The sequence below is a fragment of the Pseudomonas sp. G11-1 genome (assembly GCF_024031555.1).
In the GTDB taxonomy this organism is placed as follows: domain Bacteria; phylum Pseudomonadota; class Gammaproteobacteria; order Pseudomonadales; family Pseudomonadaceae; genus Halopseudomonas; species Halopseudomonas bauzanensis.
The window spans coordinates 1-114,702 of sequence record NZ_QEYQ01000005.1 but is presented as its reverse complement, the minus strand read 5'-3'; the positions used below and the strand labels follow the sequence as shown (position 1 = coordinate 114,702).

The window sequence follows — 114,702 nt, the reverse complement described above, 5'->3', positions numbered from 1 at the left end:
GGTACCGGCCAGCGGCCGGGTCGAGATCAACGGTGTTACCGCCAATGCCGGTGACGGCGTCGCGGTGCAGGGCGAGACGTTGCTGCGGATTACCGCTGAAGAAGAGAGTGAGGTCGTGCTGGTGGATGTTGCCTGATCAGGGCCGCATCCAGCTGAACGATGCGCCAGAGGCGCAACTCCAATGGGTTGAATCACTGAGTACCATAACGACAGAGGAAGCAATAATGACCAAGCTACTGGTGCTATACCATTCCATGTACGGCCATATCGAAACCATGGCCAATGCCGTCGCCGAGGGCGCACGTCAGGTTCCCGGTGTCGAAGTCGACATCAAGCGTGTGCCGGAAACCATGCCCGCCGAGGCCTTTGCCGCAGCGGGCGGCAAGACCGATCAGCAGGCCCCCCAAGCCCGCCCGGCGGAACTGGCCGACTACGATGCCATCATCTTTGGCACACCGACCCGTTTCGGCAACATGTCCGGGCAGATGCGCAACTTCCTCGACCAGACCGGCGGCCTCTGGGCCAAGGGTGCGTTGGCGGGCAAGGTGGCCAGCGTGTTCACCTCCACCGGCACTGGCGGCGGCCAGGAGATGACCATCACCTCCACCTGGACCACCCTGGCGCACCACGGCATGGTGATAGTGCCTGTCGGCTATACCACCCCCGCACTGTTCGATATATCCCAGGTGGGCGGCGGCACTCCCTATGGCGCCTCGACCATTGCCGGTGGCGATGGCTCACGCCAGCCGGATGAACGGGAACTGGGCATTGCACGTCATCAGGGCCAGCATGTAGCGCAGATTGCCAGCAAGCTGACCCGTTGATTCAGACAGCCGTCAGGGGGAACAACCGGTGAAAGTTGGCCGTGGTGTTCTCCCAGAGGCGCTCCAGCTGCTCGCCGCGCAACTCGGCAAGAAAGGCAGCCACCTCGCAGACGAATTGCGGCTCGTTCGGCTTGCCGCGGTGCGGCACTGGTGCCAGGTAGGGTGAATCCGTTTCGACCAGCAACCGATCGGCGGGAATCCGCCGCGCCACGTCCCGCAGCGCATCGGCATTGCGAAAGGTGACGATGCCAGATAGGGAAATGTAGTAGCCGAGATCCAGCGCCGCCCGCGCCATGTCCCAGTCCTCAGTGAAGCAGTGCAGTACTCCGGCATTGGGCAGGTCTGCCTCGCGGAGCATGGTCAGGGTATCCTCCCGCGCTTCGCGGGTGTGGATGATCACTGGCTTGCCAGTGGTGGCGGCAGCCTGCAGGTGATAGCGGAAGGAGTCCTGCTGCGCCTGGGCCATGTCCGGCTCGTAGTGATAATCCAGGCCAGTCTCACCGATGGCGGCTACTCGCGGATGCTCCAGCGCCTCCAGTAACCAGGCAAGATCGGTTGGATCGTTACGCGTCAGGTCCAGGGGATGTATCCCTACGCTGCACCAGACGTCGTCGTACTGCTCGGCCAACTGCTTGACCACCGGCGCGTTGGCGGCGTCCACGCCGATACAGAGAAACTTGCCGACACCACGCTCGCGCGCAGCATTCAGAGCGTTGTCGAGAGAGCCGTCATGGGCAGTGAGGTCGAGGCGGTCTAGATGGCAGTGGGAATCTATCAGCATGGTCACATGGTATGGGTCGGGCGGTCGGATTTGAGCGCGCCGGCCAGGTAGGTTTCGATTTTGCTGCGGGCGGTATTGTCCTGATCACTGAACTGGACTCCGATACCGGCTGCACGGTTGCCCTGGGCGCCTCGCGGGGTAATCCAGATGACCTTGCCTGCCACCGGGATCTTCTCCGGTTCTTCCATCAGGTTCAGCAGCATGAAGACCTCATCGCCCAGGCGATAGGTCTTGTTGGTGGGAATGAACATCCCGCCGTGTTTTACAAAAGGCATGTAAGCCGCATACAGCACTGACTTGTCCTTGATCGTCAGTGAAAGAATGCCGTTGCGGGGTCCTGGCGCAGTCGCAATGCTCATATCGTTGTCCTTGTTGATACTCGGCATGGGTCTGCCATCTAGACTAGCGTCTTTCCAGCAACTGTTTCCACTGGATCAGCAGCGTTTCGATAAACAGCACCCGATTGAGGTTGGCTTTGCCCAGCAGCATGCCCCGATGTTGCAGCAGCCAGCTCTGCCAGTTGAGCAACGCGGGCAATTGCAGGTGGCGCGCCATGTAGGGCAGTACCTTGTCCATATCGGTATTGACCGGAGCTTCCATGGCTCCGGTCTTGAGCCGCAGCAGATCCAGCGTCCAGTCACAGAACCAGTCGGCCAGCAGCTCCAGCGGCAGGTTCGGCCAGCGCTCGGCCAGTTGGGAGGCCGATTGCTGGTTCTTCAACAGCGCCTTGACGCCCTCCACGACCTGTTGACGCAGGCTGGCGGCGTCCATCTCATGCAGGGCAATTGCGCGCAGGGGGGCACCACCGGCCATCAACAGCAACGCGCCGTGCTGCTCGGCATCCAGGTCCGGAAGACTGTGCTGCAGCCAGGCCATCGCCTCGGCGTGGCCGGGAGTGACCAGTGGCTGTACCCGGCAGCGGCTGCGGATGGTCGGTAGCAATCGACTGGGCTGATCACTGACCAGCAACAGATAGGTATCGGAAGTAGGCTCTTCCAGGGACTTGAGCAAGGCGTTGGCAGCGTTCAGGTTCATCGCCTCGGCTGGATGCAGGATGATGACCTTGCGGCCACCCTGCTGCGCCGTCTGCCCCATGAAATCGCCAAGCTGGCGGATTGCATCGATGCGGATGGCCTTGCCCTGCTCTTCCGGCTCCACCACCAACCGATCAGGGTGGCTGCCCGCCTGGCGTAAATGGCAACTGCGGCACTGGCCACAGGCACGCCCGGACTGAGGCTGCAGACACAACAGGTGAGCGGCGAAGGCCTCGGCGAACAGCCGCTTGCCGACCCCTGGCAGGCCGGCGAACAAAAAGGCATGGGCATGCCGGCTGCCGGCGGTCAGGGCATCCCAGACCGGCAGATGCCAGGGGCAAGGACTGACGGCCTGATCAGCCATGGTGGCGCTCCAGCACTTCATCTATCAGGGGTTGCATGGCCTGGCGCACCGAGTCGAGGTCGCCGCTGGCGTCGATCACCCGATAGCGTTGCGGATCAGCCGCTGCGCGTTGCAAGTAGCTGCCGCGGACCGCTTCGAAGAATGCCTGCTGTTCGCGCTCGAAGCGGTCCAGCTCGCTGCGGGCCCGGGCCCGGGCCATGCCCAGCTCCACCGGCACATCGAAGATGATCACCAGATCGGGGCGCAGGTCGCCCTGGACCCAGTTCTCCAGCGCGGCGATACGCTGCGGATCGATACCGCGGCCGCCGCCCTGATAGGCATAGGTGGCATCGGTGAAGCGGTCACTGATCACCACCCGCCCCTCGGCCAGCGCCGGGCGGATCAGGCCGTTGAGGTGCTGGGCGCGGGCGGCGAACATGAGCAGCAGTTCGGTATCCGCGTGCATCGGCTCCTCATGCAGGCTCAGCAGCACGTCGCGGATACGCTCGGCCAGCGGCGTGCCGCCCGGCTCACGCGTGATCAACGGCGCGCAACCCCGCTCGGCCAGCGCCTGGGCAAAGACCTTGAGGTTGGTGGACTTGCCAGCCCCTTCCGGGCCTTCGAAGGTGATGAACAGTCCGCTCATTGCGCCGCCCCGCTGTCTTTTACTGGCTCCGCCGGAGGCGGGCTGGAGCGATAGTTGGGGGCCCGCTGCAGAATCTGATAGTGGCGGACCGCGCGGTTGTGCTGCTGCAGGGTCTCGGAGAAGACATGGGAGCCATCCCCCCGGGCCACGAAATACAGCGACTTGCCTGGGGTCGGATTGACTGCGGCAAGCAGCGCTTCGCGACCAGGCATGGCGATGGGCGTTGGCGGCAGCCCGTCGATGGTGTAGGTGTTGTAAGGTGTCGGCCGGCGCAGGTCGCTGCGGCGGATCTTGCCCTGCCAGTCTTCGCCCATACCATAGATCACTGTCGGGTCAGTCTGCAGGCGCATGCCCATCTGCAAGCGGCGGGTGAACACGCCGGCAATCTCGCCGCGCTCATGGGGTACACCGGTTTCCTTTTCGATGATCGATGCCAGAATCAGCGCCTCGTAGGGCGTATCGATCGGCAACCCCTCGCCACGCTGCTCCCAGGCTGCCTCCAGCTCCTGCTGCATGCGCTGATGGGCGCGCAGCAGGATGTCGCGATCACTCATACCCAGCGTGTACCGGTAGGTATCAGGGAAGAACATGCCTTCCGGGTGATCTTCCGTCAGGTTCAGCTCGGCCATTACCTGGGCGTTGCTCAGTTCGTCGGACAAGCTGTGCTGCAGCCGTTCGGCCTTGGCCAAAGCAGCGCGAAATTGGCTGAAGTTCCAGCCTTCGACCAGGGTAACGCTGCGCTGTATCACCTCACCTCGTTGCAGCAATGCCAGCAACTGCTGCACCGTCATGCCGGGCGTGAGTCGATACTCGCCGACCTGCAATACGGTGTCCGGCATCTGCCATTGCCAGTAACGGCGTATCCAGCTGGACCGCTCGATCACTCCACGTTGCTCCAGGCTGGAGAACACCCGGGCGGGCGTGCTGCCGGGCGGAACGTCCAGCGTATCTGCGACCTTGATCTGCAACGACTGATCCAGCGTGGAATTCAGGGTGTAGTATCCCCAGAGCCCAGCGCCAGCCAACAAAACCACTGAAAAAACAGCAGCTTTCATTAAAAACCTTATAAACCACTTCACATTAGGACCTGCTTAGCCAGGGTCTGGATGTCGCGGGTATGGACGCCGACGGGCCATTGCCAGTCTGCCAGCGCCACCACCGGCCAGACACCGAATACGCTGTTGCAACAGAACACCTCGGTGCTGCGCAACAGTTCGTCAAAAGATATCGAACGCTCCTCTACGGCGTCACCTTGCGCCGCCAACTGCTCGATCAGGAAGCCGCGCATCACGCCCCGCACGCCGCATCGATCGAGCGCAGGCGTCACCCATCGATCATCCAGCCGCATGAACAGGTTGCTCATAGTGCCTTCGATGGGGTCGCCAGCGAGATTACACACCAGCCCTTCGGCGTGGACTGAATCCTGCCATTCACTGCGCGCCAGGACCTGCTCCAGCCGATTGAGGTGCTTGAGACCCGCCAGCATGGGTTGATCGCCCAGCCGGGTGGCGCAGGGATACAGGCGAATGCCCTGCTCGGCATGTTGTGCGGGATAGCTCGGCAGTGGAGAGGATTGGAGAATGCGCGTCACCTGAGGTTGCTGCGGCATGGCGTAGCCACGCAGGAACTCACCGCGGGTGATGATCAGTTTGAAGAGCCCGTCACCGAGCAGCAGCGCCTGCTGCTCGACTTCGCTGCGGATCACCGCTAGATCCACAGGCAGGCGCAGGGCCTGCACCCCCAATGCCAGCCGCTGGAAATGCCACTCTGCCAGCGTCGGCTTGCCGCCGCGAACCAGAATGGTCTCGAACAGTCCGTCACCGTAGGCCAGGCCGCGATCGCGGGCCGAAACAGCACTGGTCGGCACACCATTGACCAGGCATTCGGCGACGCGGGTTGCGGCCATCCCGGTGATGTCCATCAGAGGCGGCGGAACACCAGGCTGCCGTTGGTGCCACCAAAGCCGAAGGAGTTGGATATCACCACGTCCAGCTGGCGAGCCTGGGCTTCATGGGCGACGTAATCGAGGTTGCAGCCCTCACCCGGGTTGTCCAGATTGATGGTCGGCGGTGCCACCTGGTCACGCAGGGCGAGCACACTGAAAATCGCCTCGACTGCGCCGGCGGCGCCCAACAAATGACCGGTCATGGACTTGGTCGAGCTCATGGCCAGCTTACAGGCGTGGTCACCGAACACGGTTGCCACCGCGCGGGTTTCAGCCAGGTCACCGGCCAGGGTCGAGGTGCCGTGGGCGTTGATGTAGCCAACCTGTTCTGGCGCCACATCGGCATCGCGCAGGGCATTGCCCATGCACATGGCTGCACCGCGGCCATCTTCCGGCGGCGCGGTCATGTGGAAACCGTCGCCGCTCATACCGAAACCGATCAACTCGGCATGGATATGCGCACCGCGGGCCTTGGCATGCTCATACTCTTCCAGCACCATGGCGCCGGAACCGTCGGACAGCACGAAGCCATCACGTTCGGCATCCCACGGACGGCTGGCGCGGGTCGGGTCTTCGTTGCGGGTCGACAGCGCGCGGGCAGCGCTGAAGCCACCGAGGCCCAGGCCGCTGGTAGCCATTTCGGAACCACCAGCGATCATCACGTCCGCTTCGCCATAGGCGATGTTGCGCGCGGCCATGCCGATGCTGTGGGTACCCGTGGTGCAGGCGGTCGTCAGCGCATAGTTCGGCCCACGCAGTCCATACTGGATGGACAGATAACCGGCCACCATGTTGACAATCGAGCCAGGCACGAAGAACGGCGAGATACGACGCGGGCCGCTGTTGAGCAGCAACTCGTGATTGCGCTCGATATTGGTCAGACCGCCGATACCAGAGCCCATGGACACGCCGATGCGGTCGCGGTTGTCATCGGTAATATCCAGCCCCGCATCATTCATCGCCTGGATGCACGCAGCAATGCCGTACTGGATGAACAGATCCAGCTTGCGTGCCTCCTTGGCCGACATGTAAGGCTCGATATCGAAATCGCGAATGGAGCCACCAAAACGGGTACTGAAGGCACTGACGTCCATATGCTCGATCGGCGCGATACCGCTCTTGCCTGCCAAAGCCGCCTGCCAGCTGCTTTCAACCGTATTCCCCAGCGGGCTCAACATGCCCAGGCCGGTTACCACGACGCGTCTACGCGACAAGGGAGACTCCTTAATTCAACTCGTTCGACAGCGGGCTATTGTCCGCATAAAGGGGCGGCGCGGCAACTGAATGATTATCGGCCGTCCGTCACCAGTTATTTCAGGGGAACTACTGCAAAGCGAACACGAACAAAAAGGCCGCAGCTCTGATATCAGGACTGCGGCCTTTTCGACCTGCAAGCAGACTGCGTGATTACTTCTGGTGCGAGTTCACGTAGTTGATTGCTTCCTGCACGGTGGTGATCTTCTCGGCTTCTTCATCCGGAATTTCGGTCTCGAATTCTTCTTCGAGAGCCATCACCAGCTCAACGGTGTCAAGGGAGTCAGCGCCAAGATCTTCAACAAAGGAAGCACTGTTGGTTACTTCTTCTTCTTTGACGCCGAGCTGCTCGGCAACGATTTTCTTGACGCGCTCTTCGATGGTACTCATACCTTGTTCTCACTCCTGATTTTGCAGTTCCGATAAGCCGGACTGCGGGTAGTTTATAGAAAGAATTCCCGAGATTTCAAGCTGGAAATGCTTCTGTGTCAAAATGGCCCGGCCCAGAGAGGCCGGATTCCCACTAGTCAAAGCCCCGACTGCCCAAAAGCAGCCGAAGATCAACCCATGAACATACCGCCATTTACCGGGATAGTTGCCCCGGTAATGTATCCAGCCGGCTCACCGGCAAGAAATGCTACCACTGCAGCAATTTCCTCGGCTTGGCCGAGGCGCCCCAGTGGAATCTGTTCGAGCATGACCGACCGCTGATTGTCATTCAGCGCCCGGGTCATGTCCGTATCAATGAATCCAGGTGCCACCGCATTCACGGTGATTCCGCGTGAACCGACCTCACGGGCCAGTGCACGGGCAAAGCCCTCCATGCCGGCCTTGGCCGCAGCATAGTTGGATTGACCGCCGTTGCCCATACCGGCAACCACCGAACTGATGCAGATGATACGGCCCCAACGCGCTTTGGTCATGCCCCGCAGCACAGCCTTGGACAGACGGTAAACCGAGCCCAGGTTGGTGCTGATGACATCATCCCACTCATCATCTTTCATACGCATGAGCAGGTTATCGGCGGTGATGCCGGCATTATTGACCAGAATCGCCGGCGCTGCATAATCCTCAGCGATGCGCTCCAGCACCTCGGCAACCGAGGCCGGGTCGCGTACATCCAGCTTCAGACCGGTGCCCTGGTAGCCTGCGGCGGCCAGTTTTTCGGCAATGGACTGGGCGCCGGCGTCACTGGTGGCAGTACCGACTACAATGGCTCCCTGGGCAGCCAGCGCATGGGCAATGGCCTGCCCGATACCACGACTGGCACCGGTAACCAGGGCAACTTTTCCTTCCAGACTCATATCAAGCTCCTTCGGCAACACGGGCGACAGCGTCGGAAAAACCCTCGACACTATCCAGATTATGGGTGGCCACACCTTTGGCGCAGCGCTTGTTCAGGCCCGACAATACCTTGCCAGGACCGCATTCGACCATGTCAGTGACACCCTGGGCAGCGATGTATTCGATGCTTTCGACCCAACGCACCGGGCTGTACAGCTGCTCGACCAGCTGCTGGCGCAGACCGTCGAGATCCGCTGCCGGGCGCGCCGTCACGTTCTGCACCAGAGTGATCTGCGGCTGATTCCAGGTCAGGCCGGCGAAATCCTGCGCCAGCTGCTCAGCGGCCGGCCGCATCAGTGCGCAGTGGGACGGTACGCTGACCGGCAGCGCGATGGCACGCTTGGCGCCGGCGGCCTTGCAGGCGTCAATGGCACGCTGCACGGCGGCCGCCTGACCAGCGATGACCACCTGGCCAGGCGCGTTGAAGTTGACCGCACTGACCACTTCACCCTGGCCCGCCTCGGCGCACAGCTGGATGATCTGCTCATCGGTCAGCCCGAGAATCGCCGCCATGCCACCCTCGCCTTCCGGCACGGCCTGCTGCATCAACTGACCACGACGCTCGACCAGACGCAGCGCGTCGGCAAAGCCGATAACCTCGGAAGCCACCAGGGCGGAGTACTCACCCAGACTGTGGCCGGCAACAAAGGCCGGACGAACATCGCTGTTAGCCTGCCACAGGCGCCACAGGGCAACGGACGCAGCCAGGATTGCCGGCTGGGTGCGGTCGGTCCGACTCAACTCGGTGTCCGGGCCTTGCTGGCAAAGTTGCCACAGGTCGTAGCCCAGCGCATCACTGGCCTCGACAAAGGTGTCGCCAATCAGACTATGCTGCTCCGCCAGGCCAGCCAGCATGCCGACCGCCTGGGAACCCTGTCCGGGAAATACGAAAGCGAGGGTTTGAGTCATGCAACTTTCCTCATTGTTGTCATTCATTGATTAAGTCTTCCGTCTGAGATGACCCACTGGTCAGACGGGTCACAAGAGTTCGCCCCGGCAACGTGCCAGGCGCGCGGCGATGCGCTGCGGCATCTGCGACTGACAGGCGCGCACTGCCTGCCCGATGGCCACTTCCAGGGCAGTCTGATCGGCATTGCCGTGACTCTTGACCACGACACCCTGCAGTCCGAGCAGCACCGCTCCATTATGCTGACTGGGGTCCAGGCGTTCGCCCATCGGTTTCAATGCCCGCCGCAGCAGCGGCGCCAGCAAACGCAGCGCGAAGCTGCCGGACAAGGCCCGGCGCAACTCATCCTGCATATAACCAGCCAGCCCTTCGCTGGCCTTGAGCACCACATTGCCGACAAAGCCGTCACAGACCACCACATCGGCACGGTCCTGAAACAGCTCGTGACCTTCTATATGACCGATATAGTTCAGCGAACGGCTATCACGCAACAGCTCGGATACTTCACGCACCCGCAGGGAACCCTTGTTGATTTCGCTACCGATGTTCAACAACCCGACCCGCGGTCGCTCGATATCAGTCAGCTCGGCCACCGCTTCGGAGCCCATCACGGCAAACTCGAACAGCTGCCGCGCCGAGCAATCGACATTGGCCCCCAGATCGAGTACATGGCAGAACTTGCCGGCTACCGGCAAAGCCGCCATGATTGCCGGCCGCTGAATACCTTCCACCGTTCCCAGCAGGGTTTTTGCCAGCACCATCAGCGCACCGGTATTACCCGCACTCAGACAGCCATCGGCCACGCCGTCACGCACCTGCTCGATGACCACGCGCATGGACGCATCACGCTTGCTGCGCAGCACGCTGGCAGGCAGATCGTCGGCGAGAATGGTTTCGGAGGTATGGACGAAGCTGACACGATCGTCAGGCAGGCGGTATTCACGGGAGAGGCTGGCCATCGGTTCGGGCGAACCGACCAGAACGACGTTGAACCCAGGAATCTGCTGAAGGCAGCGGGCAACGGCGGGGATAATGCAACGGGGACCGAAGTCCCCGCCCATCACATCAATCGCTAAGCGGACTGACGTGGACAAGACTTATTCGTCGTTGTCCTTGTTGACCACCTGACGACCACGATAGAAGCCGTCCGGGGACACGTGGTGACGGAGGTGAGTCTCGCCAGTAGTTTGATCTACGGACAGAGCCGCCGAGGTCAGTGCATCGTGCGAACGACGCATACCACGTGCGGAACGAGACTTTTTGTTCTGCTGTACAGCCATGACTTTAAGCTCCTAAGCTTCAGGTATCACGTTTCAACTTGGCCAACACACTGAAGGGGTTGGGCTTTTCAGCTTCTTCCTCAGGCTCCGCAGTATCAGGCTGAAAGCCTGGCGGGTGCTGACATGTTTCCATCGGATGCATCGGCACTGCGGGCAAGGCCAGCAGCAGTTCGTCCTCGATCAGCGCGTGCAGATCGAGCGCCTCGTCATCCACAATAACCGGTTCATAATGGCGAGGCAGATTCTTCGCCGCCTCGTCACTCGTTACAAAACCCACATCACATTCGGTATCCAGCGTCAGCACAACCTGCTCCAGGCAACGCTGACAGATCTGCGCCACTTCGACCTGATAATGCCCGTGCATGGCGCTGATGCCCTGTGCGTCCCGCACAAATGCGAGCTCCACCTGAACATCTCCAGCAGGAGCGTCAAGCAAGGCGGTGAGACGGGGCATATTGGCGGTGGGCACAGTCCCTTTCAGGACGATTTCACGGTCAACCAGCCGACGCGGCTCTATGTGTGCAGGTATGGGTCCAGACATAAGCGCGCAATTCTAGGCACCGCGGGGGCTGCTGTCAAAACTATTTGCCGAAAAAACCATGCCGCCGACGTCACGGGGACAACTGAAGCTAGAATAGCGCAATTTATCGCACAAGGATCCCAAGATGGCCCATCTGATTCTCGCCTCCAGCTCTCCCTACCGACGCGCGCTGCTTGAGCGCCTCGGTATTCCCTTCGAGCATGCCGCGCCCGAGGTCGACGAAACACCCCGGGTTGGCGAAACACCGGAGCAGCTCACGCTGCGCCTGGCCCTGGACAAGGCCCGCGCCCTGGCAAGCCGCTTTAACGATCACCTGATTATCGGTTCGGACCAGGTCTTGCTATTGGAAGGCCAGGCGGTCAGCAAACCTGGGGCCCATGCCGCGGCAAAAGAGCAACTCAGGCGCTGCAGCGGCCGCACCGTGCAGTTCACCACCTCGCTTTGCCTGCTCAACAGCGCCACCGATCAATACCAACTGACCAGCGAGCCCTTCAAGGTCAGCTTCCGCGAGCTGGATGAGAACAGCATCGAGCGTTACCTGCAGCGTGAACGCCCATACGACTGTGCCGGCAGCTTCAAAATGGAGGGACTGGGCATCTCGCTGTTCCGCGCCCTGCAGGGCGACGACCCCAACAGCCTGATCGGACTACCGCTGATCAGGCTGTGCGAGATGCTGCGCCAGGAAGGAGTGCAGCTGCCGTAAGACTCTGCCTCAGACACCCGCTCCCGCTGGTCGGCATACACTGCAGCGAGAGGCTTGCCGGAAGGCGGCCCTTACCGCAGTGCGGGCGCCGCCAGACCGAGATGGGTCGCCAGGGTATTGCCGATGCTGGTGCCCAGTTGGCGCGAAAAGCGCTGGAAAGGCGACTCGCGGTGGGTGAAGTCGACCAGCTCTTCGGTGCCGACGATATCCCGAGCCACTGCCGAGGCGCTGGACAGCCCATCGATCAGCCCCAGCTCCAGCGCCTGTTCGCCGGACCAGACCAGCCCGCTGAACAACTCCGGATGCTCCTGGAGCCGATCACCACGCCCCTCTCTCACCTGCTCGATAAACTGCTGATGAGTAGTCTCCAGCACCGTCTGCCAGAACTCGCGCTCATCCTGACGCTCGGGCTGGAAGGGATCGAGGAAGGCCTTGTGCTCGCCAGCGGTATAGGTGCGCCGCTCGACCCCGAGCTTGTCCAGCGTATCGACAAAACCGAAACCGGCCGCCGTCACCCCGATCGAACCCACCAGACTGGCCTTGTCGGCATAGATCTCGTCCGCCGCTGCAGCAATATAATAGGCCCCTGAAGCGCCGATATCGGCGATCACCGCGTAGACTTTGACTTCCGGGTTCAGCGCGCGCAGCCGCTTGATCTCGTCATACACATATCCGGACTGTACCGGGCTGCCGCCCGGGCTATTGATGCGCAGCACGACCCCGCGGGTCTGCTCATCCTTGAACGCTCGCCGCAGACTGGTGACCAGGTTGTCGGCACTGGCTTCCTGCTGGTCGGCGATGGCGCCCCGCACTTCGATCAGCGCCGTGTGAGGCTTGCCAGTGGCGCTGCTACCGTCGATGGCGCCGAGCGGGGAAAACAGAAACAACGCGCCGATCAGATAAAGGAAGGTCAGACTCTTGAAGAAGATCCCCCAGCGCCGCGACCGACGCTGCTCCTGCACCGAAGCCAGCAGGGTTTTCTCCAGCAGCGCCCAGGCCTTCTTGTCCTCCTTCTGCGCCTTGAGCTCATTGCGCTCAACCATCGGGCCTTCAGTCCATTGGTTCTGTTCCATCTATTACACCTCTGTCAGTTGGCCCGTCCGGAATCGCGGCAGGACCCAGCCATGAAACTCATCGAAGGAATCCACGCAATGCACCGGCTGGCAGCGCAGCAGCTGCGCATGGGTCATGGCCCCATAGGTCACTGCTACCGGACACACGCCGGCATTGTGGCCCATGAGGATGTCAAACTCACTATCGCCAACCATGCAGGCATCGGCCGGCGTTACGTCCAACTCGGCGAGAATCTGTTCAATCATCAGCGGATGCGGCTTGCCGGCGGTTTCATCCGCGCAGCGGGTCACATCGAAGTAGTTTTCCAGACCGTGGGAGTCGAGCATACGATCCAGTCCACGCCGCCCCTTGCCCGTTGCCACGGCCAGATGGAAACCACGGCTGCGCAGAATATCCAGCGCGCCGCGTACACCTTCGAACAACGGCGAAGGATTCTGTTCCAGCGTCAGGTAATTATCGGCGTAGGCCTGGATCAATTGCTTAGCCTGAGCAGGGTCATCCAGCTCCGGGTAGAGCACCGCTACCGCATCCGGCAGGGCCAGGCCGATGATGTCGCGCACCTCCCGTACCGAGCGCACCGGCAGACTCACATCCACTGCCGCGCGCTGCATGGCAACGACAATATTGTCGATGGAATTGGCCAGCGTGCCATCCCAGTCGAAAATCAGGGTATTCATGTCACTCCTCGCTCAAGCGGCTCAGGGTTCGGTCCCAGACTGTCCCAGGCTCGGCGGACACCTCCAGGCGCCCGCCCTCGGGCAGCTCAGCGGAAAGGGAAACCGCATGTAAGAACAGACGCTTACCACCCTTTTCTCGAATGATTCTGGAAAAATCATCATCGCCGTACTTGGGATCACCGGCAATCGGATGACCAGCATGCCGGGCATGCACCCGGATCTGGTGGGTCCGTCCGGTGATGGGCCTGGCCTCTACCAGCGTGGCAAAGTCACCGAAGCGCTGGATTACCCGAAACTCGGTCAGCGACTCCTTGCCTTCCGGATTGACCTCGACCATGCGCTCGCCGGAGCGCAGATTGTTTTTCAATAAAGGTGCATGCACCTTCTTCACCGTTGACGGCCAGCGTCCGCGCACCAGCGCCAGGTAGCATTTGGTGACCCCCTTGCCCGGCCCGTCACCACGCAGCTCGGCATGCAGATGGCGCAACATGCTGCGTTTCTTGGCGATCATCAGGCAGCCAGAGGTGTCGCGGTCCAGCCGATGCACCAGCTCCAGCTGTTGCAGTTCGGGACGCAACTGGCGCATCGCCTCGATCACGCCGAAGTCCAGCCCGCTGCCACCATGCACAGCGAGGCCCGCCGGCTTGTTGACCACGATCAGCCCTTTGTCTTCATAGAGGATGTTGCTCTCCAGCGCATTGAGAATGCCCTGCCCCACCAGCGCCGGCTCATCGGGCTGGGGCAGGCGCACCGGCGGAATCCGGATACTGTCACCTGCGCGCAACCGGTACTCGGGCTTGATGCGGCCTTTATTCACCCGCACCTCGCCTTTGCGCAGGATGCGATAAATGAGAGTGCGCGGTGCCCCCTTGAGTCGGGTCAGCAGATAGTTGTCGATTCGCTGACCGGCCTGGTCTTCGCTGATCAGGTCGGTCTGCACGGCAGCGGAAATAACGGATTGATCGATTTTCATCGGCGCATGATACATTTTTTCATGCAATTGAAGCACTTGATTAATGCTGCTATAGTCCGACGAGCTGCGCAAAAGGCAGCAGGAAGGCAGCCGCGATCGACGCGATTGCAGCCTTCCCAGAAACATTGATGTAGAGCCTTCGCCAGGCTGGAAGCAACGCCGGCGAACCTCGATGGAAAAACATGCTGCAGGCCACAGGCCGGCAGAATATTAACCCGCTCCCCGAAGACGACGAGCGGCACCGATTCAGATGGGCAAGTGATTAGGTGGAGATGCACAGCTTCAGGATGATGTGACGAGCGCTGACACTTGCATTGATGTGTGTCCCCGTCCCAGTCCGGCTGATTCCTCCCTACAAAGAAGTTTCTCTGTACTCGCCATAGACAGACTGAAATGCTGTTGCCCAACGGCACGGCAATTTTGAATTCTGAACAAGGGCAAGGTTGGCCCAAGCAGAAACACGCCTGACACCTAACAGAAGAATCAGGTGCCGTACTCGTGTTCCGGAAGCATTGGAAACACAACGGTACTTCATGAAAAGAATGCTGATCAACGCAACTCAGCCCGAAGAGTTGCGCGTCGCCCTGGTAGATGGCCAGAAGCTGTACGATCTGGACATCGAATCCGGCGCACGCGAACAGAAGAAATCCAATATCTACAAAGGCCGCATTACCCGCGTCGAACCCAGCCTGGAAGCCGCTTTCGTCGACTTCGGCTCCGAACGCCACGGCTTTCTGCCGCTGAAGGAAATCTCTCGCGAATACTTCACCAAACAGCCTGAAGGTCGCGTCAACATCAAGGAAGTGCTCAAGGAAGGCCAGGAAGTCATTGTCCAGGTCGACAAGGAAGAGCGCGGCAACAAAGGCGCCGCCCTGACTACCTTCATCAGCCTGGCCGGTCGCTATCTGGTGCTGATGCCGAACAACCCGCGCGCCGGTGGTATTTCCCGTCGCATCGAAGGTGAAGAGCGCAACGAACTGCGCGAAGCCCTGAACAGCCTCAACGTTCCCGCCGACATGGGCATGATTGTCCGTACCGCAGGTCTCGGCCGCAGCGCAGAGGAATTGCAGTGGGATCTGGATTACCTGTTGCAACTGTGGGAAGCGATCAAGTCTGCCTCCAGCGAACGCAGCGGCACCTTCCTGATCTACCAGGAAAGCAACGTCATCATCCGCGCCATCCGCGATTACCTGCGCCAGGACATCGGCGAAGTACTGATCGACAGCGAAACCGTCAAGGAAGAGGCGCTGAACTTCATCAGCCAGGTCATGCCGCAGTACGCGAGCAAGGTCAAGCTCTACGAAGACAGCGTACCGCTGTTCAACCGTTTCCAGATCGAAAGTCAGATCGAGACCGCCTTCGAGCGTGAAGTGAAACTGCCTTCCGGCGGCTCCATCGTCATCGACCACACCGAAGCCCTGGTGTCCATCGACATCAACTCGGCGCGCGCTACCAAAGGTGGCGACATCGAAGAAACCGCGCTGCAAACCAACCTGGAAGCGGCTGAAGAAATCGCCCGCCAGCTGCGTTTGCGTGACATCGGTGGTCTGATCGTCATTGATTTCATCGATATGACCCCGGCCAAGAACCAGCGCGCCGTGGAAGAGCGGGTACGCGAAAGCCTCGAAGCCGACCGCGCCCGCGTCCAGGTCGGTCGTATCTCCCGTTTCGGGCTGCTGGAAATGTCCCGGCAGCGTCTGCGTCCTTCCCTGGGTGAAACCAGCGGTATCGTGTGCCCGCGCTGTAACGGCCGCGGCACCATCCGCGACGTTGAATCCCTGTCGCTTTCGGTACTGCGCCTGATCGAAGAAGAAGCGCTGAAGGATCGCACCGCCGAAGTGCGCGCCCACGTGCCGGTATCCATCGCTACCTTCCTGCTCAACGAGAAGCGTGATGTGCTGGCCAAAACCGAGGCCCGCACCAAGGTGCGCTTGCTGGTGTTGCCCAACCCGCACATGGATACCCCGCACTTCGAGGTCCAGCGTCTGCGCGACGACCAGGAAGCCGTGCTCAATGGCGAATCCAGCTACAGCATGACCACCGAAGCCGAGCCCGAAGAGCCGGTACAGGTGAGCCAGACCCGTGCCATCGTACGCCAGGAAGCAGCGGTCAAGACCCTCGCCCACTCGCGTCCGGCCCCCTCGGCCGCTCCGGCGCCAGCACCAGCACCGGTTGCCGCAGCCAACAAGGCCATCCAGGAGTCCCAGCCAGGTCTGATCAAGAGCCTGATCAAGTCCCTGGTCGGCATGTTCGCCCAGGACAACCGCCAGGAAGAGGAAGCCGAGCAACAGGCGACCAGCCAGGCCAATCGCAAGCCAGCGGCGGATGGCCGTGGCAATGAGCGCCGCAGCAACCGCAACCGCCGGCCGCGCCCAGAGCGTGACAACCGCGGCGGTGCACGTGGCAACCGTGGTGGTGAAGCCGCTGCCGAGCGCACTGACAAGCCCCAGCGCAGCGAACGCAAGTCCAGCGACGTCGTAGCCGATACCGACGCCGTCACACCGAGCGCCAGCAAGCCGGCAGAAGGCACCACCGGTCGTCGTCGCCGTCGCAGTCCCACCGCGGCCGCGACCGCTGAAAGTAGCGAACAACGTACTGCTGCCACCGAGCAGGCACCGGCCCGTCAGGATCGTCGCCCGCAGCGCCAGGCCGAACAGGCCACCGTGAAAGACGAAGAATTGCCAGTCGAGCAGACTGCCGAGCAGACCGACAGCGAAAATACCGCTGAGGGTGAGCGTCCGAAGCGTCGTTCACGCAACAGCCAACGCCGTCGCAACAATCGTCGCAGCCGTTCCGCCCAGGATGATCAGAGCGGCGACAACGCTGCCAGCGCAAACCAGACCAGCGAAGCGACTGATGACAGCAACGCCAGCAAGCCGGTAACGGCCGAGCACGGCGACGCTGCCGCTACCGACGTCAAGGTTCCGGCTGCTGCCGCGGTAGCCGTCACCGAGGCGGTTGCCGCCAGTGAAGGTCATGAGCCGGCAGAGATGATCAACGAGCCCGCCGTCGAAGCTGCCCTTCCGGAAGCCACTACCGAAGCCCTGGCTGAGGTCAAGCAACCGGTGGAAGCAGGTTTGACCCAGGCGGTATCCGACATCGAGCAATCGATCGAGAACGCGGTTGAAGCCTTCAATCAGTCCCAGCGTGATGACAGCGCCCCGGCTCAGGCCGAGCCCGAGGTCACTCAAGCCGAGCCGAGCGCCACAGCTGACGCAGCCGAACCTGCTGTAGTCGTGGCCGAAGAGCAGCCTGCCGCCGTTATCGAACCCGTCGCTGAAACCGCAGCAGCCGTCGAACCCGAGGCACCGGTAGCCCAAGCGCCCGAAGCCGAACCGGCCCCGGTAGTCACCGAGGAGACAGCCCCGGCACCCGCTCAGGTTGAAGTGCAGGAGCCAGCCCCGGTAGCACAGGAGCCTGTCGAGCAGGCGATTCCGGCCCTCACCGAAAGCGGTCGCGCATTCAACGACCCGCGTGAGATCCGCAAGCGTCGCATGGAGGCCAAGCGCCTGGCCGAGCAGGCCGAAGCACAGGCCAAGGCCGAAGCGGAAGCACCTGCCCCGGCAGTGGAAGCTGACGCCGAGCCGGCAGCTGCAGCCGAGCCGGTAAGCGAAGCCATGGCCGAGGCCCAGGAAGTGATTGAACACACCCCGGAAGCTCAGGCCGCTGACCAAGCGGAAACAGCAACCGACGCTCAGTCAGCCGAGCCGGCAGCCGAAGCCGCACTCCCCAGCCCTGCCGAAGGCGAGGTACCGGAGCATCCGGCTACCAGCGCACCGGTACAACAGGACGCGCCTGAGGAAGATGACAACCGCCCGGAAACACCCAAGGGCTGAGTTTCATCGCTGCAATAGAAAAGGGGATGCCATTGGCATCCCCTTTTTCATTCTCGATTCACTGTCAGCAACAGCCCTGTTGGGCAACTGGCATCAGCCGCCTACCCGCTGCGGCTCCATCTCCAGTTGCACACCGAACTTCGCCTGCACGTCTCGCTGGATGTCCTCTGCCAGCGCCAGCACATCCGCTCCCCGGGCGCCGCCCAGGTTGACCAGTACCAGCGCCTGCTCGCGGTGTACACCGACCCGGTCGCGACAATGACCTTTCCAGCCTGCCCGCTCGATCAGCCAACCGGCAGCCAGTTTGACGCTGCCATCGGGCTGCGGGTAATGCGGCGCTTCCGGCCAGGTCGCCAGCAAGGCCGCCGCTTGGTCCGCCGGCAGCAAAGGATTCTTGAAGAAACTGCCGGCATTGCCCAACTGCGCCGGATCGGGCAGCTTGGAGCGGCGAATCTGGCATACCAGCTGGCTGATGACGCGGCTGTCGGGCCGGCTCAGGCCGGTGACACTCCAGGCGGCTGCCAGCGGCGCATAATCCAGCCGCGGCACCGGCTGCGTGCTCAGTCGCAGGCGCACCCGCAAGATCACGAAGCGGCCAGCCTGCTGCTTGAAGAGGCTGTCTCGGTAGGCGAACCGGCAAGCGTCCCGATCGAACCGACAGACCTCTCCGGTGGTGCGATCCAGCGCGTCGAGACTATCGAACACATCGCACAGCTCCACGCCGTAGGCGCCGATATTCTGCATTGGCGCAGCGCCCAGGGTGCCGGGGATCAGTGACAGATTTTCCAGACCATGGAAACCATGATCCAGGCTCCAGTTCACCAGTTGATGCCAGTTCTCGCCGGCCTCCCCTTCGATCACCGCACTGCCCGGCTCGCGGGACAGTACCCGGCGGCCACGGCTGCGCATGGCAATGACCAGGCCTGCCAACGGACCGGCCAAGATCATGTTGCTGCCACCACCGAGCACAGTGACCGGCCAGCCTTGAGCATCAGCGAGCGCCAGCGCCTCGCGCAATTGCTGTTCGGTTTCGACCGGCACCAGCTGCTCCGCGGATTCGTTGATGCCGAAGGTATTGAGATCGCGCAGCGCTGCCGCGCGGAGGATGTCCGGCATCATTCGGCCGAGGCCAGCAATTGGCGCACCCGCTGCAGATCCTCAATGGTATCCACGCCCGCCGGAGGAATTTCACAGGCATCAGCCACATGAATACGGCAGCCGAACCACAAGGCGCGCAATTGCTCCAGCGACTCGGCGCTTTCCAGCGGGCTCGCCGGCCAGCGCACGTAGTCGTGCAGAAAGCCCACCTTGTAGGCGTACAGCCCGATGTGCCGGCGGAACGGCGCCACCTGTGGCAACTGATCCGGCCTGCCGGCGGCGAAATCATCACGGCACCAGGGCATGGGCGCGCGACTGAAGTACAGGGCAAAGCCCTGGTGGTCCGTAACCACCTTCACCGCGTTGGGATTGAACAGCGTCTCGACATCCTGCAACGGCTCAGCCAGGGTGGCGATGCTGGCGGCTGGAAAGGCCCGCAGATTGCCCGCTACCTGATCGATCAGTGCCGGCGGAATCAATGGCTCGTCGCCCTGCACGTTCACCACATGGGCGTCGGCATCCAGGCCCAGCAGGGTTACCACCTCCTGCAGTCGGTCGGTGCCGGACGGATGATCGGTGCGGGTCAGTACCACATCGGCGCCAAAGGCGCGGCAGGCGTCGACAATGCGCGCATCATCGGTTGCCACCGTCACGGTCGCCGCCCCGCTCTTGCGGGCCTGCTCCCAGACATGGCGAATCATTGGCTTGCCGGCAATGTCCTGCAGCGGCTTGCCCGGCAGGCGGGTGGAGGCGTAACGGGCAGGTATGATGACGTGAAACATTGTCAGTGTCCCAGCCTCTCGTCCGCATCCAGGGCCCGCGCCTCGGTCTCCAGCATGACGGGAATGCCATCGCGTACGGGGAACGCCAGGCCATCGGCGCGGCACCACAGTTCGGTCTTGTCCTGATTCTGTACCAGCGGGCCCTTGCACAGCGGGCAGGCCAGGATATCGAGCAGTTTGGGATCCATCGTCAGACTCCGGTCAAAGAGAAGTAGTCCGGCTGGACGGCAGATGGCTGTCCAGCCGCTGATGCAGAGCCGCAGTAAAAGCGGCACTCAATTGGGCATCGACACGCAGATACCACCAATGTTCACGGGCGAAGCCCGCGCATTTCACCGCGTCCTTTTCGGTCATGATCAGTGGCTCGCCATGATCGAATGCGGCGAAGCTGTCGGCATTGTAACCGGCGTGGTCGGCGAACGCCTGCAGCGTCGGTATGAAGCCCAGACTTTCCAGTGTGCGGCGGAACCGGTCGGGATTGCCGATGCCGGCCACCGCCTGTACCCGGGGCGGCGCCTTCCACTCGGCAGGGCTGATCCGCTGGCCGGTGGCCAGATTGACCAGTTCGGTGGCCTGCAGTTGCATGGCGAAACCGTCGGCGGCATCAGCTGCGGCGCCGTTGCGAACGATCAGGTCGACCGACTTCAGTCGCGAAGCCGGTTCGCGCAGGGGGCCCTCGGGCAGACAGCGGGCGTTGCCCAGGCCGCGGGCGTGGTCGAGCATCAGCACCTCCAGTGTGCGGCCCATGCGGTAGTGCTGCAGGCCGTCGTCGCTGATGATCACGTCGATTGCCTCCTGCTCCAGCAACTGGCAGCCGGCTCGTGGGCGATCCGGATCAATCACCACCGGCACTTGGCAGCGGCGGGCGATCAACAGCGGCTCATCGCCAACCTGTTCGGGGGTGTCCTGGTCTGGCCGGATGCGCCAAGGCAGGGCTGGCGGTTGCGCACCATATCCCCGGCTGATAACGCCCACCCGCAACCCACAGGCGCGCAGATGCTCCACCAGCCATATAACCATGGGCGTCTTGCCGGTGCCGCCGAGGGTAATGTTACCAACGACGATCAGCGGCACTGGCGGCTGCCAGCTGGCTGCCGGATCATCCAAGTAACGCTGCCGTCGACGTTGTGCCACGTGCCGATACAGCTGGGACAGCGGCCGCAATAGGCTCAGCCAGCGGCGCCCCTGATACCAGGAGCGCAGCATGAAGCCTTCCAGTGACTCCTTCTTCACTGGGCAGGGGTTTCCAGTTCGTTGGTGGTCAGGCGCAACCGACTGAAGCCCTGCTGGCCTGCCGCATCCATGACGGTGATCACCGATTGGTGAGAGGCCTTGGCATCAGCGGTAATCACCACCGGCAGACTGTTGTTGCCGCCCGCTTCGCGTTGCAGCGCGGTCTGCAAATTGTCCAGGTCTGGATTGATCAGGCTCTTGCCGTTGATGGTGACCTCGCCGGTGGCCGACACCAGCACCTCGATCTGCTCCAGGTTCTGGTTTTCCACCGGCTCGCCCGAGGCGGACTCCGGCAGATCAAGCTTCAGTTGGGTTTCCCGGGTAAAGGTGGTGGACACCATGAAGAAGATCAGCAGCAGGAACACCACGTCGATGAGGGGCGTCAGGTTGACACCGACCTCCTCTCGCCGGGTACGTCGAAAGTTCATGGATCAGTTCCCCTGGGCCGTCTTGGCGGCTTGCCGGATGGCCGGATCGGCCGCCACGTCGTTGCCATTCGGCTCGGCGTCGCGACTGCCCTGCACCACCTCGACCAGTTTAGTCGCCTCCTGCTCCATGGCTACCACCAGCTCGTCGACCCGGCGCATGAAGAAGCGATGGAAGAACAGAGCCGGAATGGCCACGGTAAGGCCTGCCGCAGTGGTGATCAGCGCCTTGGAGATACCGCCGGCGAGTACCGCGGTATTGCCGGTGCCCTGCACCATCACCGCAGTGAAAACATCGATCATGCCGATGACGGTGCCCAGCAGGCCAAGCAGCGGCGTGATGGCGGCAATGGTGCCCAGTGTATTGAGATAACGCTCAAGCTCGTGGATGACCTTGGTGGCGGCCTCCTGGATGCTCTCTTTCATGATCTCGCGACCATGGCGGGTATTGGCCAGACCGGCGGCAAGAATCTCGCCCAATGGCGAGTCGGCGCGCAGGGTCTTCAGACGGGTCGCATCCAGCTGCCCGTCCTTGATCCAGCGCCATACCTGCCCCAGCAGATTGGCCGGCGCGACGCGACTGCTGCGCAGCGCCCAGAGACGCTCAAAAACGATGGCCAACGCCACCACGGATGACAATACGATCGGCAACATCAGCCAACCACCGGCACTGATCAGTTCCCACACAGGCGTTCCCTCCAGAAAATTTGTCTACTCTAGCACGGGCTTTGCTGGCGGTTCAGCCAGCCTGGCCAGTGCTTGATCTTCATGCCAGAAGCGTCGTGCACGCTCTCGCCAGGACCAATCCCGGCGGGCCTTCCCTGTGTCGTCCAGGACAAAGCGTATCGCTCCGGCGGTGGCAGTATAAACCGGTTCTGCTTCCAGTTCGCGGTAACGTTCGACAACCAGCGGATGCGGATGGCCGTACTGGCTGTGACGCCCGGCACTGAAGACCGCCCAACGCGGTTCTACCGCCCGGATAAAGGCATAGGACGACGAGCTGCGACTGCCATGGTGCGGCGCCAGCAACAGGTCGGCAGTCAGGCTCCGGTCGAGCATCTGGTACTCGCCCCGAATACCCAGATCCCCCGGCAGCAGCACGGCGCTGCTCCCAGCCACTGCCCGCAGCACACAGGATTGCTCATTGGGTGGTGCCGGAGGCGGCGGGCTGTAGAGAACCTCGAAGCGCACCCCATCCCATTGCCAGGTCTCACCGGGTTCACAGGGCTGCGCCCGCAATACCGGATCGATCGCGGCATGCTGCCCCGCCAGGACGCGTTTAACCGGCAGGTGGCCGGCAATGAAGGGGGCGCCCCCCGCATGGTCGTTATCGGCGTGACTGAGCAGCATGACATCCAGCTCCCGCACTCCCAGTGCCAGCAAAGCCGGATACACCACCGCCTCGCCCAGATCGAAGCCACTGCTGAACCGGGCGCCGGCGTCGTACAGCAGGTCGTGTTCTTCGGTTTGCAGCAATACCGACAGGCCCTGGCCGACATCCAGCACGGTCACCCACAGCTGACCCGGCAGCGGTCGCTCGTGGGATGGTAGCAACAGCACGAGCAGACAGGCCGCCCCCGGTAGCCAGAGCAGTCGGGCCATGGGGCTCAACAAGGCAGCCACCCCCACCAGGCCCAACGCGAAACCGAGCCAGTCGGGAGTGGCCAGGCGCTCCGCGGCACGCAGCTCTGCGATCCAAGCCAGACCGTCGAACAACCAGTTAAGTGCCACCGCCGCGCCTTGCAGCAACCAGGGAATATCGAACAGCAGCTCCAGGACCGTACCCAGCAAGGCGGCCGGTACCACCAGCAGGCTGACCCAGGGGATCGCCAGCAGATTGGCCAGCGGTGCGCTCAGGCTGGCCGGCATGCTCCAGAACATCAACCAGGGCCACAGCCCAACGAAGACCACCCATTGCGCCCGTCCCCAGCGCCACCACAGCGAGGACGAGCCCAACCGGGCACCCATGCCGTAGAGCAGCAGTCCCACCGCGATGAAGGAGAGCCAGAAACCCGCGCGCAGCGGCGCCGCGGGATTGAGCGCCACTACGGTGGCAAAGGCGACCAGCCAGAAGGTCCAGAGCCCCGGCCGGCGGTAGCACAGCTGGATCAACAGCCCCAGCGTGATCATCAACAGGGCGCGCTGTACCGGCACCCCGAACCCGGCCAGAATCGCGTAGAGAGTGGTAATCGGGACGACTACCGCCACCGCCAACCATAGTCGCGGCCAGGGCCAGCGCAGCACGCCAATCCGCCCAAGCAGGGTTACCAAACCGAATACCGCTGCCGCCAGCATGCCAATATGCAGCCCGGAGATAACCATCAGGTGAGCGGTGCCGGTGGCCTGCAGCACCAGCCAGTCCTGACGGTCGAGCACACCCTTGTCGCCCACCACCAGAGCAATCAGGCGGGCGCCGCCGGCCTGCTCTTCCAGCACCGCCGTTATGCGGGTGCGCAAGTGGTTTCGCAGCGCTGCAAACCCGGCGAAACGGGGCGGCTCGGCGAGCCGCTCGCCCTGGCGAATACTACCCAGGGCGCCAACGCCCTGGGCGTACAGCCAGGCCTCATAATCGAAGCCGCCGGGATTGGCCATACCCGCCGGACGGCGCAGAGTGACTTCGAACTGCCAGAGCTCGCCGGGATTGACCGGCTGCCCTTGGAACCAGTGCGCCCTTATCGGCGGCAGCGGTTGATCGTTTTCCAGTAGACGCACCTGGGTCAGGGCCAGACGCCAGCCAGTCGCAGTGGCCTGAGGCAACCCGTCGACCCGTGCCAGCACCTGCACCCGACTGCCATCCAGATCAGGCGGCAGACGCTGCGCCAACAGCTGCTGATGAAACAGACAGGACCAGAGCAATCCCAGACTCAGCGCACCCAGCCTGCGGCCCGCGGGGCGTCGCCACAGCATCAGAGCCGGCACCAGTGGCAGCGTTGTCAGCCACAGTGGCGGCAGCTCGGGCAACCCCAGGGGCAACAGCATGCCGGCTATCAGCGCGATCAGCAGCAGCGGCACATCCATGCGCGGAAATATCCTGTGATGGTGAATTGCGACGGCGGGTGGTAGTCGGCCACAGCCATTACGGGCATAATTGCTGTCTATCCTTCCCGCCGATCAGTCTGTGATGCCGCGCCAGCTACTCAAACGCTACATGCCCAGTCCGGAACGGATCAAACGCAACAAGTCGCTGCGTTTCATGGGGGCCATCCTTCATGATCCGAATCTCTGGCACATCACCCGCCATAGCGTTGCACGGGCGATAGCCACTGGCTTGTTCGTCGCCATGTTGCCGATCCCCATGCAGATGGTGCTGTCCGGCTGTATCGCCATGTTCGCCCGAGCCAATCTGCCGATTTCGATCGGACTGGTCTGGCTGACCAACCCGATCACCATGCCGCCGGTCTTCTTCATGCAATACAAGATCGGCACCATGCTGCTCGGCACACCCGAACGCACCATGCCCATGGAGCTGTCGCTGACCTGGCTGACTACGGAATTGCAGCATATCTGGCAGCCCATGCTGCTGGGCTCGGTGCTGTCGGGTCTGGTGCTGGCCGGCATCGGCTACGCCGGCACCCTGTTATATTGGCGATTCTGGGTGGCACGCAACTGGCAGCGCCGCAAAATGCGACGCCGTCGTCAGTCCTGATTCAAGCAGGCTGCCGCTCTACCAGATGACCTTCATCGAGGGTCAGCACACGATCCATCTGCCCCGCCAACGCCAGATCATGGGTAACAACGAGAAAGGCGGTATGCAGCCGCTGACTGAGTTCCAGCATCAGCTGTTGGACGCCGCGGGCGGTGTGCTGGTCAAGGTTGCCGGTCGGCTCGTCCAGCAGTACGCAGGCCGGCTCGTTGATCAGCGCCCGGGCGATGGCCACCCGCTGACGCTCACCACCGGACAGTTCCGCCGGCTTGTGGCCAGCCCGCGCTGACAACCCGACCCGCTCCAGCATCGCCAGCCCCCGCTCACGCGCCTCGGCGATCGGCGTCGCGCCGATCAAGAGCGGCATGCAGGCATTCTCCAGCGCCGTGAACTCGGCCAGCAGATGATGGAACTGATAGACGAAGCCGAGGCCGGTATTGCGCAACTTGCCACGCTCCGCCTCCTTGAGCGCTGACATCTGCTGGCCGGCCAGCCACACCTCACCGGTGCTCGGCGTATCCAGCCCACCCAGCATGTTCAACAGCGTGGTCTTGCCCGAGCCCGAGCTGCCGACAATCGCGATGCGTTCGCCGGCGCGCAGGCTCAGGTCGATATTGTCCAGTACCTGCAGGCGCTGCGGTCCGACCGCGTAGTGCTTGCTGAGTTTCCGGCATTCCAGTACTACATCAGTCATAACGCAAGGCCTCCGCCGGTTCGGTACGGGATGCACGCCAGGCCGGATACAGGGTAGCCAGGAAGCTCATGCCCAGCGCAGCGGTGCAGATGACAACGACATCCGTCCAGATCAACTGGGACGGCAGATAACTGATGAAATACACATCGGAACTGAGAAACTGGGTGCCCAGCAGACGCTCCAGCCCGGCCACCAATGCCGATACATTGAGCGCCGCCAGCACGCCGAGGATGCCCCCGGCCAGGGTGCCAACCACACCGATGACCGAGCCCTGAACCATGAAGATGCCCATGATGGTGCCCGGTGATGCGCCCAAGGTACGCAAGATGGCGATATCGGCTTTCTTGTCGGTCACTACCATGACCAGGGTGGAAATGATGTTGAAGGCCGCCACGGCAACGATCAGCAACAGCAACAGGCCGATCATGGTCTTCTCCATGCGAATCGCGGCAAACAGATTGCCGTGGCTGCGCGTCCAGTCCTGGGCGTAATAGTTGCCAGGCAGTTGCTCAACCAGATTCCAGGCTACCTGCGGCGCCTGGAACAGGTCATGCAGTCTGAGCCGAACACCTTGCATCTGGCCTGGCTCCCAGCGGCTCAGACGGGCCGCATCCCCGGCATGGATCATCGCCATGGAGCCATCCAGTTCGGCGCCAACCTTGAATATGCCAGTGACATGGAAACGTTTCAGCCGCGGAAAGACCCCGGCCGGGGTGACCGAAGCTTCCGGCAGGACGAGGGTCAGTTTGTCGCCCGGCATCACACTGAAGCGGCGGGCAATCAGCTCACCGATGATGATGCCGAATTCGCCATCTTTCAGATCAGCCAAGGTGCCGGATTGCATGTGTTCCTCGATGATCGAGACCTGCGCCTCCGCCTCGGGGATCACGCCGCTGACCAGCACCGGAGCGACACTGCCGTTATGGGTCAACATGCCCTGCAATTGAATGAACGGCGCAGCCGCAGCGACCTTCGGGTCTGCCTCAAGCTGCGTTGCCAGCGAGCGCCAATCATCGATGGGCTGATAGCCGTTGATGCTCGCATGGGGCACCATGCCGAGGATGCGCGTACGCAGTTCACGGTCGAAACCATTCATTACCGAAAGCACCAGGATCATGACCAGCACCCCGAGGGTCAGGCCAAGCATGGAAATCAACGAAATGAAGGAGATAAAGTGGTTACGGCGTTTGGCGCGCGTGTAGCGCAACCCGATAAAAAAAGGCAAGGGTCTGAACATGGAATACCAGTTACCTGATGGGGAAAGCCCCAATGAATAGCAGTTCGGGCTGTCATGTTACACTGAATCCGGTTTCGGTAAACGGGGCTGAACATGCAAACCAATAATCTCACCGATGTGCATACGGGTTATTTCCAGATTCAGGATCATCTGGCACTGGACTATCGACCTATCGAGGCGCCAGCGACACCTTCCTCAGTCCAACCGGATGAATCGCCCCTGTTCGGCCTGCTTGGCGAACTCCACCTGCTGGACCATGATTCACAGCATCTGCTGCGCCAGATCGGTGAGCGTGACCGCAATCTCGCGGCTTACCTGAAGATCCTTGGCAAGCGGGTCGAGTTGATCGGCCGGGCACTGGCGTCGCAGATGGCCGAGGACATGGGTACGCCGGTCGAGGTAACCCTGAGCGAAGCCGGCATCACCTTCCCAGCCCACGACGCGCTGCCAGTCGGCCAATGGATCAATCTGCGCCTGTTGTTGCCGACACCCATCGGTTTGAGCGCTCCAGCACAGATCGCCGCCTGCCTTCGCGACGACGCTTCCGGCCTCCATCTGATACAGGTAAGCTTCGATCAGTTCAATGATGCCCAGCACCAGCTGCTGGCTCGGCATATCATGCACAAGCAGGCACAGGATATCCGCGCTGCCAAGGAAAACCACGAAAGGACCTCGACATGAAATACGCACTACCCTTATTACTCACCAGCACCTTGCTCGCCGCAGTCAGCATTCAGGCCGACACCCTGACCATTCCGGTGGGCCAGCAGGCGTCCGGTCAACAATCCAGCCTGCCGCAACGGGGTACCAGCACCAGCGCGGTCAGCCAGCAATACGGCGAACCGCTAACCCGCCATGCAGCGGTTGGCGAGCCGCCCATCAGCCGTTGGGACTATGCCGGTTTCAGTGTGTATTTCGAGCATGACAAGGTAGTACACAGCGTGCATCAGCACACCCCGCGGAATAATTGAGAGACGGTATGCAGATATACGGCCACCGGGGCGCCCGCGGCGAAGCCCCGGAGAATACCCTGCCGAGCTTTCGCAAAGCCCTGGAAGCCGGCGTCAGGCGGGTCGAACTGGACCTGCACCTGTCTTCCGATCATCAATTGATGGTCATTCATGACCCCACGCTCAAGCGCACTACCGGCATCAAGGGCAAGATTGCAGCCCATACCGCCGCCGAGCTGACCCGCCTGGATGCCCGGCTCGGGCTGGCCGGCTGGAACGAGCACTGCGCCATCCCCACCCTGGAGCAACTGTTTCACAGCTGCCCCGAATTCGAGCATTACCAACTGGAGGTCAAGAGTGGCTCGGCCGCGCAATCGCGGCGGGTAATGAATACGGTCATGCCGTTGGTGGAGCAATTCGGCCTGCGCGAAAAGGTGGTGATCACCTCATCCAGTCGCACCCTGCTGCGCTACGTCCAGCAGAACGGCGGCGAACTGCCCACCGGGCTGGTCGAGGAATATGGCTTTCTGGATCCCGTGAAAAGCGCGCTGAGATATCAGTGCCGCTTTCTGGTATTGAACTGGAAACTCTGCACCCCTGCCCGGATTGCCCAGGCCCAACGCCAGGGACTGCATGTCTCGGTGTGGACCGTGAACGATCCGCAGTTGATGCTGAGATTGCGGGACATGGGTGTCGATAGCCTGATAACCGATGTACCACATCTGGCCGTAAGGGTTCTGGGTGGTACCGGCGAAACTCATTGAGCCCGCCGGCCACCCAGACATTCAGAACAGCCGACCGAGGCCATCCAGTGCAGCAACCCGGTAGGCTTCGGCCATGGTCGGGTAGTTGAAGGTGGTATTGACGAAGTACTTGATGGTATTCGCCTCCCCTTCCTGGTTCATGATGGCCTGACCGATGTGCACGATCTCGGAAGCCTGGTCACCGAAGCAGTGGATGCCCAGCACCTGTAGCGTGTCACGATGGAACAGGATCTTCAGCATACCCACCGGCTCACAGCTGATCTGCGCCCGCGCCATGCTCTTGAAGAAAGCCTGGCCTACCTCGTAGGGCACCTTTTCGCTGGTCAGCTCGCGCTCGGTCTTACCCAGGGAACTGATCTCGGGAATGGTGTAGATGCCGGTCGGCACGTCATCGACGAAGCGCCAGCTGTCATTCTCGACGATATTGCCCGCTGCCGAGCGGCCCTGGTCGAAGGCAGCACTGGCCAGGCTCGGCCAGCCGATTACGTCCCCGGCTGCATAAACATTGGGTACGCCGGTGCGATAGTTCTCGTCCACCAGCACCTGGCCACGACTGTTGGGTTTGAGGCCGATATTCTCCAGCCCCAGGCCATCGGTGTTGCCCGAGCGGCCGTTGCACCAGAGCAGCGCATCTCCCCTGATTTTCTTGCCCGATTTCAGGTGCAGCACTACCCCGCCGCCATCCAGGCCCTCGATCTTCTCATACTCCTCGTTGTGCCGGATGAGCGCCATGCTATTGCGCAGGTGGTAGCTCAGCGCATCGGAGATCTCGTCATCCAGAAAACTCAGCAGTCGGTCGCGGTTGTGGATCAGATCCACCTTGACGCCCAGCCCGCAGAAGATGGAAGCGTATTCGCAGCCAATGACGCCGGCACCATAGATAATCAGCGTGCGCGGTGTGTGGTTGAGCTGCAAGATGGTGTCGCTGTCATAGATCCGCGGATGGTTGAAATTGACGTCCGCCGGACGATACGGGCGAGAACCCGTGGCGATGATGATCTCCTGGGCGACCAGTCGATCCACCGCCCCTTCGGCGTTCACCAGTTCGATGGTATGGGCATCGGCGAAACTGCCCTTGCCGAAAAACAGATCGATACGGTTGCGCGCATAGTAGCTGTTGCGCGAACGCACCTGGCGGGCGATGACTTTCTCTGCACTTTTGAGCACATCAGGGAAGGAGAAATCCCGTGGCTCGCCGACCACACGGAAGATCGGGTTGGTGTTGAACTGAATGATCTGCTTGACCGAGTAGCGCAGCGCCTTGGATGGGATGGTGCCCAGATGGACGCAGTTACCGCCCACCATGTTGCGTTCCTCGACCACCGCTACCCGGCGCCCATTCTTCGCCGCGTTGACCGCAGCGCCCTCACCCGCCGGGCCTGCACCCAGTACCACTACATCATAGTTATAAACAGCCATTCAATTTCGGTCCTGTAACAATAGGAATATATCCGCGCAGCGTATCCTCAATCCTTGCGAGTGGCGTCGTAGCCAAGCGCCGCGCTCTTGGTCGAATCGGTGTCCTGACGCGACTCCTCACATCTGTTGGGGTTGCCACCACAGATGCCGCAGCTCTTGTCCAGGCCAGTCGCTCCGATGCCGCCACAGGAACCGGCGATTGGCTTGCGACCCATCATGACGCCAACGGCCATGCCAGCGACGCAAAGCAGCATCACCACAAAAGCCAGTAACCAAACCATGATTTACTCCTTGCTCTGTTGCAGAGCGATGAATTGGGGTGTGCTTCGGGAAACGAAGCCATCCCCTTGGCGAATGACAAACAACGCCGGCAGCTCATGCTCGATCGCATATTCCCAACCCAGCTTCGAGCCCTTGACCAACAGGACAGTAGACAAGCCATCGGCCCAGGCGGCTGAGGGATGTAGAACCGTCACTGCTGCCAGGTCGTGCATTACCGGCCGACCGGTGACCGGATCGAAGGTGTGCGAGTAGCGTTGGCCTTCGTGTTCGAAATAGTTTCGGTAATCACCTGAGGTAGAAACGCCCAGCCCGCGCAACGGCAAAATCAACTGCGCTATCCGACTGTCATCCCGCGGCTCTTCCACGGCAATGCGCCACGGCCGACCACCTGGCTTATGACCATCGGCTTTCAACTCGCCGGTCAACTCCACCATATAATCTTGGATGCCCATGCTCGCCAGGTGTTCCACCACCTCGTCGACCATGTAACCGGCGGCAATACCGCTGATGTCCAGTTGCAAGGCGACATCCTTGCACAATTGCCCATCGCGGATGTGCAGGTACTGGTGACCGGTATGCGCCATGGCGGCAGCCAGTTGCTGGTCATCCGGCACGCTCTGCCCACCATCACCGTGGAATCCCCACAGCGCCAGTAGCGGGTCCAGTGTCAGGTCGAAGCTGCCGTCACTGTCCCGATGCAGCTGCTGCGCCAGTTCCACAATCTCCAGTATCGATTGCGGCATAGCCTGGCAGGTACCAGCGGGTGCGGCATTGAAACGGGACATCTCCGAGTTGGGCCGCCAGGTGGAAGCTGCTTCTTCGAACGTTTCCAGCAACTGATCGACCGAGGCCTTGACCTCGGTCGCGGCTGGTGACTGCTCGGAACCGACCCACTTGATTGAATAGGTGCTGCCCATGGTTGAGCCGTAAATCTCGGAAACCGGCTCGGCAGAATTGAAACAGCCCGTCAGGGCTGCTGCCAAAGCAGCAACACTGACGGGCCAAACAAGGCGACTTAACATGCTAACCGCCAAAGTCATCGAGCAGGATATTCTCAGGTTCCACACCGAGATCTTCCAGCATCTTGATGACCGACGCGTTCATCATGGGCGGCCCGCACATGTAGAACTCACAGTCCTCCGGCGCCGGGTGATCCTTGAGGTAATTGTCGTACAGGACATTGTGGATGAACCCGGTAGGACCTTCCCAGTTATCCTCGGGCAGTGCATCGGACAATGCCAGGTGCCACTCGAAGTTCTCGTGCTCGGCAGCCAACTTGTCATATTCGTCAACATAGAAGGCTTCGCGCAGTGAGCGAGCACCGTACCAGAAGGATATCTTGCGCTTGGTCTTGATGCGCAGCAGCTGGTCCATGATATGCGAACGCATCGGCGCCATGCCGGCACCGCCGCCAACGAAGACCATTTCGGCATCGGTATCCTTGGCGAAGAATTCACCGAAGGGACCGTAGACCGTGATCTTGTCACCCGGCTTCAGAGCGAACACATAGGATGACATCTGACCTGGCGGTACATCGTCACGGCCGGGTGGCGGCGACGCCACGCGGATGTTGAATTTGACGATGCCCTTTTCTTCCGGGTAGTTGGCCATGGAGTAGGCGCGGATGACGGTCTCGTCCACCTTGGATACATAGCGCCACTGGTCGAACTTGTCCCAGTCGCCCCGGAATTCCGGCTGGATATCGAAGTCCTTGTAGTTCACCGTATGCGGCGGACACTCCAGCTGTACATAGCCACCAGCGCGGAAGTTGACGTTCTCACCTTCCGGCAGACGCAAGGTCAACTCCTTGATGAAGGTCGCCACGTTCGGGTTGGACTCAACCACACATTCCCACTTCTTGACCCCGAAAATCTCTTCCGGAATCTCGATTTTCATATCCTGCTTGACCGGGGTCTGGCAGGACAAACGCCAACCTTCCTTGGCCTCACGCCGCGTGAAGTGGGATTCCTCGGTCGGCAGCATTTCGCCGCCCCCCGTTTCCACCACGCACTTGCACTGGGCACAGGTACCACCACCGCCACAGGCCGACGACAGGAAGATGCCATTGGACGCCAGCGTCCCCAGCAGCTTGTCACCCGCCGGCACCGTGATGGTGCGCTCGCCGTTGATCTCGATGCTCACATCGCCACTGCTCACCAGCTTGGAACGGGCGATGAGAATCACCACCACCAGCGCCAGCACGATGGCTGTGAACATGCCGATGGCGAGAAAAATTTCATAGTTCATCTGCTCACTCCATTCTTACAGCTGTACGCCAGAGAAAGACATGAAGCCCAGCGACATCAGTCCGATTGTGATGAAAGTGATGCCCAGACCCTGGAGTCCTTCGGGAACATCGCTGTACTTGAGCTTCTCGCGAATGGCTGCCAGCAAGGCAATAGCCAGTGCCCAGGACGTACCCGAGCCGAAGCCGTAAACCACACTTTCGGAGAGATTGTAATCACGCTCGACCATGAACAGCGTGCCGCCCATGATGGCGCAGTTCACGGTGATCAGCGGCAGGAACACACCCAGCGCGTTGTAGAGCGCAGGTACGAACTTGTCCAGCAGCATCTCCAGAATCTGCACGATCGCCGCGATCACGCCGATATAGCTGAGCAGACCGAGGAAGCTCAGATCGACATCCGGCAGACCGGCCCAGGCCAGCGCGCCATCCCGGAGCAGATAGGTGAAGATCAGGTTGTTGGCCGGCACGGTGATGGCCTGAACCACGATGACCGCGATACCCAGACCGATCGCCGTCTCCACTTTCTTGGAGATAGCGATGAAGGTACACATGCCGAGGAAGAACGCCAGTGCCATGTTCTCGACGAACACGGCTTTGACGAACAGACTGATGTAATGCTCCATTAGTATGCCTCCCGCTCGGAAACCTGGGGCGCCATGCGATAGGTCGGCTCTTCCACCTGCTCTTTCTTCCAGACGCGCAACGCCCAGATGAACAGACCGATCAGGAAGAATGCGGACGGCGGCAGCAGCAGCAGACCGTTAGGCATGTACCAGCCGCCATCGTTGACCACCGGGATGATGGTGTAACCCATCAGCTTGCCCGCACCGAACAGCTCACGCACGATACCCAGGCCGATCAGCATGATGCTGTAGCCCAGACCATTGCCGATGCCGTCAAAGAACGACAGTATCGGAGGGTTCTGCATGGCGAAGGCTTCCGCGCGCCCCATCACGATACAGTTGGTGATGATCAGACCAACGAACACCGACAGCTGTTTGGACAGCGAATAGGCATAGGCTTTGAGCACCTGATCCACCAGGATCACCAGCGAAGCAATGATCACCATCTGCACGATCATGCGGATCGAGCTGGGGATCTGGCTGCGGATCATCGAAATGAACAGGTTGGAGAACCCAGTCACCAGCGTCAGGGCGATACTCATCACCAGCGCGGTATTGAGGTTCGAGGTGACCGCCAGGGCCGAACAGATTCCGAGAATCTGCAGACCGATGGGGTTGTTGTTGAAGATCGGGTCCAGCAGGACCTGTTTGATTGTCGGCTGTGACATGATCAAGCCTCCCCTGCGCGCAGGTTATCAATAAAGGAACCGAAGCCGTTCTCGCCCAGCCAGTAGTTCAACAGATTGTTGACCCCGTTGGCTGTCAGCGTGGCTCCGGCCAGACCATCAATCTGGTGGTCGGCATTCGGGCTGGCAGAATCGACGCTGCCCTTGATGACGCGGATGGCCAGCTGGCCGTCGTCATTGAAAATTTCCTTGCCAGGCCACAATCCGCGCCAGTTGGGGTTATCCACCTCACCCCCCAGACCGGGCGTTTCAGCATGCTGGTAGAAACCGAAACCCTGAACCGTGTTCAGATCGCCCTGCAGGGCCAGAAAACCATGCAGCGTTGACCACAGACCATAGCCACGAACCGGCAGGATCAGGGTTTCCATCTGCTGATCAGCACTCTCGACCACATACACCACGCTGTAGTTCTCGCGGCGGTTGATCGAGGCGATATCTTCGCCTCCGGTCAGGTTCTTCGACAGCGCCGGGTCCTTGGCAGCAGCCAGCGGATCGAAGGTCTGCGCATCGAATTCATCACTGAACTGTCCGCTTTCCAGATCGACCAGACGAGCGATGATACGCTCGCTGAACAGGGCTTTGACTTCAGAACCGGACATGGAGGGATTGCCCAGACCGGCAATCGCCAGGATATTGCGCTGCTTGTCCAACTGGGCATTTTCGACCTGGGTCGGACGCAGCGCCACAGCGGCGCCCGCCACGAACACGGAGCAGACCAGACACACCAGCAGGGCTACCACCAGCGTGCGGACAGTGGATTCTCTTTGACTAGACATTGCGCGCCAGCCTCCGCTTGATATTGGCTTGAACGATGAAATGATCGATCAGCGGTGCACACAGGTTGGCGAACAGGATCGCCAGCATCATGCCTTCCGGGAAGGCCGGGTTGACCACACGGATCAGCACCACCATGACGCCGATCAGCGCACCGAAGATCCATTTACCAAGGTTGGTCATCGACGCCGACACCGGGTCGGTGGCCATGAAGATCAGGCCAAAGGCGAAGCCACCGGTGACCATGTGCCAGTACCAGGGCATGGAGAACATCGGATTGGTCTCGGAGCCGATGGCGTTGAACAGCATGCTCAACGCGATCATGCCGATCATCACCCCGGCGACGATGCGCCAGGAGGCAATCTTGGTCATCAGCAATACGGCGCCGCCGATGAAGATAGCCAGTGTGCTGGTCTCGCCAATGGAACCGTGCATGGTGCCAATGAAGGCATCCATCCAGGTCAGGCCACTGCTCACCACCGCGTCGATACCGCCCGCACCCGCCACGCTCAGCGCGGTAGCACCGGTGAAACCATCGACGGCGGTCCATACTGCATCCCCGGAAATCTGTGCGGGATACGCGAAGAACAGGAAGGCCCGGCCGGTCAATGCCGGGTTGAGAAAGTTCTTCCCGGTACCGCCGAAGATTTCCTTGCCGATGACCACACCGAAGCTGATGCCTAGGGCGACCTGCCACAGCGGAATGCTCGGCGGCACGATCAGCGCGAACAGCACCGAGGTGACGAAGAAGCCTTCGTTGACTTCATGCTTGCGCACGGAGGCAAAGAGCACTTCCCAGAAGCCACCAACAATAAAGGTCACCGCATAGATCGGCACGAACCAGGTAGCACCGTGGATGATGTTGTCCCAGATGCTGCCCGGGTCGAAACCGGCCAGCATGCCGATCAACGCCATGCGCCAGCCTTCCTGGGCCGCCATCAGATCGGGATCGACCGCGAAGATGCTGTTGGCCTGGTAACCGACGTTCCACATGCCGAAGAACATGGCCGGGAAGGTGCACAACCAGACGGTGATCATCATGCGCTTGAGGTCGATGCCGTCACGCACGTGGGCCGTGGTCCTGGTTACACTGGAAGGTTTGTACAGGAAGGTATCCATCGCCTCGTAAAGGGCGTACCACTTCTCGTGCTTGCCGCCCTTCTCGAAATGATGCTCGATCTTGTCAAGATAACTACGCAATCCCATTGATCAACCCTCCTTCTCGATGCGCGTGAGATTGTCACGCAGGATCGGGCCATATTCGTACTTGCCGGCACAGACATAGCTGCACAGGGCCAGATCCTCTTCATCCAGTTCCAGACAGCCGAGTTTCTGAGCCATCTCGGTGTCACCGACGATCAGCGACCGCAGCAACTGCGTGGGCAGGATGTCCAGCGGCATGACTTCTTCATAATTGCCGACCGGAATCATCGCCCGAGGGCTGCCATTGGTGCTGGTGGTGAAGTTGAACAGCTTGGAAGGTGCCAGCTTCGAGATGAAAATATTCAGGATCGAATGCTTGTTCGCACCGGCACGCAGATAATGCAGTATCTCGCGCTGATTGCCTTCCAGCAGCACCGACACCTGCAGATGATAACGTCCCAGGTAGAGCACCGGGCCGCGGGCCAGACGACCACCCAGCACCGAACCGGAAATGATCCGATTGTTGCCCGGTTTCATCTCACCAGCCACCAGCTCTTCCAGATTGGCACCGAGCACGGTGCGCAGCAGACGCGGGCTTTCAACCTGCGGGCCACCCAGCGCGACAACGCGCTCGACTGACAGCCGGCCAGTGGTGAACAGCCGACCTACGGCCACCACGTCCTGGTAGTTGATATGCCATGCCTGCCGGCTTTCGCTGACCGGATCCAGCGTGTGGATATGGGTACCCGGCAGACCAGCCGGATGCGGACCGGCAAAGCTCTCGGTGCGAACACCAGCAGTATTGCCGCCGGGGATGGTCGCGCCTTCGGCCTTGCACAGCCAGACACCGGCCAGACGGGCCAGCACTTTCAAGCCGTTCTCGAAATCCGCAGCGCAGGATTGCAGAACCACAGCCGGGTCAGCGGACAGCGGGTGGGTATCGATGGCGGTTACGAAGATGGAGCTGGGAGTTGCGTCTACCGCCGGCACCTTGCTGTACGGGCGGGTCCGCAGCGCAGTCCACAGACCGGAGCGGATGAGCTGGTCACGTACTGCCTGGGGATCGAGCCCTTCCAGGCTCTCGGCAGCGTGGCTACCGAAATCAACGGCATCGTCACCCTCGACATCGATCACCACCGACTGCAGAACGCGCTTTTCGCCGCGATTGATGGCGCTGATCACGCCACTCGCTGGGGCGGTGTAAAGCACACCGGGGGTTTTCTTGTCACTGAACAGGATCTGTCCCGCCTGCACCCGATCGCCGACCTGCACCTCCATGGTAGGTTTCATACCGTGGTAATCGAAACCTACAAGCGCAACGCTTCTGACTGGACGGGCGTCTTCAATACGTTGCTCGGGCGAGCCGGTGATTGGCAGATCCAAGCCCCGTTTGATATTTATCATACGAATAGCCTAATCACGAAGTGGAATTGTTAGAAGGCAATGGCAACGCGCAGAGCTGGCGATCGGCTCCGCAAAAATTGAGCAGAAACAGTCAGACAACGCGACCACGACCTCGATCAAAAAATCCTGCCAAGTATAAAGATCATGGCCCGCCAAAGCTACTCAAGGCGCGGATTTTTAAAGCCTTCCTGAGTCAAGGTGTCGCACCCGAGCACCCCCGCTTGATCCAGGTCAAGAAGCGCGACCCATCAAGCCCAAACCGCTACCGAGCGCCCACAAAAAAAGGCGCCGAAGCGCCTTTTTTCGTTACTGCATGTTATGCCGGGAAGGCCGGCGGATTGACACTGGCCATATCTTCCAGAATCCGCACCACCTGGCAGCTGTAACCGAACTCGTTGTCATACCAGACATACAGAATGACGCGGTTATCGTTACAGATGGTCGCCTCGGCATCCACCACACCCGCATGCCGGGAACCAACGAAGTCAGTAGACACCACTTCCTGGCTGTTGGTGAAGTCGATCTGCTTATGCAGATCCGAGTGCAGGGCCATGTAACGCAGGTAATTGTTCACCTCGTCGCGGTCGGTCGACTTCTCAAGGTTCAGGTTGAGAATCGCCATCGACACGTTAGGCGTCGGCACCCGGATCGCGTTACCACTGAGCTTGCCGCCCAGCTCCGGCAGCGCCTTGGCAACCGCCTTGGCAGCGCCGGTCTCGGTGATGACCATATTCAGCGCTGCACTGCGCCCCCGACGATCGCCCTTGTGGAAGTTGTCGATCAGGTTCTGGTCATTAGTGTACGAATGAACCGTTTCGACGTGACCATTGACGATACCGTACTTGTCATTGATCGCCTTGAGCACCGGAACGATAGCGTTGGTGGTACAGGAGGCCGCGGAAACGATCTTGTCTTCCGGCGTGATGCTCGCATGGTTGATGCCATGCACGATGTTCTTCAGATCACCCTTGCCCGGCGCAGTCAGTACCACCTGGGAAGCACCCGGGCACTTGAGGTGCTGGGACAGGCCCGCCTCGTCACGCCAGACACCGGTGTTGTCCACGATGATCGCGTCATTGATGCCGTAGGCGGTGTAGTCGATGCTGGCCGGATCGCCGGCATAGATCACCTGGATCTGGTTGCCGTTGGCGGTCAGGGTGTTGTTCTCTTCATCGATGGTGATGGTGCCCTGGAAGGAGCCATGAACCGAGTCGCGACGCAGCAGACTGGCGCGCTTGGACAGATCATTGGTCGCGCCCTTGCGCACCACGATCGCCCGCAGACGCAGCCCGTCCCCGGCGCCGGCCTTCTCAACCATGATGCGCGCCAGCAGGCGGCCGATACGGCCAAAGCCGTAAAGCACCACATCGCGGCCCTGGCGCTTCTCACCCTTGCGACCGATAACGCTGGCCAGCTCCTTGCGCAGGAACCCGTCCAGATCACCGTTACCTTCCTGGGCGTACTTGCCCGCCAGGCGAGCCAGATCAATCGAGGCCGGACCCAGGTCCAGATCCAGCAACGCCTTGATCAGCGGAAAGGTGTCATGTACCGACAGTTCATTGTCATCAATCTGCCGAGCGAAACGGTGGGACTTGAGCAGACTGATAACGGAGCGGTTAACCAGGCCGCGGCCATAGATGGAGGTGACCACGTTGTGTTCACGGTACAAACGTCCAATCAACGGGATCATCGCTTCAGCGGTAGCTTCGCGGTCGGTCCAGTTCTCCAGACATTGCTCGTATTGGGCTTGAGTCACGGCTTTTCCTTCCAGGGTCAGGGAGCTAAAGGGCCAATATTATGCGGCTAGCTGACCGAGGAGGCAATCACCGAACGTAAAACGGCCGCCCCGGCGCCTGCCGGAGCAGCCGTTTCAGTCAACCGTCAGGCCACCTGTCTGCGGGTTCGGTACAGCGATAGCAGCACACCACCAGCCAGCAGGGCGAAGGTAACGCCGAGCGATACACCAGCGTGAATCTTAATATCCAGACCATGCAGCAGGATCTTGCAACCAATGAAGATCAATACCAGCGCCAGCGCATATTTGAGGTAGACGAAGCGATGCATCAGCGCAGCCAGGGCGAAGTACAGCGAACGCAGACCCAGGATGGCGAAGATGTTCGAGGTGTAGACAATGAAGGGATCCTGGGTGATGGCGAAGATTGCCGGCACGCTATCCACGGCGAATACCAGGTCTGCCAGCTCGATCAGCACCAGGGCCAGGAACAGCGGGGTGGCGAACAGCACCACCTTGCCAGCCTTGTCCGGTAGGCGGACGAAGAATTTCGAACCATGCAGGTCGTCGGTCACCCGAAAATGCCGACGGATAAAAATCACCATCCGGTTCTGCGACAGGTCCGTATGCTCCACCTCATCCTTGCTGAGGAACATCTTGATACCGGAAAACAGCAGGAACACACCAAATATATACAGGATCCATTCGAATTCCTGTACCAGCGCCGCGCCCAGGCCGATCATGATCGCCCGCAGCACGATCACCCCGAGAATGCCCCAGAACAGCACCCTATGCTGATAGATGCGCGGAATGCCGAAGAAACCCAGGATCATCGCCATGACGAACACATTGTCCATGGACAGCGACTGCTCAATCAGAAAACCAGTGTAGAACTCCAGCGCGCTGGCCGAGCCCATCTGGAACCAGACCCACAGACCGAACAGCATACCGACGGCAAAGTAGCCGCCGTACAACAGGAAACTTTCACGCACTTCGATTTCATGTTCTTCGCGGTGCAGCACACCAAGGTCGAAAGCGAGAATGGCCAGCACGATGGTCAGAAAGAGCAACCATTGCCAGACAGCAGTACCGAGAAAGGGGTTGGTCAAAAACGAAATCAGAGGCTCCATGGCGGCCCTCCTGTCAAAGTTTTCAATAAACTTATGACTCCGACATCACGGTGGGACCAACCACCGCCAGAGGGGCCCGGCGTCACGCAGGTTGCATGATATAACCGGCCTCAGACTTCGACAAGTGGAGATAAAAACAGCGCAATCACAACACGGAATCGCCCGGGGGGTTAAACTGTGCGTTTTGCGCAACAAGATAAGCCCACCAGCATGCCTGACACATCACTTCTGTTCGCCGCACCGTTGCAGAGCCACCTCGGTAACAAAACAGCCTGGGGCAACCTGCCCGCCGCGGCGCGCGCCCTGGCCATTGCCGAAGCAGCATCCCAACATACCGGCCTGAGCCTGGTCATCACCCGGGATACCGCCATGGCGGACCGCCTGGAACAGGAACTTCGGTTCTTCGCTCCCGAGCTGCCGGTGGCTACCTTCCCCGATTGGGAAACCCTGCCCTACGATCGCTTCTCGCCGCACCAGGACATTATCTCCCAGCGGCTGGAGACGCTATACCGCCTGCCGCAGGTAGGGCACGGTATCCTGGTCGTACCGATGATCACCCTGCTGCACCGGATTGCGCCCCGCTCCTTCCTCGGCGGCTCGGTGCTGATGCTGAAGGTCGGCCAGCGGCTGGACATCGACCGCATGCGCCAGGATCTGGATGCGGCGGGCTATCGTTGCGTCGACACCGTCTATGAACATGGCGACTATGCCGTGCGCGGTGCGCTGCTGGATCTGTTCCCCATGGGCAGCCGCCTGCCCTACCGCATCGACCTGTTCGATGAGGAAATCGAAACCCTGCGCACCTTCGATCCGGAGACCCAGCGCTCGATCGACAAGGTTGAGCGCATCCATTTGCTACCCGCGCGGGAATTCCCCCTCGACAAGAGTGCGCTGACCGGCTTTCGTGCGCGCTTTCGTGAACGTTTCGAGGGCGATCATCGGCGCTGCCCCATCTATCAGGACCTGAGCGATGGCATGGTGCCGCCGGGCATCGAATATTACCTGCCACTGTTCTTCGAAGAGCTGGGCACCCTGTTCGACTACCTGCCGGACGACACGCTGCTGTTCAGCCTGCCCGGCATCGAGGACAGTGCCACCCAGTTCTGGTCAGATGTACGCAATCGCCACGAGGAACAGGGCATTGATCCGACCAGACCGCTGCTGACGCCGGCAGAACTGTTTCTGCCCGTTGAAGAGTGCTTCGCCCTGCTCAAGCGTTACCCGCGCATCATCTGCCACGACGAGCCGCTACCGGCAGCCCCCGGGGTCACCAATTTCAATTGCAGCCCGCCGCCCGAACTGCCGCTGGATAGCAAGCAGGAACAACCGCTGCGCGAACTGCAGCGCTTTCTCGACGAGTTCAACGGTCGCTCGCTGTTCATCGCCGAAACCGCCGGCCGCCGCGAGGCGCTTCTGGAGCTGCTGGCACGTATCAGCCTGAAGCCCGAGCCGGTGGACAGCTGGGCTGATTTCATCAACAGCCAGCTGTCCTGCGCCATCATGATCGCACCGGTGGATCAAGGGCTGCTGAGCCAGGACCCGCCCGTCGCCCTGATCGCCGAAAGCCAACTGTTCGGCCAGCGAGTGATGCAGCGCCGGCGGCGCGGCAAGGCTACCGACCTGGGCGACACCCTGATCCGCAACCTGACCGAACTGCGAGAAGGCGCGCCGGTGGTGCACATCGACCACGGCGTGGGTCGCTATCGCGGCCTGGTCAATCTGAGCGTCGAAGGCCAGGAGGCCGAGTTCCTCAAGCTCGAGTACGCCGACGAAGCCACACTTTATGTGCCGGTGGCGAACCTGCACATGATCGCCCGCTATACCGGCGCTGATGATGATAACGCGCCACTGCACCGGCTGGGCTCGGAGCAGTGGCAGAAGGCCCGACGCAAGGCCGCCGAAAAGGTCCGCGACGTGGCCGCCGAACTGCTGGATGTCTACGCCCGCCGCGCCGCGCGCAAGGGCTACGCCTTCAGCCAGCCGGAGCAGGACTATCAGACCTTCGCCGACGCCTTCCCCTTCGAGGAAACGGCCGACCAGCAAGCCGCGATCGATGCGGTAACGAAAGACATGACCGGCCCGCAGCCAATGGACCGCCTGGTATGTGGCGATGTCGGCTTCGGCAAGACCGAGGTCGCCATGCGCGCCGCCTTCCTCGCCGTGCATGGCGGCAAGCAGGTCGCAGTACTGGTGCCCACCACCCTGCTTGCCCAGCAGCATTACAACAGCTTCAAGGACCGCTTCGCGGACTGGCCGGTGAAAGTCGAGGTGATTTCCCGCTTCCGCTCCGCCAAGGAAGTCAAGGCAGCCACCCAGGAGCTGGCCGATGGCAAGATCGACATCATGATCGGCACCCACAAGTTGCTGCAGGGCGATGTCCAATTCAAGGACCTGGGCCTGGTGATCATCGACGAGGAACACCGCTTCGGTGTACGCCAGAAGGAACGCCTCAAGGCCCTGCGCAGCGAGGTGGATATCCTCAACCTGACTGCCACGCCGATTCCACGCACCCTGAACATGGCCATGACCGGCATGCGCGACCTGTCGATCATCGCCACGCCACCGGCGCGGCGCCTGTCGGTCAAGACCTTCGTCATGCAGCAGCAACCGGCGGTGATCAAGGAAGCCATCCTGCGCGAACTTTTGCGTGGCGGCCAGGTGTACTTCCTGCACAACGAAGTGGAAACCATCGAGAAATGCGCGGCCGACCTGGCAGAGCTGGTGCCTGAAGCGCGAATCGGCATCAGCCACGGCCAGATGCCGGAACGTGCTCTGGAGCAGGTGATGCGCGACTTCTATCATCGCCGCTTCAACATCCTGGTGACCTCGACCATCATCGAGACCGGCATCGATGTGCCCAGCGCCAACACCATCATCATCGAGCGCGCCGACAAGTTCGGCCTCGCGCAGCTGCACCAGCTGCGCGGCCGGGTCGGCCGTAGCCACCACCAGGCCTACGCCTATCTGCTGACCCCGGCCGGGCGCAAACTCACCGGTGACGCGGAAAAGCGCCTGGAAGCCATTGCCGCGGCACAGGACCTGGGCGCAGGCTTTACCCTGGCCACCCATGATCTCGAGATCCGCGGCGCCGGTGAGCTACTCGGCGAAGGCCAGAGCGGGCAGATCCAGGCGGTCGGCTTCACTCTGTACATGGATATGCTGGAACGGGCCATCAAGGCCATCCAGCAGGGTAAGGAGCCGGAGCTGGAAAACCCGCTGAGCGGCGGCCCGGATATCAACCTGCGCCTGCCGGCGCTGATTCCGGACGACTACCTGCCGGACGTGCATGCACGCCTGACCCTGTACAAGCGCATCGCCAATGCCGCCAATGATGACGACCTGAAGGACTTGCAGGTGGAAATGATCGACCGCTTCGGCTTGCTGCCCGAACAGGTGAAAACCCTGTTCCGGGTCACCGCGCTGAAACTGCGCTGTGCGCCGCTGGGTATCGCCAAGATCGATGTTGGCGCGGAGCATGGCCGCGTCGAGTTCGCTGCCGATACCAGTGTCGATCCGCTGACGCTGATCCGCCTGATTCAGGACAACCCGCAACGCTACCGGCTGGATGGCGGCAGCGTATTCCGCTTCAGCGCGCCCATGGGCACCGCGGCGCTGCGCCTGAATACCGTCGAAGCCCTGGTGGAACGGCTGCAGCAAGTGCCCAGCACGCCCCCCAGCCCCGGCAAAGGCAAGCGTCGATGAAGAGGGCTGTGCCCAGCTGATTGGGTTGGGGGCAGCTCAAAAGATGCCCCCACCAAGAATCAGAGCAAGCCCGCCCCCTGCAACAGTTCGACCGCCTGCCGCCAGCGCGGCTGGGCCTTGTAATCGATACCGGGGGTGCTCCTGGCCAACATGCCCTGCGCCCGGGGCGACGGCTGCATGCCCATCTGCTGCGCATGCGCCAGCGCCTGCTCAGCCGCAGCGCGATCATTGCACACCAGCAGCATGTCGCAACCGGACGCCAGCGCCGCATCGACCCGCTCCGCCATGCCGCCCACCGCGTGAGCGCCGGCCATGGTCAGGTCATCACTGAAGATCACCCCACGAAAGCCCAGCTCAGCGCGCAGGATGTCCTGCAGCCAGCGGCGGGAAAAGCCCGCCGGCAGGCTGTCCACCGCCGGATAGACCACGTGCGCCGGCATGATCCCATCCAGCAACGGCGCTAGCGCCGCAAAGGGCTGCAGATCGGATTCGCGGATCGTCGCCTCGCTGCGCTCATCGACCGGCAGGTCGAAGTGTGAATCAGCCTCTGCCCAGCCATGCCCGGGGAAATGCTTGCCGGTCGCGGCCATGCCGGCCTGCCGCAGCCCCTGGATATAGGCCTGACCCAGGCGACTCACCTGCTGCGGATCACCGCCCAGGGAACGGTCGCCGATTACCTGGCTGCGCCCGTAATCAAGATCCAATACCGGCGCAAAGCTGATATCGATACCGCAGGCGAGCATCTCGGTCGCCATCAGCCAGGCCGCAGCCTCGGCCAGCTGCTCCTGCTCTGCGGCAGCGCACCCGGCGATTCGGCCAAGCGCCGGCAGCCGCAATACATCCCGCCGCAGCCGCTGGACCCGCCCGCCTTCCTGGTCAATGGCGATCAGCATATCGGGGCGCACTGCACGAATGCTACGTACCAGCTCGCGCACCTGGGCCGGGGATTCGGTATTGCGGGCAAATAGGATCATGCCGCCGACTTCGGGCTGTCTCAACAGCTGGCGGTCTTCCGGCGTCAGCCAAGTGCCGGCCAAATCCAGCATCAATGTGCCTTGTTTCAATGAAGTGCTCCTTGGAATGTAGGGCAAGCGCTATTCGATGATTACCGCACAGCCGGCCGGGGTCATCTCGAACAGCGCCAGGATATCCGGATTACGCAGGCGGATGCAGCCATGGGACAGCGGGACGCCCATCGGCTGATCGTCACCGGTACCGTGCAGATAGATGTAGCGGCGCTGGGAATCACGATCGGCGCCACGGTTGATACCCGGCTCCTCACCGCAGAGCCAGAGTATTCGGGTCAGGATCCAGTCCCGCTGCGGGTGCGTAGCGGCCAGCTCAGGCGACCAGACCTCGCCGGTCGGCCGCCGACCAATGAAGACCGCACCCGGCGGCTGGCCCTCACCGATGCGGGCCCGCACCCGGTGCCGGCCGCGCGGCGTGCAACCGCTGCCGTTCAATTCCCCCGCACCGTTCTTTGCTGTTGATACCGGATACTGGCACAGCTGCCGACCGGCCCTGGAGCCGGTCAGCAACTGACGCTCGATGGATATATGGATCAGGTCCAGCTGCATGGTCACTCCGCTGCAACAAAGGCATACACGATAGCGGATCACACAGCGGGAAGTAAGTCCTAGGGCGCCACCGGTTCCGGGGCATCGCGCAGGCGACTGCTCGCCTCCCCCCGCAACTGCGGGCTGGCACGCATGCCGGCGGCCAGGAACGGCACCATCTGTCGCAGCACCTCCTCGGTCCCGGCGCGCTCGCCGTACTCTGCTTCGGCCATGGCCTTGAGCGCCTTCATACTCGACAGGGTGAATGCCGCACTGCCCAGCATGAAATGCACACGCCAGAACAGCACATCCGCCGGCAGCTCGGGCGAGCTGCGCAATACCAGCGCCATGTAGCGCTGGAACACCTTGCCGTAGACCTCACCCAGATATTTGCGCAAATGACCCTGGCTCTGACTGAAAGCCAAACCCAGCAACCGCATGAAGGTAGAAAGATCGTGCCCGCTACGTGGCTTCACCGCCAGCACCAGCCGCACCAGCATGTCCAGCAACTCCTCAAGACTCTGCTCTGGATTACCGGCCTGCTCGTTGCGATCAAGCTCCTGCTCCAGACTGCTGACGAAGGGATTGAGGAAGCGGGTGAACACCGCCTGGATCAGGGATTTCTTCGAACCGAAATGGTAGTTCACCGCCGCCAGGTTCACCCCGGCCTTGCTGGTGATCAGACGCAGCGAGGTTTCCGCAAACCCCTTTTCGGCAAACAACTGCTCGGCGGCATCAAGGATGCGCTCGACTGTTTCAGACTGTGCCACGGATAACTCCCAGATACATTTGTTTGAAACATACGTTTCAAACGATCTCCCTGTCAACTTGAACGTTTTACCACAGCCGTCTGCGCAAGCAAACTGGCCAAACGACTTGCCCTGCGGGCACAACTGTATATAATCCCAATAACTGTATAAAAAGACAGGTACTGGATAATGCTTAAACTGACGGCACGGCAACAACAGGTACTGGCCTTCCTGAAGGAATACATGAGTGCCAATGGCTATCCCCCCACCCGGGTGGAGATTGCCCGCGAGCTGGGCTTCCGCTCACCAAACGCGGCCGAAGAACACCTCAAGGCACTGGCCCGCAAAGGCGCCATTGAGATGATCCCCGGCGCTTCCCGCGGCATCCGCCTGCCGGCCGACATTGAGGCCCAGAACCAGGAAGATGGATTACCGGTTATCGGCCAGGTGGCCGCCGGCGCCCCCATCCTGGCGGTAGAGAACATCGAGGACCATTGCCGCATCAGCCCCGAGTTCTTCAGCCCCCGTGCCGACTATCTGCTGCGCGTGCGCGGCATGAGCATGAAGGACATCGGCATTCTTGATGGAGACCTGCTCGCCGTACATCGCACCAGCGAAGTCAGGAATGGCCAGGTGGTCGTCGCCCGCCTCGATGATGAGGTGACCGTCAAACGCTTCCACAAGCAGGGCCGCAAGGTGTCATTGATTGCTGAGAACCCTGATTTCGCGCCCATAGAAGTCGATCTGCGCGAACAGGAACTGATCATCGAAGGTCTGAGCGTCGGCGTGATACGCCACTGAAGGAGTACGCCATGCAGTATGCGCGAAACAAAGGTTCAGCCGCACAACCCGACCTGCTGCACCAGGTCATGATGTCGTCTCGCCTGCAGGCACAGAGCCTGAGCGGTACAGCCCTACCTGACAGCGAGCCGGAGAACATCGGCTTCAGCGAGATCAGCCTGAATGGCACGCCACGCCAGTGCCTGCAATGGTTGGCGCCGGTGTTGCGGGATCTGAGCCAGGCCAGTTGTCCGGGCTGGCTGACTCTGATCGACCCGCCGCTGCCGGTCAGTCAGAAGTGGCTGCGGGCCTCGGGGCTCGATCCCCAGCGCATACTCATCATCCGCCCAAAGCACGGCATGGACACACTGGAATTGTGCTGCGAGATTCTGCGGCTGGGCTACAGCCATACAGTGGTGAGCTGGCTGCCACCATTGGCAAGCACCCATCTACGCCTGGAGGCAGCTGCCCGCTCAGGGTACTGCGCCAGCCTCAATGTGCGCCTGGGCAGCACCGGCATGGCTTGATGTGACCACCTCGGTCGGGCGTTTGCCCGACTGGGTCAATGCAATACGCGGTGTTCGTCGAATTCCAGATCGGGATCTTCTTCCATGATCTGACCAGCCATCTGCATGCCAGTACTGATCATCGCCTTGGCCACTTCCACGTAGTTGCCCTGCAGAAAGTCCCTTGCCTCTTCGGAGAACTCGATGGTCAACAGCGGCTTGCCCTCTTCGTCCGGGCGGCGCAAAGCGACAGTGCCGTCGGCAAGCTCTATGATCTCGAGAAAGGGTGAAGGCATTGTACGTCTCCTGTCAGTCAAGCCGCGCAGGGTATCACAGCCACCCTGAGCCGACCACCGCTCACCACTCCTGCATTCCCTCGCGATAACGCTCGATCTGCGCGGCCAGCGCAGCGAGCGCTGCCTGCGCCTCGTCGATACCCCATTCCGCCACCGGAGCAGCCGTGGTGGCAATCAGCTCGCCGGCGGCAGCAGTTCGGGATGGGGCGGCCTCGGCTGCGAACAGTTGCCCCCAGGCCCGCAACAGCCCCGCCAGCCAGCTGCCATCATCCATTGCCAGTTGCGTCAGCTCGCCCAGTTCCGGCCCGGGAAAGCGTTCGGACAGATCACCGCGCAACACCTGCTCGACATCGCGAGCGTCCAGCAACGGCCAGCGATAACGCTCGGCAATTTCATGAATCAGCGCCAACACCGCGCGGTAACCATGGAACAGGACGTGCTCACGGTGGTAACGCGCCTGGGTCATGGCGCCCAGATCAGTGGCACCTGCCGCCGCCTCCCAGGATGTCAGAGCCAGACGGGCAAATGAGAGTGCCTGGTTGGTGCGGGTATAGATCTCATTCGCCATACAGCCTCCGCTCAGCGCTTGGGCTTGCGCCCATCGTCCACTACCCAGCCCTTGCCATCGTGAAACGCGCGCCAGCCACTGGGCTTGCCCTCGATTTCACTTTGCACGTACTGCTCCTTGCTCTTGCGGCTATAGCGGATCACCGTGGGGTTGCCATCGGGATCAGCCACCGGCGCATCAAGCAGGAAGTGGTACTTCGGGTCGATCGCGTCGCGGTGCGGCAGCAGCTCCTTGACCAGCGGAGCGCGGGTTTCACGGTTCTTCGGGAACTGACTGGCAGCCAGGAACAGACCCGAGGCACCGTCGCGCAACACATAGACGTCATCGACCTTGTCGCAGCGCAGCTCCGGCATCAGTACCGGGTCCATCTTCGGCGGCGCCGCCTCACCGCTTTTCAGCAGTTTGCGGGTGTTCTTGCAGGCGCTGTTGGTGCAACCGAAGTACTTGCCGAAACGGCCAGTCTTGAGCTGCATCTCGCTGCCGCACTTGTCGCACTCGATCACCGGACCATCATAGCCCTTGATCTTGAACTGCCCCTCTTCCACCTCGAAGCCGCTGCAGTCGGGGTTGTTGCCGCACACATGCAGCTTGCGGCGCTCATCCACCAGGTAACTGTCCATGGCGGTGGCACAGATCGGGCAGCGGCGCTTGGCGCGCAGTATGCGTGATTCGCCTTCCTCGTCATCGGCTGCCACTTCGTTACCGGGCACCAGATTGACGGTCGCCTTGCAGCGCTCTTTGGGTGGCAGAGCATAGCCCGAGCAGCCCAGGAAAACGCCGGTAGAGGCGGTACGGATCATCATCGGCCGGCCGCACTCCACACAGGGAATATCGGTTGGCGTCGGCAGATTCGCCCGCATGCCCTGCTCCTCATCCGCCGCACTGGCGGCCTTGAGCTTGAGGCTGAAATCGGCGTAGAACTTGTCCAACACCTGCTTCCATATCACTTCACCCTGGGCCACGTCATCGAGGGATTCCTCCATGCGGGCGGTGAAGCTATAGTCCATCAGGTTCGGGAAGCTTTCATTGAGCCGCTCAATGACGATGTCACCCATCTTTTCGGCGTAGAAACGCCGGTTGTTCAGGGTGACGTAGCCGCGCTCCTGGATGGTGGAGATAATCGAGGCATAGGTCGACGGGCGGCCGATACCGCGCTTCTCCAGCTCCTTGACCAGGCTGGCTTCAGAATAACGCGCCGGTGGCTTGGTGAAATGCTGCTTCGGATCGAGCTTGATCAGCTCAAGCTGGTTGTCCACCTGCATGTCAGGCAGCACTTCGTCTTCCCCGCCTTTGCCCAGCGGCGGCAGGACCTTGGTGAAACCGTCGAACTGCAGGATACGACCGCGCGCACGCAGCTCGAAATCACCTGCCTGCACCGTGATGGTGGTGGACAGGTACTTGGCCGGCGGCATCTGGCAGGCGACGAACTGGCGCCAGATCAGCTCATACAGCCGCTCGGCATCCCGCTCCATGCTCTTGAGCTCGGTGGACTTGAGCTTCACGTCCGAGGGGCGGATGGCTTCGTGCGCCTCCTGGGCGTTGGCCTTGCTGCCATAGACGTTCGGCGTTTCGGGCAGATACTGGGCGCCGAAGTTCTTCTCTATATAGCCGCGCGCCATGCTCACGGCGTCAGCCGACAGGAAGGTCGAGTCGGTCCGCATATAAGTGATGTAGCCCGCTTCATACAACCGCTGGGCCATCATCATGGTTTTCTTCACACTGAAGCCCAGGCGCGTGCTGGCAGCCTGTTGCAGCGTGGAAGTAATGAAGGGTGCGCCGGGCTTCGTGCTGGTCGGGCGAGCGTCACGCTTGACCACCTTGTAGTCGGCGCTCTGCAGCTGCTCCAGTGCCTGGTCGGTCTGCTGCTTGTTCAGCGGACGGAAGGCTTCGCCATTTTCCTTGACCACTTCGAAGCGAACGGATTCGCTTTTCGGGGTGTTCAGGTTGGCATGCACTTCCCAGAATTCTTCCGGGATGAAGGCGCGGATTTCCCGCTCGCGATCGACGATCAGCTTGACCGCGACCGACTGTACCCGGCCGGCGGACAGGCCGCGGGCGATCTTCTGCCACAGCAGCGGCGAGACCATATAACCCACCACCCGATCAAGGAAGCGCCGTGCCTGCTGGGCGTTGACCCGATTCATGTCCAGCTCGCCCGGCTCGGAGAAGGCTTCCTGAATGGCCTTCTTGGTGATCTCGTTGAACACTACCCGACGGTAGCGGCTTTCATCACCACCAATGGATTCGCGCAGGTGCCAGGCAATGGCTTCCCCTTCGCGGTCCAAATCCGTTGCGAGATAGATGGTGTCGGCTTCCTTGGCCAGGCGGCGCAGTTCGTCGATGACCTTTTCCTTGCCGGGCAGGATCTCGTAATGCGCTTTCCAGTCATTTTCAGGGTCGACGCCCATCCGGTTGACCAGCTGCATCCGCGCTTTGGTTGCCTTGTCGACTTCCGGTGCGGAGGCGGCCTTGCGTCCACCCTTGGGTTTGCTTTCGGTCTTGCTGCTGCCGCTGGTGGGCAGGTCGCGGATGTGTCCGATACTCGACTTCACCACGAAGTCATTGCCAAGGTATTTGTTGATCGTCTTGGCCTTGGCCGGTGACTCCACAATGACCAGTGCTTTTCCCATGGGTAACAGTATTCCTCAATCAATCAAATCGGCCTGCGCGGGGGAGCGAGGCGTCAACGTTGCCTGCAAGGGGCGCAGGCGGTCTGGAGGGCCAGAGCCTACACGTCTTCGCTGACAAAGGTAAAGCGTGGATATGTTTTGCCTTCCACAACCACCTGTTCGGTGAACATGTCCAGCGGCCGCACCCACAGGTCGAATTTGCCATATAAGGTACGGTAGACCACTAACGCCTCTTCTGTTTCGGAATGTCGTGCGATGCCGATCACCTGGTAGTCCTTACCTTTATAGTGGCGGTAGCGGCCTGGCTTCAATTGCACGTGATGGCTCCTATAACCTGATTGCGCTTTAGCGCATTGCGGAAAGTTTGGCGCGGAGGCAGCATTTGCCGGTCGGGTCACGCAGACACGCCGTGAATACATCCCTGTAGGCTCGCGGTTGCCATCCCTGGCAACCGACGGTCTGCCTGACCCGACCGACAAACGCTGCCTGCACGTTCTGAAGTTGCTGCACGGAAAATCTGCACCGGTACCAAGCGGGAAGCTATTTATGCAGAAGGAGCTGTTGCTACGCAGACCCCATAGTGTTTTCGCCGGGATATGCGATGAGCTAGCCGGCGGAGCTTGGGTACTGCCCTTGGCGGACCGTCGGTTGCCAGGGATGGCAACCGCGAGCCTACAAGGACGTACTTGCGGCGTGTCCGCCAAGGGCAGTACCCAAGCGCAGTCCTTGCACTAGACAACCACAACCACAATGCCCGAGCCCAAGAGCCCAAGAGCCCAAGAGCCCAAGAGGCCGACGCTTATTTGCTCAGATACCGCATCCCTTCCTCAAGCCCCTCCAGCGTCAGGGGATACATATGATCCTCCATCAGGTCCTGGATGATGCGGGTCGAGGTGGTATAGCCCCAGGCATCCTTGGGATAAGGGTTGATCCAGATCATCTTGGGATATTTCTCGCGCAGGCGGGTAATCCAGACGTGGCCGGCCTCCTCGTTCCAGTGCTCCACGCTGCCACCGGGCTGGGTGATCTCGTAGGGTGCCATGGCCGCGTCACCGACGATCACCACCTTGTAGTCCGGCCCATACTTGTGCAGCAGGTCCATGGTGGGGATGCGCTCGTTGGTCCGACGCATGTTGTCCTTCCATACCGACTCGTAGAGGCAGTTGTGGAAGTAGAAATACTCCAGATGCTTGAATTCGGTCCGGCAGGCGGAGAACAGTTCTTCGCAGACCTTGATATGCGAATCCATCGAGCCGCCGATATCGAACAGCAGCAGCAACTTGACCGCGTTGCGCCGTTCCGGGCGCATCTGGATGTTCAGCAGGCCGCCGTCACGGGCGGTGTGGTCGATGGTGCCGTCGATATCCAGCTCGTCTGCGGCTCCGGTGCGGGCAAACTTGCGCAGGCGGCGCAGGGCGATCTTGATGTTGCGGGTGCCCAGTTCCACCTGATCATCCAGGTTCTTGTATTCGCGCTGCTCCCAGACCTTGGCCGCACGACCCTGGCGCTTGCCCGCGTCGCCGACACGGACACCCATCGGGTTGTAGCCGCCGGAGCCAAAAGGACTGGTACCACCAGTGCCGATCCACTTGTTGCCGCCGGCATGGCGTTCCTTCTGCTCTTCGAGGCGTTTCTTGAACTCCTCGATCAGCTTGTCCAGCCCGCCCAGGGATTTGATCTGCTCGCGTTCTTCGTCGGTGAGCAGGCGCTCGAATTCCTTGCGCAGCCAGTCCTCCGGAATCAGCGCTTCCAGCAGCTCGTTGAGGTCCTGCAGACCATTGAAATAGGCGCCGAAGGCGCGGTCGAACTTGTCGAAGTGACGCTCGTCCTTGACCATCACCGTGCGCGCCAGATAGTAGAATTCGTCCATATCGGCGAATACGACATGGTTCTTCAGCGCGTTGATCAGATCCAGCAGCTCGCGTACCGACACCGGCACCTTCGCTGCACGCATCTCATTGAACAAATTGAGTAGCATGATTGCAGCCTCTCGGGAGAACTCGGATAGCCCTCCCCCTTGCAGGGAGAGGGCTGGAGAGAGGGTGAAGCGCTTAGCGGTTTTGCCGGCGCGTCATGAAGGCCAGGCGCTCCAGCAGCTGCACGTCCTGCTCGTTCTTCACCAGCGCGCCATACAGCGGCGGGATGGCCTTGGTCGGGTCGCGATCACGCAGCACGGCTTCGGGGATGTCGTCGGCCATCAGCAGCTTCAGCCAGTCGACCAGCTCGGACGTGGAAGGCTTCTTCTTCAGGCCCGGCACCTTGCGCACGTCAAAGAAGATGTCCATCGCTTCACTGAGCAGGTCCTTCTTGATGTTCGGGTAGTGCACGTCAACGATGCGCTGCATGGTCTCGCGGTCAGGGAAGGCGATGTAGTGGAAGAAGCAGCGGCGCAGGAAGGCGTCGGGCAGTTCTTTCTCGTTGTTCGAGGTGATGATGATGATCGGGCGCTGTTTGGCCTTGATCGTCTCGTTGGTCTCGTAAACGTAGAATTCCATCTTGTCGAGTTCCTGCAACAGGTCGTTGGGGAACTCGATATCGGCCTTGTCGATTTCGTCGATCAGCAGGATGGCCCGCTCTTCGGATTCGAAGGCTTCCCACAGCTTGCCCTTCTTGATGTAGTTACGTACGTCATGCACCTTGTCCACGCCGAGCTGGGAGTCGCGCAGGCGGCTGACCGCATCGTACTCGTAGAGCCCCTGGTGCGCCTTGGTAGTGGATTTGATGTGCCAGGTGATGAGCTTGGCGCCCATGGACTCGGCCAACTGCTCGGCCAACATGGTTTTGCCGGTGCCCGGCTCGCCCTTGATCAGCAGCGGGCGCTCGAGGGTAATGGCGGCGTTGACGGCGAGCTTGAGGTCGTCGGTGGCGACGTAGGACTGGGTACCTTCGAACTTCATGGGGAATTCCTTGGGACGGGCCGCTGACAGCGGGCATTCACGTTATTTTCTCAGCCCTCGACTATAGCCCGCACCCCGAATGGGTGTAAACGCACAGGCGGAATTCACTCAGTGAATGGCGGGCGGACCTGCACGACGGCGAACTGGCATTGTGGGAGCGGGCTCGCCCGCGAAGAGGCCTGGCAGAAGAGCTTCGCGGCCAGGGCCGCTCCCACTCGAAATGACCGCCTCACCGCAGGCTTTTACTCCTGATCTTCCTCCAGCGCCCGCTCGAAGCGGGGTGTGAAGGCTTCAACGAAGGCATTGCGCAGGATCTGAATAAAGGCCTGGAAGGCGCTCATTTCCGCGTTATCCAGACTGCCGCTCAGCTCGATACGGGTGGCGAACTGGTCCTGGCGCTGATTCTGCAGCACTTCCTGCCCGCCATGGACGATCGCCTCCCATAGACCCCGGAAGAATCCCTTGTCCTCGTTGCGGATATCCTGATCCATGTCGAATACGTCGACATCGCGCATCAAAGGCTTGATGTAGCCGGTCAATTGCCGGTCCTCCACATCCAGCTCCATGGTCAGATCGCCCTCGCCCCCGCGGAAATCGAACTTGCCGTAGGCGCCGGCGAAGTCATTGATGCGGGTCAGGTCCAGGCCCAGCATGCGAAACTGCAGATCGAGATTGTCCACCCGCCCCAGCGGGTCGAAGTGCGCCGTGGCCTCGACCGGCGCGTGACCGAGGAAATTGGCGGTGCCGTTCATACTGGCACTGCGTTGCCCCTGGGCATCGGGCGCGTTGGTCAGATTGCGCACCGTCATCTGGATATCACTGGCGTTGATGTTGACCGGCGGGTCGCTGGAAAAATTACGGAAGAACACCGTGCCGCTGTGTACGTTCACCTCGTTCAGGCGCACCGGCACCATGTCTTCCAGTTGCGCACGCCAATCGACCCCTTCACCGGTCTGCTTCTGGGCCTCGGATTCGCCATCGACAAAATTGAGTTCCGGTTCATACAGGTCGACCACACCGATCAGCACGCCCTCTTTCCACAGGGCGCGCATGCGGACCTTGATATCCATAACCGGCAGCTTGACGAAGGGCACCTGATTCTCGCCCTCGGTCTTGGTGATCACCAGCTCGTTGATCCGGTAGGCGCCATTCCACCAGGTCATGTCCACATCTTCTATATGGCCACGGTAGTCGCCCATCTCGGCAAGCTTGTCATTCAGGAACTCGCGTACCAACCAGGGCAGCATCAGGTGCAGTATGATCAACAGCAGCGCCAGCACCGCCACCGTTATCATGGAAATACGCAGGGTCTTGTTCATAACAGGATTGACTTGTGCCGTTATCGGTAGTTCAACCGATTGACGCCCATGAACGCCAGGCATAGGCTGGTCCGGCCGCGCATCCACAAGGAGAACAACCATGAGCCACGTTTTCACAGATTACTCCCAGTCCATCGGCAACACGCCGTTGGTCCGGATCAACCGCCTGGCCCCCCACGGCGTCACCATCCTGGCCAAGGTTGAAGGGCGCAATCCTTCGCATTCGGTCAAGTGCCGTATCGGCGCCAGCATGATCTGGGACGCCGAGTCCCGGGGGATTCTGAAAGAAGGCATGACCATCGTCGAGCCCACCTCCGGCAATACCGGCATCGGCCTGGCCTTCGTAGCCGCCGCCCGCGGTTACAAACTGATTCTGACCATGCCCTCTTCCATGAGCCTGGAGCGCCGCAAGGTACTCAAGGCGCTGGGCGCCGAACTGGTACTCACGGAGCCGGCCAAGGGCATGAAGGGCGCTATCGAGAAAGCCACTGAAATAACCCAGGCCGCTCCCGACACCCACATTCTCCTGCAGCAGTTCGAGAACCCGGCCAACCCCGCCATCCATGAAAAGACCACCGGCCCGGAGATCTGGCGCGATACCGACGGCGGTATCGATGTACTGGTCTCGGGGGTCGGCACCGGCGGGACGCTGACCGGCGTGTCGCGCCATATCAAGCAGACCTGCGGCAAGGCCATTACTGTCGTCGCCGTGGAGCCGGTCAGCTCACCAGTGATTACCCAGGCCCGGGCCGGTGAAGAAATCAAGCCGTCACCGCACAAGATCCAGGGTATTGGCGCCGGTTTCATCCCCGGCAACCTGGATCTGAGTCTGGTCGACCGGGTAGAGCTGACCACCGACGAAGAAGCCAAGGACATGGCCCTGCGTATCATGCGCGAGGAAGGCATTCTCTGCGGTATCTCCTCCGGCGCCGCCATGGCCGCCGCGGTGCGCATCGCCGAAGAGCCGGATATGCAGGGGCGCACCATCGTCGTGGTACTGCCTGATTCCGGCGAGCGTTACCTGTCCACCATGCTGTTCGCCGACCTGTTCACCGACCAGGAAATGCTGCCCTGAGCCGTCGGGCTGATCCGGAGCCGGCGTGACCTCGCCGGTATCCGATCAGCCGCGGCTCTTCCGCCGGACTCGCTGACTGGCTATTCTGGGCACCTCCGGATTCACTACCAGGGTTGCCCATGTCAGATACCGCCGTGCATATCGCCCAACGCCTGCTGGATGCCTTCGATGCTTATCGAGCGACGTTCCGCGAACTGACCCTGGGCGCCCGCGCCCGCTTCGAGCAGGCCCAATGGCCTGAAATCCAGGAAACCTCCACCGCGCGCATCAACCTATACGATGAGCGCATCTTCGAGACCCGGGATCAGCTTTCCGCCGACCCGGCCTGCCACGATATTCTCGACGCCGATTGCTGGCCGGCGATCAAACAAGCGTATATAGAACTGATCGAAGACCGCTTCGACGATGACCTGGCGGAAACCTGGTTCAACTCGGTGTTCTTCAAGATGCATCGCCATGATCAGATCAGCGACCGCACCATGTTCGTCCACAGCACCCGACCGACGGTGCGCAAACCGTCTCGTGTACCGCTGACTCGGGGATTCATCTCCGGTGGCTGCCTGACCAGCCTGGCCAGACAGATCCTGGATCAGTACGCCTTCGACGTGCCGTGGGCGGATTTCGAGCGCGATTGCCAATTGATTGTGCGCTGCCTGCGTCAGGGACTGCCGGATTGGGCCCAGCTGGACCATGGTCTGACCGTCGAGCTGATCCAGCCGGTGTTCTACCGCAACAAGGGTGCCTATCTGGTCGGGCGCGTATTGAGCCAGGGTGAGAAATGGCCCTTTGTACTTCCCCTGATCCACCGGGAGAAGGAAGGCGTCAGTGTCGACACCGTGATCACCGACGAGTCCGAGGTATCCATCATTTTTTCCTTCACCCGCTCCTACTTCATGGTGGACGCTGCGGTACCGGTGGAAATGATCGGCTTTCTCAAGCGCCTGCTGCCGGGCAAACAGGTCGCCGAACTCTATACCGCCCTGGGCTTCTACAAGCAGGGCAAGTCCGAGTTCTACCGGACGCTGATCGATTACATGGCGCGCACTCCCGATGATCGATTCATCATGGCGCCGGGGGTGCGGGGCATGGTCATGACGGTATTCACCCTGCCGGGCTTCAATACCGTATTCAAGATCATCAAGGATCGCTTCGCCCCCTCGAAGAACATCAGCCGCGCCACGGTCATCGAGAAATATCGGCTGGTAAAGCGCCACGATCGCGTCGGCCGCATGGCTGACACCCAGGATTTTGCCGACTTCCGCTTCGCCCGGGACAGTTTCGAGCCCGAGTGCCTGCAGGAGCTGCTGGAAGTCGCCCCCTCCACGGTGATCATTCAGGGCGATACCGTGCTGGTCCGCCAGTGCTGGACCGAGCGGCGCATGACTCCGCTCAACATCTATCTGGAAAGCGCCAGTGAATCCCAGATCCGCGAGGCGCTGCTGGACTACGGGCAGGCCATCAAGGAACTGGCCGCCGCCAACATCTTCCCCGGCGACATGCTGCTGAAGAACTTCGGCGTCACCCGCCATGGTCGCGTGGTGTTCTATGACTATGACGAGATCAGCTATCTGACCGAGGTCAACTTCCGGCATATACCCGAACCGCTCTATCCCGAGCAGGAAATGTCGTCGGAGCCTTGGTATTCGGTCGGCCCCAACGATGTATTTCCCGAGGAGTTTCCCGTGTTCCTGTTCGCCGACATACAGCAGCGTCGGCTGTTCAGTCAGCTGCATGGCGACCTTTTCGATGCGGACTTCTGGAAGGGGTTACAACAGCAGATTCTGGACGGCAAGGTGATCGACGTGTACCCCTATCATCGCCTGCAGGACCGGGCCGCAGAGGGTTGCAAGGCCCTGTGAAAATTATCCGACGAAAGACGTGCTATTTCCGCAAACTGACGTATACTGAATTTCGTTCGTTTGTACCGGAGAGCCTGCCAAGTAATTGTCTTGACTTGGTTCAGATTCCCGGGCAAAGTGAGCGCGTAGGTTTTCAAGAGATAGAGTAGTAGGCTGCAAGCGCACTTTTAGTACGTAAGTTTGTCATTCTCGCAATCTTTGATTCCCACGCTTTAATTGAGCTTTGCTCAAGTATTTCAATTTGATAGGAATTATCTGAAATGGCAACTGGTACAGTTAAGTGGTTCAACGACACTAAAGGCTTCGGCTTCATTACTCCTGATGGCGGCGGTGACGACCTGTTCGCCCACTTCTCCGAGATCAAGGTTCAAGGCTTCAAATCCTTGGCCGAGAACCAGAAGGTGTCTTTCGACATCACTACTGGTCCTAAGGGCAAGCAAGCTGCGAACATTCAGATCATCGGTTAATTCCGAATCTGAATAGAAAAGCCCGGCCTCGGCCGGGTTTTTTATTGCCTGGCGTTTGAGCTCTGGCGTCCCAGGGCAAAAATCACTCGCCTGTACCGCCCCGACATCGTACCCTATGCGCAATGATCCGAGGACGACAGATTTACCATCCCATTCTGTTGCCAGCCTCCTTCCAGACGTCCAGACAAAGGGGTTCTCGCAGTGGACAGCACCAATCAAAAATCGACCGACTCTCTTCACCTGAGCCTGTTCCGCGCCGCGGAAGCCATCGTCAGTGAACTGGGGGCATCCCAGCTCACCTTCGCCACCCTGAGCGAACGCACCGGTGTCGACGAAGCCACCCTCAGCACCCTGTTTCCCGACCGCGAAGCCTTGCTGACAGCGATGATCGAACATCGCCTGGAGCGCTTCCGCGTACGCTGGGGTGCTTATGAAAGCGTCCTGCCCGACGAGCCCATGCGCGAACTCAAGGCCCTGCTGCTAAGCAACATGAGCGAGTCCACGGAAGAGAAGAACCTCGACTCAGCGATCTTTGCTGCGGCGGCCAGCAACCCGGCCCTGCTGCAAACCACCTCGGATGACGTGCAGGGCCTGTTCGACATTCTGGCCAAGTCACCCCTGGGATTGGCCCAGGCCGCGGTATTGTTCTTCTCGGTACGGGGCTATCGCCTGTTCGAGCAGGTTGGCATCTGCCCGATGACCGATACCCAGCGCACCGAATTCCAGGAGCAGATCATGCGCCTGGCACGCATCATGTACGAGCAGAACAACGAAGAATAATGATCAGCTGGCAGCGCGGCTGCGGCCGCTCCGCCAATGGCGCCAGACCAGGCGCAGACAGGCAAAGCCAACATAGGCCAGGCTCGCCAGCAGCATCGCCAGCGCCAGGTCGCCCAGCAGTTTCGGCGCCTGCTCGCCGGTCCCCAGCAGCACATCCAGTGCCCAGCCGATGGCGGCAGGCGCCAGACCAGGTTCCAGCGGTTCGACCTGCGACGGGGTGAACAGGATCACCGCCATCACCAGCCACAACGGCTCACGCACGTACCACCAGCTGATCCAGCGGGTCATCTGGGTCCAGACCAGCCAGCCGCAGGCTGCAGCGCCCAGATAAATCATCCACACTGTCTGGTATTCCGACTCGTTGAACATGCTCTCTGACCGGTTGTCGATAAACGAGCGACTATAATAGCTTTTTTGACCCTGGAGTCCTACAACCATGCCGCCATCAACTCGCCGTGATGCGACGCCTGATCCCTATGCCTGGCTGGAACAGCGCGACCTCGACGAAGTGATCGACCACCTCAAGGCCGAAAACAGCCATACCGAGCAATGGCTGAGCACGCATGATGATCAACGGGCCCAACTGTTTGAAGAAATCCGCGGGCGCATACGCGAGACCGATCTGTCGCTGCCGGCGGTCTGGGGCCCCTGGCTGTACTACCAGCGTACCGAAGCCGGTGCCGAGTACCCCCGCTACTTCCGCAGTCCCCGGCCCGCCGACGGCAGCCTGCAGACCGACCCGACCAAGGAGCAATTGTTACTGGATCTTAACGAGCTGGCCGGTGATGGTTTTCTGCAGCTGGGCGACTTTGCCATCAGTCCCGACCACCACTGGCTCGCCTACAGCCTCGACCGCCAGGGCGACGAGACCTACTGCCTGTATCTCAAGCACCTGGATAGCGGCAATATCAGCGAACTGCCACTGGACCAGGCCGATGGCAGCCTGGTCTGGGCCAACGACAGCGTCACCCTGTTCGCCGTCAGCATGGACGAAGCCTCGCGCCCGGCCACGCTCTGGCGTCTGCAGCTGGGAACCCCGGCGGTCCGCGTATATCACGAGGCCGACCAGCGTTTCTATCTGCATGCCTACCGCAGCAGTTCGGAGCAATGGCTGGTACTGGCCAGTGACAGCAAGAACACCAGTGAAGTGCGGGTGGTGTCAGCTGACCATCCCGCCGGCGACTGGCAATTGCTCAGCCGCCGCGTTACCGGTCATGAATACCATGTGGACCATGGCCCAGACGGCCTGCTTATCCGCAGCAACGACCGCGGCGAGAACTTCGCACTCTACCGCACCGACCCGCATCACCCGCTGCGCCGCAACTGGGAACTGGTGGTGGATGTGGACCCGCAGCGCACCCTGGAGGATTTCAGCGTGCAGCGCCATGGCCTGCTGCTGCATTACCGTGACGGCGGCTTGACCCGTCTGGAGGTACGCCCGGCCAACGGCGCGCACTATGAGGTGAGCATGCCGGATGCGGTCTACAGCCTGCATGTACAGGGCGGCGAAGAGTACGTCAGCGAGCATATTAGGTTGCGTTACGAATCGCTGAATCGGCCAGCCCAGGTGCGCGCGCTGCATCTGCCCAGCGGCAGTCAGAACGTTCTCAAGCAGACCCCGGTGGAAGGGCCATTCGATGCCGATGATTACGAAGTCCGCCGCGAATGGGCCACCGCGCCGGATGGCACCCGGATTCCCATCAGCCTGGTAGGTCGACCGGCCAGCCTGGCCGCTGCCGCCCCGCTCTATCTGTATGGCTATGGCGCCTACGGTGCCAGCATGGACCCCTGGTTCTCCCATGCCCGCCTGTCCCTGCTCGACCGTGGCTGGATCTTCGCCATCGCCCATGTGCGCGGCGGCGCCGACATGGGGGAAGCCTGGTATCAGCAGGGCAAGCTGGAGCACAAGAGCAATACCTTCAATGACTTTATCGCCTGCGCTGAGCACTTGGTCGGCAGTGGCTACACCGACAGCAGCAAGCTGGTCATCGCCGGTGGCAGCGCCGGCGGCCTGCTGATCGGCAACGTCGTCAACCAGCGCCCCGAGCTGTTTGCCGCCGCGGTAGCCGATGTGCCCTTCGTCGATGTATGGAACACCATGAACAACCCTGCCCTGCCGCTGACCATCGGCGAGTACGAGGAATGGGGCGATCCGAATGATCCCGCGGTGGCCGAGCGCATCAGGTCTTACGCGCCCTACGAACAGGTGCGCGAGCAGGCTTATCCGGCGATGTTCGTCACTGCCGGGTATCACGACATGCGCGTACAGTACTGGGAGGCAGCCAAATGGGTGGCGAAACTGCGGCACAGCAAGACCGATGACCGGCCGCTGTTGCTACGAACCCAGATGAGCGCCGGCCACGGCGGCGCCAGCGGGCGTTATCAGTCGATGAAGGAGCTGGCCGAGGAGTACAGCTTTCTGCTGGCGGTCATCAAATAACCTCGGGGCCATCCCCCAGCGCCAGCAGGCCTGTATCCCCTCCCACTGCGGCCGTGTTGATGGTGCGTGTGCGCTCGGTCGCCATACGCACCAGATAATGCGGGCCACCGGCCTTGGGACCTGTACCTGACAATCCCTGGCCACCGAAGGGTTGTACCCCGACCACCGCACCGATCTGATTACGGTTGATATAGACATTGCCAATACGTACCCGCTGGTCGATGTAGGCGGCAGTCTGTTCGTTGCGGCTATGGACGCCCAGCGTCAGGCCGAAGCCCGAGTTGTTTATCTGGGCAATGATCTCGTCGAGCTCGTCGCTACGCCAGGTGATCACATGTAGGACGGGGCCAAAGTGCTCACGGTCGAGCTGATCCAGCCGCTCCAGGCGAAAGGCCGAGGGGGCAATGAAGTGGCCATTGGCATCGGCCGGCAGTGGCGTTTGTGCGATCAGCCGCCCTTCGGCGGTGAGTCGGTCGATATGCCTGAGCAGATTGTGCCGCGCCTCGTCATCGATGACCGGCCCCAGATCGACATCACGCTGGGAGGGATCACCCACCTGCAGTTCCGCCATGGCCCCCTTGAGCAGTTCAATCACCTGCTCGGCAATATCCTCCTGCAGATACAGGACCCGCAGCGCCGAGCAACGCTGGCCGGCGCTGGCGAAAGCCGAATGCAGCACATCGCGGATCACCTGCTCGGGCAACGCGGTGGAGTCGACCAGCATGGCATTCTGACCACCGGTTTCGGCGATCAGGGTGGCGATCGGTCCGGCTCTCTCCGCCAGGGCACGGTTGATGAGTTGGGCGGTGGCCAGCGAGCCGGTGAACACTACACCGGCAATCCGCGGGTCTGCAGTCAGCACACTGCCGACCTGCTCCCCATCGCCAGGTAGCAGCGCCAATACCTGTGGCGGCAAGCCGGACTCCAATAGCAATTCGACACAGCGCACCGCCAGCAGAGTGGTCTGCTCTGCGGGTTTGGCGGCGACCGTGTTTCCGCTCAACAATGCTGCAACCATCTGGCCGACGAAGATCGCCACGGGAAAATTCCAGGGGCTGATGCAAACCATTACCCCCCGCCCCTGCAGATACAGCTCGTTACTCTCACCGGTGGGACCGGGCAGGCTCACCACGGAAAAATCTTGTCGCGCGCGGTGCGCATAATAACGACAGAAATCGACCGCCTCGCGCACCTCATCGAGACCGTCCTGCAAACTCTTACCCGCCTCCAGGCTACACAAGGCCATCAATTCGGGCAGATGCTCTTCCAGACGATCGGCAAACCGCTCGATGATTTCAGCACGCTCGGAAACCGGTCGCGCATTCCAGTCGGCAAAAGCCGTCGCCAGCCCGGTGATGGCCGAGCCGACTTGCGGGCAGGTAGCCCAGATCACATCACCCACCTGGCGCTCAAGATCCCAGGGGCAGCATACCGGCCGCCCCAGGCCGGTCAAACGGTGACCATCGACGATCGGCGCACCGTTCCACTGCCGAGACAGCCAGTCGGACAGCGCGGCCTGCAATGGCAACCAGTGGCTCTGAATATCCAGATTGATGCCGCGGGAATTGCGTCGCTCTGAACCATAGATATCCCGTGGCAGCGGGATCTGCGGGTTGGCCAAGTCCGGGTAGCGGCGCAGTGCCTGCAGCGGATGCTCGATCAACGAGTCCACAGGCACGCGGGGGTCGACCAACCGATGCACGAAGGAAGAATTGGCGCCGTTTTCCAGTAGCCGCCTGACCAGGTAAGGCAATAGCTCCCGGTGTGCACCTACCGGCGCGTAGATGCGCACGGGATATTGGTGCACGTCGATAACCGTGTCGTAGAGCGCATCACCCATACCATGCAGCCGCTGAAACTCGAGATCCCGGCCGTTCGCCATTTCCAGAATGCAAGTCACGGTGTGGGCGTTATGGGTGGCGAACTGCGGGTAGAGCAATTCCGCGGTATGGGGTCCGAGGAGGTAGCGAGCGCAGGCCAGATAGGACACATCCGTCGCCTCCTTGCGGGTGAACACCGGATAGCCATCCAGGCCCGCCTGCTGGCTGAGTTTTATCTCGGTGTCCCAGTAGGCGCCCTTGACCAACCGCACCGGTATCCGGTCCCCCTGTTCCCGCGCCAGCAGCGTGAGCCAGCAGAGCACCGGCAAGGCACGCTTGGAATAGGCTTGCACCACCATGCCGAAACCGCTCCAGCCAGCCAGGTCCGGATGGCGATACAACTGGGCAAACACCTTGAGTGACAACTCCAGGCGGTCGGCCTCTTCCGCATCGATGGCGATGTCCACATTACCCGCCCGAGCTTGACGCAACAGTGTCAGCAAGCTGGCACCCAGTTCGTCCAGTACCTGGGTTTCTCGGCCTGCCTCGTAGCGCGGGTGCAGCGCGGACAACTTGATCGAGATGCTCGGTCGAGGCCCTTTCCCATCTTGTCCTGACTCAGCCAGTGCGGCGATGGCCGCACTGTAATCTTGCTGGTAACGCCCTGCGTCGGCACGGGTCAGGGCCGCCTCACCGAGCATATCGAAGGAGTGGGTATACCCCCGGGCAGCCTGTGCCCGGGCATTCTTCAGCGCCTCGCCAATGTTGCGCCCGAGCACGAACTGACGGCCCATGAGCTTCATTGCCTGGAGCATGGCGGCCCTGATCACCGGCTCACCGCTGCGGCGGACCAAGCGCCGCAGCACCGCCCCCGGTGTGCCCTCGTCCGACTGCTCCAGATTCACCACCCGACCGGTCATCACCAGCCCCCAGGCAGCGGCATTGACCAGCGCATGCTCGCTCTTGCCAAGGTGCAGGTCCCATTGCGCCGCATTGAGCCTGTCGCGAATCAGCGCATCGGCGGTGGCGGCATCCGGTATGCGCAGCAGCGCCTCGGCAAGGCACATCAGCATGATGCCCTCGCGGGTATCCAGGCTGTATTGCTGCAGCAAGGCATCCAGGTTGTCCACCGCATCGTCCCGGCGCCGCACCGACTCGATCAGGTGTCTTGCCCGATCAGCCACCGCGGCGATGCTCTCCGGCTCGGCCAGCCGCATCAGTTGCTCCAGGCAGGCCGCTTCATCCTGCACATAGTGCGCGCTGACAATCGCCAGAAAATCATCGGCGCTATCGCCGAGGAAGGTTCCATCAAGCACATCTGCTGCGGTGATCATGGGCTACTCCCGTTACTGCCATTATCACAACATAGTCGGTTAAACGACGCTCAGCAGCCTGGTTTATCAATCACCATTGAAATACCCCGTCGCAGACACCACCTTTGTAGAACGATATTTCAGACTAGGGTGCCTCATGACTGATCAGGACGACGTGCCGGACTACATCGAGCAGCAACGCAGCGACCAGCCCGGAACCGGATTGGTGCTGCCGGACCAGCGCCTGCCGCAGAAGCTATATCTGTTACCCATCAACAACCGCCCCTTCTTTCCCGCCCAGGTGATGCCGGTGGTGGTGAACGAAGTGCCTTGGGCAGAAACCATCGAGCGGGTGGCCAATACCCCCCATCATGCGCTCTCGCTGTTCTGGGTGGACCAGCCACTGCCGGCCGATGGCGTGCTCGACCCCAAGCTGCTGCCCAAGACCGGCTGCGCAGTGAAGATCCACCAGGCGGTCAAGGAAGACGGCAAGATCCAGTTCATCGCCCAGGGCCTGACCCGGGTGCGCATCACCCAGTGGCTGAGCCACAAGCCTCCCTATCTGGTGGAAGTGGAGTATCCCGAATCCCCCAGCGATGAGCGGGACGAGGTACGCGCCTACGCCATGGCCCTGATCAACTCGATCAAGGAACTGCTGCCGCTGAACCCGTTGTACAGCGAGGAGCTGAAGAATTACCTGCATCGTTTCAACCCGAACCAGCCATCCCCCCTGTCCGACTTTGCCGCGGCACTGACCTCGGCCAAGGGCAGCGAGTTGCAGGACGTGCTGGACACCATCCCGGTGCTGCGGCGCATGCAGAAGGTGCTGGTGCTGCTCAAGCAGGAGATCGATGTCGCCCGCCTGCAAGGCGAGATCAGCGCCGAGGTCAATCGCACCATCAGCGAGCAGCAGCGCAAGTTCTTCCTCAAGGAGCAGCTGAAGGTCATTCAGAAGGAACTGGGCCTGTCCAAGGATGATCGCACCGCCGACGTCGAGCAGTTCCGCGAACGCCTGATCGGCAAGCAGCTGCCCGAAGCAGCGCAGAACAAGATCGAGGAAGAGCTCAACAAGCTGTCGATTCTCGAGACCGGCTCCCCCGAGTATGCCGTCACCCGCAACTACCTGGATTGGGCCACTGCCATGCCGTGGGGCCAGACCCACGTGGACCGGCTCGACATCCAGCGCGCCCGGCACATTCTGGACCGCGACCATGACGGGCTGGAGGATGTGAAACAGCGCATTCTCGAATTCCTTGCACTGGGCACCTTCAAGGGCTCGGTGGGTGGCTCGATCATCCTGCTGGTTGGCCCACCCGGTGTGGGCAAGACCAGCATTGGCCACTCCATCGCCGAGAGTCTCGGCCGGCCCTTCTACCGCTTCAGCGTCGGCGGCATGCGCGATGAGGCCGAGATCAAGGGACACCGCCGTACCTATATCGGCGCCATGCCGGGCAAGTTCGTGCAGGCGTTGAAAGAGGTCAAGGTGATGAACCCGGTGATCATGCTGGACGAGATCGACAAGCTCGGCAGCAGTCACCAGGGTGACCCCGCGTCCGCGCTGCTGGAAACCCTGGACCCGGAACAGAACAACCAGTTTCTGGACCATTACCTGGACCTGCGCCTGGACTTGTCCAAGGTACTGTTCGTCTGCACCGCCAATACCCTGGACAGCATCCCCGGGCCGTTGCTCGACCGCATGGATGTGATTCGCCTGTCCGGCTACATTGCCGAAGAGAAACTGGCGATCGCCAAGCACCACCTCTGGCCGCGCCAGCTGGAACGCGCGGGCCTGCGCAAGAGCCAGCTGCGCATCACCGACCGCGCCCTGCGTCAGTTGATCGAAGGCTATGCCCGGGAAGCCGGCGTGCGCAACCTGGAAAAACAGCTGGCCAAGCTGGTGCGCAAGTCGGTCATGACACTGCTGGAAAACCCCGACCAGAAGTTGAGCATCAAGCCGGACCAGTTGCAGGAACTGCTCGGTACGCCAGCCTTCCGTACCGAGAAGACCCTCAAGGGCGTCGGCGTGGTGACCGGTCTGGCCTGGACTTCCATGGGCGGTGCCACATTGCCCATCGAGACCAACCGGGTGCATACCCTTAACCGCGGTTTCAAGCTCACCGGCAAGCTGGGTGAAGTGATGAAGGAATCGGCGGAGATCGCCTACAGCTATATCTGCGCCAATCTGGCGGGGTTTCAGGCTGATCGGACCTTCTTCGACGAAGCCTTCGTGCACATGCACGTTCCCGAGGGTGCCACACCCAAAGACGGGCCCAGCGCCGGCGTGACCATGACCAGCGCCCTGCTCTCGCTGGCGCGTAATCAGCCGCCGAAGACCGGTGTGGCCATGACCGGGGAAATCACCCTCACCGGGCAAGTGCTACCGGTCGGTGGTATTCGTGAGAAAGTCATTGCCGCCCGCCGGCAATCGATCTTCGAGCTGATTCTGCCGGAGGCCAACCGCGGAGATTACGAAGAGCTGCCCGACTACCTGCAACAGGGCATGACCATCCACTTCGCCGCCCGCTATGCGGATGTGGCCAAGGTCTTGTTTGATTGATGAATAACCGGGGCTGCTCACCAGCCCCGGTCAGTTGTCGTTCTTGCGCCCGGCCTGCTCGAAGTGCCCGGCGAAGTCCTCATCCAGTTCGCCCACCTCGGGAAAGTCGGTCAGGTTACTTTCGAAGCCAGGTTCTGCCACCTCCGAACGTGACATTCTTGCCCCCAGCCCGTCGATCAGTTCCCAATCGGCGTTCAGATCGAAGTCCATCTCCAGATCAGCCTGCCCCGAGCTCAGAGCGTCGTCGTGCATGGGCGTCACCTCTCCCATCGGCGTCACCTGCTCCGTACGCGGGACAGTGTCGATCTGCGGAAATTGCGCCTTGAGCTGCTCGATCCGAGAGACGTCACCATCAAGCTCGCAGACCGCCTGCGCCTGTTCGGCAAAGGCCGGGGAATCGCCCAGTGCCGCCAACACACCCAATTGCTTCAATCGCAGGTCGACCCGCACAGGCTCGGCCTTGATGGCCTTGTCCAGCATGGTGCGCGCTTCGACCAGGCGGCCATAGGTGAGGTACAGCTCCACTCCTTCCAGCGGGTCGGCAACGCGGTTGCCCGGCATGGTAACCGGCTGCGGGACCGGTCGGGGCGCGATGGGCTCGGCGAGTTCGGGTTCGGGTTCGGGTTCACGGCGGCGATAGCCCATTACCAGAGCAATAATGGCGGCCACCAGCGCTACCGGCATCCACCACCAGCCCTTGAACGCAGAGCGCTGTTCAGGGTTGGTCACCGGCTCTGCCGCTTCGCCCGGATCCGCCAGTGGCCGCGCCACGGCGCCCGGCTCCATTGCCGTCTGCGCCGCTGGCAGCATACTCCCGGATGCTTCCTCCCCTGCCACCGGCAGAGCAGACAAAGCCGCAGCGCGGGCATTACGCGCTGCTTCCAGCTCCGCCTGCAGACTGGTGATCTGGCGATCCCGCTCCTCCAGCTCAGCAAGCAATGCATTGAAGCGTGACTCGAGGGCCGCGAGCCGGCTCTGCATCTGCTCACTCTCGGCGAGGGCGGCCCCTACCGCCGCCTCCAGTTGCGGCTCCTCGATTCGCAGCTGCGGCGGTTCCACCGAGACGTCGCCCGTCACACCCATCTGCGCGGCGGTCGGCAGGATCAGCTCCCGGCCGACCCGCAACCGGTCCATATCGCCATTGACGAACGCCTCGGGATTGAGCGCGCGGATAGCGCGCATCTGCCGAGCTACGGCGACCGATTCGTCAGCACGGGTGGCCTGGGCAATGGCCCACAGGCTGTCTCCTACTGACGTCTCGTAGCGCCCGGCATCGGCCTGCGGCTGCAGGTCGGGCAGAGCCGGCGTTACCGGTGGCGCCACAACTGTACTGGCTACCACAGCCGGCTCGGCAACAGACTCGATATCGGCACTGGATGCCAATACCGGAGCCGGCCGATACAACGGCGGATCGGGCAACAGGGTGTATTCACGCAGCAACACCCCACTGGGACGATGCAGTTGCACGAGAAAGTTGAGATAGGGCTCGTTGACCGGGCGACTGGACTCTACCCGCACCGCCAGTTGCGAGTTCACCCGCACCGGGGTGAAGCGCAGATCGTTGAGAAAGTATGGCCGCTCGATACCAACCCGTGAGAAGGTCTCGGCATCAGCCAGGGACACAACGATGTCATTGGGGGCCAAACCCTCAGCACCATGCAACTCGATAACGGCATTGAGCGGTTGGCTCAGCGCCGAAGTCAACCGCACCTCACCCAGCCCGAGTGCATGGCTGCTGCCGGCATACAGAGCGGCCAGCGAAGCCATTCCAACGATCAATCGATGATGGGCATCCATTTCAACCTTCCTTAGCTCTGCTTTATCCTGGCCACCCGTTCGGGCGTGGCGACGCCGTGAAAGATATTATTATGCCACCAGAGCAACATCGTGCGAACCGATAACAGCCTCATCTCGTCAAATAAATTGCCATTTCTGCCGAGCGCCTCGCATTTCGCCAATTGTTTGACGACCGAGATCCGGCGCACCTGTCGGTAACACCGGCCAAGTTGAGGTAAACTTGCCTTTTGCCGACCCCAGCCGGACCCTTTCATGAGCGATGTAGACAAGCTGTTCGCTGCTCCCCTGCCCCAGGTGAGCGATTTCGTGTTCGATCACAATGTGGCACGGGTTTTCCCCGACATGATCAAGCGCTCCATCCCCGGATATCCCACCATCGTGGAGAATATCGGGGTGATCGCTGCCCAGTATGCCCAGCCCGGCACCCTGATCTACGATCTGGGCTGCTCCCTCGGCGCAGCGACCCAATCCATGCGCCGCCATCTGGGCGGCGCCGATTGCCGCATTCTGGCGGTGGACAATGCCGAAGCCATGGTGGTGCGCTGCCGCGAATACCTCGCCGCCCAGGATTCGATGATGGAAGAGCTGGTGCCGGCAACCGTGATACAGGGCGACATCCTGCAGCTGGAGCTGGAACCTTGCTCGGTGGTAGTGCTGAACTTCACCCTGCAGTTCATTGCCCCGGAACAGCGCCTGGCGGTGCTCACCCGTATTCGCCAGGCGCTGCTGCCCGGTGGCATTCTGATTCTCTCGGAGAAATTCCGCTTCGCCGATCCCGGCACCCAGCAACATCTGGAACAGGTGCATTACGCCTTCAAGCGGGCCAATGGCTACAGCGAGCTGGAAATCGCCCAGAAACGCAGCGCCATCGAGAATGTCATGCTGCTGGATACCCAGGAAGCGCATTTCGAGCGCCTGCAAGCGGCTGGGTTCAGCCATGCCTGCACCTGGTTTCAATGTCTCAATTTCGGTTCGATAATGGCCCACGCGTGATTGATTATTCCCCGCTGTATCGTGATCTGAGCGGCACCTCGCTGCAGAACTGGCTGGCCGATCTGCCAACCGCCCTGGAACGCCGACTGGCCGAGGCTCACCGGCACGGTGACCTGCCCCGGTGGCAGGCCTGCCTACCGCAGCTGCCGGACCTGCTGCCCGCCACGGTGGAACTGCAGCAGGGCATACACATCGGTGCCGCCGATGAGCTGTCTGCCGAACAGCAGCAAGCCCTGCGCGAGACGCTGCAGGGCCTGCATCCCTGGCGCAAGGGCCCGTTCGAGTTGTTCGGTGTGCAGATCGATACCGAATGGCGCTCCGACTGGAAATGGGATCGCGTGGCACCGCATCTCACGCTCCAGGGCAAGCGGGTGCTGGATGTGGGCTGTGGCAATGGTTACCACATGTGGCGCATGTGGCAGGACGGCGCCCGCATGGTCATCGGTGTCGATCCCAACCTGCTGTTCCTGACCCAGTTCGAGGCCATCCGCCGCTACCTGCCTGACGCCCCGGTCTGGCAACTGCCGTTCACCCTGGAGGAGCTGCCGGAACCCACCGGCGGATTCGATACGGTGTTTTCCATGGGCGTGCTCTATCACCGCCGCTCACCGCTGGACCATTTGCTGCAATTGAAGGCCTGCCTGCGCCCCGGTGGCGAGCTGGTATTGGAGACCCTGGTCATCGAAGGTGATGAACAGCAATGCCTGATGCCTGAAGATCGCTATGCCCAGATGCGCAACGTCTGGTTCCTTCCTTCGGTAGCCATGCTGGAGCGCTTTCTGCGCCGCTGCGGTTATACCGACGTGCGCTGCGTCGACCTCAACCGCACCAGTGTCGAGGAGCAGCGCAGTACCGAGTGGATGCGCTTTCAATCGCTGCCGGATTTCCTCGACCCGACCAATGCCGAACTCACCTGCGAAGGTTATCCCGCACCGCTACGCGCCACCCTGCTGGCGAAACGACCTGAGTGAACTGGCAAACGGCCTCGGCCATTCGCGGGCAAGCTCGCTCCCAGCGCCGGATACCTGAGACGGTCGAGCACCAGCTCGACCAACAGCGCTAGCTGGGCCACCGCTGGCCGGGATGGAAGCCGGTCGGGTCGCGGTCGGCCTTCCATAGTGCAGCGGGGTGGAAGGCCGAATAACCGTCTATGCACTGCCGCGACGCAGCCCACTGATCCAGCCCAGAGCAAACCAGCCAGGTGGCATATCCGGCCAGTCGTTATCACCCAGCCCCGCCAGATCATGCCCGGCTATGCCGGCCCGGGCGTACAGCCGCTCCAGCCACCACTGCAGGCAGGCTCCATCACCCATGACATGCCGGTTGGCCATCTCGGTGCGCAGGCGCATGGGCAGCGATTCGAACAGCAGGCTGTCGAAGGCCGGGAATATCCTGCACTCGTTCTCCAGGTAGGCAGAGCGCGCCGCCGGCGTCAGTTCGAGCAACCGGGCCAGGGTTTCCAGTTGCGCAGCATATTCACGGTGGCTGTGCAGCGGGTCGAGCCGCTGCCGCCAATCCAGTTCCAGACGCTCCACCGCCTCCACCAGGGCCAGCGCACCGGCTGCCGGAGCATCCAGCAGGCTGGCGAGCAACTGGCGCTGCACCAGGGGCAGCGGCCGCAGCAACAAGGTCAGCTCGGCGCTGCTGGAGCCGGGTTGCGGCTGCCAATGACCCAGCTGACCATCCGGCAGGCTGCTCGCCCGCACACAGCGTGCCGGCCAACTGGCGGGCAGCAGTTGTTTCCGCAGCTCTGACCAGCGTTCGCCCAATGTCTCACGCTGTCGATCGATCCAGCGCTCCGCCAGCCAGCGCCGGCGCGATTTAAAGCTTGTCATCCGTTACCTTTCCCAGACGTTCCCTGATGCCCTGGATAATGCCACGGTTATCTTCGGCCAGCCCAGTGCGGTTGGGCAACGGCACAGCGCGGCACAGGTCGAGGGTAAAATGTCCGAGTCGCGCGCTGTACAGCCCGACGCCGATACCCTGCCCCACCCGGGCGGCGAGCTTTTCCAACAGCCCTGACAGCAGGCTGTCACTGAGCGCGCCGATGGCCATCTCGCTGCCGCCGGCCAGGGCGATATTACGCAGCACGTGGCGCGCCAGGCGCCAGCTGTTCAATTGGGTAATGGGCAGGCCGTAACAGATGGCGATGCGCTGCATCATCCGGACATTGCGCCACACCACCAGCAGCAGATCGACCGTGACCCAGGGGCTGGTCGCCACCAGCAGGCCAGTGCCCACCGCTTCGCGGCGCAGCAGGCGCCGTGCCTGCTCGTCCAGTGGCTGGTAGAACAGCAGGCTCAGCCGCCGACTGACCTCCTCGGCGCTGTGCGAGGTATCCAGGTCCGCACATGCCAGCGCCAGACGCGATTGCAGTGGCGTGTCCCGGTACAGTGCCTGCAGGCGCTCCAGCCAGTCTACCGCCAGCCGCTCGCGTGGGTCCGCCAGGGCTGCCTGCATTTCCAGACGCAACTGCTCCAGGTCTGTCAGCCGCGCTCGTTGCCGGCGCACATCCCGCAGCGCCTTGAGACCGGTACCGGCCAGCCCAACTCCCACCAACCCGACCACAGCGCCGGCCAGCGGCTGCCAGTGCCAGGCCGCCAGGGTCCACTGGCTCCATTCCAGTGCGACGCCACCCACCACAACGGCCCCGATCAACTTGGCCAGGCGCGCCGGCCAGCGACTGGGGGCCGGCGCGTTGAGCATCCCCGGCGCGGGCAGCTCGGCGGCCATGCTCTGCTCACGAGCCGTCGCGGTCACCTCGCCGAGCACCCGGGTGCGGGTCAGCTCCTCGGTGGTTTTTGGCTGTTCCAGGGTTTCCAGAATCCGGGTCTTGGGTTGATCAGTCATAGCGCGTGGCCCTCCACTATCCAGCCGATGAGTTCATCCATTCGGTAATGGGGGAAGGGTTCATTACGGTGCAACCCGGCCGGGGGACGCAGGTCGAGCAGCTCCGGGCCACTGATGTGCAGATCCAACGGCAGATGCTCGGGAATGCCCCCAGGCTGGTAACGGACCCAGCCGGCCTGCCCTTGCAACCCGGCGACCAGAGCGTCCCCCTCCTGGCGCGTAGCCCGTACCGCCGACAGCGGAAAGCCCCGCACTCGTACGCCGCCGTGACGCACATCCGCCAGGCTGTCGGTAAGCAGATCTTCCAGGCATTGCTGCACGGCCCGCTGCTGCTCCGGTGCAACTTGGTCAACCTTGGTCGCGCATACGGCCAGTTGGCTGATACGCGGTCGGAACAGCCGTCCCAGCAGGCTATCGCGACCATAACGGAAGCTCTGCAGTACCGATTCCAGCGCAGCTTTCAGGTCGGCCAGGGCAGCCTGCCCGGCGTCCATGGGGCCAAGCATGTCGACCAACAGGATCTGCCGGTCCAGTCGGCTGAAATGCTCGTCATAAAACCCCTTCACCACATAGTCGCGGTAATAGCGGAAACGCGCCTCGCAAACGGCCCACCAGCTTCCCGCTGGCCCCCGGGTATGGCGGTTGCCGCTGAGCAGCGGCACAAACAGCAGCATCTCGGCGGCAATACCGCTACCGGGCAGCAAGAATCGCCCCGGCTGGTTACGTGACAGACCCGCTTCGCTGCGGCTGCGCTGCAGAAAGTCGGTCCAGGCCGCAGCCAGCTCCGCTAGGCGTTGATCGTCCTGCGGCGCCAGCGGATCGATTGCCTCCAAGGCCTCGCGCAACGGTCCGGCGAGACTGCGCCGGGGCTCGGCGTCCAGCCATTCGCGCATCTGCTCACACCATTGGCCGTAATCCATGCCCAGCAACGGCAGGTCGAGCAACCACTCGCCGGGGTAGTCGAGAATCTCGATCCGCAACGAGCGGCTGCGCTGTACTCGCTGCAGCAGTCCGGTCTGGCGAAAACGCAGATCGATCACTACCCGCGACAGATCCCGGGTGGACTCAGGCCAGCGCGCCGGCTCACCGGCCAGGGCCTCCAACGCCTGCAAATAGGCAAAGGGTTGCTCCACCCCCTCCCGCTGCCAGCGCACCGCCTCCAGCCGATCAAAGGGTGCGCGCCTGGCCAGCAGGCCGCGCTGGTGGTTTTCCAGCTGGTTGATCAGGCTGGTGATGAAGGTAGTTTTGCCGGCCCGGCTGAGGCCGGTCACCCCTACTTTCACATGCGGATTGCCCAGGCTGGTCGCCTGCTGTCGAACCTGCTCCAGCCACTGCGGTGGTTTTATTGCTGCCATGCAGGCACTCCCGAACTAATCTATGGTCTATGGGCAGTATCGCATAACAAGGACAGGGAAAAATTCAATGGCATATGCAGACACACACAGCAAAGCAGTAGGTTATCTGCTGTGGATATTCGGTTTCATGGGCGCCCACCGTTTCTACTACGGCAAGCCGTGGACCGGTACCCTCTACTTCTTCACCCTCGGCTTGTTCTTCATCGGCTGGATCGTTGACCTGTTCCTGATTCCAGGCATGGATCGGCAGGCCGATCAGCGGTTTCGCAGCGGCCGGATCAATTTCAACCTGACCTGGATCCTGCTGACCTTCCTCGGGATCTTCGGCGCCCACCGCCTGTACATGGGCAAGTGGATCACCGCCATCATCTACTTCTTCACCGGCGGCCTGTTCCTGCTGGGCGTGCTCTATGACTACTGGACGCTGAACGAGCAGATCTCGGTCAAGAACATGGAAAAGGCCTGGTAATCACACCGGGTCGTTGCGCGTAAGCAGCTCATCGGGAAGATGCACTATCCAGTCTTCCTGCTTGGGCGGCATCTGCAGGTGATAACCCTGGTTTTTCAGATTGTCGAGTACCTGCAGTATGTCTTCCCGCGCCAGCTTGCGCTCTTCGGTGAGCACCATGTCCATGGCGTGCTCGGGCTTGCCGAACAGTTTCAGCAATTGCTCGGGCACCTCACGGGTGCCCTTCTCGCGCGGCACATACAGATACATGCCCTGCTTGCGCGGGCTGCGGTAGATCGAACACAGCATCTTCATGCGGGTTGCCCCTTGCTGGAAAATTGATTGGCCAGGGCCAGCAGTTCATCACCCATCAACTCGCGCCGCCAACCGCTCAGCTCTGCAGGCAGAGTATAGGGCCCGCAGGGATAGCCGGTGCGCACCATGGCTTCGAGCACCTTCTTGCGCAGTACGATTTCGCTGGCCATGCCCAGTCGCTCGGCATGCCGCTGCCCCACCTTGCGCAGATTCTTCAGCAGTCGGTTGGCATCAGCCGGCAAGGGTTCGGGCATCGGCGCGGGCCAGTTCTCCGGCGGTACCGCCAATCCCTGCTGGATCAACTCAATGATAGTCTGGCCATCGTGCCGTACGGTGCGCGGATGCATGTCCTCCAGGCGGGCCAGTTGCTGCAGGGAATCCGGCTGACGTTGCACCAATGGGCACAAGGTCGATTCGCGCAGCAGACGATTGCGTGCCTGATCCCGTTGCCGCGCCTCGCGTTCGCGCCAGTCGCACAACACCTGCAAGATGGCCAGCTCCGCGGGCTTCAGCCGCCAAGCCTGCTTGATCCGCCGGTAGGCTTCAGCCGGTTCCATGATGGTTCGCGCATTGGCCACCAGCTCGGCAGTATCCTCCAGCAGCCACTCGGTCAGCCCTGCTGCCTCGATACGTGGTGCCAGTATCTGATAGACCGCCGCCAGGTAAAGGGTGTCATCCGCCGCATACTGCAACTGCCGTTCACTCAGTGGACGCTGCAACCAGTCGGAACGGGTTTCCTCCTTTGCCAGCTCAACGCCCAACAGATTGCTGACCAGCCGGGAATAGCCCATGGAAAAGTCCATGCCCAGAAAGGCCGCAGCCAGTTGCGTATCGAACAGCGGCGCCGGCAACGCGCCGCACAGGTGCTGAAAGACTTCCAGGTCTTCGCTGCAAGCGTGCAGCACCTTGACGACGTCAGGACTCTCCAGCAACGCAACCAGTGGCGACCAGTCAGTGATCGTCAACGGGTCGATCATGTAGGTCCGCGCACCATCGCCGATCTGAATCAATCCGGCGATGGGGTAAAAGGTTTCAGTACGGACAAACTCGGTGTCCACGGCCACGAAGGGTAATTGCAGCCATTGTTTGCACCAGTGAGCCAGCACGGCGTCCTGGTGGATCATGAGAGGGCGGGCCTCAGTTGTCATAAATTCGGTTCCTTGACCTGATCACACAGTATAACCGACCGACTCCTCGCCGCGGTCTGCAACTTTAGCCGGATGTGTCGCTCGTCACTTGTTTTTACTGAGTATTTTTCTCCGCAAGGGTCAAGATTGATACGTATCAACCGATACAGAACCTAGTAGCCCTAGAATGCCTGCGCACGGCAGCGGCAATTATCAGTTCTCAGGAGTCAAAATGGCGTTTTTTCAACACCTGCAGCTCAAGTACAAGTTCTGGGCTGTCAACAGCGTCACCTTTGTCAGCACCATGCTGCTGGTTCTCGTCGCGCTCTGGGTAGAACAGGACCGGATTCACGAACTGCGCCAGGAACTGGCCCGAGAGATACTCACTCAGCCCCAGACCGGCACGCAGTTGACCGGGCTGCGCTGGTTGCCGGCAGGTAACACCGCAGCCACCGCCACCGGCGCGGCGACCTGGCTGCCGCCAGAGCAGTTGTCGATATCGCAAACAACCGATGCCATGCATGGCGCCTGGTTGATCAATCAGGGTGGCGAGGCGCGATTGCTCGGGGTTGAGCGGCAGGGCTATATCGCTCTGCTGCTGGACCGTGCCCCCCTCTATGCGATAGTGGTGCTGGCGTTGATGCTGGGCGTACTGATGGTGTCTCAGCTGCTCATCTCCTTCATCACGCGCAACCTGCTGGCACTGCGCGATGTCATGCTCACCGTGCAGGAAACCGGTGATCTCACGCTGCGCGCGCCGGTGGTATCGCGGGATGAGGTAGGCGCCATGGCGCAGACCTTCAACGCCATGCAGAGCGCCCAGCAAGAGGTTGTGGGCACCGTGCGTCAGGCCGCCAGCCAGCTGGAACAGGGCACCGATGAAATGGCGCGCCTGATGAGCAGCGTCAAGGATGGCATGGTTACCCAGCAAGGCGAAACCGATATGGTCGCTGCCGCGGTCAACGAGATGAGCGCCACTGTGCAGGACATTGCCGGCAACAGCGCCGTCACCCGGGATCAATCCACCCAGGCGGATGCCATGGCCCGGGAAGGCCGCGATCAGGTATTGCGCGTCAGTCAGACGATCACCGGACTGGCCACCAGCATTGAACGCTGCACGCAGCATATGCAAAAACTCGAAGGTCACAGCCAGGAAATCAGCGGCGTGGTACGAGTGATCCGCGACATTGCCGAGCAGACCAATCTACTGGCCTTGAATGCCGCCATCGAAGCCGCACGGGCAGGCGATTCCGGGCGTGGCTTTGCCGTGGTGGCGGATGAAGTGCGGGCCCTGGCCCAGCGGGTACAGAACTCCACCGATGAGATCCAGCGCATGATCGAGGCTCTGCAGGGTGGCACCCATGATGCGGTGGCGGACATGCAGGATAGTGCACGCCTCACGCACGAATCGGTCGAGCAAGTGGAACAGGCGGGCTCGTCGCTGGCGGATATTACCGCCTCGGTGAGTCAGATCAGCAACGGCAACAGTGAGATCGCCTCTGCTGTCGAGCAGCAGAGCGAAGTTGCCGAGTCCATTACCCAGAGTGTCATCCAGATTCGGGATGTGACCGAACAGACGGTCATGCAGACGGTGCAGAGCGCGGCCACCAGCGAACAGCTGGCCGCCCTCGCCCATCAACTGACCGCCGCGGTCGGACGTTTGAAATCCTGATATCCAAGCTCCCGTCAGCCGCCGCTGGCGGGAGCCCATTGGATCACTGCAACGCAATTCGCTCGCGGTTCTTGTCGATGGTAGCAGGGCCGATTCCCTTGACCACGGTAAGTTGGTCAACCGATTCGAATCCGCCGTTCTCTTCCCGATAGGCAACAATGGCCTCTGCCTTGGCCAGACCGATACCGTTCAGGGTCTCGGCTATTTCCGCAGCGCTGGCATTGTTGATGTTGACTGTCACCAGCGGTTCAGCAGGGATTTCCGCGAACGCAGGTACCACAGACCAGGCGGTCAGACAGAGGATGACGGCAGCAAGAATATTTTTCATGGGTCTTTCTCCTTGGATAAATGAATACCGCACTTCAAGGGAGAAAAACCGGACAACGATCGAATGATTACGCGCTTCCCTGCGGCTGCAGAGCAAAGTACGCGCAACGCTACGCTAACAAAAGCCCCAGCAGCCGGATTTGTGAAAGGACTCTCAGTTCTGCCGCCAACTATATATATACGACAGACGCGGGGCTAGTAAGCCGACAGCAGTGATGGCATTATGCCTCATGTTAGTCTCTACCGGAAAAGGATGACCTCAGTGGACGACGCCATCCCGCTGTTGGTATGCGACGATTCAAGCATGGCCCGCAAGCAACTGATCCGCAGTCTGCCGGCGAACTGGCCGTTCCGGGTCAGTCAGGCGGAGAACGGTGTGCTCGGCCTGGAGCTGATTCGCAGCGGCCGCGGGCGGATAGTATTGCTCGACTTGACCATGCCCGAGCTGAACGGCTTCGAGGTGCTCGCCCGCGTGCGGGATGAAGGCCTGCAGGCTGAGGTAATCGTCATTTCCGGCGATGTTCAGGAAGAAGCGATACGCCGCGCCCGCGCGCTCGGCGCCCGGGCCTTTCTCAGAAAGCCGGTGGCCGCACCGGAACTGGAAGCCGCCCTGCTCGCCCTGGGCATGAATCCCGCCCCGGCAGCGCTGCAACACCATTCACAGCATCCGCTCCCCTCGGTCAGTTTCCATGACGCCCTCCGGGAGCTGTCCAACATTGCCATGGGCCGCGCTGCGGAGCTGCTCGGGCGGGCATTGAAAGTATTTGTCCACCTGCCAATACCCAACGTCAACCTGCTGGAACCCGGTGAGTTGCAGATGGCGCTAAGCGACGCCCAGGGCAATCAGCAAGTCTCGGCCATCTGCCAGGGTTATATCGGTGGTGGTGTCGCTGGCGAAGCGCTGTTGATCTTCCATGATTCGGCCATCGCCGATGTGGCCGGCCTGCTGGATACCAAACTGGACGCCAGTTCCCATCCGGAGCTACTGCTGGACCTTGCGGCAATCATCACTGGTGCCTGTCTCAATGGTCTGTCCGAGCAGTTGGGATTGCAGCTGTCGCTGGGGCATCCATTGTTGCTCGGTCAGCACTGCACCATCGACGAGCTGATCCGCCTCAACCGCCCGCGCTGGAAACAGACCCTGGCGGTGGAGATCAGCTACGGCCTGGAAGACCACGACATCCACTTCGACCTGATGCTGTTGTTCACCGAAAGCTCGGTGGAACGATTGCAGCAGCGAGTCGAGCTGCTGCTCTGATGACTCTCATGCAGGACGACCCGTCATGACCGCTCCCCTTGATATCAGCGAACTTCACTGGATGCTCGACATTGTCCAGAGCATCGACGTCGGCGTGGTGGTGCTGGATCGCGATTACCGGATCCAGGCCTGGAACAGCTTCATGGAAAACCACTCCGGCCGAAATGCCAGCCAGGTAGCCCGGCAATCGCTGTTCGAGCTGTTTCCCGAAATTGATCGGCCCTGGTTCGCTCACAAGGTGGAAACCGCCGTCATGCTGGGCACTCGCGCCTTCACCATCTGGGAGCAGCGCCCCTATCTGATGCGGTTCAAGAGCTATCACCCGATTACCGGCCTGGCAGATGTGATGTACCAGAATGTGACCATCCTGCCACTGCGCGCGGTCAGCAACAGCTCGGACCATGTCTGCCTGATCATCTATGACGTGACCAACGCGGCGGTCAACCGGTTGCAACTGGAGACGGCCAATACCCAGCTGCGCACCCTGGCCATTCATGACGGTCTGACTGGCCTGCTCAACCGGCATCACTGGGAGACCTGTCTGGAGCATGAGTTCGCCCGGCATACCCGCTACAGCAGCCCGGCCAGCCTGGTGCTGTTCGATATCGACCACTTCAAGCGACTCAATGACAGCTATGGCCACCGGGCAGGTGACGAAGTCATCCGCCAGGTGGCCGGAGTAACTCGGCAGATGGCTCGCGAAACAGATCTGGCGGGGCGCTACGGCGGTGAGGAGTTCGTGGTTCTGCTGCCGGATACCGATCTGGTCGGCGCCGGTCAGTTTGCCGAGCGGCTACGCAGCAGCATCGCGCAGCTGCAAATCGATCATGAGGGCCAGCCGCTGTCCTGCACCGTCAGCGTCGGCATTGCCTGCATTAATAGCGAGACGACAAGCTATCACATGCTGATCGAAGAGGCGGACCAGGCGCTGTATCAGTCCAAGTCCGCCGGGCGCAACCGCATCACCTTGAATGAAGCAGGCACGCTCGTCGGACACTGAGCCCGGCGAGCATGCCGACTGGGTCAGCTCCCGGCCGCGTCCAGTCCGCGCTGCAGATCAGTACGCAGATCCGCGACCTCTTCCAGTCCGACCGCCAGCCGGATCAAGCCTTCGCGAATGCCCGCCGCTTCCCGCGTTTCCGCGCTCAGACGGCCATGGGTGGTACTGGCCGGGTGAGTGATGGTGCTTTTGGCATCGCCGAGATTGGCGGTGATGGAAATCAGCCGCGTGGCATCGATGAACCGCCACGCCGCCTCACGCCCACCCCGAACCTCGAAGCTGACTACCGCACCGAAGGCTGATTGCTGCGCCTTGGCCAGTTCATGCTGGGGATGGCTCGGCAGGCCGGCGTAGTACACCCGCTCGACCTGCGGCTGTTGTTCCAGCCACTGGGCCAGCTCCAGCGCCGCAGCACAATGGGCCTGCATACGCAGGCGCAGGGTTTCCAGGCCCTTGAGAAAGACCCAGGCGTTGAACGGACTCAGGGTTGGTCCGGCAGTGCGCAGAAAGCCGACCACTTCCTGCATGTGCTCCTTGCGCCCGGCCACGACACCACCCAGACAACGCCCCTGCCCATCGATGTATTTGGTGGCAGAGTGAATGACGATATCGGCCCCCAGGTCCAGGGGCTTCTGCAATGCCGGCGTGCAGAAACAATTATCCACTGCCAGCAGCGCGCCCTGCTCCTTCGCCACCGCCGCCAGACCGCGGATATCCACCAGCTCGGCCAGCGGGTTGGAGGGTGACTCGACGAAGAACAGGCGGGTGCTGGGTTTGCAGGCGGCGCGCCAGGCGTCCAGATCAGCCAGAGTGACGTAGTCGACTTCCACGCCGAAACGCTGGAAGTACTTGTCGAACAGGCTGACCGTGGCGCCAAACACACTGCGCGAGACCAGAATATGATCGCCAGCGCTGCACAGACTCATCACCGTGGCCAGAATGGCCGCCATGCCGGAGGCTGTGGCCACCGCCTGCTCGGCATTTTCCAGCGCTGCAATACGCTGTTCGAAGGTGCGCACGGTGGGGTTCATGTAACGGGAATAGACGTTACCGACCCGCTCACCGGAAAAGCAGGCCGCGGCATCGCTGGCGCTGCGAAACACATAGCTGGAGGTCAGGAACAGGGCTTCGCCATGTTCCGCTTCCGGGCTGCGTTGCTGCCCGGCACGTACCGCCAGGGTGTCGAAGCCGGCATCCTGCAGATCACTGTCCAGCCGCCCGGGTTCCCAATCGGATATCATCTCTTGTCTCCGCGCTGATCAGTTGTTGTGCAAGCCAATCTGGGCGTTTTCGACATCGACTATCGCCTTGGCTGCATCATTACGCGACTGTTCAATCCGGCCGAGATAGGCTTCGTTGATATCGCCCGTCACGTACTCACCATTGAACACCGAGCAATCGAAATCGGTGATTGCCGGATTGCCTTCGCGCACCGCCTCGACCAGATCTTCCAGATCCTGATAGACGAGCCAATCGGCGCCGATCAACTCGCCCACCTCTTCTGTGGTCCGGTTGTGCGCAATCAGCTCGTGGGCCGAGGGCATGTCGATGCCGTAGACGTTCGGATAGCGCACCGCCGGTGCCGCAGAACAGAAATAGACATTTTTCGCCCCAGCTTCACGGGCCATCTGAATGATCTGCCGGCAGGTGGTGCCGCGGACGATGGAGTCATCCACCAACAACACGTTCTTGCCACGGAACTCCAGCTCCATGGCGTTGAGCTTCTGGCGCACCGACTTCTTGCGGGCAGCCTGGCCGGGCATGATGAAGGTGCGGCCGATATAACGGTTCTTGACGAAGCCCTCGCGGAACTTCACGCCCAGGTGATTGGCCAGCTCCACCGCCGAGGTCCGGCTGGTGTCGGGAATCGGGATCACCACATCGATGCCGTGATCCGGATGTTCGCGCAAGATCTTCTCGGCCAGTTTCTCACCCATGCGCAGGCGTGCCTTGTACACCAGCACCCCATCGATGATGGAATCGGGGCGAGCCAGATAGACATGCTCGAAGATACAGGGTGCATAGGTCGCGTCGCTGGCGCATTGGCGAGTGAATATCTCGCCGTTCACGGTAATGAACACCGCTTCGCCGGGTGCCAGGTCACGAATGGTCTCGAAGCCGAGCACGTCCAGAGCAACACTTTCCGAGGCGACCATGTATTCGACGCCCTGCTCGGTTTCACGCTTGCCATAGACGATCGGGCGAATCCCGTGGGGATCACGGAAGCCGACGATGCCGTGGCCGGTAATCATTGCCACCGCGGCATAACCACCACGACAGCGATCATGCACCGTGCGCACCGCATTGAAGATGTCTTCTTCGGTTGGATTCAACTTACGCTCGCGGGCCAGCTCATGGGCGAACACATTGAGCAGTACCTCCGAGTCGGAGTTGGTATTGACGTGGCGCAGGTCGGACTCGTAGAGCTCCTTGGACAGTTGCTCGACGTTGGTCAGGTTGCCGTTGTGCGCCAGGGTGATACCGTAGGGCGAGTTCACATAGAACGGCTGCGCCTCGGCCGAGGTCGAAGAACCGGCCGTCGGATAGCGCACATGCCCCAGCCCCATGGTGCCGATCAGGCGCTGCATGTGTCGCTGATGAAAGACATCCCGCACCAGACCGTTGTCCTTGCGCAGGAACAGTCGGTCATTGTCGCAGGTCACGATGCCGGCGGCGTCCTGGCCGCGATGCTGCAGGACGGTCAAGGCATCATAGAGCGCCTGATTGACGTTCGACTTGCCCACTATGCCAACAATGCCACACATGCCTAAACACCTTTTCGTTGAATTTGAAGAAGTACCGGCGGATATTCACGCCGGTTTCAGCGGCCGACGAAGCCGAGAATCAGATTTTTTGACCAGTCGGCCACCAGCAGAAAATGAGGAATGAGTGCTGACTCACGCCACCAGGCATCCGCCTGGACCGGCGCCAGACTGAGCAGACCGACAGCCACCACCACCAGCAAGGCACCGCGCGCCGCGCCGAATACCATGCCCAGAAAACGATCGGTACCGGTAAGACCGGTTACCAGCACCAACTGGCCGATCAGGTAATTGATCAGACCACCGAGAATCAGCGTCAGCACAAACAGAATGGCGCAGGCCGTGATTACCCGGATGGACGGCGTGGCAATGTAATCAACCAACAGCTCGGCCAGCGCGCCGCCGAACATCCATGCAACCAGTCCGGCAATGATCCAGCTCAGCAGGGACAGTGCTTCCTTGACGAAGCCGCGGGTCAGACTGATCAGAGTGGAAACGGCAATTACGGCGAGTATCACCCAGTCTACGCCGGTCAATGTCACGGTCAGGTATCCAATAACGAAAAACGTATTCTACCAGAGCCCCGCGGCACACCGAAACCGGCAATCAACAACAACTGCATGACATTCGAAACAGCTGCAGGCGCATGCACGCTACCTGCAGCCATCCCCGGCAGATCAACGAGCGCGGTTGCTGTCGTCATGGGCCAGGATGAGGCCCTTGTTCTGGTGCCGGCGCTGCAGTTCGTCACGCACCCGCGCGGCCGCCTCGCGGCTTTCAAGCGGGCCAACATAGACCCGCACAATGGTCTTGCCATCGGTCTGTGCGGAACGGGTATAGGCATTGTAGCCCTGACCGGCCAATGTCTTGCGGAAGCCTTCAGCGTTATCGACGCTGGAGAAGCTGGCCTGCTGGATCACCCAGCCACCGCTGGTGGCCGGCACCGGGGCAGCGGGCTGCTCGGCTGGCGCCGGCTCAGGCTCGGCGGCAGGTGCAGCCGGCTCGGTCACTACCGGCACGGGCTCGATCGACGCGGTGTCGGGCAGCGGCGTGGCTGGGGGCTCATCCGCCGGCGCTCCAGCGGACTGCGGAATCTCGGGTACCGGTGCCGGCTCGGGCAGGCTCGGCGGAGTCGCAGCGGCAATCTCGCGCTCATCCAGAACCGGGGGCTCCGGCACATCCACCTGCACCTGCTCGGTCTCATCCTGTCCGGACAATAACATTGGCAGGAATACCACCGCTGCCACTACCAACACCAGCGCCCCGATGATGCGTTGCTTGAGGCCTTCGTCCATTATCTGTCTCCGCCGCTCTGTTTGTTCAGCCAGAGTATGGCCTCGGCGACGCAGAAAAACGACCCGAACACGACGATTTTTTCATCAGCGGCACTGTGATCCAGCTGCCAGGCAATCGCCTCACCGATGGTCGTGAAGATCCCGGTGCGCTCGCCTGCCTCGTCCAGTTGCGCCGCCAGGGACTGCGCATCCCGCGAGCGCGGCGTTGGCAGTGGCGCTACCGCCCAGGAACCGAACTGGCCCCGCAGGGGCTGCAGGATGCCATCCAGATCCTTGTCCGCCAGCAGACCGAATACCGCATGCTGGCGAGCCGGCGCCGCCGCCAGATGAGCAGCCAGGAAACCTGCCGCCTGCGGGTTGTGCCCGACATCAAGCAGCAGCTCCCGCGCCCGGCCGCCCCATTGCAGCGAGCGCCGATCCAGGCGGCCCGGCACGAAGGCTGCAACCAGCGCCGCGGCAATCTGCTCGTCGGGCATATCCAGCCCCGCAGCCCAGAAGGCCTGCACCGCTGAACTCAGGTTATCCCGGGGCAGACGCACCGGCGCTACGCTGATGTCCCGCCGAGTCTGGGCTGCATCGAGCCCGAATAAGCGCCAATGTCCGTCACTGCCATCCGTCCAGCCATAGTCCCGGCCACGCTGCAGCGTGGACACATCGAGCAACCGCACCTGCTCCAGAAAGCGTGGCGGCAGATCGGTTTCCGAGCAGACCAACGGCCGCCCATGGCGCAGGATGCCGGCTTTCTCGTAACCGACCGAATCGCGACTGTCGCCCAGATAATCGCTGTGGTCCAGACCGATACTGGTGACTACCGCCACATGGGCATCGATTACATTGACCGCATCCAGGCGACCGCCCAGGCCTACTTCCAGCACCACGGCATCCAGCCCGGCCCGCTTGAACAGCCAGAGCGCCGCCAAGGTGCCAAACTCGAAATAAGTCAGGGAGATATCACCACGTGCCTGATCGATAGCGGCAAAGGCCGCACACAGATCGGCATCGCTGACCGGCTGGCCATCAATGCTGACACGTTCGTTGTAAGCGATCAGATGAGGGGACGAGTAACAGCCGCTGCGCCGTCCGGCATGGCGCAACAGGCTGTCCAACGCCGCACAGGTGGAACCCTTGCCGTTGGTCCCGGTAACGGTAAACACCAGCGGTGCCGGGTCCAACACCTGGAGCCGGGTAGCCACTTCGGCCACCCGGTCCAGGCCCATGTCGATTTCCGCAGGATGCAGGCGCTCGAGCCGCGCCAGCCAGTCGGCCAGCCCCAGCTCGGCCATCAGATGCTGGCCACTTCGCCGTCTGCGGCCGGCAGGTCGGTGCCGACAACGGCCGGTGCCGGCTGGTTGGTCAGCATGGCCAGAATACCCGCCAGGCGATCACGCATTTCGTGGCGCGGGATGATCATGTCCAGGGCACCATGATCAAGCAGGAACTCGCTGCGCTGGAAGCCGGCCGGCAGCTTCTCGCGTACCGTTTGCTCGATCACTCGCGGACCGGCAAAGCCGATCAGTGCGTTGGGCTCGGCGACGTTCAGGTCACCCAGCATCGCCAGACTGGCCGATACACCGCCGTAGACCGGGTCGGTCATGACTGAAATGAAGGGAATCCCCTCTTCCTTCAGTCGCGCCAGCGCCGCGCTGGTCTTGGTCATCTGCATCAGCGAGAACAGCGCCTCCTGCATCCGCGCCCCGCCCGAGGCTGGGAAGCAGACATAGGGAATACGCTCGCGCAGGGCAATCTCGGCACCGCGCACGAAACGCGCACCGACCACGCTGCCCATGGAACCGCCCATGAAGTTGAACTCAAAGGCACTTGCCACCAGCGGCATGCCCTTGAGGGCGCCCTGCATGACCACCAGCGCGTCCTTCTCGCCGGTCAGCTTCTGGGCTGCAACCAGGCGGTCCTTGTATTTCTTGGTATCCCGGAACTTGAGCTTGTCGACCGGCTCGAGCTCTGCGGCAATCTCAGTACGGCCATCGGCATCCAGGAAAATATCCAGACGGCGCCGGGCGCTGATCCGCAGATGGTGGCTGCACTTGGGGCAAACCTCCAGATTCTTTTCCAACTCGGGGCGGTACAGCACGGCGTCGCAGGACGGGCATTTACGCCACAGCCCTTCGGGCACACTGCTCTTCTGCGCCTCGGAACGCACGATGGAAGGAATCAGTTTATCCACCAGCCAGTTGCTCATTGCCAATCCTTATCTGTTGTCTGCTTCACCAAAATGTACGAATGCGCTGTCGCTCAGCGATCCATGGCTGCCCGCATCTCGCGGATGACGGCAGTGATGCCGGCACGGGCCTGCTCGGGCTCGCCGACATGGGCGGCAATCTGGTTGACCAATACCGAGCCCACCACCACCCCATCGGCCACGCCAGCCACGGCGGCAGCGGAGGCACCATCACGGATACCAAAACCGACACCGATCGGCAGATCGGTGACAGTACGCAGCTGCGCCAGCTTGTCTGCTACTTCGGTGACGTTCAAGGCAGCCGATCCGGTCACACCTTTCAGTGAAACATAATAGACATAACCACTGGCGTGCTCGCAGATTTTGCGCGCCCGGGCCAGGGTCGTGGTCGGTGCCAACAGGAAAATGCAGTCCAGACCGTGCTCACGAAACAGCGGAGCGACTTCCTCGGCCTCTTCCGGTGGCAGATCCACGGTCAGCACGCCATCGATACCTGCTGCTGCGGCCTCCCTGGCGAAGGTTTCGTAACCCATGCGCTCCATGGGGTTCAGATAGCCCATCAGTACCACGGGGGTAGTCTGGTTGGTGGTGCGGAACTCGCGCACCATCTCCATCACCTGGCGCAGGCTGACGTTGTGCGCCAGTGCCCGCTCCATGGCCAGCTGGATAACCGGGCCGTCGGCCATCGGATCGGAAAACGGAATGCCCAGCTCGATCACATCGACGCCGGCCTCGACCAGCTCGTGCATCAGCGGCAGGGTCATTTCCGGGTTTGGATCACCGGCCGTGACGTAGGGGATCAGCGCCTTGCGACCGGAGGCGCGCAAGGCATCAAAACACTGTTGAATTCGGCTCATACCACCCTCTTCAAACGCTGATGCCGTCAATACCGGCGACCGTATGGATGTCCTTGTCGCCCCGACCGGACAGGTTCACCACGATGATCTGGTCGGGACGCATGGTCGCCGCCAGTTTCATCGCGTAGGCCACCGCGTGACTGGACTCCAGCGCCGGCATGATGCCTTCGACCAGAGTCAGCTCACGGAAGGCGGCCAGGGCCTCGGTATCGGTGGCATCGACATAGTTGACCCGTCCCACATCCTTCAGCCAGCTGTGCTCTGGCCCCACACCCGGATAATCAAGACCGGCGGATACCGAGTGGGTCTCGATGATCTGGCCGTTCTCGTCTTCCATCAGGTAGGTGCGGTTGCCATGCAGTACGCCGGGGCGACCGGAGGCCAGCGGTGCTGCGTGGCGGCCGGTCTCCAGACCATCACCACCGGCTTCAACGCCGTACATGGCGACATCCTGGTCTTCCAGGAAGGGATGGAACAAGCCGATGGCGTTGGACCCACCACCGACGCACGCTACCAGTGCGTCGGGCAACCGGCCGGCCTGGGCCAGGGATTGCTCGCGGGCCTCACGACCAATCACACACTGGAAGTCACGCACCAGTTTGGGATAGGGATGCGGGCCGGCCACCGTACCGATGATGTAGAAGGTATCGTCGATATTGGTGACCCAGTCGCGCATGGCCTCGTTCATCGCATCCTTGAGTGTCTTCGAGCCCGAAGTAACCGGAATCACCTCGGCGCCCAGCAGCTTCATGCGATAGACGTTGAGCGCCTGACGCTTTACGTCTTCGGCTCCCATGTAGACCTGGCACTTCAGACCCAGGCGCGCGGCTACAGTCGCAGTGGCAACCCCATGCTGGCCAGCGCCGGTCTCGGCAATCACCCGGGGCTTGCCCATATGCTTGGCCAGCAGCGCCTGGCCGATGGTGTTGTTCACCTTGTGCGCGCCGGTATGGTTGAGGTCTTCGCGCTTGAGCCAGATCTGCGCCCCGCCGACCTTGGCGCTCAGGCGCTCAGCGAAGTACAGCGGCGATGGACGACCGACATAGTGCGCCAGGTCGCGGTCGAACTCAGCCTGAAACTCGGGGTCCCGGGACAGCTTTTCATACAGGGTTTCGAGTTCCTCGAGCGCATCCATCAGCGTCTCGGAGACGAAGCGACCGCCATAGGGGCCGAAGTGGCCACGCTGGTCGGGGACGCTCGCATAATCGATGGGGTTTGAATCAGCCACGCTTCACCTCATGAACAAAAGCGTTGATTTTGTCGATATCCTTGATGCCCTTGGTGGCCTCGACGCCGCCACTGACATCCACCGCCCAGGGCGCGGTCAGATCGATGGCCTGGCGCACATTCTGCGACTGCAGGCCACCGGCAAGGACCAATGTCCAGGACCGCTGGGCAGGAATCATGGACCAGTCAAAGGTCTCTCCGGTGCCACCCGGCACGCCGGGCTTGTAACTGTCCAACAGGATACCGCTGGCACCCGGCCAGTTGGCCGCCAGGGCATCCAGATCGTCGCCCGGGCGGACCCGAACGGCTTTGATATAGGGCCGCGCAAAGCGCTGGCAGAAGGTATCGGGCTCGTCACCATGAAACTGCAGCAGGTCCAGCGGCACCTGGTCCAGCACCGCACGGATGGTCTCCTCCGCCGCATCGACGAACAGGCCCACTGTAGTGACAAAGGGCGGCAGCGCCTGGACGATGGCCCGGGCCTGCTCGATGCTCACCGCTCGCGGGCTGCCAGCATGGAACACCAGACCGATGGCATCAGCCCCGGCCCCGGCTGCTGCCAGAGCATCCTCGACCCGGGTGATGCCACAGATTTTGATACGCGTCATAGGCAAGTGATGACCCTGAATCGGTAAAGCAGACGATAGTAGCAGATCGATTACGGGGCGTCAGTCGTCCAGCTCATTGAGTGCCGAGAGAAAGTGCGGCCCCAGGTAGCGCTTGGGTAGATCAAAGTGCTCGGCGTAGGTCACATCCACCAGATACAGGCCATAGGCTGGCGCAGTCAACCCGCCGGTATGCCGGTCTCGCGCTTGCAGAATTTCCCCGGCCCACTCGATCGGTCGCTCACCACAGCCAATCTGCATTAACACCCCGGCAATGTTGCGCACCATGTGATGCAAGAAGGCATTGGCCCGGATATCCAGCACGATGAACTTGCCAAAACGGACCAGCTTCAGGTGATGGATCTTCTTGATCGGCGACTTGGCCTGGCAGGCTGTAGCCCGGTAAGAGGTAAAGTCATGTTCGCCGACCAGCACCTGGGCTGCCTCCTGCATGCGCTCGATATCCAGCGGCCGGTAGTTCCAGGTTACCTCACGGCCCAGCTGCGCCGGACGCACCGGGTCGTTATAGATCACATAGCGGTAGCGTCGGGCCATTGCCGAGAAGCGCGCATGGAAATCCAGCCCCACCGGCTTGGCCCAGACAAAGCTGATGTCATGGGGCAGATTGGCGTTGGCGCCGTGAAACCAGTTCGTCGGCTCGCGACGGGCACTGCTGTCGAAGTGGATGATCTGGCAGGAGGCATGCACCCCGGCATCGGTGCGCCCGGCGCAGAACAGCTGAATTGGATGATTGGCTACCCGCGACAGTGCTTTCTCGACTTCTTCCTGAACACTGCGCACGCCAGGCTGCTGACGCTGCCAGCCGCGATAAGCCGTCCCGCTGTACTCAACACAGGCTGCCACTCTTGAAACAACAGCGGCCGCCTCGGGGGCGGCCGCATCTACAGGTGTACTACTCATTTATCAGCCAAGTTGCCCCATCAGTTCCCGAGCATCCTGCTGCTGTTGCTGAGTCCCTTCTTCGACCACTTCGGCAAGGATATCACGTGCCCCTTCCTCATCGCCCATGTCGATGTAGGCGCGGGCCAGATCCAGCTTGGTGGCACACTCATCGGTATCCGACAGGAAGTCGAAATCGTCGTCGTCCAAGTTCTCGGCTGGCATGGAGCCCTCATTCGGGGTGGTCGAAAACTCATCGTGCCCAGCTTCGCCGCTCACCTGGGCCGCATCGTTGTTCATCGCTGATTGCAGCTCTGCTTCGAAACCAGCCAGGTCGTCATCGGTCAGGGCGAAACTGCTGTCATCCGGCTCGGCTGCAGCCTCACGGGAATCGTTATCGGCACCGGCCAGGCTCATCGCCTCGAACTCGGCCAGCAGGTTGTCTGCCTGCAGCTCATCATCCAGCGTCAGCTCGAATTCATCGAGCTGAGCCGAAGATACCGGCTGTTCGGCCGGCTCAACCGGCGCCGGCTCGACGGCAGGTTGCGTCGTCGAGTCGGTCTCGGCGAGATCGGTCAGCGCTTCATCCAGCGCCTGATCGGGATTCTCTTCCAGACTCTCGTCCAGGTCGAAATCCAGATCGAAACCGACTTCCTCCGTGCCATCGGCATCGGCCAGCGAGGCAGCAGCCTCTTCTTCCAGGCCGAAGTCGGTAAAATCGAATTCGTCAGCTTCGGCATCCAGCGCCACATTATCATCCACACCGCCCTGGTCGTCGATCGACAGCGACTCGGCCGGCTCCGCCTGCTCGTCATCTGCCATCAACGCCGCGCCAGTCACCAGACCAGCAGCCATCAGCGGGTAACGGGCATTCATCAGCTCCACGGCAGCGTCATCCATACCCATGCGCCGCAACGCCTCAGCCTGGGCCGCATAGCCTTGCGGATTCTCGCGCAGCGCTTCGACTTCCATCATCTTCAGTCGCAGATCGGTACGCTCGGGCTCTTCATGAATGGCTGTCTGCAGCGCTTCTGCAGCCTCGTCCAGCTTGCCATAGGCAATCAGGGCGTCCGCTTCGACCAGCGGGTCGCGCGCCAGATCCATATCATCAGCCGCGTCGGTCTGCGCCCCAGCCAGGGCTACATTGAAGTCACTGCCTTCGCTGCCAGCATCGGTGTTGTCGCCGGCGAGCGCCGACTGGGCGATGAAGCTATCCGCCAGTTCAGCTTCCCGTCGCGCATTGCGTCGGGCGACCGCCATCAGAATCAGCAACAGGACCAGCAGCGCAACCGCGCCAGCGCCCAGCAACAGGCTCTGGTTCTGCATGAACCGCTGCAGCAGCGCCTCGGGTGAGCCGCTGTCCATCCGCGGCTGTTCGCTAACTGGCGCTACAGGAGCGGGCTGCTCCGGCGCAGTATCACCCGGGCCGCCAGACGGCTGTTCATTGGCGGGTGTGGCCACCGGCGCCACAGCCAGTTGCTCCTCACTGGCATCAGTCTCGTCGCTTGCCTCTTCGCCATTCCCGGCAGGCTCGGCGTCGGTTTCCATGTCGGCCGACGATTCAACTGGCTCTTCCGGCAATGTTTCGACCGGCGCAAGGCTTTCTTCCAGAGCTGTTTCCGCGCCGCCTTCCTCGGCGGGCACCGGCAGGACATCAGGCAACTCGCCGTTGCCGCTCAGCTCCTGCTGCAGGGCTGCCAGCTGGGCATCCTTGAGTTCGAGCAGACGTTGCAGCGTATCCAGCTGCCCTTCCAGATCGGCCAACCGATCGGTGAGCTCGTCCTTCTCCCGCTCGGTGGAGTCCAACTGTTCCTTGGTGCGGTCCAGCGCGTCGCGCAGCCCGCCGTTTTCGCCGTCGGCGGCCGAGTCGGTATTGGTCTCGCTGGCCTCATCGGTGCCGGAAACCAACCGCAGGGAGTCCTCATTGCTGCTCTGTGAGGGCGCCGGGCCAGCCGCGTCCCGCTCGCGAGCATCAAGCTGCCGCGCTGTGGGCTCGCTGGCTGGCGCACGGTTGCGCCAGGAGGCTGTCTGGCTGGCCACCTCGGCCACCGCCTCGGCATGACTGCGAGCGGCTGCCTGCTCGGCGGTCGGCAGGTTCAGCGTGTGGTTGGCACGAAGGTTGTTGATGTTGTTGCCGCTGAAGGCAGTAGGGTTGATGTCCTGGATAGCCAGCATGGTCTGCTGGACACTGGCACCCTGCGGCCGGCTCTTCAGGGCGATTTCCCAGAGCGTGTCGGCATGATTGGTTTTCCATTCGCCGGAGGCCTGGCCCGCAGGCTGACGCGGCGCGGCGGTGCGTGGCGTCTGGCTGCCCGCGGCGGCAGCCGAGGCTGGTTGGCCCGGCGCCGGGCGTACGATATCACCAGTTGCCGGGGTCGCCGACCGGGCAACCGGCGCGCTGGCGGTAACCGGCGTCGGCTGGTACAGCGGCGGGTCCAGCAACAGGGTGAATTCACGCAGCACGCGACCGGACGGCCAGCGCACTTCCATCAGGAAGTTCAGGTAGGGTTCCTTGACCGGCCGGGTCGAGGTCACTTTGATAACGGCCTTGCCGTCCGGCCTGACCACTGGGGTAAAGGTCAGGTCGGTGAGAAAGAACGAACGTTCGATGCCGGCCTTGCCGAAGTCGTCGGGCGATGCCAGCAGCGGACGGATCTCGCTACTCGACAGATCGCGCACCTGCAGCAGTTCAATTTCGGCTTCCAACGGCTGATTCAGGGCTGAGCGCAGGTTGATCTCGCCAACCCCCAGCGCCTGGACCATATTGGATGACATCAGGGCACTAGCTGCGGCGACAGCCAAAACCAGTTTACGAACCATAGCGAAGATCCTTTGCTTTATCGTTTTACACGCGTCCATGAACCCCATTCCCGCCCACCGGTTCAGGATATCGCTGAAAAACACCTGCGCTCTATAAGCGGCGTTTCCAACGCACCCTGACTCCCCACCGGCAATCGACAATCTGAAAACAAGTCGAACTCAAAATCAGTATTTGCCCGGACAGTACCTGAATCGATAGTTACAAACCAGCAGCAAGTATCGATTACAAATGGCCTTTTATCAATAAGTCTGCAACAGCAAGCGCGTTGAGTGCGACACCTTTTCGAAGATTATCAGACACAAGCCACATACTGACGCTGACCGGGTCCAGGGAATCCTGGCGCAGCCGGCCAACCCATACCTGATCCGTGCCAGTCGCATCGGCAACCGGTGTGGGATACCCCCCGGCACTGGGCCGGTCCAGCAACTTGACGCCAGGCGCCTTGCGCAGCAGCGTGGCGGCGCGCTTGGCAGGCAGGGCATCCCGGGTACGGACCTGCATGACCTGGGCACTACCAAAGAAGGTCGGCACCAGCACGCAGGTGGCCGACACCGGCAGCTGCGGCAACTGCAGAATGCGCCGGATATCCTCCGCCAGCCGCACCTCGGCAGTACTGCTACCGCTCTCATCCAGCTCACCGATCCGCGGAATCAGATTGAAGGCTGCCTGCTTGTCGAATGCGCCCTTCTCTGGCGGCTGCCCATTGAGCAGGCGGCCGGTCTGCAGCGCCAGGGCTTCGACCTCTTCACCGCCGACGGTCGACATCGACTGATAAGTGGCCACGGTGACTGATTGCAAGCCAGCTTCAGCCACCAAAGGCTGCAGTGCTATCAGCGTCTGGACCACTTGCGCATCGGGACAGGACACCACACCGCGCGCCCGGACACCCTCCAGCGCCTGAGGATTGACCTCGGCGACCACCAACGGCACATCGGCTTCACCACGAAAGGCGCCACAACCGTCGACGACCAGGCAGCCGGCTTTCACGGCCCGCTCAGCCCAGCCGGTGGCCAGCTCCGCATCAGCGAACAGCACGACCGCCACCTGGGTGAAGTCGAATCGCTCCAGCACCTCTACCCGCTGGCTCTGCCCTTTGAGCATGGGCCGGCCACCGGCACGGTCTTCGGTGTCCAGCAGGTGAATGCGGCCGAAGGCAAATTCATGCTCGTCCAGTACATTCAGCAGGGTTTCGCCTGCCAGCCCGCTCATACCCACTATCGCAACATCACCGGTCTTGCTCATATAAGGAAATTCTCACTGAATCCTGAAAACACAAAGGGCACCCCCGCCTGGCGGGGGTGCCCCGATTACTTGCCTGATCCGGCGCGACTCAACCCTCGAGCAGGATCCGCAGCATGCGGCGCAGCGGCTCGGCTGCGCCCCACAGCAGTTGGTCGCCGACGGTGAAGGCAGACAGGTACTGCGAACCCATATTGAGCTTACGCAGACGACCTACCGGCACCTTCAGTGTGCCGGTTACGGCAGTCGGGGTGAGATCACGGATGCTGGCTTCCTTCTCGTTCGGCACCACCTTGGACCAGGGATTGTGCGCATCGAGCATGGCTTCGATATCCGCCAGCGGCACATCCTTGTTCAGCTTGATGGTCAGCGCCTGGCTGTGGCAGCGCATGGCGCCAATGCGCACACAAATGCCGTCTACCGGGATCGGGCGACCGCTGCGACCGATGATCTTGTTGGTCTCGGCCTGGGCCTTCCACTCTTCACGGCTCTGGCCATTGGGCAGCTGCTTGTCGATCCAGGGGATCAGGCTGCCGGCCAGCGGCACACCGAAATTCTCTGTCGGGAAACCATCATCACGCAAGGTCGCTGCGACCTGACGATCGATGTCCAGAATGGCACTGGCCGGATCGGCCAGCTGATCAGTTACCGAGCCGTTGATCACGCCCATCTGGTTGATCAGTTCGCGCATGTTCTGTGCACCGGCGCCACTGGCTGCCTGATAGGTCATGGCGGTCATCCATTCGACCAGACCGTTCTCGAACAGGCCACCCAGGCCCATCAGCATCAGGCTGACGGTGCAGTTGCCGCCGACGAAGGTCTTCATGCCGTCACGCACGGCCTGATCGATGTTCCGACGGTTGACCGGGTCCAGCACGATGACCGCTTCATCTTCCATGCGCAGGGCGGAGGCAGCATCGATCCAATAGCCCTTCCAGCCTTCGGCACGCAGCTTGGGATAGACGGCACTGGTGTAATCGCCACCCTGGCAGGTGATGATGATGTCCATCGGCTTGAGGGCTTCGATGTCGTAAGCATCCTTCAGCTCGGGAATGGCCTTGCCAATATCCGGACCGGTGCCACCAACGTTGGAGGTGGTGAAAAATACCGGATCAATGGAAGCAAAGTCATTCTCTTCACGCATACGCTGCATGAGCACAGAACCCACCATGCCCCGCCAGCCGATCAAACCAACTTGTTTCATAACTGCAGACCCCCATGGGGTGAAATTCACGACGACTGCACCCGGCCAGCGCCGGGTACAAATTAAGCAATGCGACAGGTTACAGGTTTTTCAGCGCCGCGACCACGGCGTCACCCATTTCCCGGGTGCCAACCTGACGGCAACCAGCCGCCATGATGTCGCCGGTGCGCAGGCCCTGGTCCAGCACCTGACTGACGGCTTGCTCGATGGCATCGGCAGCTGCGGCTTCAGCGAAGCTGTAGCGCAGCATCATGGACACCGAGAGGATGGTCGCCAGCGGGTTGGCAATGCCTTGCCCTGCGATATCCGGCGCGCTGCCATGGCAGGGCTCGTACATGCCTTTGTTCTGCGCATTCAACGACGCCGATGGCAGCATGCCGATAGAACCGGTGAGCATGGAAGCCTGATCCGACAGAATGTCACCGAACATGTTGTCGGTAACGATCACGTCGAACTGCTTGGGTGCACGGACCAGCTGCATCGCGGCGTTGTCGACATACATGTGCGACAGCTCGACATCCGGATAGTCCTTCGCCACCTCTTCCACCACTTCGCGCCACAGCTGACTGGATGCCAGCACGTTGGCCTTGTCCACCGAGCACAGCTTCTTGCCGCGTAGACGGGCCATATCGAAGCCGACGGTGGCGATGCGGCGGATCTCGCTTTCGCTGTAGGGCAAGGTGTCATAGGCCTGACGCTCGCCATTGTCCAACACCCGACGCTCGCGGGGCTGACCGAAGTAGATGCCGCCGGTCAGTTCGCGGACGATAAGAATGTCCAGCCCCGATACTACCTCGGGCTTGAGCGTGGAGGCCTCGGCCAGCTGCGGATACAGCAAGGCCGGGCGCAGGTTACCGAACAACTCCAGCTGCGAACGGATCTTCAGCAGTCCGCGCTCGGGGCGCAAGGCCGGGTCGATGGTATCCCACTTGGGACCGCCAACTGCGCCGAGCAGGATCGCATCGGCCTGCCGCGCGCGCTCCAGTGTCTCATCCGCCAGCGGTGTGCCGTAACGGTCATAGGCCGCGCCACCCAGATCGTCATAGCTCAGCTCGACGCCCAGGCCATATTTTTCGCTGGCCACGTCCAGCACCTTGACCGCTTCGGCAACGATTTCAGGACCAATTCCATCGCCCGGCAGAACCAGAATCTTCTTTGACATATTTCACTAAGCCTTTGTTCTTTAAGCTGAAATCTTCAATTTATTTGATGGCATCAAACAGCCACGGCTGCGCCTGGCGATGCTTTTCTTCAAATGCGCGGATCGCATCAGCGTCCTGCAGGGTCAACCCGATATCATCCAGGCCATTGAGCAAACAGTGCTTGCGAAACGCATCGATCTCGAAGCTGTAGCTCTTGCCGTCCGGACGGGTCACCGTCTGCGCCTGCAGGTCCACGGTCAGCTGATAGCCCTCTTCCGCTTCGGCCTGCTTGAACAGATCATCAATATCCTCTTCATTTAAAACAATAGGTAACAAGCCATTCTTGAAGCTATTGTTGAAGAATATATCGGCAAAGCTGGATGCCAGTACGGCACGAAAGCCATATTCATCCAGGGCCCATGGCGCGTGTTCGCGGCTGGAACCACAACCAAAGTTCTCCCGTGCCAGCAACACGCTGGCACCTTGATAGCGGGGCTGGTTCAAAACAAAATCCGGGTTCAGCGGACGGCTGGTATGGTCCTGGCCCGGGTAGCCCTCATCAAGGTAGCGCCACTCGTCGAACAGATTGGGGCCGAAGCCGGTTCGCTTGATCGACTTGAGAAACTGCTTGGGAATGATCTGGTCGGTGTCCACGTTGGCCCGATCCAGCGGCGCTACCAAGCCGGTATGTTTGGTAAAGGCTCTCATGCGCTTGCCTCCTCTGTGAGCATGTCACGCACATCAACGAAATGGCCGGCGATCGCCGCCGCAGCCGCCATGGCCGGGCTGACCAGATGGGTGCGCCCGCCATTGCCCTGCCGCCCTTCGAAGTTGCGATTGGATGTCGAGGCGCAGTGCTCGCCGGGCTGCAGGCGGTCGGGGTTCATGGCCAGACACATGGAACAACCCGGATCGCGCCATTCGAAGCCGGCGGCCTTAAAGATCACATCCAGGCCTTCGCGCTCGGCCTGTTCCTTGACCAGGCCCGAGCCGGGCACAACCATCGCCTGCTTGACGGTGTTGGCGACCCTGCGGCCTTTGGCGACCACCGCGGCCGCACGCAGATCCTCGATCCGCGAGTTGGTGCAGGAGCCGATGAACACCCGATCCAGCTTGATCGAAGTGATCGGCTGATCGGCCTCCAGGCCCATGTACTGCAATGCACGCTGATAACCACTGCGCTTGACCGCGTCGGTTTCCCGGGCCGGATTCGGCACCTTGGCATCGATTGCCACGACCATCTCGGGAGATGTGCCCCAGGACACCTGCGGCTTGATCTGCGCGGCGTCCAGCTCGACCACGGTGTCAAACACCGCATCGGCGTCGGATACCAGATCCTGCCAGGCTGCCACGGCCTTGTCCCAGTCCCCGCCCTTGGGCGCATAGGGGCGATCCTTGACGTACGCCACGGTCTTCTCGTCGCAGGCGACCAGACCAACGCGGGCACCGGCTTCGATGGCCATGTTGCACACCGTCATGCGCCCTTCCATTGACAGGCCGCGGATAGCGGACCCGGCAAATTCGATGGCGTGACCGTTACCACCAGCGGTGCCGATCTTGCCGATCACCGCCAGCACGATGTCTTTGGCGGTTACGCCAAAGCCCAACTCACCGTCGACCTGGACCAGCATGTTCTTCATCTTCTTGGCGACCAGACACTGGGTAGCCAGCACATGCTCGACCTCAGACGTGCCGATACCGTGAGCCAGAGCGCCGAAGGCACCATGGGTGGCGGTGTGGGAGTCGCCGCAGACGATGGTCATGCCCGGCAGAGTCGCGCCCTGCTCCGGCCCCACCACATGCACGATGCCCTGGCGGCGATCAGTCATCTGGAACTCCAGGATGCCGAAGTCCTTGCAGTTATCGTCGAGGGTGGTGACCTGCAGCTTGGATACCAGATCATCGATACCAGCCACTCCGGCTGCACGGTTGATCGTGGGCACGTTATGATCCGGCGTCGCCAGGTTGGCGTCGATGCGCCAAGGCTTGCGGTCAGCCAGGCGCAGACCTTCAAAGGCCTGTGGCGAGGTCACTTCATGCAACAGATGGCGATCGATATACAACAGGGCCGAACCATCGTCCCTTTGCTTGACCAGATGGCTATCCCAAAGCTTGTCGTAGAGCGTCTTGGCGGACATGCTTATCTCCTGAATCGGCTGAGGTCTGCCGGTCCCTGAACATCCGGCCGACAGTTTTGAATACAAAGCGATAGTAAGAGCTGGTAATCAATAAAACAAATTCATTATATTCATGCATTGGATAACCATTAGGAATCCACATGGACATTGCCAACTTCACCGCTTTTCTCGCTGTAGCTGCCACCGGCTCCTTTTCCCGCGCCGCGGAACAGCTGCATCTGACCCAGCCAGCCATCAGCAAACGCATCGCCGCTTTGGAGCAACAGCTCGGCGCGCGCCTGTTCGACCGCATCGGCAAGCACGTCGGGCTGACCGAGGCCGGTCGCGCCCTGCAGCCCCGCGCCGAGCTCATCATCAATACTCTCAACGACACCCGCCGGGCTCTCGGCAACCTATCGGCCAATATCCAGGGCCGGCTCAGACTGGCTACCAGTCATCATATCGGACTGCATCGGTTACCCCCGCTGCTGCGCCGCTTCACCAAGGCTTATCCGGGTGTGGTGCTGGATATCGAGTTTCTCGACTCCGAAATTGCCTATGAGAAAGTCCTGCATGGCGAGATCGAGCTAGCAGTGATCACCCTGGCCCCGGCGGTCGAGCCACCGATCATTGCCACCCGAATCTGGCACGACCAGCTGGAATTCGTGGTAGCGCCGGAGCATCCCCTGGCCGGTAAAGACGAAGTCCAGCTACAGCAGCTGGCCAGTTATCCGGCGGTGTTTCCCGGGGTCAATACCTTTACCCACCGCGTAGTCGGCCAGCTGTTCGAGCGCCACGGCATCACTCCACAGGTCAGCATGAGCACCAACTATATGGAGACCATCAAGATGATGGTCTCCATCGGCTTGGCCTGGAGCGTACTGCCACGCACCATGATCGACTCCCAGGTCCGCGCGCTACAGGTACCGAACGCTGGCCTGGTCCGCGAGCTGGGCTGCATTCATCACAACGGCAGAACCCTTTCCAATGCCGGCCGGGCGCTGATCGAACTACTGCACCAGCATAGCGATAACAGCGGCCCGCTTTGAACTTGTGGCAAACCTGGCAGTCTCAGCCGGTAAGAGGTGCGGATACCCGCAATAGATCAACGCAGTGCACAGGGAAATCACCATGAACAAATCAATGTTGTCAGGCATCGTCATCGGCGCAATCGTCGCTACCGCTGGTGGTGCCATCGCCGGCTACAACGCATTGTCCGACAAGACGCCGACCCACGCGCAAGTCCTCAATGTGGTCGAGATCAAGGAAAACGAACGCACTCCGCGTGAGGTTTGCCAGCAGGTCGCCGTAACCCGTCAGAAACCAGTTCAGGATCAGCATCAGGTATTGGGTAGTGTGGCCGGCGCCGTGATCGGCGGCGTGCTGGGCAACCAGGTCGGCGGCGGTACCGGCAAGAAAATCGCCACCGTTGCCGGGGCGGCCGCTGGCGGTTATGCCGGTAACAAGACCCAGGAGCGCATCCAGCAGGGTAATACCTACACCACTACTGAGCAGCGCTGCGAAACCGTCTACGACAATCATGAAAAGGTTGTCGGCTATCAGGTGGACTACAGCATCGGTGACAAGAATGGCACCGTGCGCATGGATCGCCACCCCGGCGACACCATCCCCCTGCAGGACGGCCAACTGGTCCTGGCAGGTCAGTAATACCAACCGGCCCGGGCTCCCTGCCCGGGTCGGTCTTGCTAGCTCGACTCCTCCTGACACAGTTCCAGCCACCGGCGCATCCCCGCGCTGATGAACTTGTTGCGATGACGCACGAAGTACAGCCCCCGCTTGAAATCCCGATGCGGTACCGGTAAGGGCACCAGTGTACCCCGACGAAACGCGTCACCCAGGGTAATGGCCGACAGGCATCCCACCCCCAACCCCGCTTCCACTGCCCGCTTGATGGCTTCGGTATGCTGCAGTTCCAGTTTGATGTTGAGTTGGGGTAACAGGCCGTGCAGAGCCCACTCGAAGTTCTGCCGGGTACCCGACCCCTGCTCGCGGACGATCCACTCCGCCTGCATCAGATCCTCATCGGTCAGCCAGGGTTTGCCGGCCAGCTCATGATCCGGGGCGCAGAACACCACCAGCTCATCTTCCTGCCAGTAAAGCATCTTGAGGTCCGGATGCCGGGTCTCGCCTTCGATCATCCCCAGGTCCAGTTCGAAGTTGACCAGTTTGCGCACGATGCTCGACGTGTTGGCCACCTCCAGCTCTACCCGCGCGCCAGGCTGCTCCAGCATGTAGCGGGTCATGATGCCCACGGCGATATAGTTGCCAACGCTCATGGTTGCACCAACCCGCAGATGACCAATCTCCTCATGCCCAGCCAGCGCCGCCTCCAGCCCGTTGGCTTGCTCCAGCAACGCCTGGGCCCGAGGCCGGATGCTGCGCCCCAGCTCATTCAGCTGCAGCCGCTTGCCGACTCGGTCGAATAACTGCACCTCGAACTGGCTCTCAAGATCTCGCAGAGCACTGCTCGCCGCCGACTGGGACATCGCCAGGCTGTCTGCGGCGCGGGTCAGGTTTTCATGGAAGGCCGTGGCGAGAAAAACTTCCAGTTGCCGGAGGGTATACTTCATTATCGGTTTTCCCGGATAGGCAAATTAAAATAAGTCATTTAACCGGTAGATTAGCTGGACGGTAGAATGGCTGCAATTCGAAACCATCCCAAGCGGAGAACCACCTGGATGTCCAAATTCAGAACCGAACGTGTCCTCAGTGTCCACCACTGGACCGATACCCTGTTCAGCTTCAAGACTACCCGTGATCCGGGTCTGCGCTTCAAGAACGGTCATTTCATCATGATTGGCCTTGAAGTCGACAGTCGTCCGCTGATGCGCGCCTACAGTATCGCCAGCCCGAACTACGAAGACACCATGGAGTTCTACAGCATCAAGGTACCGGATGGCCCGCTGACCTCGCGCCTGCAGCATATCAAGGAAGGCGACAACATCATCGTCAGCAGCAAGCCCACCGGCACCCTGGTTCTGGACAACGTGCTGTCCGGCCGTAACCTGTACCTGCTCAGTACCGGTACCGGCCTCGCGCCCTTCATCAGCATCATCCAGGACCCGGAAACCTACGAGCGCTTCGACAAGGTCATCCTCACCCACGGTTGCCGCTGGGTACGCGAACTGGCCTATCAGAAGCTGATCACCGAGGATCTGCCGGATCATGAGTACTTCGGCGAGCAGGTGCGCGAGCAACTGATCTACTACCCGACCGTGACCCGCGAGCCCTACCGCAATGAAGGCCGCCTGTCCGACCTGATGAGCAACGGCAAACTGTTCGAGGATATCGGCCTGCCCAAGCCGAACCTGGAAGACGACCGTTTCATGCTGTGCGGCAGCCCGGCCATGCTCAAGGACCTGACCGCCATCCTGGATGACTGGGGCTTCGAGGAATCCCGCCAGGGTATTCAGGGCCACTACGCCATCGAGCGGGCCTTCGTCGAGAAGTAAGCCTCTGCATTACCGGCGCCCGGACTTGCGATACCGGGCGCCTGCTTATCTCCCCCCACTGTTGCCGCCCTATTCCCGATAGATCATCTGCCGGGTCATGCCGCCGTCGGCAACGATATTCTGGCCGGTAATGAACGCCGCTGCCGGGCTCAACAGAAACGCCGCCAGTTCGCCCATATCCTCCGGCTGCCCTACCCGACCGACCGCATGCTGCTCATGATCCACCTGACGCAGCGGGTCAGTGGCCTGCAATGATTTCGGGCGGGTATCGATCCAGCCGGGGCTGACCGCATTGACGCGGATATCCGGGCCGAGACTCACCGCCAGCGCATGGGTCAAGGCCACCAGGCCGCCCTTGCTCGCCGCATAGGCTTCGGTATGGGGTTCGGATTGCAACGCTCGGGTCGAGGCGATATTAACGATGGCACCACCACTCTCGCGCAGCAGGCCGATACACTGCCGGGAGACCAGAAAGGCGCCGGTGAGGTTGACCGACAACAGGCGATTCCAGGCCTCCAGCGTCAACTGCTCCAGGGGTCCGTTATCCGGATCAGCCAGACCCGCGTTATTGACTACGCCGTCGAGCCGCCCGAAGTCTTCCTCGATCTGCTCGACCACCGCCTGCACACTGGCCTCGTCTGCCACATCCAGCGGCACGAACTCCACCGTTCCCAGCCGCGCCAGCTCCTCTGCAGCGGCCAGCCCTTCAGTTTCATCCACATCACCCAGCACCACCGCCCAGCCGGCGCGCAGCAGACTGGCGGCAATACCTTTGCCAATCCCCCGCGCCGCGCCAGTTACCAGCGCCACTCGCACGCCTGACTGTTCATTCATGGGCGTCGCGGCCCCTTGCGCCACCATAGAGCCCAGCCTGCCAGCGGCACGAGGGCCACCAGAGCGATCCAGCCGGTTTTATGGCTGCGTGATTCGGTGCTCTGCGCAATACTGCTGATAGCCGACAGCGCCAACAACAGCAGTGCCAGACCGCCCATCACGACAATGAAATTGGTATTCATCCCGCCACCTCCTGTTCCGCCCCACTATAGACCATCAGCTGGCCCGACCCGGCATCCAACGCAGCAGCAACAACGCCGCCAGCGTCGCCGCCACGCTGGCCAGTGCGAAGGTCCAGCCGGCGCCCAGGGCATTCCAGCTGTAACCGGAATACAGCGCACCAAGAGCCCCGCCGCAACCGGACAGCGTGGCATACAGTGCCTGGCCCTGCCCTTGATAACGTTCGGCAAAGCTGCGCTGGACGAAGTGCACCGCCACCACATGGAAGCAGCCAAAGGTCGCTGCATGCATTATCTGGGCGAGCGCCAGCAATACGAGGCTGTCCGCCCAAAACCCCAACAGCAGCCAACGCAGCGCCGCCAGAATAAAACTGCCGATCAGCAGCTGCTTGAGTGAAAAACGGGCCAGTATCACGCTCATCACCATGAACAGGATGATCTCCGCAACCACCCCCAGCGCCCACATTGCCCCGATCAATACCCGGTCGTAACCCAGCGCTTCCAGATGCAGTGTCAGGAAGGTGTAGTACGGCCCGTGGGACAATTGCATCAGCCCGGCGCTGAAAAAGAACACCAGCACCCCGGGCCGCCATAATTGCCGCAGAAAACCATCACCCGGCAAGGCGGAGCGGGTCGCAGCCACCGGGGCTGGCGGCACCAGCAGGCTACAGCAGAAGATCGCCAGCATGATACTGAGCATGGCCTGGGGATAGATTGCCGGACTGAACCTGTCCAGCAACAGCCCCAGGACCACCACCGTGACGATGAAGCCGACCGAGCCCCACAGCCGGATTCGACTGTAGCGTGCCGATTGTTCACCCAGATGGCCAAACGTAATGGTTTCGAACTGCGGCAGGACCGCATGCCAGAAGAAACTGTGCAGGGCCATGATCAACGCCAGCCACAGATAATCCTGACGCCAAAGGATGCCGGTGAAAGTCAACGCGGTAAGCAAGGCACCCAGCCGCACGATCAACAGCCGCTGCCCGCTGCGATCACCCAACCAGCCCCACAGCACCGGAGCGAAACAACGCATCAACATGGGAATGGCCACCAGCTCACCGATCCGCGCCGCGGAAAAGCCCAGATGATGGAAGTACAGTGACAGGAAGGGAGCTACTCCGCCGAGCAGGGCGAAGTAGCAGAAATAGAAGCCGGACAGACGCCAGTAGGGCAACATCTCAGCGATGTCGAAGCGTTTACGTCGGCGTGCCCATCAGAGCTGTCCCAGCACCGGCGTATCGACCCGCACATCACCATTTTGCGCCCGATGACGCAGCAGGTGGTCCATCAACACCAAGGCCATCATGGCCTCCGCGATGGGCGTCGCACGGATGCCGACACAGGGGTCGTGACGACCCTTGGTGATCACCTCAACCGGGTTGCCATGCACATCGATGGAGCGGCCCGGGGTGGTGATGCTGGAGGTCGGCTTGAGCGCCAGATGAGCGATGATCGGCTGGCCGGAAGAAATGCCGCCCAACACGCCGCCGGCGTTGTTGCTCAAAAAACCCTCGGGAGTGAGTTCATCCCGGTGCTCGGTGCCGCGCTGGCTGACCGAGCCGAAACCGGCGCCGATCTCCACCCCCTTGACCGCATTGATGTTCATCAGCGCATAGGCAAGCTCCGCATCCAGGCGGTCGAAGACCGGCTCGCCCAAGCCCGGCGGCACGCCTTCGGCAATCACGGTGATCTTGGCACCGACCGAATCCTGATCCCGGCGCAGCTGGTCCATGTAGGCTTCCAGCTCCGGCACCTTGTCCGGATCGGGGCTGAAGAAGGCATTCTGGCCGACCGCCTCCCAGTTCTTGAACGGAATCTCGATCGGCCCCAGCTGGCTCATGTAGCCGCGCACGGTAATGCCCTGGCTGGCCAGGTATTTGCGCGCAATCGCGCCCGCAGCCACGCGCATCGCGGTTTCCCGCGCGGAGGAGCGTCCACCGCCGCGATAATCGCGCTCACCGTATTTGTGGTGATAGGTATAGTCCGCATGGGCTGGGCGAAACAGATCCTTGATCGCCGAGTAATCCTTGGACTTCTGATCGGTATTGCGGATCAGCAAGCCAATCGGGCACCCGGTAGTGCGCCCCTCGAACACCCCGGAGAGGATCTCGACCTCATCCGGCTCCTGGCGCTGGGTAGTATGCCGACTGGTGCCAGGCTTGCGCCGATCCAGGTCCGCCTGCAGATCAGCAGCACTCAGCTCCAGCCCCGGCGGGCACCCATCAACAATGGCAACCAGCGCCGGGCCATGGCTTTCGCCAGCAGTGGTGACGGTGAACAGGGTGCCAAGGGTATTTCCGGCCATGCGTGCCATCCATTTCCAGATCAGAGAAAGGCAGGCAGTATAACGCTCGGCCGGCACGGGTGACAGCCTGAGATGGCGGCGGTAGTCTTGTCGGCCCGACCTTCTTGAGCCAAACCGACCGATGCAAGCATTGCTGGAGCTTTTGCTGCCCGCGGCCCTGCCGCCGCTGACCAGTGCCGCGCTGGTGGCCGTTTCCGCCCTCACCTCGGCCATCACCGCCTCACTGGGCATCGGCGGCGGCGTGTTGTTGCTGGCGATCATGGCCATCGTCATGCCCCCAGCCGCGATCATTCCGGTGCATGGCATGGTCCAGCTGGGCTCCAACCTCAGCCGGGCGAGCATGACGCTACGCCATATCAATCTGCGGTTGATTCTCTGGTTCGCCCCCGGTGTTCTGCTCGGCGCCTGGCTGGGCAGCCTGTTTCTGGTCGACCTGCCATTGGCGCTGGTACAGATCTGCATCGCCGGGTTCATTCTGCTGCTGTGCTGGGGGCCGCCCATTCCGGCGGTGGCTACCGGCCCAGTGGGCACCTTGCTGGCCGCCGGACTGACCACTTTCGTCAGTCTGTTCGTCGGTGCTACCGGGCCGCTGGTTGCCGCTTTCGTCAAGCAACAACAGAAAGGCGAGCGCTTTTCCACCGTGGCTACATTCGCCACCGCAATGTGTTTACAACATGCCCCCAAGGCGGTGATCTACGGCGCCGCGGGCTTCGTGTTCGCCGAGTGGCTGGGCTTGATTCTGCTGATGATCGCTGCCGGTGCGGCGGGCACATGGGCCGGCCTGCGCCTGCTCCGGCGGTTGACCGACAGCCGCTTCACGCTGCTCTTCAATGCCCTGCTGACGCTTCTGGCGCTGCGCCTGATCTGGCAGGCCATCAGCGGATAGTCACACTGCATGTCACATTCAAGAACAATGGCAATCCGCCGATAACGGAATATGCAGGCAGGAATCACACCCATGAATGAAGATCTGACCCACCCCGAGGCTCCCGAGTCGCCTCCCGTGCGCGATCCCTTCGCCCATGCACGGCCCTCGGAATACTATTGGATCCAGCTCAAGCCGGTATTCAAGGGCAGGCTGATGCTGCACGGCGAACGCCTGGCGCAGATCGCCGTGACCCGCGAGCGGGTTGCCCAACTCGAACTGCTGCGCCTGCAGATCCGGATCGAAGACGAAACCGTGCCGCCGGATACCAATTTCATGGAAGTGCTGATCGACCACCGCCACCACCGGGTTCGTTTCGGGCCGCTGTCGGGCCTGCGCATCTTCCCGCCCCAGCGGGGGTTGGCCGGATTCATGCTCGCCCAGTTGATCGACTGGTGCCAACGCCACTGCGCCGACTATGCGGTGACACCCATCGTGCTCCATGCCAGTGAAGTGCCCAGCGAGGAGACTCGGCAAATGCGCGAGCGGCTGCTCAAGCGGGCGGGCTTTCATCTGACCTGGAGCAATGACGCCCGCACCGAAGGCAAGGCCCAGGCCAACCGGGTCAGCGACCTGGTTGCCAGTTGGAATGTCGAGCGGGTTCAGCAACTGCACATCGCCGACACCCTGCGTCAACTGCGCGAACAGGAAACCCTGAACCGCCAGCAACAGGCCCAGCTCACCTCGCTGCAGGCGACCCTTGATGAGTACAAGCGCAACGATATCGGCCATCGTTTCGCCATCGGCTGTCTTATCGTGTTTTCCATCTTCCAGGCATTGATGCTGCTCTGGGTGGTCCTGCGCTGATCGGAACCGGCGACGCTATCTGATAGACTGCCGGCCTGTTCAATGAGCCGAACCAAGCCGCAACCATGACCCAGGATAACGATGATGCGGATGGCCTGGAGCTGTTCCGCCAGGCCATCCGGGGCGCCCGCCCCATCACTACCGACCGCGCCGACACCGGCAAGCCGCGCAGCGACCGCGCCCAGCTCCGGGCGCTGCGCCAGCGCGCTGTGCAGCCACAGCAGCAGACCCGAGTGGATGGGCTGTCCGATCATTTCGTGATTGATGTCGCGCCCGAGGAAGAACTCGCCTGGACCGCCAATGGTGTGCAGGAAAGCCAACTGCGCAAGCTGAAGAGCGGACAGATTCCCTTTGATGGCAGTATCGATCTGCATGGCATGACCGTGGAGAAGGCCCGCGAGCTGCTGTGGGAGTTTCTCGCCGAGGCCACCCAGCTGGAAGTGCGCTGCGTGCGCGTCACCCACGGCAAGGCCCAACGCAAGGACGGCCGCACCCCGATCCTCAAGAGCCACGTCAACACCTGGCTACGCCAGCACCCGAAAGTGCTCGGCTTCACCTCCTGCATCCCGCGTCACGGCGGCACCGGGTCGGTGTATGTACTACTGAAGCGAGAAATGCTCGAAGGCCGCGACGACTGATTTCGCAGAGCACGGCGGGAGCGGCCTTGCCCGCGAAGCCTTCCTTCCACCGCCTTCGCGGGCAAGCCCGCTCCTACAAGTGGTTTTCCGCGAGCGGCGCTATAAAGACCGTCCGTCCTGCAGATAGCCGATCACCGCCTCCCGATCTCCGGCAAACACGATCCGCTCTTCCTTGGCTTCACGTTGATAGGCATACATCGGGTCGTAGTAATCGCGTAGCAACCCTTCGATCCAGCCACGGTGGCCTTGAACATCATCGTTGCGTTGCTGCTGCTCCAGCGCTTGGCGCATCAGCTGATCCAGCGCCTGGAAATGCTCCGGCCCCAGGCGCTTGCGGATGCGCAGCAGACTCCCCAGCAGGTACGCGGCAAACGCCTCGAAGGCCTGCTCCGGGCTCTGCGGATACTGCAGGGCAAATTCGGCCCGCATATCGATGACATAGTCGCCGAGAATGCGCCTCACCCGATTCTCCAGGCTATCATCCAGCCAGATCAGCGGCGCGGTCTGCATGACGCGGAACAACTCCAATGGCACCGAACAGCTGCCGACCATGCGGCCCTCGTCTTCCAGCACCAGAGTGCGTGCGCCCCGCTCGCGCACCTGCAACGCTTCGATCGCCAGGCGGTTCTCGAAGTCGATCTGCACTGGCTGGGGCGTGGCATGACGGCCGAAACTGGAGCCGCGATGATGGGCATGGCGCTCCAGATCAAGGCTGTTGTCGAGCGCTGTAATGATTTCGGTCTTGCCGGTACCGGTCAGGCCCGCCACCAGTTGCAGCGGGCAATCGCGCACCGCCTCATCCAGCGTATCGATGAGAAACCGGCGCATGGCCTTGTAGCCGCCGATCACCCGCGGATATTCAACCCCTGCCTCGGCCAGCCACTGCTGTACCAACTGCGAGCGCAACCCGCCACGAAAGCAGTACAGATAGCCATTGGGATTGGCCTCGGCAAAGGCTTTCCAACTGGCGATACGAGCCGCCTTGAGATCGCCCTTGACCAGCTTGTGGCCCAGCGCGATAGCCGCGTCCTGCCCATGCTCCTTGTAGCAGATGCCCACCCGGCGGCGTTCTTCGTCATCCATCAGCGGACGATTGAGCACACCGGGAAACGCCCCCTTGCCGAACTCGATCGGCGCACGCACATCCATCATCGGCACGTCGGTCAGAAACAGGCTGCGGTAATCATCGCTATTATCCCGCATCAGACAACCTCGACCCAGTGACCACCGCGGTGCTCCAGCAGTTCACCGATCGGTTGCAGGTTCAGCCCTTCCTCCCGGGCAACGGCCAGGAACGCCTCATCGACCGCAGGATCGACCGCGACCAGCAATCCGCCGCTGGTCTGCGGATCGCATAGCAGGTGACGCCACTGCTCCGGCATGTCTGCCAGCTTGTGACCATAGCTGGCGAAGTTGCGCCCGGTACCACCAGGTATGCAACCGGCAGCAAGATAATGCTCAACGCCGGCAATCCGCGGCACGGCGGACTCGGTAACGCGCGCCAGTACACCCGAGCCTTCGGCCATTTCCGCCAGATGGCCGAGCAGACCGAAGCCGGTGACATCAGTCATCGCCTGCACGCCGTCCAGCTGCGCGAAGCGCGCACCGATACGGTTGAGCTGGCACATCAGATCGCGGGCCACGCCGATATCTTCCTCACGCAACTTTTTCTGTTTTTCAGCAGTGGTGAGAATGCCGATACCCAGCGGCTTGGTCAGATATAACCGGGCGCCAGCACGGGCGGTGTCATTGCGTTTGAGTTGCTGGCGGGTGACCTGGCCGGTCACCGCCAGACCAAAGATCGGCTCGGGCGCATCAATGGAATGGCCGCCGGCCAGGGGCATGCCGGCGTCGGCACAGACGGCGCGGGCACCGGCCATGACCTGGGCAGCCACCGCGGCCGGCAACACATTCACCGGCCAGCCGAGAATGGCGATGGCCATCAAGGGTGTACCGCCCATAGCGTAGATATCACTGATGGCATTGGTCGCAGCGATACGTCCGAAGTCGTAGGCGTCATCGACAATCGGCATGAAGAAGTCGGTAGTGCTGACGATACCGCGCTCGTCATCGAGACCGAATACCGCAGCATCATCACGACTGCTGTTGCCCACCCAGAGCTGCGAATACGCAGGTGCCGGCTGGTTGCTGGCGAGGATTTCATCCAGCACCTTGGGAGAAATCTTGCAACCGCAGCCAGCCCCATGGCTGTATTCGGTCAAGCGCACTGTATCGGTCATGACTGCCTCCGCTGAAAACTCAGCGCGCATTCTACCAGCCCTCCAGCCAACTCGCTGGTCAAACCGGCGGCTTGCCCTGCTCGAACCGATCAAGCGTATCGCTGGCAATCATCCGGCCAAGCTCGATCAGTTCCGGTGCGCGCTGGAACTCAAAGAACTTGCACAGCCGTTTGGGCACGTCGAAGATCACATCCGGCGGATAGCCAGCGATCTTGTACTTGGTCAGCGAGGCCTGCATGGTTTCGAAGGACAGGTTGACCAGCTCCAGCATGCTGGCCGGCCCTATCGGGATGTCCGCGCGCACCGGCTTGGTCTCATCCTTCTGACGGTTTGCCGCCACCTCAGCGTCGCTCGGCTCCTCGCTGATATCCAGCGTGCCCTGCCGCTCACCCTCCTCCTCTTCACTGTTCCAGTGCAGCAGATTGCGCAGGCTCAATGAGTCCATCCACTGCTCCAACTGCTGCCGTATCGGTGCCGGCCGCTCGATGACCGGCAAGGTATAGCCATTGGTGTGGTTGGCATTGAGGTTGACCGCCATGATCAGATCGCAATGGGCGGAGACCACCGGGATGATCGGCAGCGGGTTCAGCAACCCGCCATCCACCAGCACGCGGCTGCCCTGGCGCACCGGCGAGAACAAACTGGGAATGGCCGCCGAGGCGCGCATGGCCTGCTGCAGACTACCTTGCTGAAACCACACTTCCTGCTGGTTGGTCAGGTCGGTGGCCACGGCCGTGAAAGGAATGCGGAGTTCCTCGATATTCAGATCACCGACGATTTCATGAATCCGGGAGAAGATCCGCTCGCCGCGGATAGCACCCAGATTGCCGAAGCCAAAGTCCAGCAACCGCAGCACATCAAGATAGGCCAGCCCGGACACCCACTCACGGTACGCCTGGAGCCCACCGGCAGCATAGACGCCACCGATCACCGCCCCCATTGAACAGCCAGCGATACACTCGATCGAGTATCCACGCCGCTCGACTTCCTCGATGACACCAATATGGGCATACCCTCTGGCACCCCCACTACCAAGCACCAGCGCAACGCTTTGTGCCATATTTCATCATCTCCGTATTGAATCCCGATTGACGCCGGAGCGCTGTCTCAGCATGATGCCCCGCTCAGGAACCATTCTCTGTTACAAGGCCAGCCGTGATCCAGCCTCGCACCCGTTTCCGCTTGAAGATTGTTGCCGCCCTGCTCGTCGCTGCTGTCGGCTTGACCACCCTTGGCCATTGGATACTGCACACTGCCGAAGCGCAGCGCAGCGGCACATTACGCCTGAAAGGGCTCCAACAGGAAGTGTCGGTTTATTTCGATGCCTGGGGTGTGCCACACATCGATGCGCAGAATGATGAGGACGCCTACCGCGCCCTCGGCTATCTGCACGCCCAGGACCGCCTGTTCCAGATGGACATCCTGCGGCGTATCGGCGGCGGGCGCCTGTCCGAGCTGTTTGGCCAGGAGAGTTACGCCACCGACAGGTTCTTCCGCACTTTGGGTATCAGTCGTCATGCTCGTCAATATGCCGCGCAGCTGGAGGAGAATGCCGATCAACCCCATGTGCAACTGATCAAGGCTTACCAGGACGGCATCAACCAATATATCGACCAGGGCCGCACTCCTGTGGAATACCGGGCGCTGCTGACGCAGCCGGATTATTTCTCCACAGCGGACATCGCCCATGTCATGGGTTACATGGCTTATTCGCTCGCCGAAGCCTTCCGCACCGATGCCCTGGTGGATCACGTCCGCGGCACGCTCGGCGAGCGCCATGTTCAGGACCTGGTACCGGGTGCGCCCCAGGGATTGCCGCCGCGCCCCTCCGGCAACCCGCTGACCGTCGAGCTGCTCCAGCCGCTGCTTGACCAGGTCGCGCAGGTACAGCAGCAATTGCCGGCCGGGCAGTTTCAGGGCAGTAACGCCTGGGCAGTCCGAGGCGCCCTGAGCGCCAGCGGCCGCCCCCTGCTGGCCAACGATCCGCATATCGGCTTTGCCGTGCCGGCAGTGTGGTACGAAGCGCATATCCGCACACCGCAACATGAGGTCTATGGCCACTTTCTCGCCGGCCTGCCTTTTCCTCTGCTGGGCCAGACCCGTCAGCATGCCTGGGGCCTGACCATGCTGATGAACGACGAAATCGATTTCTACCGCGAGCGGCTGAATCCGGACAACCCGAATCAGGTGCGGGTCGGTGATCGCTGGCAGAACCTGACCGTGCATGAAGAAGTCATCAAGGTCCGTGGCCAGGAAGATCGCCTGGTGCGCCTGCGCAGCTCGCGTCACGGCCCCATCATCAATGATCATCTTGCCACCACGACGGACGAGAGCAGTACGCCGCCTCAGCCGGTCAGTCTATTCTGGACTTTCCTGACCCCCGGCAGCGATTCCACCGAAGCTTTCTATCGCTACTCCCGCGCCACCAATATGGCTGAGTTCGAGGCCGCTGCCGCGTTGCACTGGTCGCCGGGGCTGAATGTCATCTATGCCGATGTCGACGACAACATCGCCATGTGGGCGACCGGCCGCCTGAAACGCTGGCCCAACAGCAACAACAGCTTCAGCCTGCTCGATGGCAGCAATCGCCGTGATGACTTCCTCGGCTATCAGCCCTTCAGCGCCAACCCCAGATTGATCAACCCCGCGTCCGGCTTCATCTACAGCGCCAACAACCCCTATCCGGAAAGCAGTGTGCGCCGTATCCTGCCGGGTTATTACGCACCCGCGGAACGGGCCGAGCGTCTGGCTGAATTGCTGAAAAGCCGGGACAAGCTCGACTTTTCCGTTTTCAAGGCCATGCAGCTGGACAGCCAGCGGCCCCATGCTGTGGCCATGGTTCAGGACGCCCTGCCATTATTTGACGGCGAGTTGCTGGAGCAGAATCTGCGCCCCACAGCCGAGCAGGCCAAGCAGATTCTGACTGACTGGGATGGCCGCTTTACGCCGGACAGCGTCGGCGCCGTGCTGTTTCAGCGCTGGGAAGACAATCTGATGGAAGCACTGTTCGCCGATGAACTGGGCGACCACTACCTGCACTTCCGCGACACCTTCATGGCCCGAAAAACCCTCGCCAGCCTGTACTGGAAACCCGCATCGCCCTGGTGGGACAACCGTCAGCAGCCAATCATGGACGGCCGCCAGTCCGCCATCGAACAAGCCTGGATCCGCACCATCGAAGGGCTGACGGAACAGCTAGGCATGGAACCCGAGGAGTGGACCTGGGGCACCGTCGCCAGCCTGCAGCACAAGCATCCGCTGGCAGACAAGATTCCCTTTGCCGGGCGACTCAACAGCGCTCGGGTAGAGGTCACCGGTACTGATGGCAGCATGAACAACATGGCTTTCAAGCGCGGCGGCGATCATTACGACGTGGAGGCAGGCCCCTCGACCCGCCGACTGATCGACCTCGGCAACCTCGAGTCGGCATTGGGCATCAACCCTCTCGGCCAATCCGGCAACCCCTTCGATCCCCATTACAACGACCAGGCGCAGCTATTCGCCCAGGGTAACTATCGCGCCCACCTGTTCGACTGGCTGGGTATTCGCGCCCTGCCCGACCGGCTCGTCTTGCGTCCTCGGGGTAAGTAAAGCGACTCGAAGATGAGGCCGGAACAGCTCTGTTCCGGCCCTGGCACCACGGTTTTGCCAACTGACTCACAACCCTGCTTACCCAAGGAAGCCTGGCCGGCCCCGGTCTGATATAACGGCGGCTTTGTTCGTCAGACAAGGGAATACAGGATGTTCGCCCCGGCCAATACCGCGCACTTCAGCCTCGCCATTCCGTACCTGGAACACGACTTCAAGGTGCTGGCCTTCCAGGGCACCGAAGCCATCAGCCAGCCTTATTGCTTCGAACTGGACCTGGTCAGCGAACGGCCGGACCTGGATATCGAAGGGTTATTACATCAGCCGGCATATCTCAGTTACGCCGGGCCGGACCAGGGCGTGCACGGCCTGATCCACAGCGTCGCCCAGGGCGAATCCGGCAAACGCCTGACCCGCTATCGCATCACCCTGGTCCCCCGGCTGGCCTATCTGCAGCAC

At 61.5% G+C, this 114,702-nt stretch carries 110 protein-coding genes (1 of these 110 only partly in view); 31 read left to right on the top strand and 79 right to left on the bottom strand.

Annotated features, from left to right (window positions below):
• Both DHB74_RS14435 and wrbA read left to right on the top strand, forming a co-directional pair.
• Positions 1-136 carry the end of a pirin family protein gene (locus DHB74_RS14435; protein ID WP_074778566.1) on the top strand. 563 nt of this gene lie to the left of the window's left edge, so 136 of the gene's 699 nt are visible here — the last part of the coding sequence; its start codon lies off the left edge, out of view; it ends in the stop codon at positions 134-136.
• A gap of 88 nt (positions 137-224) precedes the next feature.
• Positions 225-824 (top strand): NAD(P)H:quinone oxidoreductase, encoded by a 600-nt coding sequence (gene wrbA, locus DHB74_RS14430; protein ID WP_036989681.1) that lies wholly within the window; start codon positions 225-227, stop codon positions 822-824.
• Position 825: 1 nt separating this feature from the next.
• On the opposite strand, the gene DHB74_RS14425 is transcribed toward wrbA, so the two are convergent.
• From DHB74_RS14425 to DHB74_RS14365, 13 genes are all read right to left on the bottom strand, one after another.
• The gene (locus tag DHB74_RS14425) at positions 826-1,605 is read right to left on the bottom strand and encodes a TatD family hydrolase (protein ID WP_036989680.1); all 780 of its coding nucleotides are present in this window, start codon (positions 1,603-1,605) and stop codon (positions 826-828) included.
• 2 nt (positions 1,606-1,607) lie between these two features.
• Positions 1,608-1,964 carry a PilZ domain-containing protein gene (locus DHB74_RS14420; protein ID WP_074778781.1) on the bottom strand — a complete coding sequence of 119 codons (357 nt, stop codon included), beginning with the start codon at positions 1,962-1,964 and terminating at the stop codon, positions 1,608-1,610.
• Between the two features lie 43 nt (positions 1,965-2,007).
• Positions 2,008-3,003 carry a DNA polymerase III subunit delta' gene (locus DHB74_RS14415; protein WP_074778564.1) on the bottom strand — a complete coding sequence of 332 codons (996 nt, stop codon included), beginning with the start codon at positions 3,001-3,003 and terminating at the stop codon, positions 2,008-2,010.
• On the bottom strand, positions 2,996-3,628 hold the full coding sequence (gene tmk / locus DHB74_RS14410; RefSeq protein WP_074778562.1) for a dTMP kinase: 633 nt from the start codon (positions 3,626-3,628) through the stop codon (positions 2,996-2,998). Before tmk ends, DHB74_RS14415 begins: the two co-directional genes overlap by 8 nt.
• Positions 3,625-4,683: an endolytic transglycosylase MltG gene (gene mltG / locus DHB74_RS14405; RefSeq protein ID WP_036989678.1), complete on the bottom strand. Its 1,059-nt coding sequence runs from the start codon at positions 4,681-4,683 to the stop codon at positions 3,625-3,627. Before mltG ends, tmk begins: the two co-directional genes overlap by 4 nt.
• A 20-nt stretch (positions 4,684-4,703) precedes the next feature.
• On the bottom strand, positions 4,704-5,534 hold the full coding sequence (pabC, locus tag DHB74_RS14400; protein WP_499161784.1) for an aminodeoxychorismate lyase: 831 nt from the start codon (positions 5,532-5,534) through the stop codon (positions 4,704-4,706).
• A 14-nt stretch (positions 5,535-5,548) separates the two neighbouring features.
• A complete protein-coding gene (gene fabF / locus DHB74_RS14395; RefSeq protein WP_036989677.1) occupies positions 5,549-6,787 on the bottom strand; it encodes a beta-ketoacyl-ACP synthase II in 1,239 nt (412 codons plus the stop codon).
• A 193-nt stretch (positions 6,788-6,980) separates the two neighbouring features.
• A complete protein-coding gene (gene acpP / locus DHB74_RS14390; RefSeq protein ID WP_036989676.1) occupies positions 6,981-7,217 on the bottom strand; it encodes an acyl carrier protein in 237 nt (78 codons plus the stop codon).
• Positions 7,218-7,387: 170 nt separating this feature from the next.
• Positions 7,388-8,131 (bottom strand): 3-oxoacyl-ACP reductase FabG, encoded by a 744-nt coding sequence (fabG, locus tag DHB74_RS14385; protein WP_036989675.1) that lies wholly within the window; start codon positions 8,129-8,131, stop codon positions 7,388-7,390.
• Between the two features lies 1 nt (position 8,132).
• The gene (gene fabD, locus DHB74_RS14380; protein WP_499161783.1) at positions 8,133-9,080 is read right to left on the bottom strand and encodes an ACP S-malonyltransferase; all 948 of its coding nucleotides are present in this window, start codon (positions 9,078-9,080) and stop codon (positions 8,133-8,135) included.
• Positions 9,081-9,149: 69 nt separating this feature from the next.
• Positions 9,150-10,172, bottom strand: a complete 1,023-nt coding sequence (plsX, locus tag DHB74_RS14375; protein ID WP_499161782.1) for a phosphate acyltransferase PlsX — start codon at positions 10,170-10,172, stop codon at positions 9,150-9,152.
• Between the two features lie 3 nt (positions 10,173-10,175).
• A complete protein-coding gene (rpmF, locus tag DHB74_RS14370; protein WP_074778555.1) occupies positions 10,176-10,358 on the bottom strand; it encodes a 50S ribosomal protein L32 in 183 nt (60 codons plus the stop codon).
• A 19-nt stretch (positions 10,359-10,377) separates the two neighbouring features.
• Positions 10,378-10,764 (bottom strand): YceD family protein, encoded by a 387-nt coding sequence (locus tag DHB74_RS14365; protein WP_169304599.1) that lies wholly within the window; start codon positions 10,762-10,764, stop codon positions 10,378-10,380.
• 259 nt (positions 10,765-11,023) lie between these two features.
• On the opposite strand from DHB74_RS14365, the gene DHB74_RS14360 reads away from it, so the two are divergent.
• Entirely contained in the window at positions 11,024-11,602 is a 579-nt protein-coding gene (locus DHB74_RS14360; RefSeq protein ID WP_499161781.1) for a Maf family protein, read from the top strand.
• A gap of 71 nt (positions 11,603-11,673) precedes the next feature.
• On the opposite strand, the gene sppA is transcribed toward DHB74_RS14360, so the two are convergent.
• From sppA to rluC, 3 genes are read right to left on the bottom strand one after another with little or no spacing between them, the layout of a single operon-like run.
• A complete protein-coding gene (sppA, locus tag DHB74_RS14355) occupies positions 11,674-12,645 on the bottom strand; it encodes a signal peptide peptidase SppA (RefSeq protein WP_499161816.1) in 972 nt (323 codons plus the stop codon).
• Between the two features lie 33 nt (positions 12,646-12,678).
• The gene (locus DHB74_RS14350; RefSeq protein ID WP_499161780.1) at positions 12,679-13,353 is read right to left on the bottom strand and encodes an HAD-IA family hydrolase; all 675 of its coding nucleotides are present in this window, start codon (positions 13,351-13,353) and stop codon (positions 12,679-12,681) included.
• A gap of 1 nt (position 13,354) precedes the next feature.
• Positions 13,355-14,326 carry a 23S rRNA pseudouridine(955/2504/2580) synthase RluC gene (rluC, locus tag DHB74_RS14345; RefSeq protein ID WP_499161779.1) on the bottom strand — a complete coding sequence of 324 codons (972 nt, stop codon included), beginning with the start codon at positions 14,324-14,326 and terminating at the stop codon, positions 13,355-13,357.
• 533 nt (positions 14,327-14,859) lie between these two features.
• Here rluC and rne point away from each other — a divergent pair.
• Entirely contained in the window at positions 14,860-18,162 is a 3,303-nt protein-coding gene (gene rne / locus DHB74_RS14340) for a ribonuclease E (RefSeq protein ID WP_499161778.1), read from the top strand.
• A gap of 93 nt (positions 18,163-18,255) precedes the next feature.
• Here rne and murB read toward each other — a convergent pair whose 3' ends face one another.
• From murB to DHB74_RS14305, 7 genes are read right to left on the bottom strand one after another with little or no spacing between them, the layout of a single operon-like run.
• A complete protein-coding gene (gene murB, locus DHB74_RS14335; protein ID WP_074778543.1) occupies positions 18,256-19,281 on the bottom strand; it encodes a UDP-N-acetylmuramate dehydrogenase in 1,026 nt (341 codons plus the stop codon).
• Positions 19,278-20,042 carry a 3-deoxy-manno-octulosonate cytidylyltransferase gene (gene kdsB, locus DHB74_RS14330; protein WP_074778541.1) on the bottom strand — a complete coding sequence of 255 codons (765 nt, stop codon included), beginning with the start codon at positions 20,040-20,042 and terminating at the stop codon, positions 19,278-19,280. The genes murB and kdsB overlap by 4 nt, the downstream gene beginning before the upstream one ends.
• A 2-nt stretch (positions 20,043-20,044) precedes the next feature.
• A complete protein-coding gene (locus DHB74_RS14325) occupies positions 20,045-20,230 on the bottom strand; it encodes a Trm112 family protein (RefSeq protein WP_036989667.1) in 186 nt (61 codons plus the stop codon).
• A gap of 13 nt (positions 20,231-20,243) precedes the next feature.
• Complete coding sequence (lpxK, locus tag DHB74_RS14320; protein WP_499161815.1) at positions 20,244-21,248, bottom strand: tetraacyldisaccharide 4'-kinase; 1,005 nt, start codon at positions 21,246-21,248, stop codon at positions 20,244-20,246.
• 23 nt (positions 21,249-21,271) lie between these two features.
• Positions 21,272-21,703, bottom strand: a complete 432-nt coding sequence (locus DHB74_RS14315; protein WP_499161777.1) for an ExbD/TolR family protein — start codon at positions 21,701-21,703, stop codon at positions 21,272-21,274.
• A gap of 3 nt (positions 21,704-21,706) precedes the next feature.
• On the bottom strand, positions 21,707-22,387 hold the full coding sequence (locus DHB74_RS14310) for a MotA/TolQ/ExbB proton channel family protein (RefSeq protein ID WP_499161776.1): 681 nt from the start codon (positions 22,385-22,387) through the stop codon (positions 21,707-21,709).
• Positions 22,388-22,411: 24 nt separating this feature from the next.
• Positions 22,412-24,718 carry a DNA internalization-related competence protein ComEC/Rec2 gene (locus DHB74_RS14305; RefSeq protein WP_499161775.1) on the bottom strand — a complete coding sequence of 769 codons (2,307 nt, stop codon included), beginning with the start codon at positions 24,716-24,718 and terminating at the stop codon, positions 22,412-22,414.
• A gap of 103 nt (positions 24,719-24,821) precedes the next feature.
• Here DHB74_RS14305 and DHB74_RS14300 point away from each other — a divergent pair, with 103 nt between their 5' ends.
• On the top strand, positions 24,822-25,346 hold the full coding sequence (locus DHB74_RS14300; protein WP_036989664.1) for a DUF2062 domain-containing protein: 525 nt from the start codon (positions 24,822-24,824) through the stop codon (positions 25,344-25,346).
• A 1-nt stretch (position 25,347) separates the two neighbouring features.
• Here DHB74_RS14300 and lolD read toward each other — a convergent pair whose 3' ends face one another.
• Both lolD and DHB74_RS14290 read right to left on the bottom strand, forming a co-directional pair.
• Positions 25,348-26,037: a lipoprotein-releasing ABC transporter ATP-binding protein LolD gene (gene lolD, locus DHB74_RS14295; protein WP_036989663.1), complete on the bottom strand. Its 690-nt coding sequence runs from the start codon at positions 26,035-26,037 to the stop codon at positions 25,348-25,350.
• A complete protein-coding gene (locus tag DHB74_RS14290) occupies positions 26,030-27,274 on the bottom strand; it encodes a lipoprotein-releasing ABC transporter permease subunit (protein WP_036989662.1) in 1,245 nt (414 codons plus the stop codon). Before DHB74_RS14290 ends, lolD begins: the two co-directional genes overlap by 8 nt.
• A gap of 93 nt (positions 27,275-27,367) precedes the next feature.
• On the opposite strand from DHB74_RS14290, the gene DHB74_RS14285 reads away from it, so the two are divergent.
• The 3 genes from DHB74_RS14285 to DHB74_RS14275 are packed head-to-tail and all read left to right on the top strand — an operon-like array spanning position 27,368 to position 28,988.
• A complete protein-coding gene (locus tag DHB74_RS14285) occupies positions 27,368-27,955 on the top strand; it encodes a PilZ domain-containing protein (protein ID WP_074778535.1) in 588 nt (195 codons plus the stop codon).
• Complete coding sequence (locus DHB74_RS14280) at positions 27,952-28,245, top strand: hypothetical protein (RefSeq protein ID WP_074778533.1); 294 nt, start codon at positions 27,952-27,954, stop codon at positions 28,243-28,245. Before DHB74_RS14285 ends, DHB74_RS14280 begins: the two co-directional genes overlap by 4 nt.
• Positions 28,246-28,253: 8 nt before the next feature.
• Positions 28,254-28,988, top strand: coding sequence for a glycerophosphodiester phosphodiesterase (locus tag DHB74_RS14275; protein WP_499161774.1), 735 nt, complete (start codon positions 28,254-28,256; stop codon positions 28,986-28,988).
• A gap of 21 nt (positions 28,989-29,009) precedes the next feature.
• Here the strand turns inward: DHB74_RS14275 and sthA are convergent, their stop codons facing one another.
• From sthA to DHB74_RS14220, 11 genes are all read right to left on the bottom strand, one after another.
• On the bottom strand, positions 29,010-30,407 hold the full coding sequence (sthA, locus tag DHB74_RS14270) for a Si-specific NAD(P)(+) transhydrogenase (RefSeq protein ID WP_499161773.1): 1,398 nt from the start codon (positions 30,405-30,407) through the stop codon (positions 29,010-29,012).
• A 47-nt stretch (positions 30,408-30,454) separates the two neighbouring features.
• Entirely contained in the window at positions 30,455-30,688 is a 234-nt protein-coding gene (gene nqrM, locus DHB74_RS14265) for a (Na+)-NQR maturation NqrM (protein WP_036989657.1), read from the bottom strand.
• 3 nt (positions 30,689-30,691) lie between these two features.
• Complete coding sequence (locus DHB74_RS14260; RefSeq protein ID WP_499161772.1) at positions 30,692-31,711, bottom strand: FAD:protein FMN transferase; 1,020 nt, start codon at positions 31,709-31,711, stop codon at positions 30,692-30,694.
• Between the two features lies 1 nt (position 31,712).
• Positions 31,713-32,936, bottom strand: coding sequence for an NADH:ubiquinone reductase (Na(+)-transporting) subunit F (gene nqrF / locus DHB74_RS14255; RefSeq protein WP_036989656.1), 1,224 nt, complete (start codon positions 32,934-32,936; stop codon positions 31,713-31,715).
• A 15-nt stretch (positions 32,937-32,951) separates the two neighbouring features.
• Positions 32,952-33,560 carry an NADH:ubiquinone reductase (Na(+)-transporting) subunit E gene (nqrE, locus tag DHB74_RS14250; RefSeq protein ID WP_499161771.1) on the bottom strand — a complete coding sequence of 203 codons (609 nt, stop codon included), beginning with the start codon at positions 33,558-33,560 and terminating at the stop codon, positions 32,952-32,954.
• Positions 33,560-34,234 carry an NADH:ubiquinone reductase (Na(+)-transporting) subunit D gene (locus DHB74_RS14245; protein WP_499161770.1) on the bottom strand — a complete coding sequence of 225 codons (675 nt, stop codon included), beginning with the start codon at positions 34,232-34,234 and terminating at the stop codon, positions 33,560-33,562. The genes nqrE and DHB74_RS14245 overlap by 1 nt, the downstream gene beginning before the upstream one ends.
• Entirely contained in the window at positions 34,231-35,022 is a 792-nt protein-coding gene (locus tag DHB74_RS14240) for a Na(+)-translocating NADH-quinone reductase subunit C (protein ID WP_036989653.1), read from the bottom strand. The genes DHB74_RS14245 and DHB74_RS14240 overlap by 4 nt, the downstream gene beginning before the upstream one ends.
• Positions 35,015-36,226, bottom strand: a complete 1,212-nt coding sequence (locus tag DHB74_RS14235) for an NADH:ubiquinone reductase (Na(+)-transporting) subunit B (RefSeq protein ID WP_036989652.1) — start codon at positions 36,224-36,226, stop codon at positions 35,015-35,017. Before DHB74_RS14235 ends, DHB74_RS14240 begins: the two co-directional genes overlap by 8 nt.
• A 3-nt stretch (positions 36,227-36,229) precedes the next feature.
• Complete coding sequence (locus DHB74_RS14230; protein WP_499161769.1) at positions 36,230-37,567, bottom strand: Na(+)-translocating NADH-quinone reductase subunit A; 1,338 nt, start codon at positions 37,565-37,567, stop codon at positions 36,230-36,232.
• A 316-nt stretch (positions 37,568-37,883) separates the two neighbouring features.
• Entirely contained in the window at positions 37,884-39,323 is a 1,440-nt protein-coding gene (locus DHB74_RS14225) for a glyceraldehyde-3-phosphate dehydrogenase (RefSeq protein WP_499161768.1), read from the bottom strand.
• A 125-nt stretch (positions 39,324-39,448) separates the two neighbouring features.
• Entirely contained in the window at positions 39,449-40,429 is a 981-nt protein-coding gene (locus tag DHB74_RS14220) for a TerC family protein (RefSeq protein ID WP_499161767.1), read from the bottom strand.
• Positions 40,430-40,639: 210 nt separating this feature from the next.
• On the opposite strand from DHB74_RS14220, the gene mfd reads away from it, so the two are divergent.
• Positions 40,640-44,131, top strand: a complete 3,492-nt coding sequence (gene mfd / locus DHB74_RS14215) for a transcription-repair coupling factor (RefSeq protein ID WP_499161766.1) — start codon at positions 40,640-40,642, stop codon at positions 44,129-44,131.
• Positions 44,132-44,190: 59 nt separating this feature from the next.
• Here the strand turns inward: mfd and nagZ are convergent, their stop codons facing one another.
• The 3 genes from nagZ to DHB74_RS14200 are packed head-to-tail and all read right to left on the bottom strand — an operon-like array spanning position 44,191 to position 46,457.
• Positions 44,191-45,177, bottom strand: coding sequence for a beta-N-acetylhexosaminidase (gene nagZ, locus DHB74_RS14210; protein ID WP_280165671.1), 987 nt, complete (start codon positions 45,175-45,177; stop codon positions 44,191-44,193).
• Positions 45,178-45,225: 48 nt separating this feature from the next.
• On the bottom strand, positions 45,226-45,708 hold the full coding sequence (locus DHB74_RS14205; RefSeq protein WP_136869509.1) for a L,D-transpeptidase: 483 nt from the start codon (positions 45,706-45,708) through the stop codon (positions 45,226-45,228).
• A gap of 59 nt (positions 45,709-45,767) precedes the next feature.
• The gene (locus tag DHB74_RS14200; RefSeq protein WP_036989644.1) at positions 45,768-46,457 is read right to left on the bottom strand and encodes a TetR/AcrR family transcriptional regulator; all 690 of its coding nucleotides are present in this window, start codon (positions 46,455-46,457) and stop codon (positions 45,768-45,770) included.
• Positions 46,458-46,625: 168 nt separating this feature from the next.
• On the opposite strand from DHB74_RS14200, the gene lexA reads away from it, so the two are divergent.
• On the top strand, positions 46,626-47,237 hold the full coding sequence (lexA, locus tag DHB74_RS14195; protein WP_499161765.1) for a transcriptional repressor LexA: 612 nt from the start codon (positions 46,626-46,628) through the stop codon (positions 47,235-47,237).
• Between the two features lie 11 nt (positions 47,238-47,248).
• Positions 47,249-47,743 (top strand): SOS-induced cell division inhibitor SulA, encoded by a 495-nt coding sequence (sulA, locus tag DHB74_RS14190; RefSeq protein WP_051610818.1) that lies wholly within the window; start codon positions 47,249-47,251, stop codon positions 47,741-47,743.
• 35 nt (positions 47,744-47,778) lie between these two features.
• Here the strand turns inward: sulA and DHB74_RS14185 are convergent, their stop codons facing one another.
• The 7 genes from DHB74_RS14185 to DHB74_RS14155 all read right to left on the bottom strand — a co-directional run bounded on the left by DHB74_RS14185 (position 47,779) and on the right by DHB74_RS14155 (position 55,432).
• Positions 47,779-48,018 carry a hypothetical protein gene (locus DHB74_RS14185; RefSeq protein ID WP_036989642.1) on the bottom strand — a complete coding sequence of 80 codons (240 nt, stop codon included), beginning with the start codon at positions 48,016-48,018 and terminating at the stop codon, positions 47,779-47,781.
• Positions 48,019-48,079: 61 nt separating this feature from the next.
• Positions 48,080-48,586 carry a DUF6586 family protein gene (locus tag DHB74_RS14180; RefSeq protein ID WP_499161764.1) on the bottom strand — a complete coding sequence of 169 codons (507 nt, stop codon included), beginning with the start codon at positions 48,584-48,586 and terminating at the stop codon, positions 48,080-48,082.
• Positions 48,587-48,597: 11 nt separating this feature from the next.
• On the bottom strand, positions 48,598-51,216 hold the full coding sequence (topA, locus tag DHB74_RS14175) for a type I DNA topoisomerase (protein ID WP_280164199.1): 2,619 nt from the start codon (positions 51,214-51,216) through the stop codon (positions 48,598-48,600).
• A gap of 98 nt (positions 51,217-51,314) precedes the next feature.
• The gene (locus tag DHB74_RS14170) at positions 51,315-51,533 is read right to left on the bottom strand and encodes a DUF1653 domain-containing protein (protein WP_499161763.1); all 219 of its coding nucleotides are present in this window, start codon (positions 51,531-51,533) and stop codon (positions 51,315-51,317) included.
• A 482-nt stretch (positions 51,534-52,015) separates the two neighbouring features.
• On the bottom strand, positions 52,016-53,194 hold the full coding sequence (locus DHB74_RS14165) for a vWA domain-containing protein (RefSeq protein WP_499161762.1): 1,179 nt from the start codon (positions 53,192-53,194) through the stop codon (positions 52,016-52,018).
• A 73-nt stretch (positions 53,195-53,267) separates the two neighbouring features.
• Complete coding sequence (locus tag DHB74_RS14160; RefSeq protein WP_036989637.1) at positions 53,268-54,113, bottom strand: AAA family ATPase; 846 nt, start codon at positions 54,111-54,113, stop codon at positions 53,268-53,270.
• Positions 54,114-54,355: 242 nt separating this feature from the next.
• The gene (locus DHB74_RS14155; protein ID WP_036989635.1) at positions 54,356-55,432 is read right to left on the bottom strand and encodes a DUF748 domain-containing protein; all 1,077 of its coding nucleotides are present in this window, start codon (positions 55,430-55,432) and stop codon (positions 54,356-54,358) included.
• Positions 55,433-55,532: 100 nt separating this feature from the next.
• Between DHB74_RS14155 and cysK the strand changes: the two genes are divergently transcribed.
• From cysK to DHB74_RS14135, 4 genes are all read left to right on the top strand, one after another.
• Positions 55,533-56,507, top strand: a complete 975-nt coding sequence (gene cysK / locus DHB74_RS14150; RefSeq protein WP_036989633.1) for a cysteine synthase A — start codon at positions 55,533-55,535, stop codon at positions 56,505-56,507.
• Positions 56,508-56,626: 119 nt separating this feature from the next.
• The gene (gene aceK / locus DHB74_RS14145; RefSeq protein WP_499161761.1) at positions 56,627-58,366 is read left to right on the top strand and encodes a bifunctional isocitrate dehydrogenase kinase/phosphatase; all 1,740 of its coding nucleotides are present in this window, start codon (positions 56,627-56,629) and stop codon (positions 58,364-58,366) included.
• 260 nt (positions 58,367-58,626) lie between these two features.
• The gene (locus DHB74_RS14140; protein ID WP_036989629.1) at positions 58,627-58,833 is read left to right on the top strand and encodes a cold-shock protein; all 207 of its coding nucleotides are present in this window, start codon (positions 58,627-58,629) and stop codon (positions 58,831-58,833) included.
• 201 nt (positions 58,834-59,034) lie between these two features.
• A complete protein-coding gene (locus DHB74_RS14135) occupies positions 59,035-59,613 on the top strand; it encodes a TetR/AcrR family transcriptional regulator (protein ID WP_036989626.1) in 579 nt (192 codons plus the stop codon).
• Positions 59,614-59,616: 3 nt separating this feature from the next.
• Here the strand turns inward: DHB74_RS14135 and DHB74_RS14130 are convergent, their stop codons facing one another.
• Positions 59,617-59,982, bottom strand: coding sequence for a hypothetical protein (locus DHB74_RS14130; protein WP_036990291.1), 366 nt, complete (start codon positions 59,980-59,982; stop codon positions 59,617-59,619).
• Between the two features lie 67 nt (positions 59,983-60,049).
• Here DHB74_RS14130 and DHB74_RS14125 point away from each other — a divergent pair, with 67 nt between their 5' ends.
• Entirely contained in the window at positions 60,050-62,053 is a 2,004-nt protein-coding gene (locus DHB74_RS14125; protein ID WP_499161760.1) for a S9 family peptidase, read from the top strand.
• Here DHB74_RS14125 and putA read toward each other — a convergent pair.
• Positions 62,046-65,207 carry a bifunctional proline dehydrogenase/L-glutamate gamma-semialdehyde dehydrogenase PutA gene (gene putA / locus DHB74_RS14120; protein WP_499161759.1) on the bottom strand — a complete coding sequence of 1,054 codons (3,162 nt, stop codon included), beginning with the start codon at positions 65,205-65,207 and terminating at the stop codon, positions 62,046-62,048. The genes DHB74_RS14125 and putA overlap by 8 nt on opposite strands.
• Positions 65,208-65,343: 136 nt before the next feature.
• Here putA and lon point away from each other — a divergent pair, with 136 nt between their 5' ends.
• Positions 65,344-67,743: an endopeptidase La gene (gene lon, locus DHB74_RS14115; protein ID WP_074778489.1), complete on the top strand. Its 2,400-nt coding sequence runs from the start codon at positions 65,344-65,346 to the stop codon at positions 67,741-67,743.
• 30 nt (positions 67,744-67,773) lie between these two features.
• On the opposite strand, the gene DHB74_RS14110 is transcribed toward lon, so the two are convergent.
• A complete protein-coding gene (locus tag DHB74_RS14110) occupies positions 67,774-69,540 on the bottom strand; it encodes a type IV pilus assembly protein FimV (RefSeq protein ID WP_499161758.1) in 1,767 nt (588 codons plus the stop codon).
• A 252-nt stretch (positions 69,541-69,792) separates the two neighbouring features.
• Here DHB74_RS14110 and cmoA point away from each other — a divergent pair, with 252 nt between their 5' ends.
• Positions 69,793-70,533, top strand: a complete 741-nt coding sequence (gene cmoA / locus DHB74_RS14105) for a carboxy-S-adenosyl-L-methionine synthase CmoA (RefSeq protein WP_036989618.1) — start codon at positions 69,793-69,795, stop codon at positions 70,531-70,533.
• Entirely contained in the window at positions 70,530-71,504 is a 975-nt protein-coding gene (gene cmoB, locus DHB74_RS14100; RefSeq protein ID WP_036989617.1) for a tRNA 5-methoxyuridine(34)/uridine 5-oxyacetic acid(34) synthase CmoB, read from the top strand. The genes cmoA and cmoB overlap by 4 nt, the downstream gene beginning before the upstream one ends.
• A gap of 177 nt (positions 71,505-71,681) precedes the next feature.
• Here the strand turns inward: cmoB and DHB74_RS14095 are convergent, their stop codons facing one another.
• The 3 genes from DHB74_RS14095 to DHB74_RS14085 are packed head-to-tail and all read right to left on the bottom strand — an operon-like array spanning position 71,682 to position 74,738.
• Positions 71,682-72,368, bottom strand: a complete 687-nt coding sequence (locus DHB74_RS14095) for a hypothetical protein (RefSeq protein WP_036989615.1) — start codon at positions 72,366-72,368, stop codon at positions 71,682-71,684.
• On the bottom strand, positions 72,355-73,383 hold the full coding sequence (locus tag DHB74_RS14090) for a TIGR01620 family protein (protein ID WP_280164203.1): 1,029 nt from the start codon (positions 73,381-73,383) through the stop codon (positions 72,355-72,357). Before DHB74_RS14090 ends, DHB74_RS14095 begins: the two co-directional genes overlap by 14 nt.
• Positions 73,380-74,738, bottom strand: a complete 1,359-nt coding sequence (locus tag DHB74_RS14085) for a YcjX family protein (RefSeq protein ID WP_499161757.1) — start codon at positions 74,736-74,738, stop codon at positions 73,380-73,382. Before DHB74_RS14085 ends, DHB74_RS14090 begins: the two co-directional genes overlap by 4 nt.
• Before the next feature lie 67 nt (positions 74,739-74,805).
• Between DHB74_RS14085 and DHB74_RS14080 the strand changes: the two genes are divergently transcribed.
• Entirely contained in the window at positions 74,806-75,207 is a 402-nt protein-coding gene (locus tag DHB74_RS14080; RefSeq protein ID WP_036989612.1) for an NINE protein, read from the top strand.
• Here DHB74_RS14080 and DHB74_RS14075 read toward each other — a convergent pair whose 3' ends face one another.
• Positions 75,208-75,501 (bottom strand): YcgL domain-containing protein, encoded by a 294-nt coding sequence (locus DHB74_RS14075; RefSeq protein WP_074778477.1) that lies wholly within the window; start codon positions 75,499-75,501, stop codon positions 75,208-75,210.
• Positions 75,498-76,649 carry a ribonuclease D gene (rnd, locus tag DHB74_RS14070; RefSeq protein WP_074778475.1) on the bottom strand — a complete coding sequence of 384 codons (1,152 nt, stop codon included), beginning with the start codon at positions 76,647-76,649 and terminating at the stop codon, positions 75,498-75,500. The genes DHB74_RS14075 and rnd overlap by 4 nt, the downstream gene beginning before the upstream one ends.
• Positions 76,650-76,860: 211 nt before the next feature.
• On the opposite strand from rnd, the gene DHB74_RS14065 reads away from it, so the two are divergent.
• Positions 76,861-78,300 (top strand): methyl-accepting chemotaxis protein, encoded by a 1,440-nt coding sequence (locus tag DHB74_RS14065; protein ID WP_499161756.1) that lies wholly within the window; start codon positions 76,861-76,863, stop codon positions 78,298-78,300.
• Positions 78,301-78,343: 43 nt separating this feature from the next.
• Here DHB74_RS14065 and DHB74_RS14060 read toward each other — a convergent pair whose 3' ends face one another.
• The gene (locus DHB74_RS14060; RefSeq protein WP_036989606.1) at positions 78,344-78,628 is read right to left on the bottom strand and encodes a ComEA family DNA-binding protein; all 285 of its coding nucleotides are present in this window, start codon (positions 78,626-78,628) and stop codon (positions 78,344-78,346) included.
• 261 nt (positions 78,629-78,889) lie between these two features.
• On the opposite strand from DHB74_RS14060, the gene DHB74_RS14055 reads away from it, so the two are divergent.
• Positions 78,890-79,885, top strand: coding sequence for a response regulator (locus DHB74_RS14055; RefSeq protein ID WP_407920266.1), 996 nt, complete (start codon positions 78,890-78,892; stop codon positions 79,883-79,885).
• A 25-nt stretch (positions 79,886-79,910) separates the two neighbouring features.
• Positions 79,911-80,885 (top strand): GGDEF domain-containing protein, encoded by a 975-nt coding sequence (locus DHB74_RS14050; protein WP_499161755.1) that lies wholly within the window; start codon positions 79,911-79,913, stop codon positions 80,883-80,885.
• Between the two features lie 23 nt (positions 80,886-80,908).
• Here the strand turns inward: DHB74_RS14050 and DHB74_RS14045 are convergent, their stop codons facing one another.
• The 16 genes from DHB74_RS14045 to leuC form a co-directional block, all read right to left on the bottom strand.
• Positions 80,909-82,126, bottom strand: a complete 1,218-nt coding sequence (locus DHB74_RS14045) for an O-succinylhomoserine sulfhydrylase (RefSeq protein ID WP_499161754.1) — start codon at positions 82,124-82,126, stop codon at positions 80,909-80,911.
• Between the two features lie 18 nt (positions 82,127-82,144).
• Complete coding sequence (gene purF, locus DHB74_RS14040) at positions 82,145-83,650, bottom strand: amidophosphoribosyltransferase (protein ID WP_036989601.1); 1,506 nt, start codon at positions 83,648-83,650, stop codon at positions 82,145-82,147.
• 56 nt (positions 83,651-83,706) lie between these two features.
• A complete protein-coding gene (locus tag DHB74_RS14035) occupies positions 83,707-84,189 on the bottom strand; it encodes a CvpA family protein (protein WP_074778469.1) in 483 nt (160 codons plus the stop codon).
• Between the two features lie 135 nt (positions 84,190-84,324).
• Entirely contained in the window at positions 84,325-84,942 is a 618-nt protein-coding gene (locus tag DHB74_RS14030; protein WP_036989598.1) for an SPOR domain-containing protein, read from the bottom strand.
• Complete coding sequence (folC, locus tag DHB74_RS14025; protein ID WP_280164206.1) at positions 84,942-86,225, bottom strand: bifunctional tetrahydrofolate synthase/dihydrofolate synthase; 1,284 nt, start codon at positions 86,223-86,225, stop codon at positions 84,942-84,944. The genes DHB74_RS14030 and folC overlap by 1 nt, the downstream gene beginning before the upstream one ends.
• Positions 86,225-87,139: an acetyl-CoA carboxylase, carboxyltransferase subunit beta gene (accD, locus tag DHB74_RS14020; RefSeq protein WP_499161753.1), complete on the bottom strand. Its 915-nt coding sequence runs from the start codon at positions 87,137-87,139 to the stop codon at positions 86,225-86,227. Before accD ends, folC begins: the two co-directional genes overlap by 1 nt.
• 53 nt (positions 87,140-87,192) lie before the next feature.
• Positions 87,193-87,996, bottom strand: a complete 804-nt coding sequence (trpA, locus tag DHB74_RS14015) for a tryptophan synthase subunit alpha (protein WP_036989596.1) — start codon at positions 87,994-87,996, stop codon at positions 87,193-87,195.
• A 10-nt stretch (positions 87,997-88,006) separates the two neighbouring features.
• A complete protein-coding gene (gene trpB / locus DHB74_RS14010) occupies positions 88,007-89,224 on the bottom strand; it encodes a tryptophan synthase subunit beta (RefSeq protein ID WP_036989595.1) in 1,218 nt (405 codons plus the stop codon).
• Positions 89,217-89,837: a phosphoribosylanthranilate isomerase gene (locus DHB74_RS14005; RefSeq protein WP_136869526.1), complete on the bottom strand. Its 621-nt coding sequence runs from the start codon at positions 89,835-89,837 to the stop codon at positions 89,217-89,219. Before DHB74_RS14005 ends, trpB begins: the two co-directional genes overlap by 8 nt.
• 54 nt (positions 89,838-89,891) lie before the next feature.
• Positions 89,892-90,749, bottom strand: coding sequence for a tRNA pseudouridine(38-40) synthase TruA (gene truA, locus DHB74_RS14000; protein ID WP_036989592.1), 858 nt, complete (start codon positions 90,747-90,749; stop codon positions 89,892-89,894).
• Positions 90,750-90,752: 3 nt separating this feature from the next.
• Positions 90,753-93,503 (bottom strand): motility hub landmark protein FimV, encoded by a 2,751-nt coding sequence (locus tag DHB74_RS13995; protein ID WP_499161752.1) that lies wholly within the window; start codon positions 93,501-93,503, stop codon positions 90,753-90,755.
• 268 nt (positions 93,504-93,771) lie between these two features.
• Positions 93,772-94,791 (bottom strand): aspartate-semialdehyde dehydrogenase, encoded by a 1,020-nt coding sequence (locus DHB74_RS13990; protein WP_036989590.1) that lies wholly within the window; start codon positions 94,789-94,791, stop codon positions 93,772-93,774.
• Positions 94,792-94,879: 88 nt separating this feature from the next.
• Positions 94,880-95,992, bottom strand: a complete 1,113-nt coding sequence (gene asd, locus DHB74_RS13985; RefSeq protein ID WP_036989589.1) for an aspartate-semialdehyde dehydrogenase — start codon at positions 95,990-95,992, stop codon at positions 94,880-94,882.
• Between the two features lie 79 nt (positions 95,993-96,071).
• Positions 96,072-97,154 (bottom strand): 3-isopropylmalate dehydrogenase, encoded by a 1,083-nt coding sequence (leuB, locus tag DHB74_RS13980; protein WP_280164211.1) that lies wholly within the window; start codon positions 97,152-97,154, stop codon positions 96,072-96,074.
• Positions 97,155-97,194: 40 nt separating this feature from the next.
• A complete protein-coding gene (gene leuD / locus DHB74_RS13975) occupies positions 97,195-97,842 on the bottom strand; it encodes a 3-isopropylmalate dehydratase small subunit (RefSeq protein ID WP_074778456.1) in 648 nt (215 codons plus the stop codon).
• Complete coding sequence (gene leuC / locus DHB74_RS13970) at positions 97,839-99,272, bottom strand: 3-isopropylmalate dehydratase large subunit (RefSeq protein ID WP_074778454.1); 1,434 nt, start codon at positions 99,270-99,272, stop codon at positions 97,839-97,841. The genes leuD and leuC overlap by 4 nt, the downstream gene beginning before the upstream one ends.
• Positions 99,273-99,412: 140 nt before the next feature.
• On the opposite strand from leuC, the gene DHB74_RS13965 reads away from it, so the two are divergent.
• A complete protein-coding gene (locus tag DHB74_RS13965) occupies positions 99,413-100,300 on the top strand; it encodes a LysR family transcriptional regulator (protein WP_499161751.1) in 888 nt (295 codons plus the stop codon).
• An 82-nt stretch (positions 100,301-100,382) separates the two neighbouring features.
• On the top strand, positions 100,383-100,919 hold the full coding sequence (locus DHB74_RS13960) for a glycine zipper 2TM domain-containing protein (protein ID WP_036989583.1): 537 nt from the start codon (positions 100,383-100,385) through the stop codon (positions 100,917-100,919).
• Positions 100,920-100,957: 38 nt separating this feature from the next.
• Here the strand turns inward: DHB74_RS13960 and DHB74_RS13955 are convergent, their stop codons facing one another.
• Positions 100,958-101,842, bottom strand: coding sequence for a LysR family transcriptional regulator (locus DHB74_RS13955; protein ID WP_499161750.1), 885 nt, complete (start codon positions 101,840-101,842; stop codon positions 100,958-100,960).
• A 108-nt stretch (positions 101,843-101,950) separates the two neighbouring features.
• Here DHB74_RS13955 and DHB74_RS13950 point away from each other — a divergent pair, with 108 nt between their 5' ends.
• Positions 101,951-102,724 (top strand): ferredoxin--NADP reductase, encoded by a 774-nt coding sequence (locus DHB74_RS13950; RefSeq protein ID WP_036989580.1) that lies wholly within the window; start codon positions 101,951-101,953, stop codon positions 102,722-102,724.
• 69 nt (positions 102,725-102,793) lie between these two features.
• Here the strand turns inward: DHB74_RS13950 and DHB74_RS13945 are convergent, their stop codons facing one another.
• From DHB74_RS13945 to aroC, 4 genes are read right to left on the bottom strand one after another with little or no spacing between them, the layout of a single operon-like run.
• The gene (locus DHB74_RS13945; RefSeq protein WP_074778450.1) at positions 102,794-103,558 is read right to left on the bottom strand and encodes an SDR family oxidoreductase; all 765 of its coding nucleotides are present in this window, start codon (positions 103,556-103,558) and stop codon (positions 102,794-102,796) included.
• Positions 103,555-103,740 (bottom strand): PLDc N-terminal domain-containing protein, encoded by a 186-nt coding sequence (locus DHB74_RS13940; RefSeq protein WP_074778448.1) that lies wholly within the window; start codon positions 103,738-103,740, stop codon positions 103,555-103,557. The genes DHB74_RS13945 and DHB74_RS13940 overlap by 4 nt, the downstream gene beginning before the upstream one ends.
• A 34-nt stretch (positions 103,741-103,774) precedes the next feature.
• Complete coding sequence (locus tag DHB74_RS13935) at positions 103,775-104,926, bottom strand: MFS transporter (protein ID WP_499161814.1); 1,152 nt, start codon at positions 104,924-104,926, stop codon at positions 103,775-103,777.
• Between the two features lie 27 nt (positions 104,927-104,953).
• Positions 104,954-106,045, bottom strand: coding sequence for a chorismate synthase (gene aroC, locus DHB74_RS13930; RefSeq protein WP_036990286.1), 1,092 nt, complete (start codon positions 106,043-106,045; stop codon positions 104,954-104,956).
• A 121-nt stretch (positions 106,046-106,166) separates the two neighbouring features.
• On the opposite strand from aroC, the gene DHB74_RS13925 reads away from it, so the two are divergent.
• From DHB74_RS13925 to DHB74_RS13915, 3 genes are all read left to right on the top strand, one after another.
• Positions 106,167-106,931, top strand: coding sequence for a TSUP family transporter (locus tag DHB74_RS13925; RefSeq protein ID WP_036989575.1), 765 nt, complete (start codon positions 106,167-106,169; stop codon positions 106,929-106,931).
• Positions 106,932-107,003: 72 nt separating this feature from the next.
• Entirely contained in the window at positions 107,004-107,777 is a 774-nt protein-coding gene (locus tag DHB74_RS13920) for a hypothetical protein (RefSeq protein WP_074778442.1), read from the top strand.
• A gap of 65 nt (positions 107,778-107,842) precedes the next feature.
• Positions 107,843-108,415 carry a Smr/MutS family protein gene (locus DHB74_RS13915; protein ID WP_499161749.1) on the top strand — a complete coding sequence of 191 codons (573 nt, stop codon included), beginning with the start codon at positions 107,843-107,845 and terminating at the stop codon, positions 108,413-108,415.
• 99 nt (positions 108,416-108,514) lie between these two features.
• On the opposite strand, the gene mnmH is transcribed toward DHB74_RS13915, so the two are convergent.
• The 3 genes from mnmH to DHB74_RS13900 are packed head-to-tail and all read right to left on the bottom strand — an operon-like array spanning position 108,515 to position 111,715.
• Positions 108,515-109,618 carry a tRNA 2-selenouridine(34) synthase MnmH gene (gene mnmH / locus DHB74_RS13910; RefSeq protein WP_499161748.1) on the bottom strand — a complete coding sequence of 368 codons (1,104 nt, stop codon included), beginning with the start codon at positions 109,616-109,618 and terminating at the stop codon, positions 108,515-108,517.
• Positions 109,618-110,655: a selenide, water dikinase SelD gene (gene selD / locus DHB74_RS13905; protein WP_499161747.1), complete on the bottom strand. Its 1,038-nt coding sequence runs from the start codon at positions 110,653-110,655 to the stop codon at positions 109,618-109,620. Before selD ends, mnmH begins: the two co-directional genes overlap by 1 nt.
• A gap of 58 nt (positions 110,656-110,713) precedes the next feature.
• Positions 110,714-111,715: a patatin-like phospholipase family protein gene (locus tag DHB74_RS13900; RefSeq protein ID WP_280164217.1), complete on the bottom strand. Its 1,002-nt coding sequence runs from the start codon at positions 111,713-111,715 to the stop codon at positions 110,714-110,716.
• A gap of 95 nt (positions 111,716-111,810) precedes the next feature.
• On the opposite strand from DHB74_RS13900, the gene DHB74_RS13895 reads away from it, so the two are divergent.
• Positions 111,811-114,246, top strand: coding sequence for a penicillin acylase family protein (locus DHB74_RS13895; protein ID WP_499161746.1), 2,436 nt, complete (start codon positions 111,811-111,813; stop codon positions 114,244-114,246).
• A 150-nt stretch (positions 114,247-114,396) separates the two neighbouring features.
• Positions 114,397-114,702, top strand: a 306-nt coding sequence (locus tag DHB74_RS13890; RefSeq protein ID WP_499161745.1) for a contractile injection system protein, VgrG/Pvc8 family, incomplete at its 3' end; no start/stop codon positions are given.

Excerpts from the sequence above, each read along its gene's own strand:
- wrbA (WP_036989681.1), top strand. The coding sequence starts at position 225 with ATGACCAAGCTACTGGTGCTATACCATTCCATGTACGGCCATATCGAA.
- DHB74_RS14425 (WP_036989680.1), bottom strand. The coding sequence starts at position 1,605 with ATGCTGATAGATTCCCACTGCCATCTAGACCGCCTCGACCTCACTGCC.
- DHB74_RS14420 (WP_074778781.1), bottom strand. The coding sequence starts at position 1,964 with ATGAGCATTGCGACTGCGCCAGGACCCCGCAACGGCATTCTTTCACTG.
- DHB74_RS14415 (WP_074778564.1), bottom strand. The coding sequence starts at position 3,003 with ATGGCTGATCAGGCCGTCAGTCCTTGCCCCTGGCATCTGCCGGTCTGG.
- tmk (WP_074778562.1), bottom strand. The coding sequence starts at position 3,628 with ATGAGCGGACTGTTCATCACCTTCGAAGGCCCGGAAGGGGCTGGCAAG.
- mltG (WP_036989678.1), bottom strand. The coding sequence starts at position 4,683 with ATGAAAGCTGCTGTTTTTTCAGTGGTTTTGTTGGCTGGCGCTGGGCTC.
- pabC (WP_499161784.1), bottom strand. The coding sequence starts at position 5,534 with ATGGCCGCAACCCGCGTCGCCGAATGCCTGGTCAATGGTGTGCCGACC.
- acpP (WP_036989676.1), bottom strand. The coding sequence starts at position 7,217 with ATGAGTACCATCGAAGAGCGCGTCAAGAAAATCGTTGCCGAGCAGCTC.
- fabG (WP_036989675.1), bottom strand. The coding sequence starts at position 8,131 with ATGAGTCTGGAAGGAAAAGTTGCCCTGGTTACCGGTGCCAGTCGTGGT.
- fabD (WP_499161783.1), bottom strand. The coding sequence starts at position 9,080 with ATGACTCAAACCCTCGCTTTCGTATTTCCCGGACAGGGTTCCCAGGCG.
- rpmF (WP_074778555.1), bottom strand. The coding sequence starts at position 10,358 with ATGGCTGTACAGCAGAACAAAAAGTCTCGTTCCGCACGTGGTATGCGT.
- DHB74_RS14360 (WP_499161781.1), top strand. The coding sequence starts at position 11,024 with ATGGCCCATCTGATTCTCGCCTCCAGCTCTCCCTACCGACGCGCGCTG.
- sppA (WP_499161816.1), bottom strand. The coding sequence starts at position 12,645 with ATGGTTGAGCGCAATGAGCTCAAGGCGCAGAAGGAGGACAAGAAGGCC.
- DHB74_RS14350 (WP_499161780.1), bottom strand. The coding sequence starts at position 13,353 with ATGAATACCCTGATTTTCGACTGGGATGGCACGCTGGCCAATTCCATC.
- rluC (WP_499161779.1), bottom strand. The coding sequence starts at position 14,326 with ATGAAAATCGATCAATCCGTTATTTCCGCTGCCGTGCAGACCGACCTG.
- rne (WP_499161778.1), top strand. The coding sequence starts at position 14,860 with ATGAAAAGAATGCTGATCAACGCAACTCAGCCCGAAGAGTTGCGCGTC.
- murB (WP_074778543.1), bottom strand. The coding sequence starts at position 19,281 with ATGATGCCGGACATCCTCCGCGCGGCAGCGCTGCGCGATCTCAATACC.
- kdsB (WP_074778541.1), bottom strand. The coding sequence starts at position 20,042 with ATGTTTCACGTCATCATACCTGCCCGTTACGCCTCCACCCGCCTGCCG.
- DHB74_RS14325 (WP_036989667.1), bottom strand. The coding sequence starts at position 20,230 with ATGGATCCCAAACTGCTCGATATCCTGGCCTGCCCGCTGTGCAAGGGC.
- lpxK (WP_499161815.1), bottom strand. The coding sequence starts at position 21,248 with ATGCTGCGCTCCTGGTATCAGGGGCGCCGCTGGCTGAGCCTATTGCGG.
- DHB74_RS14315 (WP_499161777.1), bottom strand. The coding sequence starts at position 21,703 with ATGAACTTTCGACGTACCCGGCGAGAGGAGGTCGGTGTCAACCTGACG.
- DHB74_RS14305 (WP_499161775.1), bottom strand. The coding sequence starts at position 24,718 with ATGGATGTGCCGCTGCTGCTGATCGCGCTGATAGCCGGCATGCTGTTG.
- DHB74_RS14300 (WP_036989664.1), top strand. The coding sequence starts at position 24,822 with ATGCCGCGCCAGCTACTCAAACGCTACATGCCCAGTCCGGAACGGATC.
- lolD (WP_036989663.1), bottom strand. The coding sequence starts at position 26,037 with ATGACTGATGTAGTACTGGAATGCCGGAAACTCAGCAAGCACTACGCG.
- DHB74_RS14290 (WP_036989662.1), bottom strand. The coding sequence starts at position 27,274 with ATGTTCAGACCCTTGCCTTTTTTTATCGGGTTGCGCTACACGCGCGCC.
- DHB74_RS14285 (WP_074778535.1), top strand. The coding sequence starts at position 27,368 with ATGCAAACCAATAATCTCACCGATGTGCATACGGGTTATTTCCAGATT.
- DHB74_RS14280 (WP_074778533.1), top strand. The coding sequence starts at position 27,952 with ATGAAATACGCACTACCCTTATTACTCACCAGCACCTTGCTCGCCGCA.
- DHB74_RS14275 (WP_499161774.1), top strand. The coding sequence starts at position 28,254 with ATGCAGATATACGGCCACCGGGGCGCCCGCGGCGAAGCCCCGGAGAAT.
- sthA (WP_499161773.1), bottom strand. The coding sequence starts at position 30,407 with ATGGCTGTTTATAACTATGATGTAGTGGTACTGGGTGCAGGCCCGGCG.
- nqrM (WP_036989657.1), bottom strand. The coding sequence starts at position 30,688 with ATGGTTTGGTTACTGGCTTTTGTGGTGATGCTGCTTTGCGTCGCTGGC.
- DHB74_RS14260 (WP_499161772.1), bottom strand. The coding sequence starts at position 31,711 with ATGTTAAGTCGCCTTGTTTGGCCCGTCAGTGTTGCTGCTTTGGCAGCA.
- nqrF (WP_036989656.1), bottom strand. The coding sequence starts at position 32,936 with ATGAACTATGAAATTTTTCTCGCCATCGGCATGTTCACAGCCATCGTG.
- nqrE (WP_499161771.1), bottom strand. The coding sequence starts at position 33,560 with ATGGAGCATTACATCAGTCTGTTCGTCAAAGCCGTGTTCGTCGAGAAC.
- DHB74_RS14240 (WP_036989653.1), bottom strand. The coding sequence starts at position 35,022 with ATGTCTAGTCAAAGAGAATCCACTGTCCGCACGCTGGTGGTAGCCCTG.
- DHB74_RS14235 (WP_036989652.1), bottom strand. The coding sequence starts at position 36,226 with ATGGGATTGCGTAGTTATCTTGACAAGATCGAGCATCATTTCGAGAAG.
- DHB74_RS14230 (WP_499161769.1), bottom strand. The coding sequence starts at position 37,567 with ATGATAAATATCAAACGGGGCTTGGATCTGCCAATCACCGGCTCGCCC.
- DHB74_RS14220 (WP_499161767.1), bottom strand. The coding sequence starts at position 40,429 with ATGGAGCCTCTGATTTCGTTTTTGACCAACCCCTTTCTCGGTACTGCT.
- mfd (WP_499161766.1), top strand. The coding sequence starts at position 40,640 with ATGCCTGACACATCACTTCTGTTCGCCGCACCGTTGCAGAGCCACCTC.
- nagZ (WP_280165671.1), bottom strand. The coding sequence starts at position 45,177 with ATGCTGGATTTGGCCGGCACTTGGCTGACGCCGGAAGACCGCCAGCTG.
- DHB74_RS14205 (WP_136869509.1), bottom strand. The coding sequence starts at position 45,708 with ATGCAGCTGGACCTGATCCATATATCCATCGAGCGTCAGTTGCTGACC.
- lexA (WP_499161765.1), top strand. The coding sequence starts at position 46,626 with ATGCTTAAACTGACGGCACGGCAACAACAGGTACTGGCCTTCCTGAAG.
- sulA (WP_051610818.1), top strand. The coding sequence starts at position 47,249 with ATGCAGTATGCGCGAAACAAAGGTTCAGCCGCACAACCCGACCTGCTG.
- DHB74_RS14185 (WP_036989642.1), bottom strand. The coding sequence starts at position 48,018 with ATGCCTTCACCCTTTCTCGAGATCATAGAGCTTGCCGACGGCACTGTC.
- DHB74_RS14180 (WP_499161764.1), bottom strand. The coding sequence starts at position 48,586 with ATGGCGAATGAGATCTATACCCGCACCAACCAGGCACTCTCATTTGCC.
- topA (WP_280164199.1), bottom strand. The coding sequence starts at position 51,216 with ATGGGAAAAGCACTGGTCATTGTGGAGTCACCGGCCAAGGCCAAGACG.
- DHB74_RS14165 (WP_499161762.1), bottom strand. The coding sequence starts at position 53,194 with ATGCTACTCAATTTGTTCAATGAGATGCGTGCAGCGAAGGTGCCGGTG.
- DHB74_RS14160 (WP_036989637.1), bottom strand. The coding sequence starts at position 54,113 with ATGAAGTTCGAAGGTACCCAGTCCTACGTCGCCACCGACGACCTCAAG.
- DHB74_RS14155 (WP_036989635.1), bottom strand. The coding sequence starts at position 55,432 with ATGAACAAGACCCTGCGTATTTCCATGATAACGGTGGCGGTGCTGGCG.
- cysK (WP_036989633.1), top strand. The coding sequence starts at position 55,533 with ATGAGCCACGTTTTCACAGATTACTCCCAGTCCATCGGCAACACGCCG.
- aceK (WP_499161761.1), top strand. The coding sequence starts at position 56,627 with ATGTCAGATACCGCCGTGCATATCGCCCAACGCCTGCTGGATGCCTTC.
- DHB74_RS14140 (WP_036989629.1), top strand. The coding sequence starts at position 58,627 with ATGGCAACTGGTACAGTTAAGTGGTTCAACGACACTAAAGGCTTCGGC.
- DHB74_RS14130 (WP_036990291.1), bottom strand. The coding sequence starts at position 59,982 with ATGTTCAACGAGTCGGAATACCAGACAGTGTGGATGATTTATCTGGGC.
- DHB74_RS14125 (WP_499161760.1), top strand. The coding sequence starts at position 60,050 with ATGCCGCCATCAACTCGCCGTGATGCGACGCCTGATCCCTATGCCTGG.
- putA (WP_499161759.1), bottom strand. The coding sequence starts at position 65,207 with ATGATCACCGCAGCAGATGTGCTTGATGGAACCTTCCTCGGCGATAGC.
- lon (WP_074778489.1), top strand. The coding sequence starts at position 65,344 with ATGACTGATCAGGACGACGTGCCGGACTACATCGAGCAGCAACGCAGC.
- DHB74_RS14110 (WP_499161758.1), bottom strand. The coding sequence starts at position 69,540 with ATGGATGCCCATCATCGATTGATCGTTGGAATGGCTTCGCTGGCCGCT.
- cmoA (WP_036989618.1), top strand. The coding sequence starts at position 69,793 with ATGAGCGATGTAGACAAGCTGTTCGCTGCTCCCCTGCCCCAGGTGAGC.
- DHB74_RS14095 (WP_036989615.1), bottom strand. The coding sequence starts at position 72,368 with ATGACAAGCTTTAAATCGCGCCGGCGCTGGCTGGCGGAGCGCTGGATC.
- DHB74_RS14090 (WP_280164203.1), bottom strand. The coding sequence starts at position 73,383 with ATGACTGATCAACCCAAGACCCGGATTCTGGAAACCCTGGAACAGCCA.
- DHB74_RS14085 (WP_499161757.1), bottom strand. The coding sequence starts at position 74,738 with ATGGCAGCAATAAAACCACCGCAGTGGCTGGAGCAGGTTCGACAGCAG.
- DHB74_RS14080 (WP_036989612.1), top strand. The coding sequence starts at position 74,806 with ATGGCATATGCAGACACACACAGCAAAGCAGTAGGTTATCTGCTGTGG.
- DHB74_RS14075 (WP_074778477.1), bottom strand. The coding sequence starts at position 75,501 with ATGAAGATGCTGTGTTCGATCTACCGCAGCCCGCGCAAGCAGGGCATG.
- rnd (WP_074778475.1), bottom strand. The coding sequence starts at position 76,649 with ATGACAACTGAGGCCCGCCCTCTCATGATCCACCAGGACGCCGTGCTG.
- DHB74_RS14065 (WP_499161756.1), top strand. The coding sequence starts at position 76,861 with ATGGCGTTTTTTCAACACCTGCAGCTCAAGTACAAGTTCTGGGCTGTC.
- DHB74_RS14060 (WP_036989606.1), bottom strand. The coding sequence starts at position 78,628 with ATGAAAAATATTCTTGCTGCCGTCATCCTCTGTCTGACCGCCTGGTCT.
- DHB74_RS14050 (WP_499161755.1), top strand. The coding sequence starts at position 79,911 with ATGACCGCTCCCCTTGATATCAGCGAACTTCACTGGATGCTCGACATT.
- DHB74_RS14045 (WP_499161754.1), bottom strand. The coding sequence starts at position 82,126 with ATGATATCCGATTGGGAACCCGGGCGGCTGGACAGTGATCTGCAGGAT.
- purF (WP_036989601.1), bottom strand. The coding sequence starts at position 83,650 with ATGTGTGGCATTGTTGGCATAGTGGGCAAGTCGAACGTCAATCAGGCG.
- DHB74_RS14030 (WP_036989598.1), bottom strand. The coding sequence starts at position 84,942 with ATGGACGAAGGCCTCAAGCAACGCATCATCGGGGCGCTGGTGTTGGTA.
- folC (WP_280164206.1), bottom strand. The coding sequence starts at position 86,225 with ATGGCCGAGCTGGGGCTGGCCGACTGGCTGGCGCGGCTCGAGCGCCTG.
- accD (WP_499161753.1), bottom strand. The coding sequence starts at position 87,139 with ATGAGCAACTGGCTGGTGGATAAACTGATTCCTTCCATCGTGCGTTCC.
- trpA (WP_036989596.1), bottom strand. The coding sequence starts at position 87,996 with ATGAGCCGAATTCAACAGTGTTTTGATGCCTTGCGCGCCTCCGGTCGC.
- truA (WP_036989592.1), bottom strand. The coding sequence starts at position 90,749 with ATGAGTAGTACACCTGTAGATGCGGCCGCCCCCGAGGCGGCCGCTGTT.
- DHB74_RS13995 (WP_499161752.1), bottom strand. The coding sequence starts at position 93,503 with ATGTCATCCAATATGGTCCAGGCGCTGGGGGTTGGCGAGATCAACCTG.
- DHB74_RS13990 (WP_036989590.1), bottom strand. The coding sequence starts at position 94,791 with ATGAGCAAGACCGGTGATGTTGCGATAGTGGGTATGAGCGGGCTGGCA.
- asd (WP_036989589.1), bottom strand. The coding sequence starts at position 95,992 with ATGAAACAAGTTGGTTTGATCGGCTGGCGGGGCATGGTGGGTTCTGTG.
- leuB (WP_280164211.1), bottom strand. The coding sequence starts at position 97,154 with ATGTCAAAGAAGATTCTGGTTCTGCCGGGCGATGGAATTGGTCCTGAA.
- leuD (WP_074778456.1), bottom strand. The coding sequence starts at position 97,842 with ATGAGAGCCTTTACCAAACATACCGGCTTGGTAGCGCCGCTGGATCGG.
- leuC (WP_074778454.1), bottom strand. The coding sequence starts at position 99,272 with ATGTCCGCCAAGACGCTCTACGACAAGCTTTGGGATAGCCATCTGGTC.
- DHB74_RS13965 (WP_499161751.1), top strand. The coding sequence starts at position 99,413 with ATGGACATTGCCAACTTCACCGCTTTTCTCGCTGTAGCTGCCACCGGC.
- DHB74_RS13960 (WP_036989583.1), top strand. The coding sequence starts at position 100,383 with ATGAACAAATCAATGTTGTCAGGCATCGTCATCGGCGCAATCGTCGCT.
- DHB74_RS13955 (WP_499161750.1), bottom strand. The coding sequence starts at position 101,842 with ATGAAGTATACCCTCCGGCAACTGGAAGTTTTTCTCGCCACGGCCTTC.
- DHB74_RS13950 (WP_036989580.1), top strand. The coding sequence starts at position 101,951 with ATGTCCAAATTCAGAACCGAACGTGTCCTCAGTGTCCACCACTGGACC.
- DHB74_RS13945 (WP_074778450.1), bottom strand. The coding sequence starts at position 103,558 with ATGAATGAACAGTCAGGCGTGCGAGTGGCGCTGGTAACTGGCGCGGCG.
- DHB74_RS13940 (WP_074778448.1), bottom strand. The coding sequence starts at position 103,740 with ATGAATACCAATTTCATTGTCGTGATGGGCGGTCTGGCACTGCTGTTG.
- aroC (WP_036990286.1), bottom strand. The coding sequence starts at position 106,045 with ATGGCCGGAAATACCCTTGGCACCCTGTTCACCGTCACCACTGCTGGC.
- DHB74_RS13925 (WP_036989575.1), top strand. The coding sequence starts at position 106,167 with ATGCAAGCATTGCTGGAGCTTTTGCTGCCCGCGGCCCTGCCGCCGCTG.
- DHB74_RS13920 (WP_074778442.1), top strand. The coding sequence starts at position 107,004 with ATGAATGAAGATCTGACCCACCCCGAGGCTCCCGAGTCGCCTCCCGTG.
- DHB74_RS13915 (WP_499161749.1), top strand. The coding sequence starts at position 107,843 with ATGACCCAGGATAACGATGATGCGGATGGCCTGGAGCTGTTCCGCCAG.
- mnmH (WP_499161748.1), bottom strand. The coding sequence starts at position 109,618 with ATGCGGGATAATAGCGATGATTACCGCAGCCTGTTTCTGACCGACGTG.
- selD (WP_499161747.1), bottom strand. The coding sequence starts at position 110,655 with ATGACCGATACAGTGCGCTTGACCGAATACAGCCATGGGGCTGGCTGC.
- DHB74_RS13900 (WP_280164217.1), bottom strand. The coding sequence starts at position 111,715 with ATGGCACAAAGCGTTGCGCTGGTGCTTGGTAGTGGGGGTGCCAGAGGG.